The organism is Niastella yeongjuensis (assembly GCF_900110245.1).
Taxonomy (GTDB): domain Bacteria; phylum Bacteroidota; class Bacteroidia; order Chitinophagales; family Chitinophagaceae; genus Niastella; species Niastella yeongjuensis.
The window spans coordinates 1-115,343 of the sequence record NZ_FOCZ01000017.1; the positions used below are offsets into that span (position 1 = coordinate 1).

Annotated in this window: 91 protein-coding genes and 1 tRNA gene (1 of these 92 running past the window's edge); 46 read left to right on the top strand and 46 right to left on the bottom strand. The window is 44.1% G+C overall.

The annotated features are described in order from the left end of the window. Positions 1-277: transposase domain-containing protein (locus BMX95_RS29775; protein ID WP_143067622.1), on the top strand; the 277-nt coding region annotated here is incomplete at its 5' end. Between the two features lie 132 nt (positions 278-409). On the opposite strand, the gene BMX95_RS34725 is transcribed toward BMX95_RS29775, so the two are convergent. Beyond that, positions 410-652 (bottom strand): hypothetical protein, encoded by a 243-nt coding sequence (locus BMX95_RS34725; protein ID WP_133053905.1) that lies wholly within the window; start codon positions 650-652, stop codon positions 410-412. Between the two features lie 403 nt (positions 653-1,055). Next, positions 1,056-2,108 carry a DNA cytosine methyltransferase gene (locus BMX95_RS29780; RefSeq protein ID WP_081200230.1) on the bottom strand — a complete coding sequence of 351 codons (1,053 nt, stop codon included), beginning with the start codon at positions 2,106-2,108 and terminating at the stop codon, positions 1,056-1,058. 75 nt (positions 2,109-2,183) lie between these two features. On the opposite strand from BMX95_RS29780, the gene BMX95_RS29785 reads away from it, so the two are divergent. From BMX95_RS29785 to BMX95_RS29800, 4 genes are all read left to right on the top strand, one after another. After that, positions 2,184-2,459 (top strand): helix-turn-helix domain-containing protein, encoded by a 276-nt coding sequence (locus tag BMX95_RS29785; RefSeq protein WP_081200231.1) that lies wholly within the window; start codon positions 2,184-2,186, stop codon positions 2,457-2,459. Beyond that, entirely contained in the window at positions 2,452-4,068 is a 1,617-nt protein-coding gene (locus BMX95_RS29790) for a hypothetical protein (protein WP_081200232.1), read from the top strand. Before BMX95_RS29785 ends, BMX95_RS29790 begins: the two co-directional genes overlap by 8 nt. 20 nt (positions 4,069-4,088) lie before the next feature. Next, the gene (locus BMX95_RS29795; RefSeq protein ID WP_081200233.1) at positions 4,089-4,535 is read left to right on the top strand and encodes a very short patch repair endonuclease; all 447 of its coding nucleotides are present in this window, start codon (positions 4,089-4,091) and stop codon (positions 4,533-4,535) included. A gap of 468 nt (positions 4,536-5,003) precedes the next feature. Further along, the gene (locus BMX95_RS29800) at positions 5,004-5,600 is read left to right on the top strand and encodes a bifunctional nuclease family protein (RefSeq protein ID WP_081200234.1); all 597 of its coding nucleotides are present in this window, start codon (positions 5,004-5,006) and stop codon (positions 5,598-5,600) included. A gap of 220 nt (positions 5,601-5,820) precedes the next feature. On the opposite strand, the gene recB is transcribed toward BMX95_RS29800, so the two are convergent. From recB to BMX95_RS29835, 7 genes are all read right to left on the bottom strand, one after another. Continuing rightward, entirely contained in the window at positions 5,821-9,282 is a 3,462-nt protein-coding gene (gene recB, locus BMX95_RS29805) for an exodeoxyribonuclease V subunit beta (protein WP_081200235.1), read from the bottom strand. Between the two features lie 11 nt (positions 9,283-9,293). Next, positions 9,294-12,494 (bottom strand): exodeoxyribonuclease V subunit gamma, encoded by a 3,201-nt coding sequence (gene recC, locus BMX95_RS29810; protein ID WP_081200236.1) that lies wholly within the window; start codon positions 12,492-12,494, stop codon positions 9,294-9,296. Between the two features lie 31 nt (positions 12,495-12,525). Beyond that, complete coding sequence (recD, locus tag BMX95_RS29815; protein WP_081200237.1) at positions 12,526-14,325, bottom strand: exodeoxyribonuclease V subunit alpha; 1,800 nt, start codon at positions 14,323-14,325, stop codon at positions 12,526-12,528. A 795-nt stretch (positions 14,326-15,120) separates the two neighbouring features. Further along, positions 15,121-16,224, bottom strand: coding sequence for a site-specific integrase (locus BMX95_RS29820; protein WP_081200238.1), 1,104 nt, complete (start codon positions 16,222-16,224; stop codon positions 15,121-15,123). Then, a complete protein-coding gene (locus BMX95_RS35895) occupies positions 16,172-16,375 on the bottom strand; it encodes an Arm DNA-binding domain-containing protein (RefSeq protein ID WP_081200239.1) in 204 nt (67 codons plus the stop codon). The genes BMX95_RS29820 and BMX95_RS35895 overlap by 53 nt, the downstream gene beginning before the upstream one ends. Positions 16,376-16,641: 266 nt before the next feature. Further along, a complete protein-coding gene (locus tag BMX95_RS29830) occupies positions 16,642-18,165 on the bottom strand; it encodes a site-specific integrase (RefSeq protein WP_081200240.1) in 1,524 nt (507 codons plus the stop codon). Between the two features lie 232 nt (positions 18,166-18,397). After that, positions 18,398-18,469, bottom strand: a tRNA-Arg gene (locus BMX95_RS29835). Positions 18,470-18,721: 252 nt separating this feature from the next. Here BMX95_RS29835 and BMX95_RS29840 point away from each other — a divergent pair. The 3 genes from BMX95_RS29840 (at position 18,722) to BMX95_RS29850 (ending at position 20,519) form a co-directional block, all read left to right on the top strand. Further along, positions 18,722-19,210, top strand: coding sequence for a DinB family protein (locus BMX95_RS29840; RefSeq protein WP_081200241.1), 489 nt, complete (start codon positions 18,722-18,724; stop codon positions 19,208-19,210). Between the two features lie 99 nt (positions 19,211-19,309). Continuing rightward, entirely contained in the window at positions 19,310-19,762 is a 453-nt protein-coding gene (locus BMX95_RS29845; protein ID WP_081200424.1) for a VOC family protein, read from the top strand. 106 nt (positions 19,763-19,868) lie between these two features. Then, entirely contained in the window at positions 19,869-20,519 is a 651-nt protein-coding gene (locus BMX95_RS29850) for a tetratricopeptide repeat protein (protein ID WP_081200243.1), read from the top strand. Positions 20,520-20,672: 153 nt separating this feature from the next. Here BMX95_RS29850 and BMX95_RS29855 read toward each other — a convergent pair whose 3' ends face one another. Continuing rightward, positions 20,673-22,961: an ATP-binding protein gene (locus tag BMX95_RS29855; RefSeq protein WP_081200245.1), complete on the bottom strand. Its 2,289-nt coding sequence runs from the start codon at positions 22,959-22,961 to the stop codon at positions 20,673-20,675. Between the two features lie 15 nt (positions 22,962-22,976). Beyond that, positions 22,977-24,338 (bottom strand): sigma-54-dependent transcriptional regulator, encoded by a 1,362-nt coding sequence (locus tag BMX95_RS29860; RefSeq protein WP_081200247.1) that lies wholly within the window; start codon positions 24,336-24,338, stop codon positions 22,977-22,979. A gap of 309 nt (positions 24,339-24,647) precedes the next feature. On the opposite strand from BMX95_RS29860, the gene BMX95_RS29865 reads away from it, so the two are divergent. From BMX95_RS29865 to BMX95_RS29885, 6 genes are all read left to right on the top strand, one after another. Continuing rightward, complete coding sequence (locus tag BMX95_RS29865) at positions 24,648-27,836, top strand: ATP-dependent helicase (protein WP_081200249.1); 3,189 nt, start codon at positions 24,648-24,650, stop codon at positions 27,834-27,836. A 77-nt stretch (positions 27,837-27,913) separates the two neighbouring features. After that, a complete protein-coding gene (locus BMX95_RS29870) occupies positions 27,914-29,353 on the top strand; it encodes an Ig-like domain-containing domain (protein WP_081200250.1) in 1,440 nt (479 codons plus the stop codon). 27 nt (positions 29,354-29,380) lie between these two features. Next, the gene (recR, locus tag BMX95_RS29875; RefSeq protein WP_081200252.1) at positions 29,381-29,998 is read left to right on the top strand and encodes a recombination mediator RecR; all 618 of its coding nucleotides are present in this window, start codon (positions 29,381-29,383) and stop codon (positions 29,996-29,998) included. Between the two features lie 322 nt (positions 29,999-30,320). After that, complete coding sequence (locus BMX95_RS35130) at positions 30,321-31,385, top strand: homocysteine S-methyltransferase family protein (RefSeq protein ID WP_177193730.1); 1,065 nt, start codon at positions 30,321-30,323, stop codon at positions 31,383-31,385. Between the two features lie 44 nt (positions 31,386-31,429). Beyond that, the gene (gene metH, locus BMX95_RS29880) at positions 31,430-34,141 is read left to right on the top strand and encodes a methionine synthase (protein ID WP_177193731.1); all 2,712 of its coding nucleotides are present in this window, start codon (positions 31,430-31,432) and stop codon (positions 34,139-34,141) included. Positions 34,142-34,229: 88 nt separating this feature from the next. Further along, positions 34,230-35,030 (top strand): hypothetical protein, encoded by an 801-nt coding sequence (locus BMX95_RS29885; RefSeq protein ID WP_081200254.1) that lies wholly within the window; start codon positions 34,230-34,232, stop codon positions 35,028-35,030. A gap of 74 nt (positions 35,031-35,104) precedes the next feature. Here BMX95_RS29885 and BMX95_RS29890 read toward each other — a convergent pair whose 3' ends face one another. After that, on the bottom strand, positions 35,105-35,854 hold the full coding sequence (locus BMX95_RS29890) for an LOG family protein (protein WP_081200425.1): 750 nt from the start codon (positions 35,852-35,854) through the stop codon (positions 35,105-35,107). A gap of 40 nt (positions 35,855-35,894) precedes the next feature. Here BMX95_RS29890 and BMX95_RS29895 point away from each other — a divergent pair, with 40 nt between their 5' ends. The 4 genes from BMX95_RS29895 (at position 35,895) to BMX95_RS29910 (ending at position 37,813) form a co-directional block, all read left to right on the top strand. Next, positions 35,895-36,665, top strand: a complete 771-nt coding sequence (locus BMX95_RS29895; protein ID WP_081200256.1) for an exodeoxyribonuclease III — start codon at positions 35,895-35,897, stop codon at positions 36,663-36,665. Positions 36,666-36,737: 72 nt separating this feature from the next. After that, a complete protein-coding gene (locus BMX95_RS29900; RefSeq protein WP_081200258.1) occupies positions 36,738-37,043 on the top strand; it encodes a DUF4286 family protein in 306 nt (101 codons plus the stop codon). Positions 37,044-37,333: 290 nt separating this feature from the next. After that, on the top strand, positions 37,334-37,603 hold the full coding sequence (locus BMX95_RS29905; RefSeq protein ID WP_014222160.1) for an HU family DNA-binding protein: 270 nt from the start codon (positions 37,334-37,336) through the stop codon (positions 37,601-37,603). Positions 37,604-37,702: 99 nt separating this feature from the next. Continuing rightward, on the top strand, positions 37,703-37,813 hold the full coding sequence (locus BMX95_RS29910; RefSeq protein WP_014222161.1) for a 30S ribosomal protein THX: 111 nt from the start codon (positions 37,703-37,705) through the stop codon (positions 37,811-37,813). Between the two features lie 135 nt (positions 37,814-37,948). Here BMX95_RS29910 and pdxH read toward each other — a convergent pair whose 3' ends face one another. After that, positions 37,949-38,593 (bottom strand): pyridoxamine 5'-phosphate oxidase, encoded by a 645-nt coding sequence (pdxH, locus tag BMX95_RS29915; protein ID WP_081200260.1) that lies wholly within the window; start codon positions 38,591-38,593, stop codon positions 37,949-37,951. 92 nt (positions 38,594-38,685) lie between these two features. Between pdxH and BMX95_RS29920 the strand changes: the two genes are divergently transcribed. Next, entirely contained in the window at positions 38,686-39,762 is a 1,077-nt protein-coding gene (locus BMX95_RS29920; protein WP_081200262.1) for a DUF3298 and DUF4163 domain-containing protein, read from the top strand. 149 nt (positions 39,763-39,911) lie between these two features. On the opposite strand, the gene BMX95_RS29925 is transcribed toward BMX95_RS29920, so the two are convergent. From BMX95_RS29925 to rplM, 6 genes are all read right to left on the bottom strand, one after another. Continuing rightward, positions 39,912-40,970 (bottom strand): hypothetical protein, encoded by a 1,059-nt coding sequence (locus tag BMX95_RS29925; RefSeq protein WP_081200264.1) that lies wholly within the window; start codon positions 40,968-40,970, stop codon positions 39,912-39,914. Positions 40,971-41,172: 202 nt separating this feature from the next. After that, positions 41,173-41,886, bottom strand: a complete 714-nt coding sequence (gene pyrH, locus BMX95_RS29930; protein WP_081200266.1) for a UMP kinase — start codon at positions 41,884-41,886, stop codon at positions 41,173-41,175. Positions 41,887-42,115: 229 nt separating this feature from the next. Beyond that, on the bottom strand, positions 42,116-42,955 hold the full coding sequence (gene tsf, locus BMX95_RS29935; RefSeq protein WP_081200268.1) for a translation elongation factor Ts: 840 nt from the start codon (positions 42,953-42,955) through the stop codon (positions 42,116-42,118). A 175-nt stretch (positions 42,956-43,130) separates the two neighbouring features. Then, complete coding sequence (rpsB, locus tag BMX95_RS29940; protein ID WP_081200270.1) at positions 43,131-44,075, bottom strand: 30S ribosomal protein S2; 945 nt, start codon at positions 44,073-44,075, stop codon at positions 43,131-43,133. Between the two features lie 95 nt (positions 44,076-44,170). Then, positions 44,171-44,560 carry a 30S ribosomal protein S9 gene (rpsI, locus tag BMX95_RS29945; RefSeq protein ID WP_081200271.1) on the bottom strand — a complete coding sequence of 130 codons (390 nt, stop codon included), beginning with the start codon at positions 44,558-44,560 and terminating at the stop codon, positions 44,171-44,173. A 13-nt stretch (positions 44,561-44,573) separates the two neighbouring features. Further along, a complete protein-coding gene (gene rplM, locus BMX95_RS29950) occupies positions 44,574-45,017 on the bottom strand; it encodes a 50S ribosomal protein L13 (RefSeq protein ID WP_081200273.1) in 444 nt (147 codons plus the stop codon). Between the two features lie 398 nt (positions 45,018-45,415). Between rplM and BMX95_RS29955 the strand changes: the two genes are divergently transcribed. The 5 genes from BMX95_RS29955 (at position 45,416) to BMX95_RS29975 (ending at position 49,955) form a co-directional block, all read left to right on the top strand. Next, positions 45,416-46,882, top strand: a complete 1,467-nt coding sequence (locus tag BMX95_RS29955; protein WP_081200275.1) for a vWA domain-containing protein — start codon at positions 45,416-45,418, stop codon at positions 46,880-46,882. 639 nt (positions 46,883-47,521) lie between these two features. After that, complete coding sequence (locus tag BMX95_RS29960) at positions 47,522-47,956, top strand: DUF6932 family protein (protein ID WP_081200277.1); 435 nt, start codon at positions 47,522-47,524, stop codon at positions 47,954-47,956. Continuing rightward, positions 47,949-48,413 (top strand): helix-turn-helix domain-containing protein, encoded by a 465-nt coding sequence (locus BMX95_RS29965; protein ID WP_081200279.1) that lies wholly within the window; start codon positions 47,949-47,951, stop codon positions 48,411-48,413. Before BMX95_RS29960 ends, BMX95_RS29965 begins: the two co-directional genes overlap by 8 nt. 2 nt (positions 48,414-48,415) lie before the next feature. Next, a complete protein-coding gene (locus BMX95_RS29970) occupies positions 48,416-49,018 on the top strand; it encodes an HD domain-containing protein (RefSeq protein WP_081200281.1) in 603 nt (200 codons plus the stop codon). 7 nt (positions 49,019-49,025) lie between these two features. After that, positions 49,026-49,955: a hypothetical protein gene (locus BMX95_RS29975; protein ID WP_081200288.1), complete on the top strand. Its 930-nt coding sequence runs from the start codon at positions 49,026-49,028 to the stop codon at positions 49,953-49,955. On the opposite strand, the gene BMX95_RS29980 is transcribed toward BMX95_RS29975, so the two are convergent. The 5 genes from BMX95_RS29980 to BMX95_RS30000 all read right to left on the bottom strand — a co-directional run bounded on the left by BMX95_RS29980 (position 49,947) and on the right by BMX95_RS30000 (position 62,382). Beyond that, complete coding sequence (locus BMX95_RS29980) at positions 49,947-53,294, bottom strand: VCBS repeat-containing protein (protein WP_081200289.1); 3,348 nt, start codon at positions 53,292-53,294, stop codon at positions 49,947-49,949. The two genes, BMX95_RS29975 and BMX95_RS29980, sit on opposite strands and share 9 nt — an antisense overlap. A 17-nt stretch (positions 53,295-53,311) precedes the next feature. Continuing rightward, positions 53,312-56,695 (bottom strand): VCBS repeat-containing protein, encoded by a 3,384-nt coding sequence (locus BMX95_RS29985; protein ID WP_081200290.1) that lies wholly within the window; start codon positions 56,693-56,695, stop codon positions 53,312-53,314. Positions 56,696-56,741: 46 nt separating this feature from the next. Continuing rightward, the gene (locus tag BMX95_RS29990; protein ID WP_081200291.1) at positions 56,742-58,334 is read right to left on the bottom strand and encodes a RagB/SusD family nutrient uptake outer membrane protein; all 1,593 of its coding nucleotides are present in this window, start codon (positions 58,332-58,334) and stop codon (positions 56,742-56,744) included. Between the two features lie 21 nt (positions 58,335-58,355). Beyond that, positions 58,356-61,343, bottom strand: a complete 2,988-nt coding sequence (locus BMX95_RS29995; protein ID WP_081200292.1) for a SusC/RagA family TonB-linked outer membrane protein — start codon at positions 61,341-61,343, stop codon at positions 58,356-58,358. Positions 61,344-61,659: 316 nt separating this feature from the next. Beyond that, positions 61,660-62,382 (bottom strand): NUDIX hydrolase, encoded by a 723-nt coding sequence (locus BMX95_RS30000; RefSeq protein ID WP_081200293.1) that lies wholly within the window; start codon positions 62,380-62,382, stop codon positions 61,660-61,662. A gap of 472 nt (positions 62,383-62,854) precedes the next feature. Here BMX95_RS30000 and ligA point away from each other — a divergent pair, with 472 nt between their 5' ends. The 3 genes from ligA to BMX95_RS30015 all read left to right on the top strand — a co-directional run bounded on the left by ligA (position 62,855) and on the right by BMX95_RS30015 (position 66,452). Beyond that, the gene (gene ligA / locus BMX95_RS30005; protein WP_081200294.1) at positions 62,855-64,954 is read left to right on the top strand and encodes an NAD-dependent DNA ligase LigA; all 2,100 of its coding nucleotides are present in this window, start codon (positions 62,855-62,857) and stop codon (positions 64,952-64,954) included. A gap of 68 nt (positions 64,955-65,022) precedes the next feature. After that, positions 65,023-65,586 (top strand): NUMOD4 domain-containing protein, encoded by a 564-nt coding sequence (locus BMX95_RS30010; RefSeq protein WP_081200295.1) that lies wholly within the window; start codon positions 65,023-65,025, stop codon positions 65,584-65,586. Positions 65,587-65,777: 191 nt separating this feature from the next. Beyond that, positions 65,778-66,452 (top strand): DUF2461 domain-containing protein, encoded by a 675-nt coding sequence (locus BMX95_RS30015; protein ID WP_081200296.1) that lies wholly within the window; start codon positions 65,778-65,780, stop codon positions 66,450-66,452. Between the two features lie 62 nt (positions 66,453-66,514). Here BMX95_RS30015 and BMX95_RS30020 read toward each other — a convergent pair whose 3' ends face one another. Further along, positions 66,515-67,525: an aspartate-semialdehyde dehydrogenase gene (locus BMX95_RS30020; RefSeq protein ID WP_081200297.1), complete on the bottom strand. Its 1,011-nt coding sequence runs from the start codon at positions 67,523-67,525 to the stop codon at positions 66,515-66,517. A 363-nt stretch (positions 67,526-67,888) separates the two neighbouring features. On the opposite strand from BMX95_RS30020, the gene BMX95_RS30030 reads away from it, so the two are divergent. Genes BMX95_RS30030 through BMX95_RS30040 form a run of 3 tightly spaced genes read left to right on the top strand, consistent with a single transcriptional unit; the run spans position 67,889 to position 70,111 of the window. Continuing rightward, the gene (locus BMX95_RS30030) at positions 67,889-69,619 is read left to right on the top strand and encodes a lamin tail domain-containing protein (RefSeq protein ID WP_081200301.1); all 1,731 of its coding nucleotides are present in this window, start codon (positions 67,889-67,891) and stop codon (positions 69,617-69,619) included. 53 nt (positions 69,620-69,672) lie between these two features. Next, positions 69,673-69,909: a toxin HicA gene (locus tag BMX95_RS30035; protein WP_081200303.1), complete on the top strand. Its 237-nt coding sequence runs from the start codon at positions 69,673-69,675 to the stop codon at positions 69,907-69,909. After that, on the top strand, positions 69,896-70,111 hold the full coding sequence (locus BMX95_RS30040; RefSeq protein ID WP_081200305.1) for a type II toxin-antitoxin system HicB family antitoxin: 216 nt from the start codon (positions 69,896-69,898) through the stop codon (positions 70,109-70,111). Before BMX95_RS30035 ends, BMX95_RS30040 begins: the two co-directional genes overlap by 14 nt. A gap of 81 nt (positions 70,112-70,192) precedes the next feature. Here BMX95_RS30040 and BMX95_RS30045 read toward each other — a convergent pair whose 3' ends face one another. After that, positions 70,193-71,116, bottom strand: coding sequence for a PfkB family carbohydrate kinase (locus BMX95_RS30045; protein ID WP_081200307.1), 924 nt, complete (start codon positions 71,114-71,116; stop codon positions 70,193-70,195). Positions 71,117-71,552: 436 nt separating this feature from the next. On the opposite strand from BMX95_RS30045, the gene BMX95_RS30050 reads away from it, so the two are divergent. The 3 genes from BMX95_RS30050 to BMX95_RS30060 all read left to right on the top strand — a co-directional run bounded on the left by BMX95_RS30050 (position 71,553) and on the right by BMX95_RS30060 (position 74,400). Then, positions 71,553-72,152 carry a TetR/AcrR family transcriptional regulator gene (locus BMX95_RS30050; RefSeq protein WP_081200309.1) on the top strand — a complete coding sequence of 200 codons (600 nt, stop codon included), beginning with the start codon at positions 71,553-71,555 and terminating at the stop codon, positions 72,150-72,152. Positions 72,153-72,175: 23 nt separating this feature from the next. Next, on the top strand, positions 72,176-73,264 hold the full coding sequence (paaE, locus tag BMX95_RS30055) for a 1,2-phenylacetyl-CoA epoxidase subunit PaaE (protein WP_081200311.1): 1,089 nt from the start codon (positions 72,176-72,178) through the stop codon (positions 73,262-73,264). An 89-nt stretch (positions 73,265-73,353) separates the two neighbouring features. Then, complete coding sequence (locus BMX95_RS30060; protein ID WP_081200313.1) at positions 73,354-74,400, top strand: nucleoid-associated protein; 1,047 nt, start codon at positions 73,354-73,356, stop codon at positions 74,398-74,400. Positions 74,401-74,435: 35 nt separating this feature from the next. Here the strand turns inward: BMX95_RS30060 and BMX95_RS30065 are convergent, their stop codons facing one another. From BMX95_RS30065 to BMX95_RS30085, 5 genes are all read right to left on the bottom strand, one after another. Continuing rightward, positions 74,436-74,861, bottom strand: coding sequence for a hypothetical protein (locus BMX95_RS30065; RefSeq protein ID WP_081200315.1), 426 nt, complete (start codon positions 74,859-74,861; stop codon positions 74,436-74,438). Between the two features lie 447 nt (positions 74,862-75,308). Further along, positions 75,309-76,169 carry a murein L,D-transpeptidase catalytic domain-containing protein gene (locus BMX95_RS30070; RefSeq protein ID WP_081200317.1) on the bottom strand — a complete coding sequence of 287 codons (861 nt, stop codon included), beginning with the start codon at positions 76,167-76,169 and terminating at the stop codon, positions 75,309-75,311. A 271-nt stretch (positions 76,170-76,440) separates the two neighbouring features. Next, the gene (locus BMX95_RS30075; protein ID WP_081200319.1) at positions 76,441-79,854 is read right to left on the bottom strand and encodes an ATP-binding protein; all 3,414 of its coding nucleotides are present in this window, start codon (positions 79,852-79,854) and stop codon (positions 76,441-76,443) included. Positions 79,855-79,946: 92 nt separating this feature from the next. Continuing rightward, entirely contained in the window at positions 79,947-80,585 is a 639-nt protein-coding gene (locus BMX95_RS30080; protein ID WP_081200321.1) for a DUF4194 domain-containing protein, read from the bottom strand. Between the two features lie 5 nt (positions 80,586-80,590). Continuing rightward, a complete protein-coding gene (locus tag BMX95_RS30085; protein ID WP_081200323.1) occupies positions 80,591-82,057 on the bottom strand; it encodes a DUF3375 domain-containing protein in 1,467 nt (488 codons plus the stop codon). A gap of 175 nt (positions 82,058-82,232) precedes the next feature. Between BMX95_RS30085 and BMX95_RS30090 the strand changes: the two genes are divergently transcribed. The 5 genes from BMX95_RS30090 to BMX95_RS30110 all read left to right on the top strand — a co-directional run bounded on the left by BMX95_RS30090 (position 82,233) and on the right by BMX95_RS30110 (position 91,011). Next, entirely contained in the window at positions 82,233-83,258 is a 1,026-nt protein-coding gene (locus BMX95_RS30090; protein WP_081200325.1) for an AAA family ATPase, read from the top strand. After that, on the top strand, positions 83,258-83,728 hold the full coding sequence (locus BMX95_RS30095) for a hypothetical protein (protein WP_081200327.1): 471 nt from the start codon (positions 83,258-83,260) through the stop codon (positions 83,726-83,728). Before BMX95_RS30090 ends, BMX95_RS30095 begins: the two co-directional genes overlap by 1 nt. A 269-nt stretch (positions 83,729-83,997) precedes the next feature. Continuing rightward, complete coding sequence (locus BMX95_RS30100; protein ID WP_081200329.1) at positions 83,998-87,312, top strand: hypothetical protein; 3,315 nt, start codon at positions 83,998-84,000, stop codon at positions 87,310-87,312. A 162-nt stretch (positions 87,313-87,474) separates the two neighbouring features. Continuing rightward, positions 87,475-89,136 carry a hypothetical protein gene (locus BMX95_RS30105; RefSeq protein WP_081200331.1) on the top strand — a complete coding sequence of 554 codons (1,662 nt, stop codon included), beginning with the start codon at positions 87,475-87,477 and terminating at the stop codon, positions 89,134-89,136. 363 nt (positions 89,137-89,499) lie between these two features. Then, positions 89,500-91,011, top strand: a complete 1,512-nt coding sequence (locus BMX95_RS30110) for a reverse transcriptase family protein (protein ID WP_081200336.1) — start codon at positions 89,500-89,502, stop codon at positions 91,009-91,011. A gap of 405 nt (positions 91,012-91,416) precedes the next feature. On the opposite strand, the gene BMX95_RS30115 is transcribed toward BMX95_RS30110, so the two are convergent. Both BMX95_RS30115 and BMX95_RS30120 read right to left on the bottom strand, forming a co-directional pair. Beyond that, positions 91,417-92,073, bottom strand: a complete 657-nt coding sequence (locus tag BMX95_RS30115; protein ID WP_081200337.1) for a hypothetical protein — start codon at positions 92,071-92,073, stop codon at positions 91,417-91,419. Positions 92,074-92,215: 142 nt separating this feature from the next. Then, complete coding sequence (locus tag BMX95_RS30120; protein WP_081200339.1) at positions 92,216-92,833, bottom strand: DNA-3-methyladenine glycosylase family protein; 618 nt, start codon at positions 92,831-92,833, stop codon at positions 92,216-92,218. Between the two features lie 128 nt (positions 92,834-92,961). Here BMX95_RS30120 and mnmC2 point away from each other — a divergent pair, with 128 nt between their 5' ends. Then, complete coding sequence (mnmC2, locus tag BMX95_RS30125) at positions 92,962-93,681, top strand: tRNA (5-methylaminomethyl-2-thiouridine)(34)-methyltransferase MnmC2 (protein WP_081200341.1); 720 nt, start codon at positions 92,962-92,964, stop codon at positions 93,679-93,681. 84 nt (positions 93,682-93,765) lie between these two features. Here mnmC2 and cysS read toward each other — a convergent pair whose 3' ends face one another. The 6 genes from cysS to msrB form a co-directional block, all read right to left on the bottom strand. After that, positions 93,766-95,262, bottom strand: coding sequence for a cysteine--tRNA ligase (gene cysS / locus BMX95_RS30130; RefSeq protein ID WP_081200343.1), 1,497 nt, complete (start codon positions 95,260-95,262; stop codon positions 93,766-93,768). 163 nt (positions 95,263-95,425) lie between these two features. Then, positions 95,426-96,562: an endonuclease/exonuclease/phosphatase family protein gene (locus BMX95_RS30135; RefSeq protein ID WP_081200345.1), complete on the bottom strand. Its 1,137-nt coding sequence runs from the start codon at positions 96,560-96,562 to the stop codon at positions 95,426-95,428. A 9-nt stretch (positions 96,563-96,571) separates the two neighbouring features. Continuing rightward, positions 96,572-97,498 (bottom strand): rhomboid family intramembrane serine protease, encoded by a 927-nt coding sequence (locus BMX95_RS30140; protein WP_081200347.1) that lies wholly within the window; start codon positions 97,496-97,498, stop codon positions 96,572-96,574. Between the two features lie 108 nt (positions 97,499-97,606). Then, positions 97,607-98,302 (bottom strand): rhomboid family intramembrane serine protease, encoded by a 696-nt coding sequence (locus tag BMX95_RS30145; RefSeq protein WP_081200349.1) that lies wholly within the window; start codon positions 98,300-98,302, stop codon positions 97,607-97,609. A 66-nt stretch (positions 98,303-98,368) separates the two neighbouring features. After that, positions 98,369-99,781 (bottom strand): 23S rRNA (uracil(1939)-C(5))-methyltransferase RlmD, encoded by a 1,413-nt coding sequence (gene rlmD, locus BMX95_RS30150; RefSeq protein WP_081200351.1) that lies wholly within the window; start codon positions 99,779-99,781, stop codon positions 98,369-98,371. Between the two features lie 438 nt (positions 99,782-100,219). After that, the gene (msrB, locus tag BMX95_RS30155) at positions 100,220-100,702 is read right to left on the bottom strand and encodes a peptide-methionine (R)-S-oxide reductase MsrB (protein WP_317043925.1); all 483 of its coding nucleotides are present in this window, start codon (positions 100,700-100,702) and stop codon (positions 100,220-100,222) included. A gap of 385 nt (positions 100,703-101,087) precedes the next feature. Here msrB and BMX95_RS30160 point away from each other — a divergent pair, with 385 nt between their 5' ends. Further along, positions 101,088-101,669 (top strand): adenylate kinase, encoded by a 582-nt coding sequence (locus BMX95_RS30160; protein ID WP_081200354.1) that lies wholly within the window; start codon positions 101,088-101,090, stop codon positions 101,667-101,669. Positions 101,670-101,737: 68 nt separating this feature from the next. On the opposite strand, the gene BMX95_RS30165 is transcribed toward BMX95_RS30160, so the two are convergent. From BMX95_RS30165 to BMX95_RS30175, 3 genes are all read right to left on the bottom strand, one after another. Beyond that, positions 101,738-103,447, bottom strand: coding sequence for an alpha/beta hydrolase (locus BMX95_RS30165; RefSeq protein ID WP_081200355.1), 1,710 nt, complete (start codon positions 103,445-103,447; stop codon positions 101,738-101,740). Positions 103,448-103,510: 63 nt separating this feature from the next. After that, positions 103,511-104,548 carry a S1C family serine protease gene (locus BMX95_RS30170; protein WP_242673120.1) on the bottom strand — a complete coding sequence of 346 codons (1,038 nt, stop codon included), beginning with the start codon at positions 104,546-104,548 and terminating at the stop codon, positions 103,511-103,513. A 22-nt stretch (positions 104,549-104,570) separates the two neighbouring features. Further along, positions 104,571-105,044 (bottom strand): hypothetical protein, encoded by a 474-nt coding sequence (locus BMX95_RS30175; RefSeq protein ID WP_081200356.1) that lies wholly within the window; start codon positions 105,042-105,044, stop codon positions 104,571-104,573. 124 nt (positions 105,045-105,168) lie between these two features. Here BMX95_RS30175 and BMX95_RS30180 point away from each other — a divergent pair, with 124 nt between their 5' ends. The 4 genes from BMX95_RS30180 (at position 105,169) to BMX95_RS30195 (ending at position 109,376) form a co-directional block, all read left to right on the top strand. After that, the gene (locus BMX95_RS30180) at positions 105,169-105,702 is read left to right on the top strand and encodes a hypothetical protein (protein ID WP_081200358.1); all 534 of its coding nucleotides are present in this window, start codon (positions 105,169-105,171) and stop codon (positions 105,700-105,702) included. A gap of 58 nt (positions 105,703-105,760) precedes the next feature. Next, positions 105,761-107,806: a phenylacetic acid degradation bifunctional protein PaaZ gene (gene paaZ, locus BMX95_RS30185; protein ID WP_081200360.1), complete on the top strand. Its 2,046-nt coding sequence runs from the start codon at positions 105,761-105,763 to the stop codon at positions 107,804-107,806. A 125-nt stretch (positions 107,807-107,931) separates the two neighbouring features. Then, positions 107,932-108,696 (top strand): enoyl-CoA hydratase/isomerase family protein, encoded by a 765-nt coding sequence (locus BMX95_RS30190; protein WP_081200362.1) that lies wholly within the window; start codon positions 107,932-107,934, stop codon positions 108,694-108,696. Positions 108,697-108,746: 50 nt separating this feature from the next. Then, positions 108,747-109,376 (top strand): DNA-3-methyladenine glycosylase family protein, encoded by a 630-nt coding sequence (locus BMX95_RS30195; protein WP_081200364.1) that lies wholly within the window; start codon positions 108,747-108,749, stop codon positions 109,374-109,376. Here BMX95_RS30195 and nhaD read toward each other — a convergent pair. The 4 genes from nhaD to lptB all read right to left on the bottom strand — a co-directional run bounded on the left by nhaD (position 109,366) and on the right by lptB (position 113,982). Beyond that, positions 109,366-110,646 (bottom strand): sodium:proton antiporter NhaD, encoded by a 1,281-nt coding sequence (nhaD, locus tag BMX95_RS30200; protein WP_165758912.1) that lies wholly within the window; start codon positions 110,644-110,646, stop codon positions 109,366-109,368. The genes BMX95_RS30195 and nhaD overlap by 11 nt on opposite strands. A 68-nt stretch (positions 110,647-110,714) precedes the next feature. Then, positions 110,715-111,470: a 3-oxoacyl-[acyl-carrier-protein] reductase gene (gene fabG, locus BMX95_RS30205; RefSeq protein WP_081200368.1), complete on the bottom strand. Its 756-nt coding sequence runs from the start codon at positions 111,468-111,470 to the stop codon at positions 110,715-110,717. 50 nt (positions 111,471-111,520) lie between these two features. Beyond that, positions 111,521-113,023, bottom strand: coding sequence for a GH3 auxin-responsive promoter family protein (locus BMX95_RS30210; protein ID WP_081200370.1), 1,503 nt, complete (start codon positions 113,021-113,023; stop codon positions 111,521-111,523). Between the two features lie 173 nt (positions 113,024-113,196). Next, entirely contained in the window at positions 113,197-113,982 is a 786-nt protein-coding gene (gene lptB / locus BMX95_RS30215) for an LPS export ABC transporter ATP-binding protein (RefSeq protein ID WP_177193732.1), read from the bottom strand. Positions 113,983-114,250: 268 nt separating this feature from the next. Here lptB and metF point away from each other — a divergent pair, with 268 nt between their 5' ends. Continuing rightward, the gene (metF, locus tag BMX95_RS30220) at positions 114,251-115,204 is read left to right on the top strand and encodes a methylenetetrahydrofolate reductase [NAD(P)H] (protein WP_081200372.1); all 954 of its coding nucleotides are present in this window, start codon (positions 114,251-114,253) and stop codon (positions 115,202-115,204) included. Next, positions 115,204-115,343 carry the 5' end (the start) of a hypothetical protein gene (locus tag BMX95_RS30225; protein ID WP_081200375.1) on the top strand. The gene runs 1,411 nt beyond the window's last position, so the window shows 140 of its 1,551 coding nt (coding positions 1-140); the start codon lies at positions 115,204-115,206; its stop codon lies beyond the right edge, outside the window. Before metF ends, BMX95_RS30225 begins: the two co-directional genes overlap by 1 nt.

Here is a 115,343-nt window from a genome sequence, read left to right on the forward strand (position 1 = left end):
GCACAAGTTATCAATATATACCACTGATGGTCGATTGAACATTGACAATAATCCCGTGGAGAACAGCATACGTCCGGTGGCCCTTGGCCGAAAAAATTACCTATTTGCCGGATCTCACGAGGCTGCCAGGCGAAGCGGAATGTTTTACAGTTTACTAGGTACCTGTAAAATGCATGGTATAGAACCATACACCTGGCTAAAAGATGTTCTTCACAAAATAGCAGATCACCCCGTAAACAAGGTGCAGGAACTACTACCACATCATTACAAAAAATAGTCCTTACGGATTTTAGACCGGCTCAACAATATGTACTTAGCCGAAGGGATACTAATATATAGCATCAATTAGCTTAATTACATTCTTATTATCTGAATGAAGATATACTCGAGCTTCTCCGCCCCTGGTTAATTACCTATTTTCTCCTGGAAAATCAGTAATCCATAAATCATGATCGTTACAAAACTTTTCTAGGACGACAGTTTGCCTTTCTTTGATGACTGATTTACCTTGGAAGTCATCTTTAACCGTTGTACTTGTTGGAAAGCTTGCGCAAAGGAGATTTCTGATTGTTGTGCAAGTATCTTGGCTCCCTTCAATGATAATTCCACCAGTGATATTTTTAATTTTGCTTCGGGTATCATTGGGTAACATTTCTTGTAAAATTAATAAAAACCTGGAAATGCGAGAAATCACCTAATCAAACAAAAAGGCCTCAAGTCCAACGACTTAAAGCCATTCTGTTTATCGTGTAGTCCCGACAGGAATCGAATGCGATTCGCTAAAACATTTGTAAATCAGCTTGTTAAACTGATTTTGTATTAACTTGTCCCCCTCGCAACTCACGCAATTTGATCTGATTTGTAGCAGTTTAAAAATGGCAGAATCGAACATCCATATCAAATAAGTTCAAATCAATTCAACTCTCTCGTTAAAATGCAGAAAGTCTATTTTTATTGGATTGAATTGATGGTCTGCAATAAATTTATTCTTACATGGACTTCAAAGCATTATGCAAGCACCCGTCATGCGTAAAAAAAAACAATTTAAATCACCTCTAGGACAATTGATTTCTAAGAGATAATGCAACATAATAAGCTAACAAGGGAGGGACTGCATTTCCAATTTGCCTGAACTTTGTAGTTTGGGTTCCTATAAATCTCATGGCTTTAGGAAATGTTTGAATTGCGGCTGCTTCTTCGACAGTCAGTCGACGTAAAACTTCAGGTACACTATTATAAGGAGAACCTCCCTTAATAAGATGCTTATGATATTTAATGATCCAGGAATTTTTTGTTTCCTTTTCCACTTGGAGCTGGTCAATAATAGGTGTTCTGTTGCCACCCATTGAGGCAGGAAGAGTAAGAGCTGGCATTTCAATGTTTATTGGTCTGCCTTGACCATTAAATAGCATTCCTGCAAATGGTGACTTTCTGATTACAGGATTCTTTGCGGGTGTTATTTTAGCAGTACATATACTATCATTGCCTTTGTCACCGAACTTAGGCAAAGATTTCAAGACATCTTTAACCGAAACGATTTTGTTTTTAATCAAAGGGACTATCTCGTCAGGCTTTTTATGCTTTAATCCAATCAAAAACATCCTTTCTCTAGCTTGTGGCACCCCAAAATGAGCTGCATTTAAAATAACGAGTTTTGTATTATATCCCAATTTCTGGGCTTCTTTAATTAGGGATTCCCTTAACCCTTCCCATCTTGAATTAACACCTAGTGCTTTTACATTTTCCATTACAAACCCGCGTGGACTTAGCTTTTCTACTATTCCCAAAAAATTCCAAACGTGTTTGCTTCGTGGGTCACTTGGATCCATCTTTCCTGCCACTGAAAAACCCTGGCATGGTGGCCCGCCAATAACTAGGTCCACATTACTAAGCTTAGGTATTTTTTGCTCGACTAGATTGCCAGTCGTTATCACATTATTTTGAAATAGACTTTCGTAGCTCTGTGTTGCAAATTTATCTATGTCATTCGCCCACAGCGTATTAAATCCTGCTAAATGAAATCCGATATCCATACCTCCCGCACCGGAATATAAAGAGACAACAGAACCGATTTCATTGAGTTTTTTAGAAAAATCTATACTTTCCATTATTCTAATTTAGAATGAGCCCATAAAAATAAGGTAAAAAAGTAATAAACTGCAACATAATCTCCTTGATTTATAATGTCCGACATACATAATTTCGAAAAAGCACTGGGGAAATGGCTATTAAAAATACGAGTAGAGAAAGGAATTTCTCAAGCTGCCCTCGGCTTGCAGTTAGGTAAAGGACAATCGGACATCGCTAAAATTGAAAGTGGGGCAAAAAGAATAACTGTATTTGAATTAATATCATGGGTTACAGCATTAAACATACCATATGAAAGGATCACTGAAATATTAAAACCCTTACATTCTCAATTACTAAATCAAAAGAACAACTGGAAAGACGATGAATAACGGCTTGCAACTAAAACAAATGATCAGGTATTTGCTTTTGCCAATATCAGAAGACTTGGAGAGTAAATGTATTGACGCAGTTAATAAGGTTCTCGATTCTTCAGAAATTCCTGAGACGGAACGTGCTGATTTTATCAAAATAAAATATAACAAATTCAGAGAAGAAGGAACGCTTGACCCTACCCTTAAAGATATAATTAAAGATATTCTGCTTGCTGGTTGCCCTAATTATGGAATATTATTTTCAACAAAATACTTTGACATTCTTGAATCCCTAAAAAGCCGTCCTTTTATGTCTTTTGACCTTGCTGTTATTTTGGCAAGTCACCTAAACCTCATCGCGTCCTTTGCAAAAGAGCACAAAATGTCCTCTTCTAAAATCACAGTGGCTCTTTCTGGAATTGATAGTAAATTAAATGACATTCATTGGAAGGATATACAAAGTGTACTATTAAACTTAGAACTGGCACCGGAACTTGGCACTGAGTCCGCGAAGCAAATAATTGAAGAAGATAAAAACTTAGAAGAATTATTTTTTGCTGATGCAAAACTTGAAGACTCTATAGCGCTTATTGCTGAAGTAGCGAATAAGTTACAATTCGAGGGAAATATTCAGGACTTGCTTTACATATTATCAACTGGGGATGAAATTCATATTCCTTATTTGCAAATCCTCCATTTTCAATGTCTAATTTCTGCATTTTATAATCATATATCTCCTGTGGCTTATGAATTCAGCCCAAGAGGAGAAACGGCAAACTGGTTATTTGGTCTTTGGAAAACATCAACAAGTAATCCTATGTTAAACAATGCCAAATCAGTAGAAATGCTAGATAAAAACTGGGCTAGTGGTAAAAAGAAGGGCGAACTTCCTAAGGCTATGGCTTTGGCTGACATTTTAGAAGGAATGAAGCGGCTTGGATTTGGTCCGCAGCAGGAATTGAGTGCTTGGATTCGGAGGTGGCTTGTCAGGTTTATTAGACTCAATTCTGAAACTGTAATACCAATTTCTGTCGCTCTAAACACTTTGCAAATTAATAATCTTGTTAATACAATTATTAGTTCCCCTACACGCACGTTTGGCATTCTCGAACAAAGGATTGTGGATGTTTGTGCAGCTACTTTACATCAAGAGCTAAACGGATGGCGTGCACGTGGGCTCTCTGATTCGGTAAATTCAAACAATCTTTCCAAGAAAAAATTAGGCGATTGTGACTTTCAGAACAGCATTGGTAAAGTTATTGTTGCATATGAGGCTCATGGTGGAATTTTGTCACAGCTATATTTAGATGAACATTTGCGAACCCTCAAAAGATCTTTAAGCGTAAGAGCAGTTGAATTAGAAAGTATTGCAGATAAAGATGAATGGAATATTACTATTAAATTTGTAGCATATGGATATGAAACAACATTCAGTTCAATAACTCATGTTGATGGCATTAATATTATGTTAGAATATATCACATTCAGTGACTTAATTAAAGAAGCTGCATCCTTACCTCATTTCGAAAGCAATTTTTTATCATTGTTCGTGAAAATCATCAATGGTAATCGCACACCTGGATTCGTTCGAACAAAAGTAAACCATATTTTGAATGAAACAGCTTAACCTTTTTAAATTCGTAATTCATGGTTTCAAAAAATGGGTTTAAAACGACTGAGGCCAGATCGACTTTAATGTCAAACATCAAATGCAAAAACACTAAAACTGAGGTTCTCTTTCGAAAAGCTTTATGGGCATATGGAATAAGATATAGGGTTAATAATAACTCTCTATTCGGCAAACCCGATATTTCCATTAAGAAATATAAATTGGTGATTTTTATTGACGGCGCATTTTGGCATGGTTACAATTGGGAGCAAAAAAAGAAAAAATTGGCAGCCAATCGAGGCTATTGGATTAATAAAATTGAACGAAATATATTAAGGGATATTAATGTAAACAGTTATTATATTAATCAGGGGTGGACTTTGTTTAGATTTTGGGAACATGATGTTATAAAAAATGTTGGCTCGTGTGTTCATCAAGTTGGTATTGAAATTGCTGTTAAGGAAAAGCAACTCTTAATTGATTAAACGATTAAATAATCCCTCTACCATTTCTGCTCCTACCGATTATTTCTGTTGGCATGGACTATTCCGTTAGCAAAAAATATCTGGCCCAGTGACTATTATTCAGATATGCAATGCGGCTTTTAAAATTTCAGGCTTCGTTTATAGTGTTGGCTTGGTGACATTTTTCACTCTTAGGCGTAGGCACCGGTGTATGCCCCTATAATGTTATATGATACACCCCTCATTACAGTGATACTATCAGAGGAAATTTCATTGTATTTCTATTCTACGCCTTATACCCGAACTTATTAGTAGGCTCTAATATTAAATAAGCCAGTTAATTGATCTATTTGACATAGTTCCCTATTATAGAAGCAGAAGTGTAAAAAAGCAGAGGAAAGGCAAAAATTAACTTGGCATATTCAATGAAAAAGGCTAAATGATTTGGACTCATTTTTGAATAAAAACTCTTAGTTTCGTATTGTCGTTATGAAGAAATTAGAGTTGGAAATAGTTGCATTATCACACAGCATAACACAAACTCATTCGTATGCTGTGGTGCTAGGAGAAGTAAACGGGTTGCGTCGGCTCCCCATCGTAATCGGTGGTTTTGAGGCACAAGCGATAGCGGTGGCTTTGGAAAAAATGCATCCAAGTCGTCCGCTCACCCATGACCTGATGAAGAATTTCATGAATGCCTTTAACATTGATCTTCAGGAGATCGTGATCTGTGACTTACAGGAAGGCATTTTTTATTCTAAGCTGATCTGTGTGAGCGAACACGATACTGTAGAAATTGATTCACGAACATCCGATGCACTGGCCCTGGCTGTGCGCTTCGGATGTCCTATTTATACCTACGATAACATTCTCGAAAGCGCCGGTATATTGATGGAAGACCAATCGGGTAAGAAAAAACAGCCCCGGGAAGCCGTGGCTGCTGAATCTTCTGCCGGTACCGACGACTTAAAAACGCTGACCCTAGATGAGTTGAATACCCTGCTGAAAGAGGTGCTGGAGCAGGAAGACTACATCCGGGCCATTTCTATCCGCGATGAAATCAATAGCCGGAAAAGTAACCGGTAATAATAATTTGATAAAATTCTTATCGTGCATGAATTTCATTATTCATGAAACCCAGATAAATAGTACGTTTTTACAAACATCTATACCAACGCCGGATGCTCGGCAATTGCGAAAAAAATAGCGAAGCCATCAAGTCATCACTGGTTCGGCTGGCCTATTGATAGACGGGTTGGCACCAGTAAAGAGTGTAAATTCCCGCCAACATCGCCGGATTTTACACCTAAAAGAAGTGTTCCATACTATGACCGGGCATAGATGGCAGTGGCCACTTCGTTGTAAGCATTCCATATAATTTTTCTAATTGCGCTACTGAGGGTTTTGTTGAGAAAATGCCAGTTCTTTTATCATTTCTCATTCCCCGGACAAACAAATATACCACCCCGCCAAAATCCCGCTCATAGTCAAACCCCTCACCCAACCGGCTTTCAAGGTATTTTTTAGCGGCAAGGGTGTAAAGAAGGTATTGCAGATGGTAGTTATTCTCATTCATTGCCACGGTGATCTTTTCAGCACTGTAATCGTTCAGCGAACTCCCTAGAAAATTCGATTTCCAGTCGAGAATAAAGTATTTGCCCTGGCACTCAAAGAAAAGGTCCATCTTTCCGTTAATCACGCCTTCTGCTTCAGATAAATCCTTTACAGTTACCAGCATGGTATCGTCCGATAAATGGTTCAAGGCTCTAGGATAAAACGCCGGGACCGTAAAGTCAAATTCAAACTCATGGAGGCGTTGAGGGAATGCAACCTCGGCCAGCGTAAAAACGGTATCGCCAATTTGAAGGGCCGTGTGCAACACTACCTGTAACAGTTGCTGCAGCATTGGAAAATAGAGCTCCCTTTGCCGGTGCGCAAACTGGTTAATGGCATCTTCTAACACCCGGCCCCATTTACTGTTATCAGTAAAGTTGATATTCTCAAAAATATAGTGCAGCATGTTACCGGTATTTACACCTTTGGTCAATTGGCTAAACACAAATTGATCATATGTGTCCCGGTATTGATTATCCGTATTTTTGAGAGAAAGTCCTTCCTTCGCAGCCAGACTACTGTAACTTATCTTCCGCCAGTTGTTCTGGACAAGTGAAAAATTATCCACTACGCGGCCACCGGCCAAGTCCTGACTGGCTTCCGCCTGGGAATTTTGTTCCCTTTCCGGTATTGGCAGGGCATCCTTTGTTTCAATCAGTAACGGATCGGCGTTTTTACACCCTTCAATAAAGGGCGCCAGCGAGGACTTATTGTTTTTAGTAGAAGTATTTTTATAAATAAAACATTTGTAAACAGCACGGGTAATGGCTACATATAACAGCCGGCGATTCTCCTGTTCATCCTGCTTTTGTAGCCAGGACTTTTGCTCTTCAGTTAAGTATGTTTTCTCTGCAGCGAAATACTCACCGGTTTGCGGATGACGGTAGCTGCAGGTTGTAAAGGAATTCTCCGTAACAAAATCAAGGAATGGGGCCAGCACAATGTTATACTCCAGTCCCTTGCTTTTATGAATGGTCACAATTTTTACTACTTCTTCATCGCTTTCAATCCGCTGCTCATATTCATCACCCTCGGTTTCCATGCCGTCTATAGCTCTTTTGAGCCAGCCAATCAGTTCCAGGGGCGAAAGCGCTTTGTGTGTCTGCACTTTGTGCACCAACTCTATCAACTGAAACAGGTTGGTGATGATGCGTTCCCCATTTTCGGTATTGCCCTGGAGCAACGTTTTCCGCACCCTGTAGTCGGCCACAAAGTTCATTAAGGCTGTATAAATGCCATCTTCCTCCCAGGTCTTTTTGTAGCCTTTGAACAATTCTATGGCCTTTTCTTCATTCAGGTTTATAACATCCGTAGTTGTGAAACGGGTAAAAGAGGAGAGCAGGGCCCGATTGATCGTAGCCTTCACCGGCTCTTCCATGGCCTGCAACAAATACCACACATATTCTGCTTCATCTGAATCCAGCACCTTGGCATCGCCTATTGTTACCGCCGGAATACCATACCTGGAAAGCTGCGCTTTAATATTTGCACCTTCCTTATTAGTACGCACCAGGATGCCGATATCTGATGGGGTGATTTTACCGGGCTTACCGTTCTTTTGAATAGAATAACTATTGCTGCCAAGCAATTCAATTATTTGCGCAGCCACTGCTTCGCAGATGGCTGGTTTACTACTAAGGTGAGAAATGGAGATGGGCACAGCCGCTTGTCCATTTTTTATCAGCTCCCCTTTTTTGTTTTTCGACGGCGTATCCACCTTTATATATTCAATCGTACTCTGCTCATCTTTAAAGTGAAAGGGATCGTCTATTTTAAAAAATTCGTTCATGGCAGCTATAAATGCCACTGATGACCGGTGATTCACATTCATTTCATAAATCCTGTCAACCGCCTTTCTCGCTTCAAAGTAGGTAAATATATCAGCCTTGCGCCAGGCATAAATGGATTGCTTGGGATCGCCTATGTAGAACAAAACATGATTAAGGCCGAAGGCTTTTTGAAAGATATCATACTGCAGGCGATCGGTGTCCTGAAATTCATCCACAAAAACCACCTTAAATTTTTTCCGCAAACCTGCAATAAGTTTTTCGTTCCCTTCCTGCACAACCGCCCGGTGAAGATTCACAATCATATCATCAAACGTAAGCAGGTTGTTGCCCAGCTTGAAGTCAAGAATACCTTTTGAGGCCTGTTGTATGGCAACACAGTACAGGTGGTTGATAATGTCACGGGCTTTGGCATTGTAGGCGTTTAAGGCTTCTTCGCATTTATCCAGTTCGAAAAGGTAGTGCGGGAAGCAACTAATTACATATTCGGGAATTCCCTTGTTTGTATATTTTCGTAATCTTTTCTCTTCTATAAATTCCAAAAACAATTTCGGGCTTCCAATATGCTCAGAAGCATATCGCTTGGCGGTTTTGTTTGTTTCGCAGATTTGTTTTAATTCTGGCATATCACTGCTGGTATACAGCTCCAGACCAGCTCTCAGATCTTCTTCCTTTTGATTCAACTCCTTCAGTTCTTTCATCCAACTGTCATAGATTGCATCATCGCAATCGTACACCTTCCCTTCTTCGTACGCCATATATTTTTTGCCGTTCAGATGTTCCTTTAAAATGCTGGCAAGGGGCTTCCGGCTGAGATTCGCATTCAACAGGCAATTCAGTAACGCAACAGGAAGTGTAGTGATCTTTGTCCGCCAAAACTGATTCACCTGGTCAGTTAATAGGGAACTGGTGTCCTGCATGGTCTCTGCGCCAAATATCTGTTTGGTTTCAAAAGCAAATTCGGTAAGCGCCTGCTGGCAAAAGCTATGGATAGTAAGTACAGCAGTTTCATCTAAGAAAAGCACGGCTTCTTTTAAACGTTGCTGTATTTCTTCGGCTCCCTCTTTAACAATAGCGTCCTGGACCAGGCCGGCTATTAAAGTATCATCAATAGTGTCGCCCTGGCTTGCTTTAGCCGCATTTCTAATAAAAAGCCGGATGCGCGCTTCCAGTTCGGCAACTGCTGCCTTGGTAAAGGTCACCATCAAAATCTCTTTTACCGGAAGCTTTTCCTGCAGCACCAGCCGCAACACCATTATGGCAATGGAGTAGGTTTTACCGGTACCGGCGCTGGCTTCAATTAAATTGCTCTTCTGCAAGGGAACATTGACCGCATCAAAAGCCAGGTAGTGGGTATGGGTTGACATAAAACAGTTATTTATTGATAATAAGTTGGGAACATGCTGGTTAATGGAGTTAATAATATCTCGCAATTGGCTTTGAAGTCTTCAAAAGCGTCCTGGCCATTAAAAAAGCCATCGTAGTATTCTTTCAAAATATATTTATCAGTGCAGGGAAACCGATAGTTGTGTATTTTGTCCCTGACAACATCTTGGAATCCCTTCATATCCAGTTGAGCCACTTTATCCGGCTGGATCTTAAAATCAGGCCAAAAAGCAATAAGAGAGGAATGCCCCTGCTGATACAATTGTACCAGTGTTTGCAACCGTTGCATGGCCTCTTCTTTAGAAACCTGCGCTGCAGGATAAACATTTGCCTTTTGGGTCGAAATAAAATGCAGGCCATCTAATGCGCCCATTGCCCTTCCTGCAAGATATTGAATGCAGGCCTCTAATTGGTACTCATAATCATCTTTCGAAAAGCAAACAAACACGAGCTGATCATTGTACACATGCTGGATCGTACCGGTGATTTGAATGTTGTTTATAGTCAGTTGGACCGGGACCGTACTTGGTTCTGTTCCGGCCGTAATATTTTGAAAAATTTCTTTTACCGGACTGACGGCGATTTCTATATCCTGTAAGGTAATTTCAGCCATGTTCTTTAATGGCAATTGTCCCTGCTTCACCAGTCTTAGCTTATAGCCTTCCCGCTCTTGTTCGCTAAGCGTCAAAAGATCTTGCTTTAACGACCATTTCTGCAGGTTATCCAGGGCAAACAACTCGGTTTCGCTCAGCAAATCAGTATCCTCATCGTAGCGGATATGTAAGACATGGTTATAATACGTTTTAAACGGATGTTTGAAAAAGGCAATTAAAGACCTTAAGCTGATCTCCTTTATCTTAACGGGTTCTGGCTGTTTATCCGGAACTATGAATTGAATGTCCTCACTTCCCTTTTCGATAAGATAATTGTAAAGACGATCGCTATCCAATGCATACCGGCTACTGAAACTGTGCAAGGGTTGGCGAACGACCATCAGTTCCCTTACATCTTCACTGCCTTCATAACGGGCATCGATATAATCCAGCAACTCATCCACTACGGCCGACGGGGGGAGGAATGAATTGTCCTTTACGCTTTGCCCCAGGTAACTGACATACAAATATTCTTTGGCAGAAAGGACCGTTTCCAGAAATAGGTGTTTATCGTTATCCTTCACATTGCGGTCGCCACGCTTCCAATACTGTTGTATCAGATTAAAGCTGGCAGCGGTTTCTTTGCGGGGAAACTTGTCGAAATTTAGGCCTAGTAACGCAATTACCTTAAATGGAATACTGCGCATGGGGATGAGCGAACAAAAAGTGATGCCGCCACCAACAAAGGAACCGCTGCGGGTATTGGATGATAAGGTTTGTATAAATTGATAGCAGAAAACTTCGTAGCTGAATCTTTCCGTTACAGTATTGCCGAGTGCAGCAAAGGCTTGTAGTTGTCTTAAAAGCATCTGGTAATCATCTTCCACTGCGTCTGCCGGTTCATACACCAGTGACTGAACTACGCTTTTCACGTACTCTACCCATTCCGTGATGGTTCTTACGGCTTTTCTTTTTTCGATGGTATCCATCAGCAATTGCACAAAATGAGCAAAGCGGACCAGCTCTTTTGCATCGGATCCTTCCGCAATGTCCAACGGGAAAATGGTGTCACCATCAATAGCATATTCCTCCTCCCCACTCATACAAACGCCGTATACGATACGTTGAAGACCATACCGCCAGCTCACATAAACCGTATCATTTTCTTTATTGCCGTCAATGCCAAAACGGATATTGGCCATATCCACTACTTTACGGATCAGCGAAATATTGGATAAGCCAAAACGCTTCCGGATTGAGGACGAGTCCAGCAACTGAACAATATTTTCCGCTTTAAAACTTTCTTCATTTAGTTCCAGGATCATTTTCAGTGCATGAATGATATTGTCGCTGTTAATATAACTTTCATCTACAATGGTATAATGGAATCGATACGGTGCATTTTCAAAAACAGCTTTAATGTAAGGCGCATAGGCGTCCACATCAGTTACCATTACGACAATATCACGCGGCGACAGCTTTTCTTTTTGCCGGTCTACCAGATGCACCAAATAATTGTAAAGGGATTCCACTTCCCGGGCTATGGTATAGCAAGAATGAATGGTCACAGAACCATCGTTTATTTCACTTTGGCCAAGCATAGGCCTTTGACTTGTAGAACGGTTGTGAAAAATGTCCTGCTGTATTTTTTTTAACAGTGAATCTGAAGCCGGCTCATTTACCCCCGCTTCCATAAAACCATTCAAAAATTCATCGTGTTCAAACAGCAGACAGAAAGTGTCTTTAATCACCTTGCCCCATCCCGTTAACAAGACATTTCCAACAGTCAATTCTTGGGGTTTCGCCACCCCCTTGTGTAATAAAACAGCCTGTTGTTTTTCATTCACCGTGTCGTACCAGTATTGCAAGGGCGCGGGATTGAGAAAATAAAAATGAATGTCAATATGTACCGACAACTTCTTAAACAACTCAACGTGATAGGCGGTGAGAATGGAAATACCAAACACATGCACTTCAGGCAGTTGCCGCTGAAGTTCTTGTACGTTTTCAGGGTGTTGCAACATAGCAAGAATATCTGCGCCTAACCGGGTTTTATCCAGGAACTTTTCTCCTGCCAGCTGTTTTGCCCGTATCCAGATGTATGGCTGCCAGCCATCGTCTCCTACTGTCTGGAGGCCAATCTTATTCCACCCGCTTATAAGTTCCGGCCGGTAGATCTGGTACTGATCAAATAGATCTGATAGCTTTTCTGCCAGTGCCATTTGCTTTATGCCGTTACTCTCTTCGCCATCTTTATAATAAGCCGCAATGGCTGAAAACTTGTTGATAAAATCTGATTCCCCAAGAATTTTAAATAAAAGCCAACACAAATTACCAGCAGCATAAGTGCTTGTGTAGGCGCCCCCGAGGAAACCATACACTTTATGTAGTAAATCATTGGGTTTTAAAAAGCGGATGTTGGCGGCTATTTTGATCTCCTCGTCAGCCGCTACCTGAAGCTTCAGCCAGTTGTTCATCCCCTCTGTTTGAGTAACTACATAGTACGGCTGAAAGACGGTTAATTTTCGCTTTTTGAACTGTTGATTTAGTTGAACAGACAATTCTTCCAGTGAATTGGAAACGTTTAATTGCAGGGCCATAGCAATTGGGCTGTTTGGGGTTATGATACGGTTAATTATGGAGAAAACGTTCTATGATCCCGGAACCTCTTTGTACACGGGTTCCGGCCGCTTTTAAAATGACATCTTCGGTTCCCTGTATGACGGCTTTCTTTTTAGCACGGGTAACCGCCGTGTACAATAGTTCACTGGTAAGTATAGGTATGTCGGGCGCATTGGGCAGCATCACCAGCACCTGGTTAAATTCAGAACCCTGGCTTTTGTGAATGGTCATAGCAAATACGGTCTCCGTTTGGGCAATATATCCGGGCAATACGTGTTTTGGTTTTCCCTCCTTGTCTTCAAACCAGGCTCTCAACACGCCTTTGGCGTCATAGCGCAGAATACCAATATCACCATTGAAAAGCTCAAGATCATAATAGTTACGGGTAACAATTATGGGACGGTTTACGTACCATTCGCCAGTCTTTGCAATCAATCGTTTCCGGTGCAGGTAACTTTCAATTCGCTGGTTAATACTGTACACACCCTGCTCTCCTTCACGTACGGCACACAGCACCCGCAGGTTATTTAGTTTATGCAGGGCCGCTATTACATCTGTTTCATGGATAAATTCTTCATAGCCACTAATGAATCCCTCAAAGACCTCTTTGGAATAGGTCTCGTCTATGATGACCTGTTCATCAGCATCAGGCGCCAGAAATTCTTTAATGACAGCGCGTTTGTCGCCGATGACCGCCTTACTGAAACGGCCAATTCCTTCACTACCGCTAAAACGATGGCTGTGTTGCAGTTCAACAATGTGTTCAAAGAGCGGATGGTCGGATATGGCAATTTTACCGGCCTGAATTTGACGGTTTTTATCAGGGTTAAATGAATTAATTATTTCCGCTCTTTGTGCTGAAAATTGATTCAACGCCTTCTGCGCCTGACATAAATCGCCAAACAGGCTCCCCGCTTCCACCGACGCCAGTTGATCTTTATCGCCCAGCATAATTAAACGCGTACCATGGCCAATGGCATCCAGCAGCTTGGCAAACAAAGCCACGTCAATCATCGAGCTTTCATCTATGATAACCACGTCATAATTCAAGGGATTATCCTTGTTTTGCCGGAAGTGCGGGCTTTCCGGTATCGCCTTTAAAAGCCGGTGAATAGTAGAAGGTTCCAGTGATTGAAACAAGGCAGAAACATTCTTATCTATAGGAAGCTTTGCATTTTTAAGCGATTCGGCCATGCGGGCAGCCGCCTTGCCGGTAGGTGCTGCCAGGGCTACTTTCAGTTGGGGATTGATGGCGTAAAGGAGCGCCAGAATTTTCGCTACTGTGGTCGTTTTTCCGGTGCCGGGCCCGCCTGTAATAATAGTAAAATTGTTCAACACGCCCGAAAGCGCGGCAGCGAACTGCCAATCCATATTTTGATCAGATGACGCAGCAAGGTTATTTTGAGGCGCAAACAGTTTTTGGATCAGGTCTTTGTGCTTATTCAATTGATTCGTCCGGTTCAGGTATTCTTCCGCTTCAGATGCTATAAATGCATGGATGCGATCAAGAATAATACTTTCGTAGTTAAAATAGCGCTGCAAATACAACCGGTCGTTGTGTAAAACAAAAGGTTGTTTTCCGCCATCCCTTTTTGTAACCAGTTTCTCTGCCGTCAGTTCGGTTCTGGGATCTGGTTCCTTTTCTATATCAAAGAAGGGAAGTTGCTTTATCTCTTTGGGTACATCTTTTAAATGTAAACAGATATGCCCTTCATCCAACTTTTTAGATACGAGATAAGCATAAGGTTTCAGCGTTTCACTTTTAAAGAAAGAAGCAAATTGATAGTGTATATCATTGACGGATTGCATAAGCCTGTTGGGTTAGGATTGGAGAATTGATTTCGATTTGACAAAAAGCTGATTGCCATTCATACCGAGATAGGAAGATGAACATGTAATGAGTAATGATTTATTTCAACTGATAAACGCTGATAAATCTCGCCTGAAGTTGACAATGCAGAGAGGTACTACTTTTGAAGTATTATTAAAAATGGTCATATCGGGGTAGTTTCGGTCGCAAAAGATAATGAAATAATTAATATATCCAATGACTAAGAACTGGTTACATAGATTGTTTTTCCATACTCTTAGATGAGCTAACAATTTTTAAAGGAAAGGTTCAAGGCTTTAGGCTCCCACTTAAGGTTGGCCAGGCATATTCGTTCATTGGCTAACACCAATTCCAGTAAATGAAATAAGAATTCATCGGTGGCAAGCACTAAGGTTTTGGTCCATTCTTTGTTGTCCCATATTTTTCTGTCTCTTATTTTCAATTTTTCTGCGCGTTCAATTAGATCAGTTTTTTCATCTTTTATCAGCTGATGAAATTAATTGAATTATGGCAGGGTGCACATCTTAGTTTAAGAAGTTGATTTATATCAATATAGAAATAGACCCGGCCTGCCCTGGAGGGAAGGGGAATCTCCTTTACAATTTGATTTACCTTTGAACAAATCCAGTATAATATAAGTTGTCAAAGTCGTGTGGCAGCTTGGCGCCACTATTGCGCACAGAGTTGGGCTTCTTCTTCAAAAACTTATTACAAAAAAATTGTAGCATTCAAGTTGCCTTAGCTTATGGGAACTGGTAAATGCAAACATTATATTAATTATTCCTGTCCTTTCCCTCACTTTCCATCCCCGCCAGCTTCTCCTTCAATACTTTCATATTCTGGCTTACTTTCTTCTGACTAACCTTAGCATATATCTGTGTTGTGCGGATGTTTCTATGACCTAACAAATAGCTAACTGTTTCAATAGGTACATCTTGCTCTAGCAAAATAGTAGTAGCAAACGTGTGGCGTGCCATATGGGTGATAAGATATTTTTTAATACCGCATAGCCGGGCTATTTCTTTTAGATAGCTGTTATAGCACTGGTTTGTATTTACCGGCAGTAAACGATTCTTTCTATGGCACCAGAGGTGGTTTTTGTACTTTTCAACAATCTCTAACGCGATAGGAAGTAGCGGGACCTTTTCCGGTGATGCAGTCTTTTTTCGGTCGATGGCAATCCATTTTTCTCCGTCAATGCCTGTCACAATGTTATCTGGTGTCAGGTTGTAAACGTCCTGGTAGGCAAACCCGGTATAACAGGAAAACAGAAACACATCCCTTACCTCGGTTAATCGTTCAATAGTAAACTCCTTTTGATATAGTGTCATTACTTCTTGCATTGTCAGCCTTTCTCGCGATGGTTCTATATATGTGCATTTAAACTGCCTAACCGGGTTCGTTTCTAACCAGCTCTGTTCAACCGAAAATTTCGCTAATCGTTTCAGTATACGGATATACTTCATGGCGGTATTGTTACATCCCTTTTCGTGGGTAACTAAAAAATGCTCAAAGTCTCCGGCAAAGGCTGGTTTTATCTCCTTTAGCTGTTTATCCGATACTTTGAACTGATGTTTCAGAAACAGCTTTAATTTTTCGCGGGTGGTATGTATGCATTTTAGACTGTGTTTCGATTTCTGCCCCCTGGCCACTTTTTCGGCAAACCGGTCATAATAAATATCCATTGCTTCCAACAATGTCTTCCTGCTTTCGTCAACGCCCAGGTACAGATTCTTTAATATTTCCACCGTTACGGGTTTGCCCAGCGCTTCCAGTTGCAGGTGTTTTTTATGCATATCTCCTTTAATAAGCGCCAATCGCCGATTAATAAACTGCGCCTCTTCCGTCTTCCCTTTTAACAAATTGGCCTTTGACATCCCACAACTTAGACTCTATATGCAAATTTGTTGATAATTCAACCCTCTTCTGCCGAATGGTGAATCGTACATAGATGGTAGGTTTACCCTTTGGGGAGCGTTTCCGGTACAGCCGGAACAAGATGAACAAGTTTTGACTTCCCTTACTCATACAATCACTTTTTGTTAACCGAATATTGTTTCCTTCGCTCAAGTCTCCATTTCACTACTTCAATCCGGTGGAATCCAGTATCAGTAAGGCTTTCAGAACTACGAGAGGGGCAAAATAAGGACTTCTCTTTTTCGCCTTGTCTCCCTTCCAAAGAGATTGTATAAATGTGCCACTATTCGTCAGCGCGTTTTAGTGTTATTGTGAGTTATAGCATATTGATTATCAATACCAGAATATCCGAAGACCGTCAAGATATCAATGCCACTTCACTTTTTTTTAATAGAAATTATCTTAGCTCCATCTTCTGAATCATTGGTCTTCCTCGCAAGCGGCCCATCTTCAGCGTATAACTTATCTTCCACCATTTTCATACTACTACTGATTGTTTTCTTAGTGGGTTTAACATAGGTATTGATCGATCTTCCGTCTTTTTGACCCAATAAGGTACCTATTATTTTTAATTCAACTCCATTGGCATGAGCTATTTCGTTAGCAAAAAAATATCTGGCCTGATGGCAATTACTCATGCACACTATGCCAGTTTTTTCACCAATTACTTTAAGGCTTCTGTTATAATACTGGTTTGAAGGCACCCATAAACATTTGTTCTTTCTTACGCAATGCGGATTACTTTTGAATCTTTCCAATATTTCGACGCAAATGGGCAGCAATGGCAGTGTTTCGGAAACTGACGTTTTTTGGCGACGCTGGTCAATCCAGGTTTTATCATCGATTCCAGTAACAAGATGCTCAGGCTTTAGCTTATATAGTTCCGCGTATGATAGTCCGGCAAAAGACTGAAAGACAAAAACATCCCGGATCTGAGATAGTTCTTGTTCTTTGAAATCAAAGTGTATTAAATGTAACATCTCCGCCATAGTAGGCCAGATCTTACCATCAGGTTCTTTATAATTCCATGTAAACAAGGTAAAGACGTTGGTCGTTATCCAGCCATGGGCAACAGCTCTATCAATAATCTCTTTTATAATCTGCACGTACTTCCAAACTGTATTGTGCGAATTTTTATGTTTGATAATGATATGCTTTGTAAACTCTGAAATAAAGGAGTATTCTAAATCAGAAAGGACTAGATCCTCTTTGGTATAGCGATGATCCATAAATTCCTGAAGCCTGGATTTTGCGGTAATCAGTTTACAAAAGGTTGGCCAGGCACGTTCGTTGGCCAAGACTAACTCCAGGAAATGAAATAAGAATTCATCGGTGGCGACCACTATAGTTTTGGTCCATTCTTTATTGTCCCATATTTTTCGGCCTCTTAATATCAATTTTTCCGCGCGCTTAATTAAATCAGCTTTTTCCTCCTTAATTAGTTCTTGCTGTGAAGGACGTATTACGTCCTTTTTACCAAACAATTCTGCATTGCGTTGATACTTAATAGTATCTTTTATCAATTCATCTAACGCTATACTGAATGCGGTATTTTCTTTTCGTTCCGTGATTTGACGATGTCCATTGATCGGGCTTTTATAAGATTCTAAAACCTGTTTGGGAACCGCAAGTCCGTTTTTGGCCGTAACGAGGTCAAAATGGCGTTCAAGGTCAGTTTTCATCTGCCTTAGCTTTTTATTGATCTTTGTATGATCGGGGCAGGTAGACAGCACTATTTTTTTATCACTTTCCCAATCATCATATTTAATATAACAGCCTGTTGAAATCTCATCGCTTAGGCCGTCAATAGTAACCCTGCAATACAATGGCAGCAGACCTTTTTTATTAAGCTTTTTCGTTTTTCGATAAAATAAAATCGACAGGCTTTGATTGACTTGCATGTCTGGTAGATTTAAGATTTTTTAGAAATCTCTTTTAAGTTGCTTTAAAACAAACAGCCTGCATAACCGCAGGGGCCAACAAGATAGGCCCCTGCGTTGGCCCCTGAATCAGCCCTTGTTTTGTTTGAACTCGTTTGAACCAAATTGACCCCGAAAAGTGGTGAAGATCAAGCCAGAAGTGACGGTAAACGAAAAATGGCGTTCAAGTTGAACGCCATTGATGTTGCACCAGTAGTCCCGACAGGAATCGAACCTGTATCAAAAGTTTAGGAAACTTCTATTCTATCCATTGAACTACGGGACCATTATTTACCTTTATCCCATCCCCCCGCCTGAACGGGGTTCAAGCTTTAAACGGGACCAAAACCCACCAGTTTCACCCGGTGGAGGACAAAAATAAGAAGAAAACTTATAAACCCCGGTGCTCAGCCGATTAATTCCCTGAAAACCCTGCCATTAGCTTTTTTCCATTTCTCCCATACCCTGCTGACATACTGTTGTCACTACCCCATGCTAGGTTTGCATTGTACTTATTACAATACTTAAAAATAATACCATGTCAACGCAAAATCTAACCTCCACAGCAGTTATCAACTCCCAGGAATTACTGAAACACTGGCAAGGTCACCGCGGCCTTACCCGTAGAACCATCGAGGCTTTTCCTGAAGACAAACTCTTTTCCTACTCTATTGGCGGCATGCGTCCGTTCTCTGACCTGGTGTATGAATTTCTGGGAATGGCAGTGCCCGGACTGAAAGGCATCGCCACCGGCCAGTGGCCAACCTGGGCCGACGCTGAAAAAGTGAAGACCAAGGCAGAATTGCTGGCCCTGTGGGACCAGGCCACTGCCGAAATCAACGAGATCTGGGAAACCATTCCGCCTCAACGTTTTGAAGAGCAGGATGTGGCTTTTGGCATGTGGCCCGGCACCTGCATTTCTTTTATCCTCTACTTTATTGACAATGAGATCCACCACCGCGGACAGTCGTACGTTTACCTGAGAAGCCTGGGTATTGAGCCACCCGCTTTCTGGGACCGTCACTAAGGTTATTGGCAAAAATTGCACGGTCAAATGCTGGCCGTGCAATTTTGTTTGTGGCTGGTTGTGTTGGTTTTACTAACTTCCAGCATAATTGATTCCCATATGAAGAAAGCCTGTTATTTATTATCGCTGGGCCTGGTGCTGTCATTTATTTCCAATACGGCCGCCGCTCAAAACAAGCCCATCCTCAACCACATTGCCTTATATGTAACTGACCTGAAAATAAGCACCCACTTTTACCAGCAGGTGATCGGGTTAGATACCATTCCCGAACCCTTTCACGATGGGCACCATACCTGGTTCAGCCTTGGCACCCATGGCCATTTACACGTGATTTCGGGCGCTACCACTAAAACCACCCACGAAAAAAACACGCATCTTTGTTTCAGTGTCCCTTCTATCAACGATTTTGTGGCCAACCTCAAAAAGAATGGGATAGAATATGAAAACTGGGCCGGTGCAAAAAATACCGTTACCAAACGGGTCGATGGCGTTCAGCAACTCTACTTCCGCGACCCAGACGGCTACTGGATTGAAATTAATGACGATAAGTAATAAATCGATACAACAGCGCCCGATCCACCCATCTGGCAAGCGGAAACTGGCAACCGGTAACTGATTTTTTCAGCCTATCTTTGCAATCCTTAAAAAATAAAGGTTTATGAAGTTTTATTCATGGCTTATACGTTACCGCCTGTATGTGGGTCTGGCGCTGATAGCTGTGGGCGTACTGGCCAATGTCTACAGTGGTTTCTGGCCCGCTTTTCCAGCCTATTTAATCGGTCTCATTCTGGTTGCAGGTCACTTCTTTATTGGCCCCCTCCGCCTTATTCAGGAACACATGGAGGCAGGCGATTTGGATGGCGCCAAACGCGTACTCGCTTCTATTAAATATCCTAACCTGCTGTATAAACCCATCCGTTCTGCCTTCTTTACCTTTAAAGGTCAGCTGGCTATGATGGAACAGGACTTCGATACCGCAGAAAAGAATATGAAAAAAGGCCTCGACCTGGGTACCCCCATGAAAGAGGTAAAAGGCGCCAGCATGCTGCAAATGGGTATGATCTCTTTGCAAAAGAACGACTTCAAACAAGCTGAAAAATACATTCGCCAGGCTATTCGGGAAGGATTGCCCGATAAAGAAAATGAAGCGGCTGCCTACCTGCAAATGTGTAATATCATGATGAACAAACGGGAGTTCCGCGCAGCAAAAGAGTTCTTCCGTAAAGCCAAGGCCCTGAAGCCTACTACCGCAGAAATTGTTAAGCAGATCAAAGAATTGGAAAAACATATTCCCCGCCTGCCGGGTTAAGTTTGGGCCTACGGCCAAAAACTGAAGAAAGAAGTCGGAGGTAAGAAGCTCAAAAATCTTCAAACCTCCGACTTTTTTTTTATCTCTTATATCCTACTTCCTGCCTCTTACATCTTCCCTCAATAGCTTTCACCCATCACATCCCTAACAAACCTATAATTTAAAGTCTCTTTTTAACTGCTCCATACACGCTTCCAGTACAGTAATAACCTCCTGCACCTGACCGGGTATTCTATCAACCCCTTCGCCTTTCTTTCCATTGGTTTCAATAGTTCGCACCACTTCTTTTAATTGGGTAATCCCCATGCTGTCGATAGTGGCTTTTAACTTATGCGCCAGCTTGCTGGCATTCACCCAATTCTGTTGCGCTGTTTCTTTCTGCAGATCGGCCATAGACGGCGGCACCGTTTCCAAAAACAACTGCACCATTTTTTTCACAAATCCCTCGTCGCCGCCCGAAATAGTTTGCACCATAGTCAAATCGTACAACTTCTCCGCAGCCCTTGTAACGGCTGTGTTTGATTTGTTCATAGGCTTAACAGGTGCTGCTGCACCGGTTTTTAAATTATTTGATATTACAATGAACAGCTTTTGTTCATTGAATGGTTTTGGTAGAAAATCGTTCATACCTGACGCCAGGTATTTTTCGCTATCCCCTTTTAATGCATTGGCTGTAAGCGCCACAATGGGAATAGCGGCTTTAACGGGATCGCCCAATTGCCTGATGGCCCGGGTGGCTTCTATTCCATCCATTTCAGGCATTTGAATATCCATCAGCACCAGGTCGTACTTATTCTTTTGTACCATGGCAACAGCCTCCCGGCCATTGTTTACAACGTCTACGGTAAATCCCCACGACTCCATAATGTGCCTGACCAGATATTGATTCAACTCCACATCCTCGGCCACCAAAACATACCTGTTGCCCAGGCTTTGATAATTCAGGTCTTGTGCCACGGTTGACTGATTGAGTTTAGATGAACTAATTGCAAAGGGTAATTCAAAGCTAAAACAGGAGCCTTTTCCCGCTTCACTATCCACTTTTAATTCGCCGCCCATCATGGTTATTAACTCCCGGCAGATACTTAAACCCAGACCGGTTCCCCCATGTGTACGGGTAATGGCTACGTGTGCCTGCATAAATGGCTCAAAAATCAATCCTAACTGACTTTCGGTTATGCCAATTCCGGTATCTTTTACAGTAAAAGCTATCCGGGCTTCATTACCTCTTTTATTTAGTAAACGGGTTTCAATGGTTACGGTACCTGTTTCAGTAAACTTCAGGGCATTGTTAATCAGGTTGTTCATTACCTGGCTTAACCGGTACGGATCGCCCAGCACAATCAGGTCTTCTCCCAACAAATTCTCATACACCAACCCAATATCTTTTTCCTCGGCTTTATAAAGAAACGACTGTAAACAAAGCTCAATGCGATCGGCCAACGAAAATACTACATGTTCAAACTGCAGTTTGCCTAAAATAATCTTTTCAAGATCGAGCACATCGTTCACTAGTAACAACAGGTTATTGGCAGAATCCTGAATTAGCCGCAAATAATTCTGCTGCTGCTCATTCAGGTTGGTTTTGGCCAGCAATCCTGCAATGCCCAAAACCCCGTTCATGGGTGTCCGTATTTCATGGCTCATATTGGCCAGAAATACTTCTTTGGCCCGCGCCGCTTCTTCCGTCAGCTTTTTAGCCTGTCGCAATTCCCGCTCTGCTTTTATCCGGTCTGAAATATCCTGTGCAAAACCTATTACATACGGTTCTATACCGGGCACGTCCATCTTATAATTCTGGTACAGCAAATAAATAACCTTACCGGTTTTTCCCTGCACCCTGAACACTCCTTCCGATTTGCCATTGCGCAAAATTGGTTGCAGGTAGTTCAATTCAAAAAATGCCACGTCTTCTTCAGGTAAAAATTCAACCAGCTGCCGGCCTACCATTTCCCCGGCTGTATAGTCCAGCGCCAGGCTTGCGGCGGGATTTACCGATAATAACCTGGCCGACAGATCGTGTGTGCAGATCCAGGCCTGGCTGTAATTAAAAAGGTCACGGTATTTCTTCTCACTCAATTGTATATACTCCTCTGCCCGTTTCTGATCACTGATATCAATACTATATGCAATGCAGCATTTTACCTGATCCTGCTCATCCAATACCGGTTGTATGTGTCTGATGTGGTATTTAACCTGTCCGTCGGGGTATTCAAATCGCTCTTCCCATTTCTGCAACATCCGGGTTTGAACCGCCTCTTCTATCATTTCCTTTCGCCTAATGGCCATTTCGGGCGGATGTTGTTGAGCTGAATTTTTAAACAGGAACTCGCTTTTTGTATTATACACAGCAATATCTGCAGGTATATTCATTAGCACCTCTTCATAAAATGAAGCAGGTGCATGCTGTTGCTGCTCCTGTATGTTTTTCAACGGTTTCATGGCACGGCCCCATTTTTACCGGGCATTTAATTCACCAGCCTGTATCATACGGTAAATGGTTGATTTACCAATGTCAAGCTTTTTAGCTACCAGCAATACGTCTTTGTCGTATTTGTCGAGGTAGTGTTGTATGATCTGTAATTCAAATTCTTTCAGGGTCCTTTCTTTATTCATCAGGTCGTTTACCGAAGAATTGGAATTAAGGGTAATGTGCTCGGGTAAAATAGTATCGCCATCGGCCATCACCACCGACAGCTCAATTACCGACCGCAGTTCACGCACGTTACCGGGGAATGCATGGTGTAATAATCTTTGCTGCGCCTCAGGCGACAGTAATTTTTTATCGGTATTGTTCTCTTTGCAAAACTGGTCCATGAAATGTTTGGCCAGTATAACAATATCGTTTCCACGCTCCCGTAATGGTGGGATGTTAATGGGTAATCCTATTAACCGGTAGTACAGGTCCTCTCTGAATCGCCGGGCCTGTACTTCCTCTAACAGGTTTTTATGTGTAGCAACAATGATGCGTACATTGATCGGTACCACTTCATTTCCCCCCACCCGGGTTATTTCCCGCTCCTGCAACACACGTAACAATTTGGCTTGCAGGTTTATATCCAGTTCGCCAATTTCATCTAAAAAAAGCGTACCATTATGCGCTTCTTCAAATTTTCCTATCCGGCGTGTAATGGCGCCCGTAAAGGCTCCCTTTTCATGCCCAAACAATTCACTTTCTATCAGTTCACGGGGAATAGCCGCCACATTCACGGCAACAAAAGGCTTTTTACTTTTGTCGGAATTATAGTGAATAGCGCGTGCTACCATCTCTTTTCCCGTACCGGTTTCGCCGGTAACCGAAACGGTTATATTGGTTTTGCAGGCTTTTTCTATTAAACTGAATACCTTCTCAAATACCGGGCTTTTACCTATCAGGTATTTCGAGTAATCGTACTTCTTTCCAACCTGTTCTTTCAGGTGCTCCACTTCTTTTCGAAGGCCGTCAATTTCCTTCAAATGCAACAGACTGTTCCACAACCGGTCTTTGGCGTCATCGTCTTTTACAATGTAATCGAAAGCACCGTTCTTGATCAGGCTGATGGCCGTTTTGATATCTTCCTGACCCGAAATAATGATCACCTGTATACCCGGATCTACTTCCTTGATCTTTTTCAACACTTCACTGCCATCCATGTCGGGCATGGAATAATCGAGTGTAACTACTTCGGGGCGTTCATGCAGGTGATTGAAGAAATCTTTGCAATTGTGATAACGTTTAACTTCATAGTCTGGGTTAAGCGCCAGGTAGTGCTGCAACATGGAGCCATACCATACATCGTCTTCGAGGATGAATATTTTTAATGAGTGTTGGTTTTTCATTATCGTGAAAATCTGTAATGTTAGAAACGCTGGAAGTTTTATTTTATTCCCAAATGAAGAACGATTCCCTATCAGATACACCTATTTCTTATTTTTATCTAAGCTGTTTATTTTCAGCATCTAATAGTTTCTCCTTAGCGGAATTTGGCGTATCCAATACACGAAAGTGCAGTAAAATCCGGGAAAAACGCTTCCTTTTGTCACGCAAACGCTAAATTTTTGTGCACATTTAGCAGCTGTTTTTGAACATATCTGCGTTTACATATTAGGTCGCTAAAGTATCTGTTGACCGTTCGTTATCTTTGCTTAATGAGCGTGAACCGGGAGCGCCTTAATCAGAGATTTGTTGAAGAATACCAGAAGCTGAACCCTCAGCAAAGGCTTGCTGTCGATACTATTGAAGGCCCCGTTATGGTTATTGCCGGTCCGGGTACCGGTAAAACCCAAATCCTCGCCAGCCGGATCGGCAAAATACTACTGGATACCGATTCCCAACCCCAGAACATCCTTTGTTTAACATACACCGACGCGGGTGTTGTGGCCATGCGCCGCCGTTTGTCGCAGTTTATTGGCCCCGATGCCTACCGCGTTAACATCTATACCTTTCACGCTTTTTGCAACGATATCATCCAGGAAAACCTGTCGCTTTTTGAAAAAACGGCGCTGGACCCTATTTCTGACCTGGAAAAAATTGATTTGTACAGAAACCTGATAGACGCCTTTCCCAAGAACCATCCGCTCAAACGCTACCGGGGCGATGTGTACTACGAAATACATAACCTGCAATCGCTTTTCAGTACCATGAAACGCGAAGGCTGGACGCCGGCTTTCATCAACGAACGTATAGACGCCTGGCTGGCCGACCTGCCTACCAGGGATGAATTCGTTTACAAACGGGCTTACAAGGGTTTCAAAGCCGGCGACCTGAAGAAAGACAAGTTTGAGGAAGAAAAAGAGAAGATGGAAAAATTGCGGGCCGCCGTAAACGAATTCGAACGTTTTCAGCTACTGATGCGCAACCGCAACCGGTACGATTTTGATGACATGATCAACTGGGTGATCAAAGCTTTTGAAGAAAACCCGGCCCTGTTGAACCGTTACCAGGAACAATTCCTGTACATTCTGGTAGATGAATTTCAGGATACCAGCGGTACCCAAAACCAGCTGGTAAAACTGTTGATCAGCTACTGGGAAACACCCAACATATTTGTGGTGGGCGACGATGACCAGAGTATTTACCGCTTTCAGGGCGCCAACGTGGAAAACATGTTGCAATTTGCCAACTCCTACCGCGATAGCCTGCTCACCGTTGTGCTGACCAACAATTACCGTTCGGCCCAACCCATTCTCGATGTTTCCATGACGCTCATAAATAATAACCAGGAGCGGCTGGTAAAACAAATTGAAGGCCTGAGCAAAAATTTGAAATCATCGCATCCGCGCTTTTTTGCGCTGGAACCAACAGATGCCATCCCGGCTATAAAAGAATACGAAACGCAGCGCCACGAAATGGTGGATATCACCCTGCAGGTGCAGGCGTTACTTGACCAGGGTATTCACCCCGGCAAGATCAGCATCATTTACCGCGAAAATAAATATGGAGAAGAACTAAGCCAGTATTTCAACACACTGAACATACCGGTTTACAGCAAGCGGCATTTGAACCTGCTGACGGACCCCTTCGCAAAAAAAATAATTCTACTCATCAAATACCTCGCCGCCGAACATGATATTCCTTATGGCGGTGATGAAATGTTGTTTGAGATCCTGCATTTCGACTGGTTTAACATTCCACCCGTTGAAATTGCCAAGCTAAGCATTGAAGTGGCCGACAGAGCATTCAGCAATAACAAAACCTCCTTGCGCCGCCTGTTGTACGATAAGGGCAATACCCCGCCGGCCGACTTATTCAGCAAAGGCCTGCACCCCGGTTTGCAGCACGCTACCAAAGCGCTTGAACGTCTTATTTCTTCCGTACCCAATGTTACCCTGCAGGTACTGGTTGAAAATATCATTCGCCGCACAGGTTTGCTGAACAACATTATGCAAAGCCCCGAAAAAGCGTGGATGATGCAGGTGTTAACCGCCCTGTTCGATTTTATAAAAGATGAAACCCACCGCAATCCTTTACTGCAGCTCACCGACCTGGTAGAGATTTTCGACCTCATGGAAAAAGAAGGGTTGTCGCTGCCCCTGGTTAAGGTAAGTGGTAATGATAAAGGAGTAAACCTGCTAACCGCCCACGGTTCAAAAGGACTGGAGTTTGAATATGTGTTTATTGCCGGCTGTAACGCTTCCTTCTGGGAAAAGAAGCGCCGGCCCGGTGGAGGTTATAAGATTCCCGAGAACGTATTTTTAAGCCAGGCCAATGGCCCCGCTATAAATGAAGCAGGCAAAAGTGATAAGGACATAGAAGAACTGCGCCGGCTTTTTTATGTGGCGATTACCCGGGCCGAGCAACACCTATTTATCTCTTATTGCCGGTATAAGAACGATGGCAAAGAACTGGAACCCTCCATGTTCCTTGCTGAAATACAGGAACAACACCAGCTTCCAGTTGAAAAGGTATTCATCACAGACGAAGCATTAACCGAATTCCAGATAGTTCAGTTTGCAGAATCAGAAGCGCCCGAGATTGGCCGCATAGAGGAAGATTTCATCACCGCTCTGCTCGACAGGTTTGTGATGAACGTGACTGCGCTGAACAACTATTTAAAATGTCCGCTTGAGTTTTATTTCAAAAACCTGCTGCGCATTCCTTCTCCCAAAAATGAAGCCACCGAATTTGGTTCGGCCATTCACCATGCGCTGCAACGGTTCTTTGAAAAGATGAGGGAAAACAAGAATGTGTTCCCCGGCAAAGCTGAGTTTGTGGATGATTTTAACTGGTATATGCACCGCCACCGCGAAAACTTTACCCGCGAACAGTTTGAACGCCGCCTCGAATATGGTCATGAAGTTCTCAACAATTACTACGATAAATACATTTTTACCTGGAACAAGATCGTTACGGTAGAACGGAATATCCGAAATGTAGTGGTTAATGGCGTGCAGTTGAAAGGTAAACTCGACAAACTGGAGTTTGATGGCAAACAGGTGAACATTGTCGACTATAAAACCGGCGATCCTGATAAAGCCAGGGCCAAACTGCAGCCGCCCAGTGAAAAAGACCCCAATGGAGGTGATTACTGGCGCCAGGCCGTGTTCTATAAAATTCTGGTCGATAATTACGAGAGCCGCGACTGGCAGGTGATCAGTACCGAATTCGACTTTATTGAGCCTGATAAAAAGAAAGTATACCGCAAGGAAAAAGTAATTATAACTCAACCCGATATTACCACCGTTTCCCAGCAAATTGTGCAGGTATGGGAAAAGATCCAGAACCGGGAGTTTTATATTGGCTGTGGCAAAGAAGACTGCCATTGGTGCAACTTTGTTAAAACCAATAAGATGGCTATTGCCCTGCACGACCTCACTGCCGAGGAAGAAGAAGGGTAGGCGGCCCGCCCCATTTACCCCGATTTAACGGATTTTGAAGCAACAGTTGTCAAGAAAGGGCTTAAGTTTGCGGCCTTATGAAGTATGCTTCTTTATTAAAAATAATTTCACCCTTCTTTTTGATCCTTGCGCTGCTTCCGAGTACCCTGGTGCAAACAGGTTGCGCCAATATTGCTCCGCCCATGGGTGGTCCCCGCGATTCCCTTCCACCCCGGCTGGTGAGTGTTAACCCCCACGATTCCGCCCGCAACTTTGCCGGCAAAAAGATCGTGATGGAATTCAACGAATTCGTTCAACTTGATAATATTCAGGAAAATCTGCTGGTATCGCCGGTGCCAAAAGTGAACCCGCTGATTGACGCTAAACTGCGTACAATAACCGTAACGGTTAAAGATACCCTACAGCCCAATACCACTTACAGCCTCAATTTTGGCAACGCCATTAAAGATATCAATGAGGGTAATATATTAAAGAATTTCACTTACCTGTTCAGTACAGGAAGCACCCTTGACTCCTTATCGCTTACCGGTAAGGTCATCATTGCAGAAACTGGTAAAATCGATTCTACCCTCATTGTTATGCTGCACAGAAATGCAGATGATTCGGCGGTTATAAAAGAAAAACCGCGCTATGTAGCCCGCCTTGATAATCAGGGCAACTACACTTTCAAGAACCTGCCTGCCGATTCATTTTCCTTATATGCCCTGAAAGATGATGGCGGCCAGCGCCGCTACCTCAACAACAGCCAGCTGTTTGCGTTTGCCGATACCCGGGTAATACCCAGCATAGCGCCTAAACCAATTACATTATACGCCTATACTGAAAAAGAAAAAGCAGACACCAGCAAGCCAAAGAGCAAACCAGCGCCAGCCAAACCCGCCGCAAACGGCAAAAAGACCGAGAAACCGACTCACCTGAAAGTTGAAACCAATTTAGCCGGCAGCGAATTAGACCTGCTAAGCCAGTTTGAATTACAGTTTGCCAACCCGCTCAAGACATTCGACAGCACTAAAGTGATACTGGCCAACGATAAAAATGAACCACTCACCAATTATCGCTTTACCAGGGATACCAGCAATAAAAAGGTGACCATTTCTTATGCCTGGACAGAAAACACACCTTATAAGCTTATACTGGATAAGGATTTTGCTACCGATACTACCGGCAATAACATAGGAAAGAACGATACCGTAGAGTTCCACACAAAGAAACAAAGCGATTATGGGCTGGTACGGTTACGCCTTATTAACCTCGATTTCAAAAAGAATCCCGTTTTACAATTTGTTTCGGGCGACCAGGTAAAATATTCCTATCCCATGACCGGCAAGGAGTTCAACGCCCGGTTGTTTCAACCCGGCGACTATGACCTGCGCATCTTATACGATGACAATAAAAACGGCATTTGGGACGAAGGATCCTTCTTCGGGCATCACCGACAACCTGAAAAAGTGCTTCCCATTAGTCGCAAACTCACTGTAAAAGCCAACTGGGATAATATAGTGGACATCACTTTATAACCACAAACCGTTTGGTATCTTTGCTGTATGGAATTCTCTTCTTCTTTGTTGGAAAGTGCGGTGAGCGAGTTTGCCAAATTACCCGGAATTGGTAAAAAAACAGCCCTGCGGCTGGTTTTGCATTTGCTAAAGCAGGATCCCGGTAATGTGGAAGCATTTGGCGAGGCCATATTAAAAATGCGCCGTGAAATAAAGTTCTGTGAACGTTGTTACAACGTAGCAGACTCAACAACCTGCGCCATCTGCGCCAACCCGTTACGGAAGCAGGAGCTCATTTGCATAGTGGAGAATATCCGCGATGTTATTGCTATTGAAAGCACCCAGCAATTCAGTGGGGTATACCATGTGCTGGGTGGTATCATTTCACCCCTCGATGGCATTGGTCCCGACCAGCTTACCATTGAACCGTTGATACAACGCATCCCCAGGGAAAAGACTGAAGAGCTGATCTTTGCTTTAAACCCTAATATACAGGGTGATACCACCATCTATTACATCCAGAAAAAGCTGCAGGGTACACCTGTCAGAATAACAACTATAGCCCGGGGCATTGCATTTGGCGGCGAGCTGGAATATGCCGACGAAATGACCCTTGCCCGCAGCATTACCAACCGCCTGCCGGTTGAAAAGTATGTTCAGCACTAGGCTACAGCCAGTTAGCACACGCTATACAGTAATACTTACCCAGTAACAACAAGTTTGCTATTAACATAACAAGCTGTAAATTTGCACCCGCATGGGCGGATTTGTTTATTGTTCGGCCTGTGCATCCTGAGCAAGTTGGGATCCACTGGTATCCTGATAAACATCGGGCGAATATTATAACTGAACTAATAAACGACAAGAAACTCCCGCTAAAACAGTTTCCCAACGTTTACCAGTTCGGTTCATATTATGGAGTCGCACACTTCAGCGTCCGGTTCTGCTCATCAACATAAACCAGTTTGAAAATCAAAAGGAGGGCAGCATGAAAACAATACAACAAAGTCTGCAGGAACGCATCCTGATCATTGATGGAGCCATGGGCACCATGATCCAACGGCATAAACTCGAAGAAGCCGATTATCGTGGTGAACGTTTTAAAGACTGGCCCAGCGACCTTAAAGGTAATAACGACCTTTTGGTGCTTACTCAACCCAACATTATCAAAGGCATTCATAAACTATACCTCGAGGCAGGCGCAGATATCATTGAAACCAATACGTTCAATGCACAGGTGATATCGCTGGCCGATTACCATATGGAATCGCTGGCCTATGAGTTGAACTTTGAAGCCGCCAAAATTGCTAAAGAAGCGGTAACTGAATTTTTCTCCTCCTCCCCCACCGGGGGAGGCCGGGAGGGGGCCGGTGGTCGCGACCGGGCTTATGTAGCCGGCGCTATCGGTCCGCTTAATAAAACGCTTTCTTTATCACCTGATGTAAATAACCCCGGATACCGGGCGCTTACGTTCGATGAAGCAGTGAATGCTTATTACGAACAGGTAAAAGGACTGGTAGATGGCGGTGTTGACCTGTTACTGATCGAAACCATTTTCGATACGCTCAATGCCAAAGCGGCTATTTATGCAATAAAGAAATATTTTAATGACGTTTCCTCCACCGGGGGAGGCCGGGAGGGGGCGGAAGTGCCCATCATGATCAGTGGTACCATCACCGATGCATCGGGCCGTACCCTGAGCGGACAAACACTGGAAGCTTTCTATACCTCGGTAATGCACGCCAAACCGCTTTCCATTGGGTTGAACTGTGCGTTGGGCGCCTCAGAAATGCGGCCACACATTGAGGAGTTAAGCCAGTTAGCCTCCTGCTTTACCTCAGCCTATCCCAATGCGGGTTTGCCCAATGCAATGGGTGAGTATGATGAACAACCCGAACAAACTGCCCACTTCCTGGAAGACTGGGCCCGTGAAGGCTTTGTAAATATCGTAGGCGGCTGTTGCGGAACCACACCGGATCACATTAAGCATATTGCCGATCACGTGCGCAAAATAAAACCAAGGCCTTTACCGGTAGTGGAAACGGCGTTATAGATCAACAATTTTTTGACATCACAATTTCTAAGGTAATACAGCATATGGCAGCCAACTTATCGATAAAACCATACTTGCGGCTTTCGGGGTTAGAACCCCTGGTTATTCGTCCTGAAACAAACTTTGTAAACGTAGGGGAACGTACCAACGTAACCGGTTCAAAAAAGTTTGCCCGTCTTATCAGGGAAAACAAGTATGAAGAAGCGCTTAGCGTAGCCCGCCAGCAGGTAGAAAGCGGCGCCCAGGTATTGGACGTAAACATGGACGATGCCCTGCTGGATGGGGTAAAAGCCATGACCACCTTCCTGAACCTGTTGCAAAGTGAACCGGATATAGCCAAGATCCCCGTTATGATCGACAGCTCAAAGTTCGAGATCATAGAGGCAGGTTTAAAGTGCGTGCAGGGTAAATGTATCGTGAACTCTATTTCCATGAAAGAGGGGGTAGAAAAGTTCGTACGCGAAGCAAATATCTGTAAGCTGTATGGCGCCTCTGTTGTTGTAATGGCATTTGATGAAAACGGCCAGGCCGATACCTTGCAACGCCGGGTCGATATCTGCGAAAAAGCTTACAAGATCTTAACGGAAGAAGTAGGCTACGATCCCCAGGATATCATCTTCGACCCCAACATATTTGCAGTAGCCACCGGTATTGAAGAACACAACAACTATGCGGTTGATTTTATTGAAGCCACCCGCATCATTAAACAAAAAATGCCCCTGGCCAAAATAAGTGGCGGGGTTAGTAATATCTCTTTCTCGTTCCGGGGCAATGAACCGGTACGCGAAGCCATGCACGCCGTTTTCCTGTACCATACCATTAAAGCGGGTATGGATATGGGCATTGTGAACGCCGGCCAGCTGATCGTGTACGATGAAATTGAGCCGCAGTTACGTGAGCTGTGCGAAGATGTAATTCAGAACCGCCGCGAAGATGCTACCGATCGCCTGATCGCCTTTGCAGAAACGGTAAAAGCAAAAGACAAGAGCGAAGTAAAGAACGAAGCATGGCGCAGCAACTCGGTAGAAGAACGGCTGAAACATGCGCTCATAAACGGCATTACAGACTATATAGACCAGGATACGGAAGAAGCCAGGCAGAAATACCCTAAACCACTCGATGTTATTGAAGGGCCTCTAATGAACGGGATGAACGTGGTAGGCGACCTCTTCGGCAGTGGTAAAATGTTCCTGCCCCAGGTGGTTAAGAGTGCCCGTGTAATGAAAAAGTCGGTGGCCATTCTTACCCCATTTATTGAAGAAGAAAAAGAAAGACTGCGTGCTGCAGGCGGGGAAAGCCAGTCATCAGGCGCGGCCAAAATCTTATTGGCTACTGTAAAAGGTGATGTGCACGATATCGGAAAGAACATTGTAGGCGTTGTACTGGGTTGTAACGGCTACGATATCATTGATATGGGTGTTATGGTGCCTGCCGATAAAATCCTCGAAACAGCACAAAAGGAAAAAGTAGATATCATCGGGTTAAGCGGTCTTATTACGCCCTCGCTCGATGAAATGGTGCATGTGGCCCATGAAATGAAACGGCGCAACATGAACCAGCCATTGCTGATTGGCGGCGCAACTACTTCCCGGATGCATACGGCCGTTAAAATAGCTCCCCAATACGAAAACGGGGTAGTGCATGTGCTGGATGCCTCCAGAAGCGTTACGGTGGCCGGTTCGTTGTTAAGCAAAGAACAAAAACCCGACTACCTGGCCAATGTTGGCAAGGAATATCAAAAGCTGCGGGAGGATTTTGGCAACAAAAAAACCGCCAAGCAATACCTGAAATTCGAAGAAGCACAGGAAAATAAAGTAACCATTGACTGGAACAGTTTTACCCCAATCGTTCCACAGTTCACCGGCACCCGCATACTGGACAATTACGACCTGAATGAACTGGTAAACTATATTGACTGGGGCCCGTTCTTTATTGCCTGGGAATTACATGGTAAGTTCCCGGCTATTCTGCAGGACGAAAAAGTAGGAAAGGAAGCCACCAAACTGTTTGAGGATGCCAACGCTTTGCTGAAAACCATCATTAAAGAAAAATGGTTAACAGCCCGGGGTGTTATCGGCTTCTGGCACGCCGCCGGTGATGGAAAAGATTCCACCTTTATTTATGATGACAATGGAAAAGAAGTAACCCGCCTGGAGCATCTGCGTCAACAGAATAAAAAAGCCGCCGGCCAGCCTAACTTTTCGTTAGCTGATTTTATCAAGCCGGGCGAAGGCAGGGCTACCGATTATATGGGCGCCTTCTCGGTAACTATACAGGGTATAGAGCCACACATTAAAAAGTTTGTAGAAAATCACGACGATTACAACAAAATTATGTTACAGGTGTTAGCAGATAGGCTTGCAGAAGCCTTTGCTGAACTGTTACATGAAAAAGTGCGGAAGGATCTGTGGGGATATGCAAAAGAGGAGCACTTCAGCAACGAAGAATTGATAAAAGAATCATATTCAGGCATCAGGCCAGCGCCAGGTTATCCTGCCTGTCCCGATCACACTGAAAAATACAAGCTATTCAATTTACTGGGTGGCGAACAGGCTACGCACATAACCTTGACCGAGTCACTGGCTATGTACCCTGCCTCTTCCATTTGCGGTTGGTATTTCGCCCATCCACAAAGCCAGTATTTTGGTTTAGGAAAGATCCAGAAAGACCAGGTTGAGGATTATGCAAGCCGTAAGAGTATGTCTGTAGAAGATGTAGAACGCTGGCTGCGCCCGGTTCTGGAATATGACGTGTAATATTTTGTAGTTCTTAATTCACAATATTAAAACAAGCATATTCGTTTGGGCAACGTTCCCTTGAAAATGTCTTTTTAACAGTAGTACCATGAGTAATTCCCGTAGAAATGCTATTATAGCGATAGCATTTTTGGTTGTTCCCTTTTTTGTAGCAGCGCAATCAAAGTATCCTTCCCACAAAGGAGAATTCTATTTCTCCTGGGGGTATAATAAGGAATGGTATACCCAAAGCAACCTGCACATAGTTCAGCCTGAATTGAATAGCGACTACACCTTCAAAGGTATTCGTGCACATGATCACCCGGGATGGGATGAGGGCCTCTTTAACAGGGCGCTGACCATTCCCCAGTACAACTATCGCATTGGTTATTTCTTCAAAGACGACCTGGGTATTGAGATCAACTTCGACCACACCAAGTATATCATAGATCATCAGGATGCACATCGTACAGGAAAAAAAGATGGCAAACCCCTCGATGAAACAATAAAATGGAATGAAGAAAATGGTTTCTATTACTTCCTGAACAATGGCGCCAACTTTTTACTGTTCAATATCGTAAAGCGCTGGCACCTGTATGAGCAATCGAACCAAAAGGTAAGGATAGATATGTTGGGCAAAGCCGGTGTTGGTCCGGTGGTTCCACACGTTGATAACCAACTGGACGGATTTTCAAACAATCCTGATTTTCAGATCGGCGGTTGGAATCTGGGAGTAGAACAGGCCATCAGAGCAACCTTCTACAAATATGTTTACCTTGAATTTGCACATAAAATAGATTATGCGCGCTACGGACACCTGAATATTTACAAAGGTGAAGCGCATCAGGCATTCGGTACGTATGAGCTTATTTTAAACCTGGGTGTTAATATTCCGGGAAAGAAAAAATAATTAACAGTAGTTAACACAAAAGGGGCAAAGCGGTAATACCCGCTTTGCCCCTTTTGCTTTATTACAGTTTTACTTTATCGCTTTTCAAACAACCACCAGAAACGTTTGCGTTGTTTTACTTTATAATTCTGGCTTATGTAGGTACGAATGTGTTCCATAGCCTCATCGATGTTGTCGGTTAACAACACCAGTTTCATATCTTCCCGGCTAATGGTGCCCTGTTGGGCCATAAACTCAGCATAATTCCAGAGGTTGCTGTAATAATCCTTCCCAAACAACACAATGGGAAATTGACTGATGGTTTTTGTTTGTACCAGCGTTAAGGTCTCAAAAAATTCATCCATGGTGCCAAAACCGCCCGGCATAATGATGAATGCATACGAGTATTTAACCATCAACACTTTGCGAACAAAGAAATGTTCGAATGTGATGGATTTGTTCATGTACTTGTTGGCCTGTTGTTCAAAGGGTAACTGAATGTTGCAGCCTACCGAAGGGCCGCCGTTTTCAAAAGCGCCGCGATTGGCAGCCTCCATAACACCGGGACCACCACCCGTCATGGTAGTAAAACCAATTTCGGCAATGCGTTTCCCAAACTCCCGGGAAGCCTCATAGTAAGGATGATCTTCTTTAAACCGGGCCGACCCAAATACGGTAATACAGGGGCCAACAAAGTGTAGTGTACGAAATCCCTTAATGAATTGCCTGAATACCCTCCAGGCAAAACCCAGTTCATAACGACGGCTTTTAGGCCCTTCCAAATAAACCTGTTCTTTCGGTGGTATTATCGGCTCAATCTTTTTCTTGGCTGAAGCTGCTTCCATATCAATAGTGTAAATTGCCAGCCAAATTAAACAAAAAAACATGCGCATTATCAGTTATAATGTGAATGGCATACGAGCCGCCATGACCAAGGGTTTTTGCGATTGGTTAAAAACCGATCCGGCAGATATTATTTGTTTGCAGGAAACAAAAGCCACAAAGGATAATGTTAACCGTCAGCAGTTCATCGATTGCGGATATGAAGATTACTGGTTTTCGGCAACGAAAAAAGGCTACAGCGGCGTGGCAGTTTTAACTAAAATAAAACCCGATCATGTTGAATACGGTAACCAACACGCCGTAAGTGATGATGAAGGCAGGGTAATACAACTTGATTTTGGCGACATCAGGCTTATCAATGCCTATTTCCCCTCTGGCACCACGGGCGATGTACGGCAAACATTCAAATACGAGTGGTTGAATGATTTTCATAATTACCTGGAGACGTTAAAGGAGAAATATCCCAAACTGATATTGTGCGGTGATTATAACATTGCACATACCGAAATAGATATTCACGATCCCAAAGGCAATAAAAACACGTCCGGTTTTTTACCCGATGAAAGGGCCTGGATGGATCGATTTCTTCAAAATGGCTGGATAGATACCTTTCGTGTTTTTAATACTGAACCACACCGGTACAGCTGGTGGAGCCAGCGTTTTCCCACGGTAAGGGCACAAAACAAAGGCTGGCGGCTCGACTACATTACGGCCACCGAAGCATTGCGCAGCCAGTTAAAAAGTGCAGACATTTATCCCGATGTTAAACACAGCGACCATTGCCCGGTGTACCTGGAGCTGACAAAAGTTTAATAAATGTAATTTTTACAACTTATCTGCGTTTATGACAACAGTTTTGCAAGAATATTTGTTTACCCAATTACCATGATTGTATACAACAACACCATTCAGGTAGATCCGTTCATAGCGGAAGCGTGGATGCAATGGCTGCTTCAGGAACATATACCCGAGATCATGTCATTAGGATTGTTTACACAGTGGAAAATGTTCAGGTTGCTGGAGCAGGATGAAGCAGAAGGCATGACCTTTGTAATACAATATTACACTCCTTCATTGGAGAATTACTATCGGTTTACAGAGGAATTTGCACCTGTTCTGCAAAAGAAGTCATTCGATAAATGGGGCGATCGTTTCATTGCATTCCGTACTATAATGGAGGTTATGCACTAGGTGTGGATAATAATATTTTAATTGCGGCTCAAGCCAAATTTATTGTATATTCCACGAAACCCTTTACCCGTCAGCATTTCAGCCGGCGTGGCATGAAACATAAGACCCTACAGTATTTCAGCGTGTAACATCAATTAACAAAACGTATTACAAAACATTTCAATTTGCTAAAAACCTTACCCCAAGCGGCTTTCAGCATTTTATCAAATGTTAATTTTTCGACCAAAAAATTTTGTTTCACACAAAAACCGGCTAAATTTGTCTCTGCATAATTTTTAAAAAATCACACTATGAACAAAGCTGAATTAATTGCAAAACTTGCCGATGATTCAGGCATTACTAAGACACAGGCTAATGCTGCTCTTGATTCTTTTATTGAAGCAGTTACCAAAACTTTAAAAGGTGGTGGTAAAGTTACCCTGGTTGGTTTTGGTACATTCTCTGTATCAAAAAGAGCAGCTCGCAATGGTCGTAATCCGCAAACCGGTGCTGTGATTAAGATTAAAGCTAAAAAAGTTGCCCGTTTCAAAGCTGGTAAAGAATTGCAGGCTAAATTATAATTTCTGCCTTACGCACGAAAGGCTCCGTTACTGCATGCGAAGTATCGGAGCTTTTTTTATTTTTGCATTTCTAAACAATCACTTTAATAAACACATAACATGGGTAGAGGAGATAAAAAAACGAAAAAAGGTAAAACCTTTAAAGGTTCATACGGAAAAAGCCGCCCTGCACGGGTAAAAAAGGCTGTTGCCGCTGACAAGAAGAAATAAGAAATAAGAGGTATGAAGTAAGAAAAACCTAAAATTTGATCTTACTTCATACCTCTTATCTCAAAAATCTCCAATCGCCAGGCTTCACCCGCTTATTTCTTACCTCCTACGTCTTACCTCATATTTCGGGCTTTCTTACGGCGCCAAACGCTCTATTTTCCACTCATTACTGCCTTCCAGTGTATATTGCAACCGGTCGTGTAAACGGCTGGGACGGCCTTGCCAGAACTCAATAGTAACAGGTTTTACGCGGTAACCACCCCAATGGGCCGGTCGTTCTAATGGTTTTCCAGAGAAATCCTTGGCATATGTTTTTTCTCTTTCCTGCAGCCATTCCCTGCTTTCTATTACCTGGCTTTGCGGCGATGCCCAGGCCCCGATACGGCTTCCTTCGGGCCGGCTGTTAAAATAGGCATCACTTTCTGTGTCGCTCACTTTTTCAACCAGTCCGGTAATGCGTACCTGCCGTTCCAGTTCCTTCCAGAAAAATACCAGGCATGCCCGTGGGTTTTCGGTCAGCTGTACACCTTTAAAACTCTCGTAATTGGTAAAAAATACAAATCCCCGCTCATCAAAGCCCTTCAACAACACAATACGCGCTGCCGGTATGCCGTCGGCCGATGCGGTGGCCAGCGTCATGGCATTTACTTCGTCAATTTCACTGCGTATGGCTTCCTGCCACCAGCTGTTGAACTGTTCAATGGCATTGGGTTTTACATCTTTTTCCAGTAATGACTGTAACTTATAATCTTTGCGTATATCTGCAATTGTAGATGACATAGGCACTGTTTAAGGGCACAAAGTTAAAGCCATCTGAATTTAACCGTGCTGATTTTGATCATACCCATTTACCGATTAATTTGGCTCCTCGTATGAAACACATATACATTCTGTTGCTTATACTTGGCTGTGTTACGGTTACACGCGCTCAAACCGGTAAACAGGCCCCTGTTGTAACCCGTTATTATTATTTAACCGGTACCATTGACAAATACCCGGTCACGCTTCACCTTTACCGTTTTAATGAAAATTTCAGCGGCTATTATTACTATAACAGTACCGAGGAGGCCATTGATATTACCGGTACCCTGGGCAAGGATCGTTTTTTAAAACTCACCCACAACAACAATGAGGGACAGGAAATAGAGGTGCTGTCGGGGAGTTTTAAAGACAGCAGCTTTTCAGGCACCTGGGCATATAAGGGAAAACTGCTTCCGTTTCGGGCAGCACTGAAGAAAGACAGCAGCGGTCTGAACTTTGATTACGTATATGTTTTTGGCGAAAAAAAACTCCCCAAAGAAGAATATGGCCGTACTGAATTAGCCTATACAGCCAGTTCCATTTGGCCTGTTGCTACCAGTACGCACCCGGCCACCAACCTCATAAAACAGGTTATTTACGCGGCATTTGGTGAAAAACCCTCACAGGAAGATATTGGTAAAGTACTTATCAGACAGAAAAATGCAGCATTGAACACGGCACGCAAAGAGGACGATCCGGTAACTTACGATGAAGCCAATACGGTACAGGTAGCATACCGCAACGACAAACTGCTTACCATTTCCCATTTCAATTATGCCGATGGCGGTGGCGCCCATGGCAACTATGGAACCGGTTACATTAACATTGACCTCATACATAACCGAAAGCTGGCCCTTTCCGATGTGCTGGACACACTCTCCTGTGCAAAAACGTTGCGTGTTTTACTGGAGAAAAAGTTTCGGGCCGCTTATGAGGTAAAACCTACCGAAAAACTTTCTGATTATCTGTTCGATAACGAAATTTCCCCTACTGAAAACTTTATGCTTACTTCCAGGGGTATTGGATTTCAGTATAATCCCTATGCCATTGGCTCTTATGCCATGGGTGAAATACGGTTGTATATCCCTTTTAAGGAGCTGGCAGGTTGTTTGAAGCCGGAGTTTAAAAAGTTGGTTGGAATGCAATAAAGGCAAAGGGGCAGAAGGCAGAGGGCAGAAGGCAGAAATGAAAACCGAAGAAGTTACCCACTCACACTGTCTCTTTTTGAACCCCTGTACTTGTTCTTGCATCCCTGTATTTGGCTTACAGCTTATGGCTTATAGCTTACAGCTGTTCCTTATTCAGGTGGCCCCTCGCTGCTTTTACCGCCGCTTTTTCCCTGAACACGGGCTAGCATTACTTCTATCTCACTCATGCGGCGCAGTTGATTCTCGAGCTTTTTATTGTGTTCTGAGATCTGTTGCAGATCGCGGTTGAGCTCTTCGAGGAAGGTGATCTTTTTCTGCAACTGCAGCCGTTGAAAGTTCGATTCACGCAGCTTTTCTTCGGTATCCAATAACAACCCCGACAGCCGCTGGTTTTCTTCCAGCAGATCGAGGTGCTTTTGTTTGTACTCGTCAAATTCCCTGATGAGCTTAAAGTGATTCTGCTGCAGTTCTTCCAGTTCATACTGGCGGCTCGGCGGGTTGCTGAGGCTTTCTACCTTCGACAATTTTTCGCGGATGGAATTAAATTCTTCATAAGCCTTTTGCATCCGCTCTTCCATTTCTTCTGTCAGTAACTGGTGTTGTTCCAGTTCATGAATACGGGCGTCTTTATTGCTGAGCACGGTGAGCATTTCATTTAACCGCGCATTCAGTTCTTCATTGGCTTTTATGGTGTCGATGTGTTTGTACTCTGTTTGTTTTAACAGTTCAATCTGATCGAGCAATAAAGTGATCTGCTGGTTTTGTTCGGCCAGGGATTCCTGTGTTTTTTGTAAACGGAACAGGTATTCTTCGCTTTGTTCTTCCTGCGAACCGCCCTGGTGTATGGCGGGCTGCGGAGCCGGGGGGTCGTGGCGGCGTTTTAATTCTTTATGCAGTTCTTCTACTTCAATTGTCAGCAGTTCTTCATTATCGCGCACCATATCGAGGTCGCGGCGCAATTGCATTTGAATTTTTTCCTGCACTTCCATTTCTTCGTAGTACTTCACCCGCCATTCGTCGGTATTTTGAAAAGCAGCATCGGCAATAATGGGAGGTTCGGGCCTGGGAATATTTAAAGCCATGGTTTTGCGGCTTACGAGAAAGAAATGAATAAAGAAGCCCAATGCTACCCCGCCCAGCAGGAAGACAATAATTTCCATAACCCCAACATACATCTGGTACCCCAGTATAACCAATAAACAGTTCATAACGGCTTCGGAATTAGAATAAACACCGCATCACACAGGGTGATCTTCTTTCATACACAGCACTGTTTTTCATGGGATTTCAGACCAGGAGGTAATGAAAAAACCACCAGATTGGTGGTTTTTCTTATTGGAAATTTAATACGTTAATTCCATAAATGCAAAAAGCCCGACTAATAAATTTAAGTTAATGTTTATCAGTCACTTACCCTTTAACCAGGGTACCTACTTTTTCGCCACAGGCCACGCGGCGCAGGTTTCCGGGTTTGTTCATGTCGAACACGATGATGGGAAGCTTATTTTCCATACACAGGGTAAATGCCGTCATATCCATTACCCGCAGATTTTTTGAGATACATTCCTGGAAGGTGATGGTCTCGAATTTTTTAGCGGTAGGATCTTTTTCAGGATCGGCGGTGTAGATACCATCTACGCGGGTGCCTTTAAGGATCACATCGGCCTGAATTTCAATGGCACGTAACGAGCCGGCAGTATCGGTAGTGAAGTAAGGGTTACCGGTTCCGGCGCCAAAGATCACCACTCTGCCCTTTTCAACATGGCGGATGGCGCGGCGGCGGATATAGGGTTCAGCGATCTGCTCCATTTTGATGGCGCTTTGTAAACGCGTAAAAACCCCTATTTTTTCAAGCATGGCCTGCATAGCCATACCATTGATAACCGTAGCCAGCATGCCCATATAATCGCCGTGAGCGCGCTCAATACCCGTTTCTGCCTCATTCATTCCCCGGTAAATATTTCCACCGCCAATTACAACAGCAACCTGAACACCTAAATCGGCCACTTCTTTTATATCGTGTGCATACTGTGCCAGGATAGCGGGGTCCATTCCAAAACTCTTATCACCCATTAACGATTCACCGGAAAGCTTTACTAAAATGCGCTTGTACTTTGGTAGCATGTATGAAAGACCTTTTTATTTTTTGATTCTAGTTTCAACCAACGATAAACACAGAACTAAAAACCAGGAACCGGACATTTAGTTCTCAAAGGGCTGTGCAAAGAAAGGATTTTTTATTAATGTTTTGCACGAATTAATAAATGCATTCTCAACAAGGTCAAATTGGGGAAAATAAAAAAGGGAACTCCTGTTACGGACGTTCCCTTTTATATATATTCTTCTGGCAGCCTTATCCTAAAGCTACGCGTTTGAATTCAGTAACCTGTAAACCGCTGTCTACGCTTTTCAGGTAGTCGGCAACGGTTTTAGAATTATCTTTTACGAAAGCCTGGTTTACCAGGGTGCTTTCTTTGAAGAATGCATTCAGTTTACCTTCTGCGATCTTGTTGATCATATCATCGGGTTTGCCGGCCATTTTAGGATCAGCTTTGATCTGTTCGGTAACGATGGCGCGCTCACGCTCGATGGTAGCAGCAGAAACCGAGCTTGCATCAACCGCAACCGGGTTCATAGCAGCAATTTGCATAGCTATGTCTTTACCGGCTTCGGGAGCAGCTTTGGTCATACCCACCAGTACGCCTATGCGGTTAGCACCGTGAATGTATGAAGCTACGAAGTCAGCATCAACACGTTCAAATTTAGTAAGACCGATTTTTTCACCAATGCTGGCCAGTTTATCGTTAACCAGGTCGGCAACTTTAGCACCATTGACAGCAATACCATTCAGCTCATCGAGGCTTTTTACATTGCTGGCAACGGCTGCATCGATAATGCTTTGAGCAAAGGCGATGAAATCAGCGTTTTTACTAACGAAGTCAGTTTCGCAGCTCAGGCAGAGTGCGATACCAGTTTTATTATCGGCTGTTGTTTTAGCCAGTACCACACCTTCTTTTGCCTCACGATCGCCACGCAGTGCAGCCACCTTGGCGCCTTTTTTACGAAGCCAGTCAATAGCAGCTTCGAAATCGCCATTGGTTTCTGTCAAAGCTTTACGGCAATCCATCATGCCCGCGCCAGTCATCTGGCGAAGCTTGTTAATATCAGCGGCAGTAATAGCAACTCCTGACATATAAAATTGATTATTTAGATATTTTGAAAATTTGAAAATGCGTCACAAATAACCTGATTCTATTCAAATCAACGTATTCGTGAAGCATTTTCATTTTATTAATTCTGATCAGTAGCGTACAAATTGTACAAATGTGCGCCAGCTGGTGGAAGTAAAGCTTAGTTACAACTGAAAACTATCTTCTGCCACCGCCAGGTCCACGGTTGCCACCAGGACGGTTACCGCCTCTGTTTTGGCCACCGCCACCTCTGTTTTGACCGCCGCCGCCGCGATTACCGCCGCCGCCGCCGCCATGACCACGACCACCGCCGCCACCGCTGTTACCACGGCCACGACCACCTTCAGCTTCTGCTTCAGCCTGCAGGCGTTGTGCTCTTTTTTCTTTTTCATCATCTGCCTGATCATCAGCATCTTCGTCTTTAGCAGCTTGTCTTTCAGCAAGACCTTCAGCTATAGCAGCAGTGATATATTGAGTAATGATTGCGATAGACTTTGTAGCGTCGTCGTTTGCAGGGATTGCAAAGTCAACTTTATTAGGATCGCAGTTGGTATCAACCATACCGAAAGTGGTAATACCCAGTCTTTTTGCTTCAGCCAGGGCAATGTGCTCATGGCCAATGTCGATGATGAACAAAGCGGCAGGTACACGGCCCAGTTGGCTGATACCACCCAGTACTTTATCCATTTTATCACGGTCGCGACCAAGGGTTAATTTTTCCTTTTTGGTAAGAACGTCAGCAGTGCTTTCAGTCAGCATTTTGTCGATGCTCTGCATTTTCTTAACGCTCTTGCGAACGGTGTTGAAGTTGGTCAACATACCACCCAACCAACGCTCGGTAACGAAAGGCATGTTGATTTTACGTGCGCACTCAGTAACAATCTCTTTAGCTTGTTTTTTGGTGCCTACGAACATGATCTTTTTACCGCTGCGGGCAATCTGCTTTAAGGCAGCAGCTGCTTCAGTCAGGTGTTCAGTAGTTTTATTAAGATCAATGATGTGAATGCCTTTCTTTTCAGCAAAAATGTAAGGCAACATTTTTGGGTTCCACTTCTTACGCAGGTGACCGAAGTGTACACCGGCATCCAGGAGCTGCTGTTGCAATGAAGTGTTATTTTCCATTTAACTAAGTTGAAAATGTGTGTTTGAAAAATTTGATAATAACCACAAGCGTTTCCAAAACGCGCTCCGCCAAAGGACGGAGGCGCTGGTATGGATTAACGTTTGCTGAACTGGTAGCTGCGACGAGCTTTTTTGTGACCGAATTTCTTACGTTCAACAGATCTCGGATCGCGTTTCAGAACCCCTACTGCTTTTAATGCAGGACGGTATTCAGCGCTTACTTCGAGTAAAGCACGACCGATGCCCAGCTTTGCAGCTTCAGCCTGACCTTTCATACCACCACCGGCAGCATTGATCTTTACATCAAATTTATCCATTGACTGGGTTGCTTTTAAAGGCAACTCCACCTGGTTCTGCAGGTATACCAGTGAAAAATATTCTTTGTAGTCTTTATCGTTAACGGTGATCTTACCGGTTCCACGTGACAACCAAACTCGTGTCACAGCTTCTTTACGACGACCTACGGCATTTTTTTGCTTTTCCATGTATTGTAAACAATTAGAAAGTTAATGATTGAGGTTTCTGTGCAGCATGCTCGTGTTGGTCGCCGGCATACACAAATAATTTCTTATACATTTTGCGGCCAAGGCGATTCTTAGGCAACATACCTTTTACAGCTCTTTCTACTACTAACTCCGGACGACGGCGCAGCAGTTCGCGGGCTGTTTCAGATTTTTGACCACCGGGGTAACCTGAGAAGGTCAGGTATTCTTTATCTTCAGTTTTGTTACCGGTGAATTTTACTTTCTCGGCATTGATAACGATAATGTAGTCTCCGCAATCAACATGTGGCGTATAGTACGGCTTATTCTTACCACGAAGAATAGCAGCAATTTTCGCGCACATGCGTCCCACGGTTTGATTGGTACCGTCTACAACATACCAGTTGCGTTTTACGGTAGCCGCATTCGCATGTTGGGTAGTGAAATGTAGTTTACTCATTTTTTAAAAACTTTTGACTGAATTGACTTCAGCCGGTTAAGAAATAAACAGCAACGCCATCCCGCTTGCTGTTTCCGCTTTTAATCAGGTAACTAAAAACGGGTCGCAAAGATAGACCGTTGAACCGGGTACAACAAGAAAAAAGAAGACAATTTTTTTATCACAGCTTTGTAATTAATTGATTTTCAATAAATATTTTGACATATATTTTTTCTTCCTCCCTAATAACCGCATACAGCGGGCATTTTAGGGCAGCTATTTGAGGGAAATCAGCGGTTCTTAATGGTTCCGGGGCGAAGCCTGGGTTCCGGCGACCGAGTTCAAGGTTTTTAGGGTATGTTCTTACACCCGGACAACAGCCAGCCGCAAAATGCGTTCATGCACCCAAATCCCTTCTTATGCTGACAAAGAAAAACGGAATTGCCATTTCGCTGTTTAGCCTGACCCTGATAGCGGCCGCCTGTTCACCCCCGCGGCGGGTTGGCGGCGGCTCTTACTATAACAATGAGCTGGCAAACATGAGCACAGCCAACATAGCGACCGTAGAAGAAAACCCCTTCATAAAAACCATCGATTCCGCCACTTCCACCTTTTCCATCGACGCCGATGGCGCTTCTTACACCCTTACCAGAAGAAAATTAAACGGGTATGCTGACTTTAATTACAAAGGCCTGCGCACGGAAGAAATGGTGAACTATTTCACTTACAACTATGAAGACCCCGCAGATGACGCACCTATTGGCGTGAATGGCGAAGTAAGCACCTGTCCCTGGAACACGGCCCATAAGCTTATTCGGATAGGCATAAAAGGTAAGTCTATCCCCAAAGAACAATACCCCCTGGCTAATTTTGTGTTGCTGATTGATGTGTCGGGCTCTATGGCCTCAGATGATAAACTGTCTCTGCTGAAAAACGGATTCACCAAATTTGTAAATCACATGCGCCCCCAGGACCGCATCGCAATCGTTACGTACTCGGGGTATCAATCCCTGGCACTGGAATCAACCCCGGGCACGGAAAAAGTTAAAATAATTAAAGCCATCAATAAACTGGGCTCTGCCGGTGGCACCAATGGTTCAGGCGGCATCACCCTCGCATACCAGATAGCCAGACAAAATTTTATACCCAATGGAAACAACCGGGTTATCATGGGCACCGATGGCGATTTCAACGTAGGCATTACCTCCATGGATGAAGTAATTAAACTGGTGACGGACCAGCGTGAAAATGGAATTTTTCTAACTACCCTGGGCGTAGGCATCGACAACATCAATGATGCCATGCTCGAGCAACTTGCCAATAAAGGAAACGGCAATTACGAATACCTCGATAACCATGACGAATTAAATAAAGTATTTGTCAACGATTATAGCAAGTTCTTAACAGTAGCCAAGGATGTAAAAGTTCAGGTAACATTCAATAAAGAAGTGGTTGAAAATTATCGCCTGATCGGTTACGAAAACCGCGTAATGGAAAGCAAACAATTCAATAATGACCAGGCCGATGCCGGTGAAATTGGGGCCGGACAAACCATTACCGCTATCTATGAAATAGAACCCAAAAAAAATGCCGCGGTTAGCACTGCGCCAACCTTCACCATCCATTTCCGTTATAAAAAACCGGAAGCAGCCGTAAGTATTCCCCTCGACCTGGATATTTTTGATGCAGGGCACAGCTTTGAATCAAGCAGCGAAAACATGCGTTTTGCTGCATCAGTAGCTGCATTGGGACTGTATCTGAGAGATTCCCGCTATAAAGGAAGTATGACGCTTGAGCAAATCAAAAGCTGGTCGGCCGGCGCTGTTAGCTTCGATCCCAATGGTTACCGCGCCCAACATTTGGAGTTATTGAAGATTGTGAAATAACGTTTGCTGTTGTATATAACATTCAGAATAGCCATCCGCATTCCAGTGGGTGGCTATTGTTTTTTCTTTTTTAACGGTATTGGGGTTCGACTTCTTTGTTATTGCCTGTTTCTTTTTGGGAGTAGCCTTCTTTTTGGACTGTTTAACTTCTCTTCCAGCCTCCCATGTACATCTCCGTAAGGGAAGATACGAAAAATTCTTTCAAATTTCCTGCTTTAGCCCCACCCTTTATAGCGACATTATAGCGACCTTATAGCGATATGTTGCCTCTAGGCATCCTCTAGGGTACCTCTGTGCTTTCTCTGCTCTGCCCAGCACCTTTACTGCAATTATACTCCATCGTTTATGTTCAGATACTTCTCAGGCAATGCTGCTCGCTTTAGGGCCACAATGGGGCTACTCGTGGTTTTCCGCCGCCGAGGAGGGAATGGGGTAGAATTGAGGGAGAAAAGTGAGGAAAAGAGGAGGCAGGAGCCTACCTTGAACAGGATCAAAACACAAACACAACATTTTTGTTGTGTTGTATAAATTTCATACCTTTAATTACACTATCAATACATTATCATCCCATGAGTATGAAAATTATTAACCAGCCCTACAATACGAGATGTTTTGTAGGCACATTAAATCTATTGCTTTATGAGCCTGAGTTTCAACTCAAACGGACATTTACACAAGACCGTCGAATTAACTCTGGAAGAATTTGAACAACATTTTGGAACGAATGAATGGAGAAAACAAAAGATCAGGAATGCGTTGACACTTTTTGAAATCCTCGGTGCCTGCGGTTGCACTACCGTTTTTATTGGGGGCAGTTTTATTAGTACCAAGATAAATCCCAATGACATCGATCTGTGTTTTGACCTGCAAAACATAGATTATGACAAACTGGAACAGGTATTTCCTGATTTTTTTGATCACAATAAGATTGGGGAAATACACAGAAATTTAAAATGTCACGTTTTGTATTTTGATAAAACCAATCATCAATTTCTGCATATGTTAGAAAAAGATAAAGACGGTTATCCAAAGGGACTGGTCAAAATAAACCTTAAAGATATTTTCTATGATTAAAAATGAAAAGCAATATAAAATCTCGAAAAAGCTGTTGAGTGAAATCAATGAGAATATTGCCAATCTGAAAAAAGACACCACCCAACATCCATTAAAAATAAAAATGATGTTGGCGTCTGCACTCAATATGCAAAAAGAGGTGGAGCAGGATATCCTGCTATACGAAACGCTGAAAACAGACACAATCCAAATTTTGAAAGAACGCCTGTTTGTCGATTTACCCTCTCTGCTCATCGAATACAAAATTAAATCAGGCTTAACCCAAAAAGAGTTTGCCGCACAACTGGGCATTAAAGAACAACAATTACAACGGTACGAAGCCGATAACTTCAGAAGTGTTACCTTTAAAAACCTGATCCGTTTTCTTGATGCCGTGGGCCTTGAAATTACCATCAAAGAAACCCGGATGACCAGGACCAACAAACACAAATCCAGAAAAAAACAATCGCCCAAATAATCATGTCCATCCACTTACTCGGTCGCAACACATTTGGTGATGTTGCCAATACCGGAAACCTGATGCCTATCGAAGAAGCTCATCAATTACTCAACGAATGGGTACCCAATGACCGCCTGCGCCTGCATATGAAACAGGTTGCCGCCGTTATGAAAGCCTGGGCCATAGAAAAAGAACAGGCCGATGAACTCACCGCCCGCAAATGGGAACTGGCCGGTCTGCTCCACGATGCCGACTGGGAAAAATACCCCGATGATCATTGCCGGGTAATTGTGGAAGAACTGGAACGCCGGAACATCGACCCTGAAGTGATCCATTGCATTGCCTCCCACGGCCCGCAGTATTTTGGAGTTGAACCTAACAACATCATGGATAAAATGATCTATGTGTTTGATGAGCTGTCCGGATTTATACATGCCTCAGCCCTTATTCGCCCCACCAAATACGACGGCATGGATGTAAAGAGCATATTAAAGAAACTAAAAACACCTTCCTTCGCCGCACAGGTAAACCGCGACGATATTACGGACGCCATTGCGCGAATAAATACGCCACTCGAAGACATTATACAGTTCATCATCGATCATCAAAAAGACGTGCAATAAGCGGCCTATGAAAAAATGGCTATTGGTCCCGGCTTTTATTATTGTTGCAGCGTTTGCAGGTATTTATCTTTTTATCCCCGCCCGCCTCGACATTGTACAGGTTACGCCCATCAATTGTACCGTTCCCGGCGCTTACAGAAATATGGCCACGGCAGACAAATGGAAAAACTGGTGGCCCGGATCCTCATGGAGCAGTAACAGCTTCCTGTTTCAGGACGGCCGGTATGCGATCACAAAAAAGCTGTTAAACACCCTTGAGATAGGCATCCTTCACAACAAATCGTCTATTAAAAGTACACTTTACCTGGTACCTGCAGGCGGAGATTCCACAACCCTGCAATGGACCTGCACCTATCCTACTTCGCTTAACCCTGTTACGCGTATCCAACATTACAGACAGGCCATAAACCTAAAAAGCAATATGGCTGCCTTGTTGAACCACTTCAAGTCCTTTGCTGAGAAAATAGAGAACATTTACGGTATTACCATCCAGGAAACTGTTTTTAAAGATTCATTCCTGATCAGCACTAAAAAATACCTGGCGGGTTATCCGTCTGTTGAGGAGATATATTCACTCATCGGTGACTTAAAAAAATACAGTGCGGCGCAAGAGGCCAAACAAACCGGTATCGCCATTCTGAATATAACGCCGTTAAGTCCTTTTGGCTATCAGCTAATGGTAGCGTTGCCCATCAACAAACCCATCGCTGCCAACGGACGTTTTTTCAATCAGCGTATTCCCCTGAACCACTTTTGGGTTACAAGGGTGCATGGGGGCGATGCCACTGTTAAAGAGGCATTGTACCAATTTCAACTATACATCCAGGACCACCACAGAACGCTGATGGCCCTTCCTTTTCAACAGCTTATTACCGACAGAAGCATAGAGCCCGATACCACCCGCTGGATCACCGATGTGTACGTACCGCTATTTTGAAAACCGGATCACCATTACACTGTCGTTATTGCGGGCAAGTACCCATGCTTCCTTTTGGGAGATGTTTATTTTTTGTATCCGCCGAACCTGTCCTTTTATCGGCAGCCCATTGGCACTTTCTACTTCAAACCGGTCATTACCCTTGTTAATTAAAATGGTTCCCCAATCCGCATCATACCGGCCCATTTCCACATTGTTCTCATAATAATTGCCACCCAGTAACAGATCGGGCAGGCTGTCGTTATTGGCGTTTACAACGGCGGCATCGCGGTAACTTGTCAATTGTGCCTCCCAGGGCAGCGCCTGTGTGGTGAATTGCATATGGCCATCATTGATCAAAATGGCATTATAAAAGTAGTTGGCGGTTAATACTTCAGCCGCATTCAGTTTATCGGCCGGAAAAAGATCTTTCAACCGTGCCTTCGCAAAGTCTTCGGCATATAAAAAGTTCTTCTTCAAAACAGGCATTTGTTTTTCCAGTTCCGATTTATTGGCAAACGGTATTTCTTTTCCCTGTACATAATAGGTTAACACCTGTTCCTTTTTACCGTTGTCATCAAAATCATTGTAGTATAACCGAACAGGCTCTTTATCCGAAGCCTTCAGGCGGCTGTTCAAACCCAGATTGCCTGCTACCAGGTCAATATCACCATCGTTATCGATGTCGCAGGGCAAAACAAAATTCCACCAGCCTTTTTTATCAGTAAGCGCTTTTCGGGTAAACTGGCCATTGTTATTTATCCAGGCGTCTATGCCACCCCATTCAAATGAACAGATGAGATCCTGATCGCCGTCTTTATCCAAATCGAACCAAACGGCGCGGGTTACAAAACCCGCCTCGCCCAGGTCTTTAGTACGTGCCGATGTAACATCTTTGAATTTGCCGGTGCCATCGTTTTGTAATAGATAGGAATGGGGTATTTGTCCATATGCCCAGGGCATGGCCCGGCCGCCAATAAACAGGTCAACAAAACCATCTTTATTAAAATCACAGGGCACTATGCACGAAAGGGTTTCATACAATCCGGTGAATGCATTGGGCAGCCTGGTGAATTGTCCCTTGCCATCATTCAGGTAAACGCGGGGCTGCAGGTGTTCATCGTTACCATAAAATTCGTTCCCGCCACTGGCTACTACCAGGTCAGGAAAGCCATCGTTGTTCACATCTGTAATGCAGGCATCCACATCTTCATAGGTGCTGTCGTTATCCAGACCGGGCTGCCGGGTCCGGTAAAAGGTACCGCCGGTCTTTTGCAAATACACGGCACCCTTTTCCCATTTGGCGGCGCCGAGGTAAACATCCTGCAAGCCATCATTATTTATATCAGCCACTGCCAGGGCAGGGCCTTCGGTAGAGATCATATGTGGGATCAGCGGCTCGCGATCAAAATCTGCAAAATGATTTTCTTTATGCAGGTAATCCAACCGCACGCTGTCGGTTATGTTGGTAATATGCGTTGTTGGGTTCTTTTTATAGGATGTTATGGTCTTGTAATCGAATGCCGGCAGCCCCTTTTGCCAGGTTAATACCTGTTGCCCTTTATTTGTAGATAGGTTGATGCGTTGATAGGTATTATCGGGCCAGACCAAAAATGTCGAATCGGGTTTTATTTTGTCGAGACCAATATGCATAGGTATTTCCATGGCCGACATAAACCCATGCACGGCCTGCTTTTCGTACAGGTATAATTGATTGTTGCCGAATAATACCACCTTGGCTCCAATTCCATTGACGTTACCAGCAGGGCCTTTTAGTTTGAGATCAACATAAGCCTTGTCGTGCTTGTCGTTGCTTTTGTTCTCATACAACATTACCGGGTCGTTGATGTTGTTCACTACCACGTCCAGATCGCCATCATTGTCCAGGTCCGCATAAATAGCGCCATTTGAAAAGGTGGGTTTATCATCTGCTACCTGTTGTTCCAGATCGGCAAAGGCGAGGTTACCGGTATTTTTGAAGAACTTGTTGGGAATTTTTATCTGGGGGAATTTATCCGTAAGGGCGAGGTCTTTTTCGTCGCTCTTATTGGTGCGTAGCTTATTTTGAATTTCTTCGTTGCCGATATAATTGATGAAATCTATATCGTTCATGCGCTTGGGGATACCATTGGACACGAACAGGTCTTTCATGCCGTCGTTATCAAAATCCATCCACAAGGCTGCCCAGCTCCAGTCGGTAGCAGCTATACCACTATACAAGCCGACTTCACTGAATGTACCATTTCGATCGTTCAACTGCAGGTTATTACGCGTGTACTGATAGTTATACCCAATCCTTATTTTTTCGTTGTACAGGTCATACGCATCCTCGCCCAGTGATCTTTTTAATATGTAGGGGTCAGCAGGCAACATGTCCATGGAAATGATCTCTGAATACCCATCGTTATTTACATCCGCAATATCAACGCCCATGCTGTATTGACTGGTATGCATCATACACCTGCCCAGGTCTTCTTTAAATGTGCCATTGTGCTGATTGATGTACAGGTAATCGTTCTCGTGAAAATCATTGCCTATATACACATCAGGGTACCCGTCCAGGTTGATGTCGCTCACCGCAATACCCAGCCCATACCCAATGACGGTGCTGTTAATGCCGCATGTTTTTGTTACCTCAGTAAATTTGGGCGCCCCATCAACCCCGGCATCATTGCGGAATAAGCGGTCGCCCGAGAGGGTTTCATACGTACCCACAAATTCTTTGCGGGGCCGGAAATTACTGATGGCATGAACGGAATGGTTCAGCAAATACAGGTCCAGGTCGCCGTCCATATCGTAATCGAGAAAAGCAGCCTGGGTACTGAACCCGCTGAAGTCAACCCCCAGTTCCTTTGCTTTATCGACATATTGCGGCACACCATTTTTATCGATTCCCGTACAGATCAAAAACTGGTTATGGCTTTTCAATGGACCATAATTGCCTACGCGGCAGATATAAATATCCAGCAGGCCATCGTTGTTTATATCTGCAACGGAAACCCCTGTGCTCCAGCCATGGTCTTGCGGAATACCGGCTTCTTTTGTTACTTCCTTAAAATGAAGCTTTCCGGTATTTACGAATAGTTTATTCTGCTCCATGTTCGAGGCAAAAAACAGGTCCACCAATCCATCATTATTAAAATCACCGGCACCAACACCTGCGCCATTATAGTAGTACATGTAGTGAAAAATATTAAACGAATCGCTGGGCGTAAGGGTATTGGTAAAATGGAGTCCGGTACTGCTTTCATCGAGCAACTCAAACAACGGAGGTTGTTTATTTCCCCTGTTGCATGCAAAAAAAACAGGTATGCATACCATCATCAAACAAAAGCCTGCCCATTGTTTACTACTGATCATAACTTACAATTCGCTGTTTACTTTTTTATACTGTATAAAACCGGGTAATCGTTATTTCTTGCAAACAATACATAATTAACTCCTGTGGCGGGTATCAGGGTAATGTCGCGCACCTCCCCATCTACCAGCAGGCCCGATTGCCTGGCCGGCAACCAGGTGAAGTGGCCTTTGCCATTATTGAGCAATACATCACCATAGCTGGCATCCAGTTTTCCAAACTGGGGCGGAAAGCCTGATCTGTTTCCACCCAATACCAGATCGGTAAATCCATCTTTATTTACATCGGCACAAAGAATAGCATTCATCACTGATAGTTGTACCTGGTAGGGCAATGGCTGAATGGCAAACTGCCCGTTGCCTTTATTGACGGCCACGCACGATTTGGAATAGTTAAATAGCTTCACCCTGCTTTTGTCCATCATTTCTTTGGAAAACAATTCCTGGATAGATCTTTTCGCATAATCCTTATGCTTCAGGTTCTCCTTTTTTATAGAAGGAATTTCATCCTGCATTTCGCGCTTCAAAAACACCGGCACATCGCGTTTGTCTACCGTGCGGGTAAGTATTTTATCCGCTGACCCATTGCTGTTAAAATCATTGATCCACAATTTTACCGGGTTGGCCGCATCGGGATGCAGGTAAAAATTATCCCCTACATTACCCAATACGAGATCGGTTTTGCCATCATGGTTTATATCGGCAGCTGTTACTGTTTGCCACCAGCCATATAATTCCCCGAGATGGCTTTTTACTTCTATAAAATGATCGCCATTAAATGAAAAAATGCGGGGTACCATCCACTCACCAACTATTACCAGTTCTTTACTGGTATCGCCTGTTACATCGGCCCATACAGCGCCCGTAACCATACCAATATTAGCAATATCGGGGTTCTTTGTTTTTGCGATATCAGTAAAATGGCCCTGGCCATCGTTCTGAAACAAATAACTGGCAGGTGTAACGCCATAATTACCGGGGGTGCTTCGGCTGCCTACAAACAGGTCAAGGTCCCCATCGTGATCAAAATCATTGGCAATGGCTACCCCCGTATTCATGCCATCGCTTTTAAACGCGGCGGCATCGAGGGTGAAATTTCCTTTGCCATCGTTCTTAAACAGGCGGCATTGCATTTCACGGCTATAAGGCGGAGAATTATTGCCCCCCGGCCCTATAAACAAATCAACGTCGCCATCTTTATCGCAATCGAAGAATAAGACCGCTTCATCTTCAAAATCTTTGAACTGCATAAAAAGCGGTTCCTGCTTTTTAATAAACCCACCGGTCTTTTGCTGCAGGTACAATTGCCCGGGATGGTCTTTTGTTCCATCAATATACAGATCCATTAACCCATCGCCGTTAACATCGGCCGTAGCTATTTTGGGCCCTTCGCGGGAAAGTATTTCAGGAATGTTTCTTTCGTAATAGAAATCTACATAATCATCCTCCACATGCTTTTCAAATGTATTGGGTGCCAGCGTGAACAGACCTCCCCTGTTTTGCAGCGTATCAGGCAGGGGACCTTTAATAGTATTGGCTTTGGTAAACACCAGTAGCGTATCTATGGCCGGATGTACAATAGTTTCTATAGAACGATCTGGCCACATAATGACCATCGAATCAATTGCTGTCTTTTTTCCTAAACCTACCACCTGTTTATAATCCATGGACGATTGAAAACCCCGGCTTGGCACTACTTCACGGGTTATAATGGAACCACCGGCATGTACGGTTATTTTACTTCCTATCGCAAACGTGTTTTGATTGCCTTCTTTAAGTAACACACTCAGGTAATGATTGCTATGCTGTTGCCTGGCCCGGTTCTTATAAATAAAAGCCGGCCCGTTAATATTATTGATCACCAGGTCAAGGTCACCGTCATTATCAAGGTCGGCATAGGCAGCGCCGTTTGAAAAAGAAGGCTGGGTAAATCCCCATTCTTTGCCTGCATCGGCAAACTGCAGATTGCCCAAATTCCGGAACGCTTTATTGATGACGGGTGTTTTGGGAATATGCTCCAGTACTTCATTTACCTTTTCTTTTTGCCCGGTTAACACCATTTTTTGAATGACGTCGTTGGCGAAGAAGTCCATAAAATCAAGATCGGTCACATCGCGGTTCACGCCATTGCATACATAAATATCATTCAGGCCATCGTTATCGGCGTCGAACAACAGAGCACCCCAGCTCCAGTCGGAGGCACAAACACCACTGTAATTGGCAACGTCGGAAAAAGTGCCATTGCCATTGTTTATCTGCAAACAGTTTTTCATGTACTGGTGGTAGAAGCCTATGTTCAACTTATTGCGATACTGATCAATATTATCAAATGCACCCAGGGTTTTTAAGCGGTAGTCATTATCGGGCAGCATGTCGGTGGTGAAAATATCTGCATATCCATCGTTGTTAATATCGGCTATATCGGCGCCCATCGAGGAAAAGCTGTTCTGCTTCATGCATTTTTCCATTTCATCTTTAAAGGTGCCGTTGCGTTGATTGATGTATAAATAGTCACGCTCGTATGAATCGTTGGCTACGTAAATATCAGGATAGCCGTCGTTGTTGATATCTGTTACGGAAACGCCAAGGCCAAAACTCATTAAGGTACCGTGTATGCCTGCTTCTTTATCTACCTGGGTAAAATGGCCATTGTCGTTCCGGTATAAGTGATCACCGCCATCCTTTACAAAGGCAGCTACAGGCCATTCGCTGGCGGGCAGATCGCGGCGATTGGTATACCCCAGCGTATTAACCGGCATGGGGCTGTTGTCTATCATAAAGCAATCCAGATCGCCATCGAGGTCATAATCGAAAAAAGAAACCTGCGTGGTATACGCTGAAATGGCCAGTCCATATTGAGCGGCTGATTCTGTAAAGGTGAGATTATGATTATTAATATAAAGTTTATTCCGCCGGTTGCCGTTTTTCATGTGACCCGAATTACACACGTACATATCGAGCCAGCCATCGTTATTAATATCTACCATTACGGCCCCGGTGCTCCACATGCTGTCCTGCTTCATACCGCTTTTGGCTGTAATGTCTTCAAATTTGAAATCACCTTTATTGAGGTAGAGCTTGTTTTCCGCCATATTAGAAGTAAGCAGTACATCGGCCAAACCATCATTATTGATATCGCCAATAGCTACACCGCCGCCATTATAAAAATTGCGGAACAAAAAGCTGTTGTCATATTCCTGGTCAACCACCTGGTTATTGAAATTAATACCGGAGTTTTCAACCAGTTCAAAAAGGGTTGAGGAGGTGTCTTTTTTGTTGTTACAGGAATAACAAACAGCTACTGTGAGCAAACAGCCAAGCAATCTTTTTAAATACATCCAGATATTAATATTATCGAATATAATGGGTGTGTTCTTCAGGGACAATGAAAGCACAAAGGCCATTATTGAATAATGACCTTTGTGATTACAATAAATTTAAGCATTAAAGTTATTCAGCGTAGCCTGGATTTTGTTTCAAATTAGGATTTGCCAGTAATTCGTCGGGGGCAATGGGGAATAAGAGATTGCGTTGCGGATCGGCGTCAGCAGCTTTTAATGCCCATTGTTTCAGAAATACGCCAAAGCGGATGAGGTCCTGCCGGCGCCAGCTTTCAAAATACAATTCCCGGCCTCTTTCGGCCAGTAAGGTAGTAGGGTCATATACGTTATTCGCATTTACCAGGGTGATAGTGGCCAGCGGAGTAGCTCCCCGGGCGGCTCTTAGTTCGTTTACGTACACCAGTGCGGCGCCCATATCGGCATTTGTTTGTCGCAATTTAGCTTCTGCCATCATTAACAGCACATCGCCATAGCGGAAGATCTGTAACTGGTTCCTTTGATTGCCACCGCTGTAAGCTTTATAATCGGGCGGATATTTAACGACCCTGATACCTGCTACTTCAAGCCGGCCTTTGTCAATTTCTACCAGGTTTACATCCGGTGTAAACGAAAGCGGATTTCCCTGGCGGTCTTTTATAGCCACTCCGGCTTCATTCATCTGCTGGCCCACTACCAGACCAGGTTTTAATCCTGATGAATCAGTTACACCGGTGTAAGCAACGCCACCCTTTCTGGAATCAGTTGTACCGAACGTATTGTAAAAATCAGCTACGGTAGTAAATCCATTCCAGCCGGCGCTGCCAAAGGTGTTGTTCTTATCCCAGGAGTTATAGTGCAGGGTCATCATCCAGCGGGCATTTACGCCGCCGCTATTGATACCGTTATTGGTAGCGGCTCCTGAATTTGGCCAGGAGAGGATCGATTCTTTGGCGGTGGTTGCATTGGTAGGGCCGAAATTATCGAAGTAATTGGGGGTAAGCGAATAACCTCCGCCCTGTATAGCTGTGCCCAGGGCAACCACCTGTTGCATATCGGCATTATCAAAAGTGGGCGTTTGTTTATTCAGAAAGGCGCCTTTATTCAACAGCACTTTCATTAACAAAAAACGCGCGGCATCGGGGCTGGCTTTATATGGTTTGTTGGCGGCTGATAACTGAGGAATAATGGCCGTCAAAGTATTCACCAGTGTATCCACGGCCTGTGCCGGGGTCATTACCGGAGCAGGCTCAAGGCTGTTGTAGGCATTTATTTCCCGGTAAGGCACCTGGCCATACAGGTCGAGCAAATAGAACTGTGACAGGGAACGCAGGAACAATGCTTCTGCCCGCTGACCGGCACTGGGATTAGCTGCGAGCACGGTGAGGGCTGCACTTTGCAAGCCACCCAGGCCATTGTACACACTTTTAAACTGGGCATGTATCACGTTCCAGGTATGGGCATGTAACACCCGCCAAACACCGTTGTCGTCCCAGTCACCGCCCCGCGTAGGGATCAATGCTTCGTCGGTGGTTGTTTCCTGTAAGGAGAATAACTGGTCCTGCGCGTGCATCAGCCCATTCATGCTGTTATAGGCTGCGTTGAGCAGGGAATTTACGTCAGCGTTTTGAGCACCGGTGGTAAAGCTATCATTCAGTTTCTGGTCCAGCTTCGTACAACCCATAACAGTCACCAACCCGAGTATCGATATATATTTAAGTTTCATTTTGTTTAGTTTAAGTTACGGTTATAATTGAAAGCTTACACCTAATAAGAAGGTCCTTTGGGTTGGGTAACCTATATAATCAACACCCAGTGACGGTACTCCATTCAATGCTTTATCAACATTCACTTCAGGATCGAAGCCCTTGTATTTTGAGATCACAAAGACGTTATTTACGGTAGCTGATACCCGCAGATTTTTTACCTGGTTACCAATATTGCCAAAAGTATACGACAGGCTGGCGTTGTGTAATTTCACATAACTGCCCTTTTCGAGGAAGCGGGTTGAGGTGGCAATGTTATTGGCAACATTCTCTGCAGAATTGGGCAGGTCTTCGGCTATATTACGGCCGCCAACTATATTTGAAATGTTCAGTACGCTCATGGCCGTATTGTTGTACAACTTGTTGCCGAACTGGCCATGCGCCCCCAGATTCAAATTCCATTTTTTATACCCAATATCTGTATTGAAACCCATGTATGCTTTGGGGTTAGGATCAGCCACATATTCGGGCGTTCCATTATTTTTATAAGTACCTATACCATCTTTATCAAATCCCAAAAACACGGGCAGCCAAAAAACGTTTAAAGGTTGGTCGTTGGCAATGGCTTCAGAATAGGCACCACTGGTTCCCTGACCATGCAAGGCACCTGTTAATAAATAAGGAGCCGTTCCTGCCTGCGGATACACAAACCTGTTCTTGAGGAAGGTTACGTTTCCGTTGGCACTCCAGGTAAAATCCTTATTGGTAATGATATCTGCACCAAGGCTAACTTCCACCCCATTATTCCTAACATAGGCATCCGTAATATTTATATACTGGCTGGCCCCGGGGAAGGGTTGCGAAATTGTTTTCAGGATAATAGGATCGGTTGTTTTCTTGTTGAAATAATCAACTGACCCATAGATCCTGCCGCCCATCAGCTGAAAATCGACACCGGCATTGATAGACTTTACTGTTTCCCATTTCAGATCGGGATTGCCAAAATGCAGCGTTGATAAAGTACCATTATTAGTATACTGGTATACGTCGAGTGCCGCATTGGCCGGGAATTCCTGGTTACCTGTTTCACCATAACCTACCCGTACTTTAAGAAAATTGATGACCTTCAGGTCCTTCATGAAATCTTCACTGCTCACTGTCCAGGATGCAGCAACTGAAGGGAAGTTGGCATATTTGTTATTGGAACCGAATTTGCTTGAGCCATCCCGGCGAATGGTAGCGGTTAAATTAAATTTGTCTTTAAATCCCAGGATCGCCCGGGCAAAGTAACTTTGAATTTCAACCAGCGGATCGCGGAACGAAGCGGCCTGTAAGTTACCCTGTTTTCCTGCAGCCATATTATCATAGTAATGTATTCCTGTGCGGCTGGTTTGCGTAAGGTTGTAAGGAAAATCATATACATAGGTGGTATTGCCCCAGTAATTGGTTTTCCAGTATTCGTACCCTATCAATGCATTCAGGGTAAAATCGTCGGAGAGGTCTTTGTTGAAATTAAGGGTGTGGGTAATTGTCTGTGATGATAAATTTCTTCCGTATACTGCGGCAAGCCCTTTTGCGTCGGCATCGCCGCCGGTACCCTTTATCCAGCCCTGGATCTCACCCTTTCTGTCGCCCCGGCCGTAGTTAAGGCCGTACAGGAACCGGTATTCCAGCCAGTTGGTAAACTTGTAACCAGCGTTTACATTTCCCAGCAGGGTAGTAATGTTTACATAGTCATTATAAGCGTCTGATATAGCCAGCGGATTAACCTGGCCGCTGGGGTTTGCCTGGTTATACGTTCCATCGCTGTGTTTCAATGGCAATGTTGGGTTCCAGATCAACGCCAGTGATATCAGGTTCCCATTACTGCCCGCATCCTGCGAAATGGGTGCCACCTGTTCCATAACCTGTGAAGCTGTAGCGCTAAAGTCAATACTTAACCTTTTATCGAAAAATTTATACTGCCCATTAAAGTTCCCGGTATACTTTTTTAGGTTGGTCTTTAAAATGATACCGTCCTGGTCGCCTGCAAAGAAAGAAGCGCGGTAACGGCCATTGTCATTTCCGCCGCTGAAAGCCAGTGAATAGTTTTGTGTGAAACCATGCCGGAGGATCTCATCAAATGGATTGATGCTGGCACCCGAATCAGATAAAGGAGCGTTGTACTTAGCCAGCGCAGCGCGGTACCCGCCTGCGTCCAGCACTTTTATCTTCCTCATTTCATCACTAAAACCGGCCGATGCATTGGCATCGATCTTCATTACGCCCGGAGTTCCCTTTTTAGTAGTGATCAATACAACCCCGTTTGCCCCGCGAGATCCATAAATCGCAGAAGCAGAGGCATCTTTTAATACCTGTACATCTGAGATTTCATTGGGGTTTATAAAAGTGAGGGGGTCACTCGCGGGTGTGGCACCTACACCGGAAGGTGAAAAATCCGGACGGGCAGTTCTTCCATCCAATGGGATCCCATCTACTACATACAAAGGGGTGTTACCCGTTCTGATGGAGTTGTTACCCCTGATCTTTACAATGGTAAGTCCACCCGGCTGACCACTACTGTTGGTGATCTGCAAGCCTGGTACCTTACCCTGCAATAACTGTTCAGGTGTATTGATCTGTCCTTTGTTAAATTCCTTGGCCGTAACCGAAGATACAGCCCCTGTCAGATCACGTTTTCTTGCCGTACCGTAACCAACAACAACCACTTCATTCAAGCTGGCGTTGCTTTCAACTAAGGTAACGTCAGCAGTAGTGTTTGTGGAAATATCCACATCCATGGCGGTAAAACCAACCGCACTAACGGTTAGCGTTTTGGTTGCCTCGGGAACTGCCAGTCTGAAGATCCCTTCGGCATTGGTAGTGGTTCCACCTTTGGAACCTTTAATAACAACAGAGGCCCCCGCAATACCGGTTCCCTTGCTGTCTTTGATACTACCCGTAATTTGTTTTGTTTGAGAATAGGCGGAGATAGAATAAATAGCAAATAATAAAGGCAGTGTTGCCTTTAGCAATCGTTTTGAGGGCATAATAGAAGTAGTTATTGGTTAAGAAACAATGATACCAATGTGTGACCTATACACAATTATACTTAATTTCTTAGACTCCAAAAAATAAAACCCGCTCCAGTCAATGCTTTCCGAAACTTAATTGCTACAGAATACAGCCTTAATACAAGAAGTTGTAATACAGTTACATGGCCAGGGACACTGACACGCATGTACCAGATTTATAGTAAGAATAGTGTGACTCTCTTTAAACAAGACACTCGCAACAAAAAAAAGCTGCATATTATGCAGCTTTTAAATATTGATAGTAATCACCTTATTTTTCGATAATGTTGGGTTATAGTACAGGCACAGGGGTTTGGGTCTTCTTCCCATTTGAAAAACGGGCGGCATTAAAACGGTATAGTTTTCCCGGACGGTGTGGAACATCCTGTTCCAGTTCATTCATATCTTCCAGCCAGTTCATCAGGAAGAACTTCTTACGGAAGTTACGGCGGTCCATTTTTACACCCAGAATGGCTTCATACAGGTTTTGTAATTCGCGGAGAGAGAACTTTTCGGGCAACAAATTGAAAACGATGGGATGTTCTTCAATTTTTGATTGCAGCCTTTCCAAACAGGTGTCGAGGATGGTCTTATGATCGAACGCAAGATTAGCGATCTCATTTACCGGATGCCAGTGCAACTCATTGTCTGTTAGCATGGGTTGATGGTCCTTGATATTGATCAGTGAATAATAGGCGGTGCTGATAACACGCCCGGCAGGGTGCCGGCTTACCTCACCAAAAGTATATACCTGTTCAAGATAAACATCATCAAGACCAGTGCGGTGCTTCAATACGCGGTATGAGGCGGTATCGAGGTTCTCATCGGGGCGTACCAGGTCACCAAGTAATGACCATTGGTTATTGAACTCTTCCAGGTCGGATTTAATAAGTAATACTTTCAGCTCGTTTTTGTCAAAACCAAAAATTACACAGTCAACAGAGATAGCGATCTGAAAAAACTCACGGTCTTCAGAGCGTAATTGAGTAATGGTTCTTTGTAATGCTGTTCCCATGGCTATAAGCAGATTGTCAGGGTTAAGAAATTGGTGATATAAACATAAAACCTGTCATGATCAGTCAACAGGCAGATTTGAAAAATCAAGCAAATTACAACTGGCAAATTACAACAAACGGGACGGGGCCGGTAAGGCGGTGATCATCTATTGCGTAAAGATATACTGATTGTTTCACTCCCGAACGGTTGTTAATTTTTTACTCCACTTGTTGACCACGGACATGTTTCAAATACCATACCTGTTTATGAAACCCAGGCCCAGCCGCAACTCGTTGCCTGTTAATTAGTTTTATAACTGTTAAGGCCATGGTCATATGGCCTTTTTTGAATAAAAGGGGCTATTTTGCCGGCTGGGGCGCATGTACTAATTGATTTTTATCAATATCCGTGACGCTCCAGTGGGTGACTAAAGACCGGCCTGTGAAACAGGGCATTGATTTAACTTCGCATAAAACAGTAATAACATACTTATGTATTCTCCCGACCAAACAAAAGCTTTACAAAAGCTGACTACCGGTTTAATGGAAAAGAACTCGCAAGGTCATATAACCGACAAAGACATTGAGTCACTGCGGGATGCATTGCGTTTCCATGAACACCGGTACTATATCCTGAACGATCCTTTGATTGCCGATTTCGAATACGACCAACTATATAAGGCACTCGAGAAACTGGAAACGGAGAACCCAGCATTACGTACACCTGATTCACCTACCCAGCGGGTAGCTAAAGAGCTTACCAAAGAGTTTCCAACAGTATCGCACCTGGTGCCTATGTTATCGCTCGATAACTCGTACAACGCCGATGACCTGGTTGACTTCGACCGCCGGGCAAGGGAACTGGCCAAAGTAGACGTGCTGGAATATTGTGTAGAACCCAAGTTCGACGGGGCCAGTATTTCATTGATATTTGAAAAAGACATGCTGGCACGCGGTGCTACCCGGGGCAACGGGGTACAGGGCGATGACATTACAACCAACATAAAACAGATCAGGTCTATCCCATTATCTGCAGCCATCTCAAAATATGGTCTCGAGCAGTTAGAGATCAGGGGCGAAGTGTTAATGACCAAACAAAACTTCAAGAAGTACAACGACCAGCTGGCCGAACAAAACCTGCCGCCACTGGCCAATCCCCGCAATGCGGCCGCCGGCACTTTGCGCATAAAGGACCCAAAGGAGGTGAGTAAACGAAACCTGGAAGCTTTTTTATACCATGTAAGTCATTATACCCAGTTACCCGGTAAAGACGTCGATCCTATACTGAATACCCACAGCGGTTGCCTGACCATGTTATGGGAACTTGGCTTCCGCAGCCCGTTGAAAGAAAAGAAAGTGCTGAATGGCATTGAAGCGGTAATTGCCTATTGTCATGAATTTGAGCAACAACGCGATGACCTGCCTTACGAGATAGATGGCATGGTAATAAAAGTGAACGACATTCACCTGCACGACGTGCTGGGTATGACCACCCATCACCCGCGCTGGGCCATTGCTTATAAATTCAAGGCACGTCAGGCTACCAGTAAATTAAGGGCCGTTGAATTTCAGGTTGGCCGTACCGGTTCGGTTACCCCTGTTGCCAAGATCGATCCCGTACCAATCGGTGGTGTTACAGTAGGTTCTATATCACTGTTTAACGAAGAAGTGATCAAAGACAAAGACCTGATGATAGGCGATACGGTACTGGTTGAACGGGCCGGCGATGTGATCCCTTACATTGTTAAATCACTGCCCGAACTGAGAACCGGTAATGAACAAAAGATTGTGTTCCCTACCCACTGCCCTGTGTGTGGAGATAAGCTCGAAAAGCCCGAAGAAGAGGCCGTTTGGCGTTGCAGCAACATCAACTGTGAGGCCCAGGTGGTGGAACGCATCATTCACTTTACCAGCAAAGATGCCATGGACATCAGAGGGCTTGGAGAAGCAAACATTCGTAAATTCTTTGCGCTAGGTTTTCTCAAAGACGTACCAGGCATATACGAGCTGCCATTTGATAACATCGGGACGTTAGAAGGATTTGGCAAGAAGAGCATCACCAACCTGCAAACCGCTATTGAAAATTCCAAAGCCCAGCCCATACACCGGCTGATATATGCCCTCGGTATCCGTTACGTAGGGGAAACAACCGCAAAAACGCTTGCCCATTCGGTTAAGCATTTGTTAGATTTAAAGGATTATTCGCTTGAAGAGCTCCAAAACCTTGAGGATATTGGGCCAAAAGTGGCTGGCAGTGTACATCAGTTTTTCCAAAATCCGGACAATATAGCTACCCTCCAAAAGCTTGAACAGCTGGGCCTGAAGCTGAAAAACGACAAAAAAGACCTGGTAACGGGAGGCAACCTGAGCGGCCAAACGTTTTTATTTACGGGCACCTTGCCCACGCTCAAGCGAAGTGACGCCGAAGCCATGGTTGAAACTAACGGAGGCAAGATTCTAAGCAGTGTTAGTGCCAATTTAACGTATCTGGTAGCGGGAGAAGAGGCAGGAAGTAAGCTCGAAAAAGCCAAAAAAATAACATCAATCAAGATTATAACCGAAGCCGAATTCCTGTCCCTTATACATCATTGATATGATTCTTATCAATTGTTTGAATTTCACATTTGTTTTTTTGTAACTTTAGCCAAAAGGAAAAGGCGATGATAAAAAAACTCCCCAACGAGGTGTGGAAACCACTACAGTTTCCAGGCTGGAAACACCTCCGTAAAAAGTATGCGTTATCCTCCATGGGACGCATAGCCAGCTACACAGAAGACGTTGTTGAAGACGGTAAACTTCTTCAGGGTTCTTTAACTACCGGTTACAGAACTTTGAACCTCCATCGTCCAGGCAACAACGGTACTCTGTACATTCACCGTGAGATTGCCCGGTTATTTCTGAAGAAAGCTTCACTTAAAAACAAGTATGTGATTCACATCAATCACAATAAGCTTGACAACGCAGTGAAGAACCTGAAATGGGCTACACTTGAAGAAATGATTGAACATCAGCAACACAGCCCCGCAAAAATTGCCTACAAAAAAGTACAGGCAAACAGAACCGAAGGCTTGAAGCTGAATGCGAAGCAGGTTCAAGGCATTAAAAAGATCCTCAACGACAAGAACCGGAAGATCACCATTAAAAAATTAGCGGAAAAATTTGGCGTCTCCGAGATGACCATGTACCGCATAAAAAGTGGTGAAAACTGGGGCAGGATCAAATAACGCCCGGTAATTAACGCAGACAATAAGTGGTGTGATTGTAAAGGCTAGCTTTCACACCACTTATTTTTTTATAGTGAGTTGTCACCTTCCCTTTCAACTTTCAACTTTAAACTGTTTTCCTTCTGTCTTTTGCCTTTTCTTTCTGCCCTCTGCCCGCTGCCTTTTGCCCGCTGTTTTTCCTACCTTTGCGCATGCTACAACCCTCCACATTAAAATTCCTTAAAGACCTTTCCAAGAACAATAACAAACCATGGTTCGATGCCCATCGTAAACAATACGACGATGCCAAAAAGGACTTTGAAACGTTTATCCAGGTTGTTATCGATAAACATGGTCTGAAAGACGAAACCATACGTGAACAGGAAGCCAAAAAAAGTATGTTCCGTATTAACCGCGACGTTCGCTTCTCCAAAGACAAATCACCTTACAAAAACAATATGGGCGCCAGCATCAAACGCGGCGGCCGGAAATCCATTTTTGCCGGTTATTATATTCATCTGGAACCGGGCCAAAGCTTTGTTGGTGGCGGTATCTGGATGCCCATGCCCACTGAAATGAAGAAAGTTCGCCAGGAAATAGACTACTGTTACGATGAATTTAAGAAGATCGTACAGGCAAAGAAATTCACCACTATTTATGGCGACCTGTACAAGGAAGAAGGCATTGGGTTAAGCCGGGTGCCTCAGGGGTTTGAAAAAGACAATCCCGCAGCCGAATATTTAAAGCTGAAAAGCTGGATCGCAATGCAATCTGTAAAAGATACCGAGCTCACTGTAAAAGACCTGGTTAAAAAAACCCTGGTGGCCTTCGAAACCCTGCAGCCGATGATCCAGTTCATCAATCGCTCTCTTGACAGTGCAGAATAATAGCATTAAATAAAAAAGAGGAATGTTAAAGGTTTACTTTTTCATTCCTCTTTTTTACGTTTTTATTTCAACAAACCTTTCCCCATCAGGTACTCAGCAATCTGAACCGCATTGGTAGCAGCACCTTTACGCAGGTTGTCGCTAACGATCCACATGTTGAGGGTATTAGGCTGGGTTTCATCCCGGCGTAATCTGCCTACAAACACTTCATCTTTTTCATGCGCATCCATTGGCATAGGATACTGCTGGTTAGCGGGGTCATCCACCACCACTACACCAGGAGCTGTTTGCAACAGCTGTTTTACTTCGCCCAGCTCATAATCTTTTGAGAATTCTACGTTCACGCTTTCGCTATGGCCACCCATAACAGGAATACGAACGGTGGTAGCAGTTACGCGAATAGCATCATCGCCCATGATCTTTTTGGTTTCGTTCACCATTTTCATTTCCTCTTTCGTATAGCCATTATCGAGGAATACGTCGATCTGGGGAATAACGTTCAGGTCAATGGGGTATTTATAAGCCATTGGGTATTCACCATTAGCGCTTTTCACTGCTTTCTGGCGTTCACCCATCAGCTGGTCAACCGCTTTTTTACCAGTACCGGTAACACTTTGATAAGTAGATACTACAATACGGTTAATGTTATATTTTTTATGCAAAGGTTGCAAAGCCACAACCATTTGAATGGTGGAGCAGTTGGGGTTGGCAATGATCTTGTCAGCTTCGCTCAGTACATGTGCATTTACTTCAGGCACCACTAATTTCTTAGAAGGGTCCATCCGCCAGGCCGAAGAGTTATCAATAACAGTGATGCCGGCTTCTGCAAATTTGGGCGCCCACTCCAGTGAGGTGCTGCCACCAGCTGAAAACAGCGCTACAGCAGGTTTTGCGGCAATAGCATCTGTCATGCTTACCACTTTGAACTTCTTTCCTTTGTACTCAACTTCCTTACCTACAGACTTTTCAGAGGCTACGGGTAATAATTCTGTAACCGGGAAATTACGCTCGGCCAATACCTGTAACATTTTGGTACCCACTAAACCGGTGGCACCTACAACCGCAACTTTCATGTTTTGCTCCTTTTGTTTTGTTTTTTTGGTTGAACACTCCCTTTTTCAGGTAAGCGTGTTAAAATAAAAAAGCCTTCCCGTTTTTGGGGAAGGCTCTTGAATATGTTGGTATACAAAGTAGTCCTTAACCTTCCCCGTGTATGGAGCTTGTCTTGGTAGTCTTTGTATGTTTCTTTATCACTTGCATTTCGAAGGCCAAAATTAATTCGCATTTGTTGTATGCCCAAATTTAATTTTTTGACCGTATTGGACTCAAAAACTAAAGTTATCCGACCAACTACCGGCTTATTCTATTAATATCTAATACATTTATTCCCCTTTTGGCCTGGCTCTGCTTAGATAGTATTAAAACTGTCTATAACCATGGTGCTACCTGTATTTCAACGTTTGCTGCCGTTTTTCGGCTGCCTGTTTTTTGCTGCAGTTTCTTTTGCGCAATTGCCCAATCGCTTCGATGTTGTCATCGATGAATTGCTGCCCGATCCCTCACCACCGGTTCAATTACCTAATGCGGAATTTATTGAACTGAAGAACGTTTCTACAACGGCTTATAATATCCGTAACTGGAAATTAAGCGATGGCAGTACTACGGCTACTATTGCCATCGGCTTTACATTACAGCCGGATAGTTTTGTTATTGTTTGTCCAAACAGTGCAGTCGACCTGTTTGCAGGCTTTGGTACAACCATTGGTGTAAGCAATTTCCCTTCCCTTAATAACGAGGCTGATGTTATTGCATTGTATGCCTCAGATGGCAGACTGGTTCATACGGTTGGTTATAATACCAGCTGGTACCAGAATGCAGTCAAGAGTGATGGAGGCTGGTCGCTGGAAATGATCGATACCAGAAATCCCTGTGCAGGCACCAACAACTGGAAAGCCAGTACCGGTAATATCGGTGGAACACCTGGTAAAAAGAACGCAGTGGATTACAATAACCCCGATGAACAACCACCGGCTCTGATAAGGACCACCACAACAGACAGCATCACGATTTCAGCATGGTTCGAAGAACCAGTGGATAGTAACTCTGCTGTAATTCCGGAAAACTATACTATTAATAATGGTGTAGGGCATCCCGTTTCGGCCAACCTTATTTCACCCTTGTGCACAGAAGTGGCATTGAACCTGGCCACAACATTAAATAACCAACTGGTCTATGGGTTAACCGTTCTCCATGTAAAAGATTGTGCGGGCAACGCAATAAACCAGTTGAACACCGCCAAAGCAGGTTTACCGGTTATGGCTGATAGCCAGTTCGTAGTTATCAATGAAATTCTTTTCAACCCGCCACCCAATGGGTTCGATTATGTTGAAATATACAACCGCAGTAACCGGGTCATCGATTTGAAACAGCTCTACCTGGCCACCCGCAATGGCACCCGTCAGTTAACCGGTATTACGCCGTTATACGCTACTTCCTGGTTATTATTTCCCGGTGAATACCGGGTGCTAACTGAAAACAAATATTGGTTACAGCAGCAGTACCTTATTAAAGATCCCGATTTAATTATTGAACTGTCAGCGCTTCCGTCGTTACCTGATGATAAGGGCACTCTTGTGTTGCTAAATATGCAGGGAATTATTGTTGATGAATTGCAGTATGATCACAACTGGCATTTCGGACTGATCAATGACGAAGAAGGTATTGCGCTGGAGCGGATCAATTACAATGGCCCAACGCAGGATAGATCGAACTGGGCGTCGGCCGCATCCACAACAGGCTTCGGCACGCCGGGTTATCCCAATTCCCAGCTTATGGGTGATGCCCAAATACAAGGACAGGTAACTATAAATCCTGCCGTTTTCTCTCCTGATAATGATGGGTTCAATGATTTTGCGGTGATCGATTATCAGTTGCCCGAGCCTGGCGTTGTGGCCAACATCCGTATTTATGATGCCAACGGCCGGCTGGTACGCTACCTGGTTCAAGGTGCTACTTTATCTGCCACGGGCCGCTTCCGCTGGGATGGGTTAGGCGACAGATCAAATAAGCTGCCCATCGGCACTTACATAGTATTAACTGAACTGTTTAATGCGCAGGGCAGAAAAAAGAAGTTTAAGCAAACTGTTACGCTGGCGAGGAGATTTTAGCGCTTATACATTGGAAATCAAAACCATTTAGCCATTATAATAACCGGAACAAAATGAGTAAATTTGAGAAATTGATGAAGAAACTGCTTTCTGGTTTTTCAGATCGAAATATGGACTTTGAAGAATTGAAATGTATATTATCAAAATTGGAATTCGAAGAAAGAATTAAAGGCAGTCATCAAGAGATCATTAACATTCAGCCTTCAAATGGGAAAGCCAAACCTTACCAGGTAAAGCAGGTAAGGGAATTGATTATTAAGTACAAATTAATATCAGATGAAGGAAAGTAAATACGAGATAATTATATACTGGAGCAAAGAGGATAATTCCTTTATTGCTGAAGTGCCCGAGCTGGCTGGTTGTATGGCCGATGGCAACTCCTATATGGAAGCCGTACAAAACGTGCAGGTTGTAATTAATGAGTGGATCGATGCTGCACTATCTCTTGGGCGTACAATACCAGAGCCTAAGGGCAAACTGATGTATGCCTGAATAAATCATTAAAAAGCAAAAACCTCCTCTCGAAGCATCGGGAGGAGGTTTCTATTTATTTTAGTTACCGGGGGCTGTCCTTCAAACCAGCTCAATATCAAAATTCACCAGCTCAACGAATTGTTGAATGCGGTTGTCGATGTCGGCGCGGGTGATCTCTTTCAGGCGTTGAGGACCAAATTTCTCTACGCAGAAAGAAGCCATAGCCGATCCTACTATAATACCCGTTTTCATGTTATCGAACGAGATGTCTTTAGTACGGGCGATATGACCAATAAAACCGCCGGCAAAAGTATCTCCGGCGCCTGTAGGGTCAAATACATCCTCAAGGGGCAATGCAGGCGCAAAGAACACCTGGTCTTTATGGAATAACAGCGCGCCATGTTCCCCTTTCTTGATGATCAGGTATTTGGGCCCCATTTTCAAAATTTCTTTCGCTGCTTTTACCAGGGAGAACTGAGCGCTCAACTGGCGGGCTTCGCTGTCGTTCAGCATCAGCACATCTACTTCTTTCAACACAGCTTCCAGCTCGGGCATTGCGGCTTCCATCCAGAAGTTCATGGTATCCATCACAATCAACTTGGGACGGGTTTTCATTTGTTTGATCACGCTCATCTGGATCTTGGGATCCAGGTTACCCAGCATCAGGAACTCCGCGCTTTGGTATGATTCAGGCACTTTAGGATCAAAGTCGAGCAATACGTTCAGATCGGTAACCAGTGTATCACGGCTGTTCATATCCATGTGGTAGCGGCCGCTCCAGAAAAAGGATTTTTTGTCGGGCACTACTTTAACGCCTTCCATTGTAACACCTCTTCTTTCCAGTTCCTGCATTTCATCATTGGGGAAATCGAATCCCACAATAGAGATCTGCTGAATAGGCTGAACAAAATTACTGGCCGCATAGGCTACATAAGTGGCAGATCCGCCTATAATAAGGTCGGTTTTGGCAAAAGGCGTTTCAATTGCATCAAAGGCCATAGTGCCCACAACGATCAAAGACATAAGCAAAATTTTAACCCCTGTAGCCCATCCCTATCAGACGGCACCGGGTGGATAGTTAAATTATTAATGAAGAAATAGGTGAAAACCGCTGCAAATGCCAGCTTCCGGCTGAAAGCAGGTGGTTGCGGCGTGCAAACCTACGCGAAATTTTGGATGTGTTGAAACAACCAGCAGGTTTTGGCTGACTATTTATTAACTTGCCGCCATCTGGTAACATTCGACCGCTGGTGATTGGTACTAATATATACAGCGTTCAACTACATTAACTACCGCATCCGTTCCACGGCTGCCATGATTATGACCCGCTTACAGCACTACTGCCCACTTGGTGTTATTGCCGATTACTCGTTAGTAGGCTAATTTTATTTTTTTACCCGTAATCATGTAAATCACGCTAACAATTGTTAGCATTTTATTATCTTTGACCCCCATTCATATGGCTAAAATTAAAAGGAACAGAAACGGTACAAGGAAAGATGTAATTATCGCCAAAGCAGCCAAGCTGTTTCGCGAAAAGGGTTTTAGTGCCACCTCCATGCGCGACCTGGCCGAACATGTGGGCGTAGAAGCTGCCAGCCTGTACAATCACATCAGCTCAAAAGCCGAGATCCTACAGGAGATCTGTTTTAAAACGGCGAATAATTTTATGTCGCACATCGAGGAAGTAGACGCCAACCCTAACAAAACCGCCATTGAAAAGATCCAGGAGATTCTCCGGTTCCATATAAAGCAAATGCTGGACAATTATGAAGAGGTATATGTAAGCGACCGGGAATGGAAACACCTTACCGATCCTTACTTATCGAACATGCAAAGCCAGCGCCGAGCCTACCGGCAACGCATTGCTTTGGTTATTGAAGAAGGAATTCGCAAAGGAGAAATAAAACCGATAGATGCCCCCACAGCCGTGTTGATCATGCTGCATGCGGTAAGTGGTATCGAAAGCTGGCACCGCAGTAAAAAGAAGATTGCCGGTGAAGTGCTGGAAGATAATATGGTGCAGATCCTGGTTGATGGCCTCCGTAAACAAGCATAGTTATTCACTAAAAATTCGCCCTTTTGGCTACGCATTTTCATCAATTGACGATTGCAGATATCAGAAAAGAAACGCCCGATTGTGTGTCTATCGCATTTGAGGTGCCTGATGATCTGAAAAACGACTACCTGTTCAAACATGGCCAAAACCTCACCTTACGTACAGTAATAAATAATGAGGAGGTTCGCCGTTCGTATTCGATATGTAGCTGTCCTGCCGAAAATGAATTACGCGTAGCCATTAAAAAAGCCCCCTACGGCAAATTCTCCAGCTGGGCCAATAATATGCTCAAAAAGGGCGATGTGATGGAAGTAATGCCGCCCACCGGCACCTTCTTTACCGAACTCAGTTCAGCTCATAAAAAGAGGTACCTGGCCTTCGCCGCCGGCAGTGGTATTACTCCGGTGATCTCTATTATTAAAACCACCCTGCTCACTGAACCTGACAGCTCATTTACCCTGGTATATGGCAATCAGCACCGGAACAGCATAATATTTAAAGAACAACTCGAAGCATTAAAGAATATATACATCAACCGGCTGGCTATTCACTATTTGCTAAGCCGCGAACAAACTGAAGCGGTTATTTATTCCGGTCGCATTAACGAGGAGAAATTATCCCTGTTAAGCGATAAGCTCATCGATGTGCCCGGTATGGATGACATCTTCATCTGCGGCCCCGAACAAATGATCTTCACCGTAAAAGGCTGGTTGGAACAACAGGGCATCGATAAGAAAAAGATTCATTTCGAACTGTTCACCACGCCGGGGGAAAAAACCGAAGGCAGAGGGCAGAGGGCAGAAGGCAGAAATGAAGAAAGCGCTAATGACATAAGCAAGGTCACCGTGAAGTTGGATGGTATTTCCTTTGACTTTCAACTTCCTTATGATGGCGAAACCGTACTGGAAGCTGCCCTGCAACAGGGCGCCGACCTGCCTTTCTCCTGTAAGGGAGGGGTATGCAGCACCTGCAAGGCCAAACTTATTGAAGGCAAGGTAGATATGGATACCAACTATGCCCTGGAACAGGAAGAAGTAGACGCCGGTTTCATTCTTACCTGTCAAAGCCACCCCCGCAGCGAAAGAATTGTCATCGATTTCGATATTAAATAAGTAAAAATTATCAACATCTTCAGCCAGCTGGCGAAATTGTCGATTTCCGTAGCTCCCCAACCTTATCTTCGCGGCCTCAAAAACAGGTTATGACCGGAATTGATAGTGTACAGCTGGAACAGGTGATCGTTCATAAAGTGGGGAATCCCTCCCGGGGTGAAGAATTAAAGCTCTCTTTAAACCCACTCACACTGAATGACGACATGGTAAGAGGCCTGCTTACCAAATATTTCCTGGGGGCATTTAATGAAAATGAGACTTACCATTTTACCCACCTCAGCGACGTAAATATGAATGAGGTGTATACCTTCGTTCGTAAGATCTTCGAGGAACGGGAAAGCTTTACCGAGCAGTCTGCTTTACTGGCCCAATTCCTGTACAGCAAATCAACACATGTAAAAGTAAAAGAAGGGGAGCTGTATGTAGTGAAGTTCAACGATGTGCCTTTTGAAGGCGATTTCATAAGAGCCGTTGGCATCTTCAAATCAGAAACCAAAGAAACCTTTCTGAAAGTATTTCAACACGGCCCAAGCTGGGAAGTGATACAGGAAGAAGGCGTAAACATCAATAAACTCGATAAAGGCTGCCTCATCTTTCACACCAACACCAATGAAGGATTTAAAGTAAGCGTGGTTGATGCTACCAATAAACAAAACGATGCCCAGTACTGGATCACCGATTTTTTACAGGTAACACCCTATGCAGACGATTATCACAATACGGATAAATACCTCAGCCTCTGCAAGAGTTTTATCACCAATGAATACCCCGAGAAATTCGACGTATCCAAAAGCGATCAGATAGATATGCTGAACCGCTCCATGGAATACTTTAAAACCAAGGAGAATTTCAGTATCGATGAGTTTACCAACGAAGTTATTCACCACCAGGAAGTGGTTGATACCTTCATGGACTATAAAAAGAACTTCGAATCGGCCAAAAACTTTGAGATCCAGGATGAGTTTGCCATTCACGTATCGGCAGTAAAACAACAACAACGCGCTTTCAAAACGGTATTAAAGCTCGACAAGAACTTCCACATCTATATTCATGGCCGCCGCGATCTTATTGAAAAAGGAGTTGATGAAATGAGTGGGAAGAAATACTATAAGTTGTTCTTTGATGAGGAGACTTAGAAAATGAGCCATCCGCCGGCCGGCGGGTAACCCACCTACTTCAGTGCTTTAAAGAAACGTTCTACATCCAACACTTCAGCCGGCGTGAGCGTTTCGTTATTGTCGTATTTAGCTTTCAAAAAAACAACCCGTTTGTGCTCCGGGTATTTAGCCAGTATGGCTTCCATCAATTGACCCATGCGTTCATCTTTCTCGTACATGGGTTTGGGTGCGGGTGGCGCTGATTTATACCGGGTAGGGCGTTTCAATATCATCGCTTCCAGCGTGGCCAGCTTGGCAACGGGAATTGATTTTACCTTCTGCGACTTGTTATAAATTCCTTCCAGTTGTTTTTTACTTAATCCACCCCGTTCCTGGTACTGCTGATACAGGCTTTGCACAAAAGTGGAATGTGGTTGCGCTATCAGCAATGCTTCCAGCACATCCTTCACAACGTCCACATCTATTTTCTTCCGTTCCATATTATTCTTTTTCCTTATTCATTTACAGGTAGGGGTTGCCGTTTTTCGCCCCCACCCAATCGATTGACACTCTGCAAAGGTAACCTGTATTATGATGTAATCATTAAATGCAGTTCCAGTGCGGGTTTTTGCGGCAATAAAGTCCTGAAATATCGCAAACTTTTGCAACATACAAAGCAAAATCGACGACACCTGCTAAAATAACCTACCAGGAAATAACAGTCAAACGCTAAAGCTTATTAAATTATAACATCAGTTGATTAAAATTGTAAAAGAGTCCCACCAACGGGACTCTTTTTTATATAAAAGTCTTATTGGATTGGAAAGGTGCTAAGGCTATAATGGAGATTACCGATTTTTAACAGGATGCAGTGGATTGGGTCTTGCCCGACAAGAATAAGTTCTTTAAAGAACGAAGATATTCGATGGCTTTCCGGCTAATAATTACTAATAACAGCTGCTTAACAACTCGCTTTCTCTTTCGGTATCGAAGATCCACATCAATACCGGTTTCGAATCTTTTTTAATGATCGTACTCACCTCATTCAGGAAAGTATTGGATATAGTTGGTGAACCTTTACTTTGAAATATGGGGTGTTCCATTTCATTTTCAGGAATAGTATCCATGGCATGTAATACGATGGATCTTTTGCTGGCATTACTATTGCTTTCCTGTAAACCATACAACTTATAAGAAGCACCACCAACACTCGTATCTGATTTACCAACTTCATATATTCCAAGTGAGGTACAATTACTACCCGGTACATTTGAATAGGTTTTATTAGGGGTTTGGGGCTCTCGTCCCCGCCCATGCGACACAATACCCCGGTCGATTATTACCATCGATGACAGATCAATGACGAAAAATCTTTTCTTTCCCGATTTCATTCCCATATTTATCAGGAACCCATATTCCGTACTGTATCCATTCAATTTTGCATATTCCTCCAGCTTTTCCGCTTTGTCTATCAACTGCATATAATTATAATCATCCAGGCCGGTTTCTTTTTGCATGGCAACTGCGTTCTTTGTGCCGGCAACAGCATTGGCTTTTATAAAAACCGGGAGAGTAGTTTTTTTCCTTGTAATACGGATCTTTGTTTTGATTTTTACCAGCTTCTTGCAGGCAGAATTGGCGACAGCTGCAAGGAGGGGATGTTTTATCGGCTTGACAAATCTCTTATGCGTTGCAATTACGCTGTTATTATCTTCAATAGTTCTCGTTTTTTCTACATGGTTACTTAATACAAAGGAGGCGAATCCTAAAAAAATGTTGGCCGCTCCTAAAACGATTAGAGTTTTCATACTGGCAGAATTTATGTATGTATTTAAAAGGGGTTATAACACCGTATCACAAACTGCATACCATGCCAATTAAAAACATTGTCTGAAAAATTAGTCGCCAGCAGGCGCCGGCATTAAACTTTGGTAGTTAAATTTTTAGCGGATGGGAAATTTGTTGAGAATCCAAATGCGAATAATGTACACATTTAACGAAAAAGACATTCTTTTTTCCTGATTCAGGATAAAAGAATGTCTTTTTGGGAAACGTCCCACAATGACTACATATAATTACTTACCCTTCCTGTAATAACGGATTTGCTTCTGCTACCTGTTCTTTCAATTCCTTAATAGTCATGTTGTATAATACGCTATGTCGGTTTTGCACACGCTGCACCAGGTGTACGTGGGCTATAAAGTTTTGTACAATGGCGATCTTATCACTGGGTGTTACTACCAGTAACTGCAGGTGTAACTGTTTACACAATTCCATCAGGTAAGTGGCTTTTTCCTCATCCTGGTTACTGAAGCTTTCATCCACAGCAATAAAGCGTAAGCTCCGGCTGTTCTTTCCTTCGCGCGTAATACCAAACTGGTAAGCAATGGCGCTACACAAAATGGTATAGGTCAACTGTGCTTTTTCACCACCCGATAACTGTCCCATTTGCCGGTAAGTTTTCTTTATCTCATCGGTATTACGGAACCTTTCATCGGCCCAGAACTCAAACCAGTTACGCACATCCATTACTTTATTACGATAGCTTTCATTTTTATCCAGCTCATCTATCAACGGTTGTACTTTCTGGGTAAAGTGTTTCGATTTTTCTTCAAAGCTGCTTTGTTGCCAGTTGGCCGCCTGTGGCAATGCATCCAGCAACCGGCCCCTGAATTCTTTGATATCCGTTCCCGAAGGCACTGGTCTTTTACCTAATTGAATATAGGTATCGGGCAGGCGGTTGAAATTAATGCCACCCAACGACTGGTTCAACCGGGTTACGCTGTTGTTGATATCACGTTCCCATCTTTCCATTTCTTCATTCAGGCCACCGATCTTGTATGTTATGGTATCGTTGATGAAGCTTTCAAAATCGCGTTTGTATTTGGGTAGGTTCTCATGCACCAGCTTGCCTAACCAATCGATATATTCATTGGCGTAGGCGGCATCTTCAGGCAGGTGTTGTACATCGCCGTCCCACTCGGGTGAGAACTTACTTTTTAATTCCGTAGAAGGGTTCTTGATGCGATTGATACATTTGTTCAGCTGGTTTTCTTCTTTATGCAACTCATCCCGTTGCTTTTCATTCAAACGCGTTTGTTTTGCTTTCAGCCCTTCGTACACTTCATCTATGTTCTGCAAAGTAATCTCCGAAAGCAGGGCAGCCTGTTGCTGCTGAAACTGCAACAATCCGTCTTTATCTGATTCGCTGACGTGTTGCAACAAAGGCTGTAGCGCTTCCTGTTGTTTCTGGTACTGCTGTGTACGGTCTTTCAACCTGGTTTCATCGATCAACAATTGACCACGCTGACTTTCCGCTTCATCTCTTTTTTGCTGAATATCTATCAGCTGTGCTTTTAAATTATCCAGCTCTTTATTGGCTTTGCGCAATCCGTTTATTTGCTCCTGTAATTTATGTATGCCGCGTTGAATACCTGTCATGTCCAGGTCGGCAAAACCCTTATGTTCGCGAATACGGGTAATGGCGTAGAACTGTTTTTGCAGCCTCTCTGCTTTGCTTTTACATTTCTCCAGCGTTTCATTGGCCTTTACAACCAGATCGGCAAACTGATTCCTGCGTTTTATCAGAAAGTCTTTTTTCTTCTCGTTGTTCCAACCCATTACATACTTACTGGGGTCGTGTTTCCCGTTCCGGTCGTCTTTCTCATGGCGCGATTTGTTTTTTACCAGTCCATTTAAGGTGATCGCCTTTTCGTAGCGGTCCAGTGTTTTTTCATCGGTAATACAAACGTGGTTAAACTGCCAGATGATCTGTTGTTCTACCCAGCTGCTCAACGGGCTGTCTGGATGAAACTCCAGTTTCTCATACACCGTATCCCGCTCAGGATTTTGGATCATTGGGTTATCGGTCACATGCTCGTACACCAACCGCATGCCCAGGTGATTATTGTTGATGTACTTGTTTACTTTTTTATAGTATTTATCCGGCACCAGCAAACGAAGCGAGAATGTGCGCAATAACTTTTCCAATGCCGGTTGCCACTCAGAACAATCTGACCGTACCTGCATCAACTCCCCAATGTAAGGCAGCTCATTTTGATCGAGGTTCAATGCGTCGCATAACTGCTTGCGTATACTGATGAGGTTAGAGGGCATGTTGTTCTTGCTATGCAGCAGGTTATTCAACTCATCTTCTACCTTTTTCTTATCCGCATCTGATTTTTCTTTGGCGCGCTTGGCCGAATATTCATCTTCTTCGTTCAGGCGTTGTTTGGTTTCCAGTTCCAGCTTTTTACGATTGGCCTCTTTGGCTATTCGCTGGTAAGTGGCTTCGTCCGCAGGTTGTTTTTCTTCCAGGTGTAATTCCTCACACCAGCTGGCAAACAGGGCCAGTTCCTGTGTGGCTTCCTGTTTTTTTAATTCCAGGTCCTGTACATCTTTTTCCAGCTGCTGCATGCGCTGACCGGCCTTGTTCTGGTCGATCTGGTTTTTGATCATTCGTTCCTCTTCCTGCAACTGATCGTAGGTTAATTTAACGATCTGTTGCTTTTGCTGAATGTCATGTATGCTGGCGTCGCTTTCTTCTATAGCCTGTTGTAATAATTCATTCCGGGTATAGCTGTTCCAGATCCTGGCGGTTTGCAGCAGCTGCTCACTTTCTTCAATTTCGTTCTTTAACTTATTATAAGCCGTGAAATGCTGCTCTATCGGTTGTAACAGTTTTATCTGTTCTTCAGCTTTTTCAATATTGCGGCGGGCATCCAGCAGGGTGGCCAGGTGTTTCTTCAGGTCCTGGAACGACTCTTCCATATTCCGTGGCTCCAGCATGTGGGTGCGAATAAACTCGTCGAGGTTACCCAGCACTTTAATACCTACGGTTTGGTTAAACAGCTGCAACGCCTGTACACTTTGCATCCCTAATACATGCACCAGTTGCTGGGCATATTTGCTGGCTGCATCGAACCACTCAATTTGTTTACGGCTGCCTTTATTGTACTTCTGATCGAGCGCTTTTTTCCATTGGCCATTCAGGTCAAACGGTTTAAAGTCTTCATCTATGCGCAGGGCTTTATGGGCAATGCCAAACAACCTTCTCATATCGCCGCCTGAAAAGTATCGGACCTGAAAAAGGGTAACAGCCTGTTCTGCTTCATTGGCAAAATGCGCCAGCAGAATGCTATAGGCTTCGTCTTTATTTTCGCGCAGGTACAGGGTTTTCAATGAACCGGTGCTTTCGCTGTTCATAGAGCCATAGCCCCCCATTACATATGTTTCTTCTGTACGATCGCCCTTTTTTTCACTACCGCTACTCTGGTTATAAAAACGGTAGCGCTTCTCTGGCACTATCAGGGTAAGCAGCGCATCCACAAAAGTGGTTTTACCACTTCCGTTGGCGCCGGTCAATAAACTGGTTTCACCCATGGGACGGATGCTGTGCACCACGTCATCAAAGGTTCCCCAGTTGAATATTTCCATGTATTGTAACCGAAATCCGCTCTTTTGACTATCAGTACTAAAAACGCTTAACTGCATAATTCCAAGTTAATGGTTGAAAGTTTTAAGTTCAAAGTATAAAGAAGCCTGCAGTATATCGGACACTCCGACATTCAGGCAACTTTCAACCTTCAACTTTCAACTTTTAACATTTGTTCTTCCAATTGATCTTGCTCTCCTTTATTTTCTTTTTCTTCTTTAACCCTTACTAATTGCTGGTAAAAATGATCCAGCTCTTCGCTGCTCACTTTTGCTTTGATAATTTTTTTTATGCGGAACTTTTGTTCATCGGCCAGTTCATTCGCTTCTGTTTTATCCAGGAACCCATTCTCCTCGGCTTTGTCTATCAACCTGTCAATTTCTTTGAGGAACTTAACACGGCTGGCGTTTTCTTTAAAGAACAACTCGGCGTATTCTTTTATTTCCCGGCGCTTTTTTATCAGCTCGCGGTTGGTGGCTTCGCCTACTTCAAACTCGGCCATCATTTCGCGCAGCAATACCAGCATCACGCTTTCTTCGTAGGTAAGTGCTCTTCTCTGGATCCACGATACCGGGTTCTCATCTTCTTCAAACGGGTAGTGTTTTAAGTAGGCATAACCGTCCTGTTCGTCCAATACAAGGGCCAGGCCTAATTGCAACAGAAAGCCGGTTAACTCCACTTTGTACTGGATCAGCTTTTCCCAGGTGGTTTTCTCTACGTATTCAACAGGCCCCTTCAGTAGCTTTATAAATACAGATGTATAGGGTAATATTCTTTGCTGAGCGCTCATATCGGCTATTTACTAAATAATAAATAAGGTACTTCTACAAATTTGGTGGCGGCTGCATTTAACGGAATATGCTCGCTGGTATTATGGATCACCTGTACCCGGCTTGCTTTATCGCGCAGAAAACTAAAATAGCTTACAATTTCAGCAATGCCGTTCTCCAGCGGTTGCAGCTCCAGCACTTCTTTCAACGTGGCAGTTCCCTTTTCTTTTAAAGCAAACTCTACTTTTTGCCATAATCTCTTTTTATCAATATGGGTAACATTCATCATGCGGCCAAAGCGTTCGGGATCGGCGATCTTTTCGCTGGCTGCTGCGGGTTGTTTTACGGCTACCACCGCCTTCTTTTGTTCAAACAGTAAACGCCGTTCCATCAGCATTTTTACTTCCACGCCTTCGTCTAAATTAATACCTGCCTTTACGTCCTCTTCTTCCATCAGGTCAAAGATCAATTCCTTGATATTCCCTATCTGGTGGCGAAGGCGCTTATGCCGGGCAATTTCTTTTTCAGAAATGATCCGGCTCAGCTTTTCTGCCATCTTATCATTGGCGTCGTATACGGTTTTACCTTGCTCTAACAGTAATGATTTTATGTTTTCCAGGAATTGAACATCTGCTTCAATGCCCCGATCTTTTAAGAGGTCGAGTAATTGTTCGGTCAGTTCTTTCCAGTCGCTTTGACCGGCACGGGAAATAAGGAAGTCCCAGAACGAGTAAAAGCTTTTACCCTGGTTGCTGTTACGAAGGGCATCATACGCCGCAAAGGCAAAGCCAACGATGGCGCCTTTATTTTGTTCAGCTTTGGTATGTTGTTCAACAATAGCGCGGTGGATCTGTTTGAAATTGTCCTCCACCTCCCTGAAATCACTGATGAGTTCATAACAAAGGCGGGTAAATAACTCCAGGCGTTCCTGCACCTGCGCATTGCTGTAGTTATCAGGCGCCACCCCCAGTTCTATTGCCTTGATCTCTTTATCGATCTCTGCGCGGCGGTCTTTCAGCATCTGTAACCGCTTGGGGCGGTCGTCTTCTGTTTTTTCAACTATATCCTGCAGGGAGTTGAACAGTAATTTAAACCGGCTTTCGGTACCCACGTGATTACGCGCCTGCAGCGTAAGGGTCCATTGAAAAACTTTTTCGGTATGGGCGCTTAACTGGTATTGAATGTTGCCTTCCGCATCCTGCAGGTCCTGCAAAATTCTTTTCTGCACCCAGCTCAGGATGTATTTGCGGCTGCGGGTTTCTTCATCCTCCCCGAAAATGATCTTGGCTTCTTCAAAATCCTCAGTCCCGTCTTCCTGGTGCGAAAGTGTTTCGGATAATAATTGTATTAATATGTCTTCCCCGATAACAAACCGGTTCTCCTCCTTGTATACATGATAAAGAAAGGGTAAATACCAACGGGCGCTCCGCGAGCGAAGCATTTGTATGGCAGGATTTGCAGTCAATAAGTACAATAAATCTTCCTGTTTCATGATTCCTTAGCGCTTAACCGCGCTACATTAGACTTGATTATTTTAAAAATAGTCCTATTTTTAATAAGACTTCAATAAAGCCCACACATTATGTTAAAATATATCTCTTTGACATTGAATTTTATTAACTTAAGACTAATTGTTACCGAAATCTGATAACATTTATATTTGCACAATGGTACATAGACTTTCAATAAAAAACTATAAGTCAGTAAAAAATTTCGAAATACAGACAAATAGGATAAATGTATTTATTGGAGAACATAATTCTGGTAAAAGCAATATTCTGGAAGCCTTAAGCTGGTTCTCCTTGAATGCCCTAAATGATAATTATTTCAAGCAGATATTTCGATACAAAAATGTGGGTGATTTTTTTTACGATTTTGATTCCACGCAAACAATTGAAGTTAGTACCGATGAGTTAAATCTAAAATTGCGTTATGCTCGCAACAGTCAGGGTGCATTACTAAACAATTTTGAAGGCATTCTGTATGAAACAGCTTCTGTTGTTTTTAACAATGAACAATGGTATGAGAACCGTAATAACTCACTTCATTTTAATTTAGACATTGCTTCAAATACTATTAAAAATCCCCATGGTTCTTTAGAATCTAATTTTAGAACTTATATATTTAAACGTCTTCTAAATTTCGAAATAAATTATCGCCCCTTTTTAAATCCCCCTTTTGGCGACAATATTCCTTCTATTCTGCAATCCAATAGGGATTGGAAACAAATGGTTTCAGAATTTTTCCGAACTAAAGGGTTTCGATTAGTATTAAAGCCTACGGAAAATGAAATAGATATGGCTAAAGATGTAAATGATGAGTTGTACAGTTTTCCCTATGCAACTATATCAGAAACTATGCAACGCTATATTTTTTTATTGCTAGCTGTAGAAACAAACAATAACACTATTCTTGTCTTAGATGAACCTGAAAGCAATATGTTTCCGTTTTATGTCAAAGATTTTGCAGAACGTATAGCCAACGATGAGAATAATCAGTACTTTATTTCCACACACAACCCTTACCTGCTTGGCTCTCTTTTAGAACAAACCCCCTTAAGTGATATTTCTGTATTTATCACCCGTATGGAAAATTATCAAACTGTCGTTGAGGAATGTAACAATGAACAAATGAACGAACTGATCACATTAGGAAGTGGAACCTTTTTTAATTTAGATAACCTTGGCAAGTAATGATTAAGAAAGCGATCGTAGAATGCAACCCTGATGAAATTTTGATGCAAGTTTTAGGTTTAAGTAAAAAAGAAATAGTTCATCAGGATAATAAAGGTGAGGTTTGCAAATATTTGGAAAAATTTGACACAAAAGTTGCTATTATAGATGAAGATCCTGGATCTGCTCAACCCAATCATTTGAAAAAATTCAAGCTTGTTGAAGAAAAATTTGAGACCATAAAACTTATACAGGCAAACACAAGTAAGGTTATTCTTATTATTAAACCCCGCCTTGAAGAATGGGTAATTTATCAGTGCAAAAGATCTGGCATCAATCCGAATAAATTCCACCTCCCCGATACTGCAAAAGAACTAAAAAAGGTTATCAACTATCGATTAGAAAGGTTTCGTGAATTATTAAAAGAATTATATAAGAGCGAGAATGAAGGTCTGAAATATCTTAGGGACGAAATTAACCAGGCCTATTAGGTTTTACATTTTCCCCTCCAAACATCTTCATATTACTTACAAGACCCTTTCGCCTATATTATTATTTTGTCGCCAATTCGACAACGGACCTGTTACCAATGAAAAAGGAACAGTTACTCTCGTTCGTTAGCGGTGGCTGGCAATACCCATTTACATGAGTAGTTTGTCACACGCACAGTGACAAACTACCACATTAAATATAAAGGAAGGGTTGGTAATATCGAATGTTTTTTTCTATCTTACCTGCCTCTTAAAGTGTAGCTTATCCCATGCGCCTTGTAAAACAAAGTATCCTCTATTTTAAAGAAGGTAACTCCGATAAAGTTTATGAGATCGACCTGTGTGATGTAGGTAATGATAAATACGTGGTAAACTTCCGATATGGTCGCCGATATTCAAAACTAAAAGAGGGCAGCAAAACCCCGGTGCCCGTTACCCTGGCAGATGCAGAAAAGATCTTTAATGAAGTGGAAGCCGAAAAGACCTCAAAAGGTTATTCTGCTGACAGCGCCGCTGTCGCTGCACTTCAGGCAAGCACCTTTACATTAAATACCGAAACTACCATTGGTGCCAGTTTTATGTCGATGCCCGAAGGGCGCAACAAGGGTATTTTGCAACGGTTGTATAATGCCACCCAGGGTAATATAAGTTCGCACCGTACCAAATGGAAATTGTCGCGCATTATATGGAAAGCCGGTGAGTATAAAATACCAGAGGCAGCGCAATACATTATTAAGTTATTTAATAATGGCGATCTCGTTCATCAATACAGTTGTACCTGGGCGCTGGCGCGTTGTGGCAATGAAACAAATGTAGCTGCTTTACAACAGATCTTCGCGGAGCATACTTCCCCTGTAATTAAAAAGATTGCCGGTGCCGGTTTGTTACGGATCTTACAAGGCGGTGAAAAGGAACAACACCTAAAACTATTCATTAGGTCGTTGCCTGAAACAATAAAAGCAGCTGTTGAGGCCAATCACGCGGGTGTGCTTGACGCCATTGCAGACGAAAGGATCACTAACCTGGAATCTCATTACAACTGGCTCGAAACGCTGTACCTCCTCTCCACAGAAAAGAACTGGATGCGTGCGGTTATAAAGAAGTTATTATTACAAGCTCCGTTAAAACCCGTTTATTTCAAACACATCAGGGCCGTGTTCAAACAGGCCGAATTGTTAGATGATTTTGAGATTACGGGTATGTTGGCCTTGCGCTTTGAACGGCACCCCGAGTTTTTCAAACATACCATTCCCGCTGCCAATGACAGGGCTGAAGTTTATCTGCCACAAGCAAAAGACCGGATCAATCCCAATACCGAACTACGTAAGGGCAATAGCCGCCTTGCTTATTCGCAAAGAACGCGTAAATACCTGCGCCAACGGGTGAACCGCCGCCTGCAAATGTATGGTGAGCTCAATAGCCTCGATTATGTAAAGCTGGCTACCGGTATCTTGATCGCCTATAATAAATCGACAGACTTTAAAGAAGCCTATACCACCTCCGCTTATAAATGGAACGGCCGTAATTACACAACCGTTAAAACCAAGTTCCCGCAAAATGCACACGCCGTGTTTATGCACCAGATCCTGAGCGGTGAGCATCCGGAATTAAAACTGGTGAACCAACGGGTATGGCGCATCAGATCAGAAGAAGAATTACTGGCCGACAGAAGGAACATCGTTCCGCCTGCAAACACCAACGACAAAAAAGGCGAGACTGGTTTGCTTAAAAAGATCTCCGGCATTTTTGGGAAGAAGAAAGAAGCAGAACAAGCATCTCCGCCCCCCGAAGCGCCAACGACTTCCCCCGTAAATGAAAATGGTACGCCATTTTTGCATTTGTGGAACAAACTGCCCCAGTCGTATGTGCAATTGTTGATGGAAGCGCAAATGGACGAGATCCATGAATTTGCACAGGGTGGTTTACTGGCGCATCCGCAATGGAATGAGATCAAGGGAAAGCTGGATAAATACGCCTGCAAGAAATTATTATTATCCCCATTCGATATTCCTGCCGCGTTTGGCTTACAAATAACGCTGGAGAAATTTGCCGGCCAGCAGGCAGATGCAGACCTGGTTATCGCCCTGCTGAATTCGCGCAATGCCGATGCCCGCAATAAGGGTAAGGAGTGGGCGGGTCAACACCAACAGCAATACCTGCAACAAAGCGATTTTATAAAGGACCTGTTGTTTGCCACACATGCCGGGATCTTCAACTGGGGATTGGTGCTGATCGCAAAAAGCAATCTTACCAGCGAAATAAAGAATGCGGTTATTGGTAAAGCCATTGCCGAATACATGGCCTTTACCGAAATGACCCCGGAAAATGAGGCCATCATCAGCCGGGTTACCCAGGCGCTGGTTGAATATTTTTATTCAGAACTGCACCAGGTACCGCTGGTAGTAATAGAAGACCTGATGCAGCACGATGTACCGGCGGTGTTATTGTTCGGCTTACAGGTACTGCGTCTTAAACAACAATCACAAGGCTCACAGCAGGTAAACCGGGCCGTATTGTTCGGTTTGTTGGAACACCCTTACGAACCGATACGCGAGGTAGGACTGGCCTTGTTGAATGAAATAGATGCAGCCATCCTGTTACAAAATCCGGATGAGATCATTCTTTGCTGCGTTTCCCCGTTCCGGTCTGTACGCAGGGGCATTGGGTCTGTGATGGCCCGCCTGGCGCAAAAAGACCGGAGTTTTGGAGAGAAAGCAGCCGACCTGCTGATGCCTTTCTTATTAAGAAAAGAAACCAGTGAAGGGCTGCATGATGACGTTGGCAGTTTGTTGTGCAATGAGCTGGGCAACTACTTACAAAACGCCAATAAAGAATTAGCCTTAAACTTATTATACGGTAACTATGCGGCCGCACAGGGCGTGGGCCTTGTGATCCTGGAGAAATATACCGATCCTGCCCAACTGACCATTCCACAGGTAATTGCCCTGGGCGGTCACGAAAACCTGCAGGTGCGTACCTGGTGCTGGAATTTTTATAAGCAACAGGCACCCCGCATTAAATTCGAAAAAGACGCCGCCATTAAATTACTCGATAGCAAATGGGCCGACACCCGGCAGTTTGCCATGCAGTTCTTCCGCGAACAGTTTACCGAAAACGACTGGACGCCGGAAGCCCTCATTGCATTAGCCGATTCGGTGAAACCTGATATTGAAGCTTACGGCCGCGAACTGATCACCAAATTCTTCACCACTGATAATGGCACTACGTACCTGCTGAAATTAACGCAGCACCCCAGTGAACGCATGCAGCTGTTTGCCACCAATTACCTGGAGCGTTTTGCCGCCGACGATGTGGAGAAGATACAATCACTGGAATTTTATTTCCGTTCGGTATTAACACGGGTAAATAAAAGCCGCATCGCCAAAAACAGGATCTATCATTTTCTGTTAACCGAAGGCCGTAAGTCAGAAGCTGCTGCCAAACTCATCGGCGCTATCTTATCCGATGTATCGGCCATTGCAGCTATTGGCGACAAAGCAAAATGTATTGAGGTGTTGTTGCAACTAAGATCATTGTATGAAGTACAGACGCCTTTGTTGGTAAAGGAGATTGAGACCAGATAGTTTCTGTTACCTGTCGCCGGTTACCGGTCGCCAGGATTTTTATAGCAGACGGCCGACTGTATTTTGCCTTCCCCGGTAACTGGTAACCGGTAACTGGCAACAAATAATAAGAATCCAGATCGAACAACAAATAACAAAGTACTCAGAACTAAATAGTGATTCATGTTATTTAACTATCGTTTCGCGGGAAACAGTACTGTAACCAGTACCATACATAAAACGGGATTGTCGTTTGCCCCCGACACCCTGCGGGAAAGCGCCTGGTTTGTAGGCAAGCTGCATAAAAAGCTGGCGTTTCGCGAAGCTATCTCCGCCCTGCACGATGTTGTTATCAGTGACCTGCGGTTCAAACCAAAAGATAAAACCGCCTATAAAGAATGGGTAGCACAAAACGAATCTCTGTTTCTGGCCGAATTTATGGCCGGTTACGATGCCAACGCTGCCAATAACCGCATTGAACAATTAAAGACCGAACTCGCAGACGTTCGCTCAAAAAAAGATGCCCTGATGGCGCCTTTTCTGAAAGCCCGCCAGCGTTACTTCAATTATTTATACGAGAAGAATAAGGAAGCCTGGATTGTGCTGGACCCCGTAATTACCATTCACCCCGATGAACTGTTCTTTGAATGCTTCAGCCAGGATGAATCAACATATGGTAAACTCGGTTGCAACTACAATGTGTTCAAGGAAATTGACGACTACAAATGCGGCACTACCAATGTCGATTACTCGAGTGCCTTGTATGAAGAGTTTCAGAAGGTGCGTGATTATAAAGAAACAGAATTAAAAGTTGACCCCAGCGGTTTTGCCGTGCAAACCACACAGGAGGAATTATATAAAGAAGTGAAGATCGACCTGCCCGATAGCTGGGTACGTGGATTTTTACAGGTGAGCAGCGCCATGACCCTGCCTACCATTCAGTTCGATCTGCATCCGATGGATATTTACAACATCTGTTCATTACTCCGCCGGTTTAAAGAAAAAAGAGGACCGCGTTCTTTACGTTATGTGTTGGAACCCGGTCATCCTGTAAAGATCATCCTGGAACCATGGGGTAAAGAAATCATCTGCGCCCGCAGTATATATCCGGGACCCACCAAACAGGAAGTAAGAACATGGGGCAGAAGAAGATTGTTGATCCTGGAACGACTGATACCGGTTACAAAGAAATTCACCGTTCATTTATTAGGCACGGGGCTGCCTTCTTTTTATATCGCCGATATGGGTGATATGAATTTCACCCTTGGCCTCAGCGGCTGGACTACCAACGACTGGAGCCATGCAGGCAATTTCGATCTGTTGGCGCCCCGGCTGGAAGTAGATAATGCCATCAAAGCCCAGGTATTCACAGCTATTCAGCAAGACTGGTTCGGTACGGCCCGGCAATTTGCACAAAAGCTGAATTTAGATACGGCCCAGGTATCAGGTGCATTAAGCGCCTATACACAGGCCGGACGTGTTATCTACGATCTGAATAGAAATGTTTATCGCTTACGTGAATTAAGCCGCGAACCATTGCCATTCGATCAGCTCCGTTTTGATAACCCGCGGGAAGAAATGGCCGCAGCTTTAATGCAATCGTCGGAAATAAAATTCACCCCGTCGCAACAGGCAGATGGCAGTATGCAGTTAACGGGTACTGTAAAAGCAAGCCGTAAAACGTATAATACACAATTATTGATCGATGCCGATGAAAAGATAAGATCGGCAGGTTGTGATTGCAGTTTTTATAAAGAAAATAAATTATACAAAGGCCCTTGCGAACACATGCTGGCCCTTAGGCAGTCGTTCAATAAAACAAGGGTTACACAGGGATTCAGGTAGTGTTGAACGTGACAAAGAATTAAAAAAAGATTACCTGAATTATTTAGAAAATAAAAAATAGGAAACTATATTTGTTAACCGCATTTCGTGTTCTTTGACAGAGGGGAAATAAACTCATGCACCTTGCTTCCGAAAGGAAAGAGCGATGTTTCGTCGCTCATGCAACATGAATATTTCATGCATCACCAAATGTAATCTTTACTATGGCACCCGGGTACTGGTGTAATATTTTCAGTACCGGCACTGCGTGCCATAATATCACACCAGTACCCGGGTGCCTTGCGTTGATTAATCTGGTCACCGGTACGCACGAAGGCAGCATAGTTCCCCCTGTCGAGACATGATCTCTTTTCTTCACCCAACATGGCAGATAACAGATCGATCCGTCAAGAGTTATACGACCGCATCCGCGAATCTTCTAAAGACAGTGTAGTACTGGAAGAAATGAAGCGCATGGGCTTCTGGGCAACCAATGAAAATGGCCCCACCATTCCCGAGCTGTTGATCAAGAAAGAAGCAGAGCTGAATAAAGAGCTCAATAAGTTGTACGATGAAAAACGGAAGTATCAGAACAAAGAAGCTGTATTAAGAGAAATGCGGCTAAAACGGATGGCTGATACCCGGTTGAAGCGGGAAGAAAACAAAAAGAAAAAAGAATTGAAACGGCTTGAAAAAGCCGAAGCCTGGAAAAAGCAAAAGGAAACTGAAATCATTTACCTGGGCGAAGGTGTATCTGTAGGGTTAAATGATACAGAGAACAATGTAGCCCTGTTACAGAAACACGGTCTGCCCGTTTTTAACAATGAAAATGATCTCGCGCAGGCCCTGGGCATTCCCTTAAAAGAACTACGCTTTTTATCGTTCTCCAGAAAAGTATCTACCATATCGCACTACCGAAAGTTTTATATCCCGAAAAAATCAGGTGGTAAAAGATTGATCTCGGCACCCATGCCGCGATTAAAAAATGTTCAGTACTGGATCCTGGAAAACATCTTTAACAAAGTGGCCATCCACTCCGCTGTACATGGTTTTGCTTTGCAACGTTCTATTATCAGCAATGCCCAGCCGCACATTGGTAAGGCTGTTGTAGTGAACATCGACGTAAAAGATTTCTTCCCCTCTATACATTACAAAAGAGTAAAAGGCTTATTACAACAATTGGGTTTTTCTGAAAAGATAGCTGTAATACTCGCCCTGTTATGTACCGAAGCGGTTACCGAGGAAGTGACCATCGACGGACAAAACTATTTTGTACAAAAAGGCCAGCGTGTATTACCACAGGGAGCGCCAACCAGTCCGGCCATTACAAACATCTTATGTTACAAACTGGATAAACGCTTGCAGGGACTGGCCACTAAGAACCAGTGCAGCTTTACCAGATATGCCGATGATATTACTTTCTCTTTTAACAACCCAACTACCAATGCGCAGCAACTGGTTTGGCGTATTAAGAAAGTGTTGGCAGATGAAGGCTTTACGGTTCACCCCGACAAGATCCGCATTATGCGCAAAGGTGCCCACCAGGAAGTAACGGGCATTGTGGTAAATGAAAAAGCAGGTATTCCGCGCAAAAAGTTACGTCAGTTCAGGGCCGTATTGCATCAGTTAAAAACAAAAGAGGCCGGTGAATTGAAATGGGGCAATGGTAACCTGGCCAGTGCCATTACGGGTTATGCCAATTTTGTAAAAATGGTTAAACCGGCACAGGGCGCAGCTTTTCAACAACAAATTGTCGCCCTGCTGCAAACCAACAGGTTGCAATACCCGGTAAGTATAACAACTTCTACTCCAACGAATAAACAAACGCCGCCCACTCAAAACAATTCCAACGAACCTAAAAAAGACGATGACAAACCGTGGTGGAATGTAGTGTAAAAGTGCTACAATTTCTTCGGGTCTGCGCCTGATCTGCATTAGGTCAGGTTCGGGATTTGTTTTGCTTTTCCCGAAGAAAACAGGGTATTCTCCTTAGAGAAACCCGAACAAATCCCGAACAAATTCCTACTTCTTCATTGCTATATCGTCTACACTCCATTTCATTTTCCTTTCACATTACTTTCCATTATAGGAACTCCCTTTTGATAATATCACATTGATTGTCAATCCAAAGCCGTCACAAAACGGCACTTTTTCCCTACTATGGCACATAACGGCACAAACAGCTCCTGGGATAGCCATGGAGGTGATTGAGATATAAAAAATCGCTCTAACTTTGAGTTGGATTGCACCTGCTTCTGCGCAAAACAGCTGTAATACCCATTTACAGCTCTTTGACATAGTTTAAAACTTCAGTTTCACTCCACCGGCTACTATGTATTTTCCGTAACCTGCCTCTATAAAGAAACCGCCGTTTTTGGTAGCGTTGATCTGAACACCTAACCCAATTTGGTAAGCCAGCGTGGTGCCATCATCGGTACTGGCAGCTTTGTTTCCATCGGGGGCCAGGTATTTCGCTTCACCGGTATTAAAGCCAATGGCTGTTCGGGTATAAGGCACCACCTTTTGGGAAGCACCGCCCATATACCTCGTAAAATTCAATAACACCGCAGTATTGGTTAAGCTACCCGTAAAATCCTGCTGACCGCTGTTGTAATCGATATAAGGGCGGCTAACCTTTCCATAGTTTACCATTACGCCAATTGCCATTCGGGGTGCAAAATGGTAATCCAGGCTGGTTATAATGGGCCCTGTTTGGGTAGTGCTTCCGGAATGATAACCATAGAAATCGTTGAGCAGGTATTTGTCGAGATTGGGAAAGCCATACCCAATGGATACATCGAGCGAAGGTTTGAAATTTTCCATTTCCCGGAATTGTTGCTGGCGGTATGGCCTGGGCCTTCCATAACGGCCATAGCCCCCATAACCGCCTCCATACTGGGCATTGCTTTCATAAATACAAGCCACCAGTATAATGCCTAAAAGCAGTCCTTTACGCATATTATTTTTTGCATGGGAAGCCCAATTGCGTCAAAGGTTTAAAGCGTGTGGCCACAAAACCGGTCTTTTACAAGCCGATAACAAAGCGTGCAATACGGTTCAACTTGTGTTTTGGATAGATGAATGTGAGTTTGTGAAGGATCTATAAATTCTTTAACGGTGGCGGATTGTCTTTCCAGCGCCAGAGATACATACAGGCATAAGTGCGATAGGGGCTCCATTTTTTGGAAATGCGTAACATGTCTTCGCGGAATTTCTTTTTATCGGTACGATCGAGCTTGTACAAGGCGATCATAGCGTTCTGAACACCCAGGTCGTCAATGGCAAATACATCTTCTCTTTTAAGGGCAAACATCAATAACATTTCCACCGTCCAGCGGCCCACGCCTTTTATCTGGGTCAGGTATACAATTACTTCTTCATCGGTCATTTTATGCAGCCGGGAATGTTCCATGCCATGTTCTATGGCAAAGCGGGCTACATTTTGTACATAACTTACTTTGGCGTTGGAGAGTCCAATGGCCCGCAAGGTTTCAGGCGCTGTGGCCACTATCTGTTCCGGTGAAGGTTCCTGGCCATCATACAGGTTTAAAAATCGCTGATAAATAACATCCGCCACTTTCGTCGATAATTGCTGGCTCATTATCGAGGCACAGAGGTAAGTACAAATATTTTTTTGTTTCTTCAGCGTGAATAGCCCGTTGTGATCGATGAGTTTTTTAATCTTCTTGTCTTTGCCAAGGTGTAAGGTATATTCCATGATATTACTGGTTTACTGGAAAACCGGGCAGGCCCCGCAACCCTTCCGCCGGCTGGCGGAGAGGGCGGTTATAAAGACAAGGCCTTGTTTACCGGCTTCTTTGCAATTTACCTGTTAATTTTGTGCCCATGCAACGAAATTTGATTGTTACAAAAGATGGTTCACATACAGTGGCCATACCGGAATGGGAAGTTTCTTACCATTCGGTATATGGTGCTGTACAGGAATCGTTGCACGTATTTATTGAAGCCGGCTTCAGACATTGGTGGAGCCTGAATGAGAACGCCAGCCAGTGTGTAGTATTTGAAATGGGGTTTGGAACCGGTCTTAATGCATTGCTCACCACCCTGGAGGCAAGACGCCGCCAACGTATGGTGGTCTACGAAACGGTGGAGGCCTTTCCACTGGAATTCAACCTTGTTGAAAAACTGAACTATTGTTACGCACTGGAAGAATCTTTCTGGCAACCGGTATTCGACTCCCTGCACACCTGCGAATGGAATACCTTTCACCCCATAACGAATTTCTTTTCTTTTAAAAAGGAGAAGATCCTGTTAAGAAATTATTCGCCCAGTCAACCCGTCGATGTGATCTATTACGATGCCTTTGCGCCTGCCGCACAGCCTGAATTATGGACATCCGAAGTGTTTGAAAAACTACTGGCCATGCTGGCCCCTGGTGGTGTACTGGTAACCTATTGCAGCAAGGGCGATGTACGCAGGGCCATGCTGGCAGCTGGTTTTCACGTTGAAAAAGTAGCAGGCCCTATTGGTAAGCGGGAAATGCTTAGAGCCACAAGGGCAGAGGGCAGAAGGCAGAGGGCAGAGATCGAACAAGGTCAAAGTTGAATGCAATACAAAAGAAAAGGTGCGTCATGTAAAATATGACGCACCTGATTATATGGCTTACGGCTTAAAACTTACAGCTGTTTTCTAAGCAAAAGAGAAGCTTACCCCGCCATCTTTTTCATCTTTCAACAAAATACCCAGCTGTTGTAGTTGCTGGCGAATTTTATCTGATGTGGCGTAGTCTTTTCTTGCCTTGGCTTCCTTGCGGATCTCGATCAACAGGCCTATCACGCCATCCAGCTTTCCATCTTCATTTTCTTCTTCGCCTTTCAGTCCAAGGATATCCTCCAGGTAAAGTTTTAAATAATTCTGTAACAATTGCATGGTGTCTGCACTCAACGCGTCGGCCGCAATGTGTTTATCTTTTATGGAGTTGATAACCGGTACCAGTTCAAAAATATTGGCTAATACTTTGGCGGTATTGAAATCGTCGCTCATAAACTCATCCAGCTCCAGTAACAGCGCTTTTACTTTGGCATCCAGTTCGGCGTCGCCGGCTATTGGTTTCAACCCTGAAACGTCCAATTTCTGCAATACCTCGTAGGCTTCCCACAAGCGCTTCAGGCCTTTTTCCGCTGCCTGTAAAGCCTCGTTACTAAAATCGAGCGTGCTGCGGTAATGCGTTTGCAAAATGAAAAAGCGAATGGTTTGTCCGGTATAGGCTTTCTCCAGCAAGGGGTGATTGCCACTGAACAGTTCCGTTAACTTGATCACATTGTTATAGCTCTTGCCCATTTTACGGCCGTTAATGGTGATCATGTTATTATGCAGCCAGTAACGGGCGGGCACATGTTTATTGCAGATAGTGCTTTGCGCAATTTCACTTTCATGATGCGGGAACTGCAGGTCCATACCACCGCCATGAATGTCGAACTCGGCACCCAGGTATTTAGTGCTCATGGCCGAGCACTCGATGTGCCAGCCGGGGAAACCTTCACCCCAGGGGCTCACCCACCGCATGATATGTTCAGCCGGGGCCGACTTCCACAATGCGAAATCCTGTTTGTTTCTTTTTTCATCCTGTCCTTCCAGGTCGCGGGTGGTTTCCAGCAGGTCGTCCATTACCCGGCCGCTGAGTTTACCGTATGGATAATGCTCGGCATATTTTTTTACATCAAAATATACGGAGCCATTTATTTCGTAGGCATAGCCTTCTTCCATGATCTTTTTGATCATTTCTATTTGCTCAACTATATGGCCGGTAGCGGTAGGTTCAATGCTTGGGTCAAGATTGTTCAGCTGTTTCATTCCCCAATGGAAGAGGTTGGTATACTTGGTAACCAGTTCCATGGGTTCCAGCTTTTCCAGCGTGGCTTTTTTGGCAATCTTGTCTTCTGCTTCTCTTCCTTCCTCTTCAAAGTGACCGGCATCGGTAATATTGCGTACATACCGTACTTTATAGCCGAGGTGCATGAGGTAACGGTAAATTACATCAAACGTAACATACGGCCGGGCATGTCCCAGATGACTTTCGCCACTCACAGTAGGTCCGCACACGTATAACCCCACATGACCCGGTGTAATGGGTGTAAATACTTCTTTTTGTCTTGTATATGAATTCAGGACTTTCAGTTCACTCATAAAAATTCATTAAATCAGTCTGATGATAGTTAAAATAAAGCCGGTAAATACAAAAATAAATGTATCCCGCCAGAACGGCGAATCAGTTACAACAGAAACAACAGGAAGATGTTATGACATGGATCATATTTCAAATATAGGGTATTTATGCCAGTCTCTTTCTTCAATCGTCCTGCAGCTTCAGATCGGCGATCACCGGGTAATGATCTGACCAGGGTGCCAGGAAGCGATTGTACTGCAATACTTCGAATTTTTTATCGGCCAGGATATAATCGATACGCAGGGTAGGCGATACGGCGGTAAAGCTGCGGCCAATGCCTTTGCCTTTTCTCACAAAAACATCCTGCCGGTTACCCTTTATATGAAAATAAGTATATGAGTTGGGCACATCGTTAAAATCGCCACAAATTATTTCCGGGTACGGACAGCTATCCAGTTTATTGCGCACCAGGTCGGCCTGAAATCCGCGGAAGGCATAGCCCTGCCGTAACTTTTTTATTATTGAGCGGGAAGCCATTACCATACTGTCGTCTGCTGATTTTATGATCTCGATGCTCCGGTAGTCGTTTTTCTGAAACAGCACCGATTGCAGGTGGGTGGTGTAGATCCTGATCTTTTTACCATTCACCAGCAGGTCGGCACTGATGAGGCTTTCGGCAGCACGTAAATTGGCAGGATCCGGATACAGTACCCGCTGGGTATCAACAATGGGAAAACGTGAAAAAATGGCTACCCCCGCCTGAAAACGTCCGCTTGTTCTGCCATAATCAATAACCCGGTAATAGTAGGGATAATTCAACTGTGTAATGGCGTTGGTATTGCTGGTGGTAAACGATTTGCCCAGCTCCAGAAATTCCTGAAAACACAGCACGTCCGCATTCTGCTCCTTTATAAAAGCAATCATCTTTTTGCGGTAGTCCTTATGTTCTTTTATTTTTTTGTTATGGTCATCGAACCAATGCACATTCCAGGTCATAATACGCAATGCGTCTTTATCCTTTTGGAGGGTGAAGGCGGAACTGGCGAAATGCATGCCCAGAAAAACGCGGATATTTCCAAAGCCGATCAACAGGATCACGGCAGACAGGATCGCCCATTTTGAACGCAGGATGAGCCAGAAAACGAGGAAGAAAAAAAGCAGGATCAGCAGTACCGGAAAGCCCAGCCCCAATAAGGAGAAAAACCACCATTTAGAGGGATGCAGCCATGCATTGGCACAGGCTATCAGGAAAAGACCCGCGATAACCACGTTCAATATAATGCACAACCGCTTTGTGAATGTTCTAACAAACCGGGCCATATTTTAAAATTACAATTCTTCGTCTTCCGCAGCCCGTTTCAGAATATCTTTTTCTTCATCGGTGAGAAAACGGTAGCCTTGCTGGTTGATCTTATCCAGTATTTCGTCAATCCTTTTCTGGGTAATGTTGGGAATCTTTTTATAGGGCTGGGTGCCTCTGGTATTGTAATGCAGATCGGTTTTTGCGGTTTTCTTCCAGTTCTTCCGGTCGGGGTTGAACAAATTTCCAAACCAGTCAAAGAAGTTATTCATCCAGATACTCCAATCGTGCCCACGACGCATTTGATAAACAAACAGGAACCCAACGGCAGCACCGGCTATATGGGCAAAAGCACCGGGTGGGGTCTTTTGGGCTGCTATCAATGAAACATCGATGATCAAATACAGAACGGTCAGGATCCACAGCGGGACCCCGCCATTTATCATGGGGAAGATGCGGTAATCAGGAGCGAGCGAAGTAGCGGCCACAGCAATGGCCATAATACCGGCCGATGCCCCTACCAGGGTAACTGCGGGGCCTGCAGGTACCAGTTTGGGAACCAGGTTGTAACAGGCTACAAAAAACAGTGCAGCACCAAAACTGCCGTATATGAAAACAGGAATGAGCTTATTATTGCCGGTAAGGTCCTGGAAAATATAGCCGAATGCCCAAAGCCACAGGATATTTCCCAAAACATCCCAGGGATCGCTGTGCATGAACATGAAGGAGAGGAGCGTCCAGGGGCGGGTCATCATTTTTTCAAAATCACCGGGTACTACCAGCCAGTTAAAGATATTCTGATCGAAGGCCGACATATCCTTTTCGGCGATCTTATACACCAGCCAGATGAATTTGAAAATACAGAACACTATGGCCAGCACGCCAATGAGAAAAACCAGGTTGTTCCCATCCTGGCCCAGTCCTATTTTCTTCCTATACCTATCTTCGCTTAGCACGGAATAAATTTTAGTGAATTTAAAAAATCATTCGATCCTCCCCGGGATTCAATCGGTTTAACTTACCGCTAATTTAACAGCCAAAGTGTAGTTAAAGTTGGCGATCGATCAATAAAAGGTTCGCCGGTTGTTCCTGTTCATTGTTATTACCAGAATCAGACCAACAATTGCACCGCCCACATGGGCAAAATGGGCTACATTGTCGCCATAGCTGGGATTGATACCACCAAACAGGTCAAGCAGGAAGTACCCGATAATCACATATTTCGCTTTAACCGGAAACGGCAATGGGAAAATGAATAAGGGCGTGTTTGGGAAAATATAGGCAAAGCCGGCCATTACCCCGTTAATAGCGCCCGAAGCTCCCACTACAGTAGTATAGTAAATAGCTCCGCCGCGCATTTTGTATTCTTCCAGCGATATGGCGCCACTGTTTAATTTATTCGTAAGCATTTCCATACTTACAGCCAATACCCCCAGCTGAACCAGGGCGGCGCCCAGGCCACAGATCAAATAAAAAATAAGGAACCGCTTGCTCCCCCATACATCTTCAAGCGTTGAACCGAACATCCAAAGCACAAACATGTTCATAAGAATATGAAAAGGTGCCAGGCTGTGCATGAACATATAGGTCACCAACTGCCATCCCCTAAAATCCGGGTTCTCATAGTGGTGAAGCGCCAGCAGGTTTATAAAAGGTTCCTTGAAGGTTATTTCAGCAATCCAGAATAACACATTTGCAATAATAAGGTTCTTAATTACCGGTGGAATTGACTGAAAACCCCTCGGTCGTATATCTGCCATTCTACAAAGTTTTGTACGTGAATTTCGGTATGTTTTGTTACAAATAAGGCAGTGAGATTGTTATTTTTAGCCTTTGAGTTTTAACTGCGCCACATTTTCGATATGATGTGTATGCGGGAACATATCAACAGGTTGCACATAGGTCACTTCATATTTCTCGTCGAGTAAATTCAGGTCTCTAGCCTGTGTGGCCGGGTTGCAGCTTACATAAACAACCAGCGGGGCTTCGGTTTCCAGAATTTTACGTACCAGCTTTTCATGCATACCGGCCCTGGGTGGATCGGTAATGACCACATCAGGTTTTCCATGCAATTCAAAAAATTCACTGGTACAAACGTCTATTACATCGCCTGCAAAAAATTTCGCATGTTCAATATGGTTGAGGGCTGCGTTCTCCCATGCATCGGTAATAGCTTCCTGCACCGTTTCAACCCCTATTATTTTTTTGGCTTTGTCGCTTACAAACAACCCAATGCTGCCGGTACCGCAATACAGGTCGTACACAGTTTCGTTACCGGTTAAGCAGGCCAGGTCGCGGGTAACCTGGTACAACCGTTCGGCCTGGCGGGTATTGGTTTGAAAGAACGATTTGGGCCCGATCTTGAATTGCAGCTTTTCCAGCGTTTCAATAATATACCCTTTGCCAAAATACGCTTTAGGCTCCAGGTCGTATATGGTATCGTTCTTTTTGGGATTGATGGTATACAGCAGGGTAGTGATACCCGGCACCTGTTTCAGCAGGTGGTCGAACAGGCGGACCCTTTCTTTTTCATCCTCATAACCAAAACAAACATTCACCATTACTTCGCCGGTGGTGGCCACCCGAACTATGAGGGTGCGCAGCCAGCCATGGTGAAAACGGATATCATAAAAAGTAAGATTGTTCTCTTTTGCATATTCCCGGATCGTATTCTTGATAGCGTTAACCGGTTCTGCCATCAGGTGACAGGTGTTTATATCGATCACTTTATCGAACAGGCGGGGCACGTGAAAGCCGAGGGCATTTTCCTGGTCGATGGTAGCCTCTTTTGCCGCTGCGATTTCGGAGGGTAATAAATACCGGCGGTTGCTAAAGGTAAATTCCAGCTTATTGCGGTAACGCGCCGTTTCGGTACATCCGATAATGGGTTGAATGGGCGGCAGCTGCACTTTACCGATCCGTTTCAGGTTTTGCGTTACCTCATTCTCTTTGTATTGCAATTGTTTTTCATAAGGCAGCATTTGCCATTTACAGCCGCCGCAAACACCAAAATGTTCGCAAAAAGGGGTTACCCGGTCGGGGCTCAGGGAGTGGAAATGAATGGCCTTGCCTTCACCCCATTCTTTTTTGCTTTTTGACAGTTGTACATCTACTACATCGCCGGGTACGGCGCCTTCAATAAAGATCACTTTGCCGTCGATTTTGCTCAGCGCTTTGCCTTCTGCCGCATAATCTTCAACAGCAACCTGTTGTAACACCGGCTTCTTCTTTTTATTCATGGCGCAAAGATAGCTTTACTGCCAATAAAAAGGCAGCCCCGAATTAACAGGGCTGCCACCTTCACGCTATTATTACAAGCAAAAATAGACCAGTGGTTAAAGAACCACAGTCGTTACTTTTATAACATCGGTCTGCGCTATAAGGTTGCTCCATTCCAGATTTTTGCTTTTTATTTAATATTAACCCTTATCGTTTGATAAACATCTTGCGGAAAGGGCAAAAGGCAGAAGGCAGAGGGCAGAGATAAAAGGCAGTGGGCAGTAGGCAGTAGGCAGTGGGAAAAAAAGCAATAGGCAATGGGGAAACGCAGAAAACAAAGGGCAGCGTCGCCGCTGCCCCAACCGTTTAACATATAATTTAGAACTCAATAACCCAATAACTTACGAACTGAGAACTGAGTACTCAAAACTTTCAACTTAAAACTTTAAACTAAAAACTTACTCCCCCTTCTTCTGTTCCCCTTCATTGTACTTTTTTTCCGCTGCCTGGGCTTTTTCAAAATCGAGTACTACTCCATTTATGCAATAGCGTAAACCGGTTGGCGGTGGACCGTCGTCAAAAACGTGCCCCAGATGCGCTTTACAACGGCCGCATTCTACTTCGGTGCGGGTCATCCCATGGGAGTTATCGGCCAGGTAAATGATGCTGCTTTTGCTTATTGGCTGGTAAAAGCTGGGCCAGCCGCAGCCGCTTTCAAATTTGGTATCGCTTTTAAACAGGGGGTTGCCACAGGCCGCGCAGTAATAAGTGCCCACTTCTTTTGAATTTTCAAACTTACTGGTCCAGGGTCTTTCGGTACCCTTTTCCCGGGCAATTTCATACACGTCGGCAGGCAGGATCTTTCTCCATTCATCATCGCTGATATTCACCTTCGACGAGTCGGTGCGGGAATAAACGTTGTTCTTCTTTGATGTATCCATATTTGCTTTTTTCGGTGTATTAGATTGAGAATAAGAGCATTGCTGTAAAATCACGGCCAGCATCAGTAGTGTCAGGCTCTGTAAAACGCGCTTCATAAAAATTTGATTATGTTTCCCAAATGTACGTAGCAAGGGGGCGGTTTGGATGTCTGTTAACCGACACCTTACAAGAGCTTAACATTTTGTTTAGGGTATGGTTTTAGCGGTGCCGCCGGTTATCCCCACCAATATATTAATAAAATCACGCGAACCCTTGTATTTACAGCACCAGCAGCAAGAAAAACCGGTTCTGATTAAATAATTTTTAATCGGAAAGCCCATATTCTAAAGAGATTATTTCTGTCGTTGGTTTATATTTGCCGACTCATAAAGGGACTAACTAAACATGTTTAATCTTATATTATTTGGACCTCCCGGCAGCGGAAAAGGAACTCAATCGGAGAAATTAATTGATAGATTTGGTTGGATCCACCTTTCCACCGGTGATTTGTTGCGTAAGGAAATTGCGAATGAAACCCAGTTGGGTTTAGAAGCAAAAGCATTTATGGATAAGGGCCAACTGGTGCCCGATGAAGTAGTGATCGGCATGATCGGCTCCGCCCTCGATGCCAACCCTACCGCCAAAGGCTTTTTGTTCGATGGTTTCCCCAGAACAGTTGCCCAGGCAGAAGCACTGGATGTTTTACTAACCAGCAAAACCAGTGAAATTACCCTGGTACTTGCCCTTGAAGTTGGTGAAGAAGAACTGGTAACCCGATTGTTGAACAGAGGTAAAACCAGCAGCCGCAGTGATGACCGTGATGAGAATGTGATCCGCAAGCGTTTGCTGGAATATGAGAACAAAACGGCCGCAGTTGCTCACCACTATGCAAAGTTCGACAAAGTGGCTAAAGTAAAAGGCGAAGGCAGCATCGATGAGATCTTCCAATCGCTGCGCGAGCAAATTGAAGCCCGTCAACCGGCATAAAGTAATTTTCAGACAAATATTTTAAAGGCGTCCTCCTCCTTCGCTCAGGATCGGGACGCCTTTGCTTTTTAATATCGCCAGCTGTTGAGATCGGCGCCTGCCGGTGCTCTTTTCTTCACTTCTTCGGCCCATTTGGTAATGAACATCTGGTGATATCGCAACCGGGAAATATAATTCGGTTGGGTATGATCGCCATTCCAGCAATGTTCGGCCCGGTCGCCATAATCCACTTCGCCATTGTAGGCGGGGTCCTGCAGGGCCTTCAGCATTTCCTCGGTAAAATATACGGCATTGTTCAGGTAGTAGTTATCCATGTCACCACAGTATATATGCACCTTTCCGGTTAGCTGCTGGCCGATCTTTGGCCAGTCCCTTTTCATGATCCATGACAGGTCATAATGTTCTTTCCAGTAAGTAGCTACAGTGCTGTCGATAACCCCGGTTTGTTTATCGAAGATCCGTTTGGGATAACCATCGGCTCCAACGGGCGAGAACACCGCCTCCCAAATATCCCATTGTTGGCCGCTGCGGGTCTTTGTGCCCAGGGTTAGCTCGCGGTAATTCATTTGTTGTATGGTAGCACTCACCTGACCCAGGTAATTGCGATGTCCGGGCCGGGCTGTTTTTTTAAAATCACCTTCTTCGAAATAGGCGTTTTTGTCTTTGTACAGATTAAATACGGTATACGCCCTGAAATCGATCGGGTCCGGACAGGCAGCATAACAGCCATTGTATTCACCGGGGTAGAACACCTGCGCCGCCAGCACTTCCCAACCTCCTGTACTGCCGCCATACATAAAACGCGCCCAGCCCTGACCAATACCCCGAAAGCGTTTTTCTATTTCGGGTATCAGTTCATACGTAATGGCATCGCCATAGGGGCCCAGGTTTTCGCTGTTCACTGCATAAGAGTCATCGTAATAAGGATTGGCATGTTGTATTTCAATGGCAATTACCCGTGGAAAACCAGGGCCTGTCCATTGTTTATAGAAGTTATAGTTCTCCTGCTGCACAATCTTGTTATACCCTTTCAGGTTGAACCGGGCAATATAATCGGGTTGTAAAGCCGTGTCTGGTGGTGTGGTACGAAAACCGCCGAAATCACCAGGGAAATGGCCATGAAAAATAGCCAGCGGGTACCTTACCTCCGGGTGGGTATCCCAGCCTTCGGGCAACAGGATGTGAGCACCCAAATACATGGGCCGGCCCCAGAACTCCGTGAGCAGTTTACTCTGGATCTTTATGTGCTTAATATATTTCGTATCGGCCGGTTCTTTTATGGCCGGGATCACTTCTGTTAAATCAAGGTGGATGATATTTTTCAACCGGCCATCAATGTGCAGCTTCACCGGCTTTGAATACAAATTGCCCGGTGCCAGGTTCCATTGCTGGCCTTCGCCCCTGTCCATAGGCAGTTTTACCACATGACCGTCTTTGCGATGAAAGGTTTCATAACGGTGCAGTAAAGCCTGTACATAGTAATCACCGGATGGCAGCTGTTGCAGGCTTTGAATAGGGTATCCCCATTCTTTGGCGGTGAATCGTTTTGACTCAGCCGGTTGCCAGTTCTCCACATCAAGCCCAAACGCCTGTTGGGTAATGGCGTCATCGCTTATCTGGAACCGTGGTTCCTGGCCATTGTTTTTTGATAATAATAACAACAGGCGGCCATCGAGCGGTTGTGCACTTTGCTTAGAAGAAAAACTCACCAGTATGGCTTGTTGGGAAAAACAGGCAGTTGTATAAAGTAAAAGTATACAGCAGAATAGTTTTCTCATGTGACTCATTTGATCACAAAAGATAAACAAATATTGTGAGTTGCGAGGGGCCCGCGGTAGGCATTACGTCATTTCCCCCGGAATAACGGTGATATTTGTCTTATGACCACCACGCAACACCTGCACGCTTATTCTTTGCCCAATAGTTTTTTCATTCAATTGTTTATGCAGGTCATCAATAGAACCAATGGAATGATCGTTAAACCCAACTATGATATCGCCGGTGTGCAGTTCACTGTTATAGGCGTTAATATCGGCTTCTATTTCTGAAATGTACACACCGGTGCGTTTTTCCAACCGGTTGGCGGCGATCATGCGTTCGGTTAAGTTAACCAGTTGACCGGCCAGTCCGAGATAACCCCGTTTTACCCTTCCCTGCATAATGATCTTGCCACTAACATAGGCCGCTATGTTCGAAGATACCGCGAAGCAAATGCCATGGGCCGTTGGTATCATAGCCGTGTTCACCCCAATAACCTGCCCTAGTGAATTCACCAGCGGGCCGCCTGAATTACCCGGATTGAGCGACGCATCTGTTTGAATAACATCATCGATCAACCGGCCATCCGATGCACGCAATGTACGGCCCAGGGCGCTCACCACACCCGCTGTAACGGTATGTTGCAAACCCAGCGGATTACCAATAGCAATGGCTATTTGCCCGGCATGCAGCTGGTCGCTGTTGGCAAATGACAATGCTTTCAGGCTGTTCTCATAAATTTTAAGAACGGCAATATCGGTGCTGCGGTCGCTGCCTTTTAATTCGGCAGTTACTTTTCGCCCATCGGCCAGGGACACTTTTATAGTGCCTGCACCTTCAATAACGTGGTGATTGGTAACAATAAATCCATCTGAAGAAATGATAAAGCCAGAACCGCTGCCTTGCGTTTCGCGCTCCTGTCGCGTACGCCGGTCTACTATTTTTTTAGCGACCTCAATGTGAACAACTGATTCTGCTATACTACCTACAACGCCGGTAATGGTTTGTGAATACGCATCCAACAGCTCATGATCGGTATGTTGTATAAATTGAAGAGGAGTATCTATCGTTTGCATGGACATACAACCGGCAAAATATTTACCAGAAGCATTTTGCGCCATGTTGACACAATAAACCCAGGAACTACTGCCGTTTCAACAAAGAGTCTGCCTGTTGCAGGGCCGAAAAGATGTGTTCTTTTACCGTAGTTACTTTATTCCTTTCACCTTCCAGGTATTTAATACGCAGCTCTTTATTATCAGCTACTGAATCGAGTTTAAACTGCTGCATCCAGGTATCCATTTCAGTATCCGCATTTGTGAGGTCGGTGTGTAAACTGGTCAATGCCTGTTTGTAGGCTGCATCCACTTTTTTAGCGGGTAGTTTATTAAGGCTATCTAATTGACTGGCAGTTTCTTTTATATTTCCCCGCAGTTTACCCAGTACAGCCATGCCGGCATCGTGGCCCTTCATCACTTCATGGAACAAGGTATCTTCCCGGGTCTTTAAAGCAGGGGCATATCCGTTTTTGTGTTCGGCATGTTCATCATGAGCCGCATCATTACAGGCAACTGCAAACAGGCCAAAACTTACCAATGCTATAATAAACCGCGACATAAATATGTTAGTTTTAGATATTTAAAAAATCCGGTCAAAGTTAACCCCTTTTATACGCTGGCGGCTTTTAAATCCGTTTAATAACAGGGTTTACCTATTTTCGCACCATTAATCCTGCAGAGTAATGGCTAATTGTTTGCGGCTGACCTTGTTAGCAATCATCGTGTTTATACAAACCGGTACTGCTCAAATAAAACCGGAGCCAAAACCGGCCCCCATTTTCAGACTGGGCGCTACGGTTTCGTTTGGATTATCAAATCTTGCAAGTAATCATGTTGGTATTGGCGGTATCGTAGGCGCCGAAAAATTGGTTTCCAAATACTTCGCAGCAGAAATAGAAGCCTCTTATAATTACTTCACGGGCGACAACGCCATTTATTCAGATGCTAAAAATAAGTCCTACGCCATTCCGGTGCTGGCGGGCATAAAATATTATCCCCTTTCTAATGTGTATGCCTCCCTGCGAACCGGGGGCATTTATTTTCTCCTGAACAACATGTCGAAACCCCGGGCCACCATAGGGTATGGCGTTGCCGGTGGCATAAACCTGCCTCAAAAAACCAACCGCCTCAACGTACAGCTGTCCTATACCGGCTTTCAGTATGATGCTATTAGCCGGGGATATGCTACATTAGCAGTCGCTATTATCATTAGATAATAAACGATTCATTCCGGCTCAGCCGGGACCATTGGAAAAAACAAAAACTACATTTTGAATGAAAAAACTGGGCAACTATGTAACCGGCCGGTGGATCACCGGTGACGGGAACGGACAGGCATTGTACAATGCGGTAAATGGCGAAACGATTGGCTTTGCTTCTACCCGCGGTCTCGATTTCAAAGCCATCCTTGATTATGCCAGAAAAACCGGCAACCCTGCCTTGCGTAAACTCACTTTTCACGAACGCGGCCTCATGCTAAAAGCGCTGGCGTTACATCTCCGCAATCATCTCGACAAGTTCTATTCCATCAGTTATAAAACCGGCGCTACCAAAGCCGACAGTTGGGTTGATATTGAAGGCGGCATCGGAAACCTGTTTTCCTATGCTTCATTGCGCCGCAAATTCCCTAACGAACCCTATTGTGTTGATGGTGATGCCATCTCCCTTGGCAAAGGCGGCACATTTATGGGCCAGCATATACTGGTACCCAAAGAAGGCGTGGCGGTTCATATCAATGCATTCAATTTCCCGGTGTGGGGTATGCTGGAAAAAATTGCAGTGAACCTGCTGGCTGGTATACCGGCTGTTGTTAAACCAGCCACTATTACAAGTTACCTTACCGAAGCGGTGGTACAGGAAATAATTGCCTCTGGTATTTTACCCGAAGGATCGTTGCAACTGTTATGCGGTTCTGCCGGCGATCTGCTCGACCATGTAACTGCCCAGGACGTAATAACGTTTACCGGTTCTGCATCAACTGGTTTGCAATTAAAATCACACCCACGCGTACTGGCAGAAAACGTTCCTTTTACCATGGAAGCCGATTCGCTCAACTGCATTGTGCTGGGTGACGATGTAACCCCCGAGATGCCCGAATGGGATATCTTTATAAAAGAAGTTCGTCGTGAAATGACCACCAAGGCCGGACAAAAATGTACGGCTATCCGCCGCATCTTTGTTCCGCAAAATAAAATGGAAGATGTTTGGCTGGCATTGGGAAAAGCGCTCAGCCAGACAACCATCGGCAATCCTGAAAATGAAAAAGTGCGTATGGGTTCCCTGGCCGGACAAAGCCAGCGCGAAGAAGTACTGGCACAGGTTCAAAAATTACTGGCCTCTTCACAAATCGTTTATGGTTCGCTCGACAGTGTGCAGGTAGTAGACGCCGATGCTAAAAAAGGCGCCTTTATGAGCCCGCTGTTATTAATGAACGAAAAACCGTTCGACAGCGAAGCCGTGCACAGTGTAGAAGCGTTTGGTCCCGTTAGTACCATTATGCCATACAGTACCACTGAGGAAGCGATTGCATTGGCCAAAAAAGGAAAAGGTTCACTGGTTTGTTCTATTGTTACTGCCAATAATAAAATTGCCCGCGACTACGTATTGGGCGCCGCTGCCTGGCATGGCAGAATATTGGTACTGAATAATGAATGCGCTAAAGAAAGTACCGGTCATGGTTCGCCGTTACCCATGCTGGTACATGGGGGGCCCGGGCGCGCCGGTGGCGGTGAAGAAATGGGTGGGGCCAGAGGAGTTAAACACTACATGCAACGCGTTGCCCTGCAGGGGTCACCTACCGCTATTACCGCTATCACCAATGTGTACCAAACCGGTGCACAAACACGTGAGGACGAAAAACATCCGTTCAGGAAATACTTTGAGGAACTGCAGATCGGCGATACGCTCATTACCCATAAACGAACCGTTACCGAAGCTGACATTGTAAACTTTGCCAATGTAAGCTGGGACCATTTTTATGCGCATACCGATCATACTTCCTTACAAGGCACCATATTTGAAAAACCGGTTGCCCACGGCTATTTTATCTTAAGTGCCGCTGCCGGGTTGTTTGTTGATGCTAAAAAAGGACCGGTACTGCTTAACTACGGACTGGAAGAATGCCGGTTTGTAAAACCTGTATATGCCGGGGCCACCATTGGCGTACAACTTACCTGTAAAGAAAAAATTGAGCAGGAGAAAAAAGACGAGAACGATATAGCCAAAGGCATTGTAAAATGGCAGGTAGAGGTTTCAGACGAAACCGGCGAACCCGTTGCTGTTGCCACCATTCTCACTATGGTTGCAAAAAAATCACAATAACATTTAATTAAGGACTTGCAGGCAACTGCGGGTCCTTGTTTACTGTAGTATTTAATAACTTTATATAGCTGATCTGGCAGATTGGACTGCTATTCCTCATCTCTTTGTCTAAATAAACTTATTTTATGTCAGGATATGTAAAATCGCATATTGATCATAATGGCGTAAATACCATTGAATTTTATCATCCTCAAAGTAATTCCCTGCCTGGTAAACTGCTTGAAGAACTGGCGCAAACCATTCATGGTGCCGGTAATGATGAAGACACCAAAGTAATTGTGCTGCGGTCGGTTGGTGAAAAAGCATTTTGTGCCGGCGCTTCTTTTGATGAACTGGTGGCCATTAAGAACCAGGAAGAAGGTACCCAGTTTTTTAGCGGCTTTGCAAACGTGCTCAATGCCATGCGCAACTGCCCGCAATTTATTATAGTTCGTATACAGGGCAAATGTGTGGGTGGTGGTGTTGGTATTGCCGCGGCTGCCGATTACGCCATTGCACTGGAGGGCTCTGATATTAAATTAAGTGAACTGGCTGTTGGCATTGGTCCGTTTGTAGTAGGGCCTGCAGTTGAAAGAAAAATAGGAACGGCTGCTTTTGAAAACCTGGCCATCGATGCTACCATGTGGCGCAATGCAGAATGGGCTAAAAAGAAAGGGCTGTTTTCTGAATTGCATGCCTCCGTTGAAGATATGGATGAATCTATTCAACGTTTATCCTATAACCTGGCGCACAGCAATCCGATGGCAATGGCAGAAATGAAAAAAATGTTCTGGAAAGGCACTGAGCACTGGGACACCTTATTACATCAACGTGCTGTTATCAGCGGCAAACTGGTATTGAGTCAACACACGCGTTCTGCCATTGAAAAATTCAAAGCAAAAGTAAAATAAATACCCCTAACCGTGCCACGGTGTAGCAGTCGTGGCACGGTTATGTTATTATGCTACAATTCAACGACGATAACTTTCAGTCCTTTTGTAATGAACTGGCTGAACGGGACCCTATCTTTAAAAACATTTTACAGCAACACAGCTATCCACCCATGTGGACACGGCCAGCCAGTTTTGCCACCCTTATACATATTGTATTGGAGCAACAGGTATCACTGGCATCGGCAAGGGCTGCCTTTAACAAGCTGAAAGAAAAGATAGGACAAATTACCCCGGCCCGTCTGCTGCAGTTAACAGATGAAGAATTGCGGGCGTGTTATTTCAGCCGGCAAAAAACAGTATATGCCCGGCACCTGGCCGAAGCATTTATATCAAAGAAAATTCAACTGAATAAATTAACTACCTCGCACGACGATGTTGTGCGGGGTACTTTAACACAGGTAAAAGGCATTGGCGACTGGACGGCTGATGTGTACCTGTTGTTTGCCCTGCAACGCACCGATATATTTCCCATTGGCGACCTGGCCATGGTAAATGCGTTAAAAGAAGTAAAACAATTACCAGCAAAAACTCCCCGGGAAGACATCTTATTACTGGCGGAACCCTGGCGGCCGTATAGAGGAATTGCCGCCTATTTGTTGTGGCACCATTACATAAAATCAAAGAATATTAAATTATAGCCTGCTGCAACAGGAATACCCCAATCCCTGCCAGATACCCGAGCAACGCCAGCCAGGCAATCTTCCGCATGTACCAGAAAAATTCTATCTTCTCTATACCCATGGCAGCTACGCCGGCTGCAGAACCTATAACCAACAGGCTGCCACCGGTTCCGGCACAATAAGCCAGAAAATGCCAGAAAAAATGATCGGTGGGATATCGATCCAGGCCATACATCCCCATTGAAGCGGCTACCAGCGGAACGTTATCAACGATGGAAGACAAAACTCCGATCATACTAACTATTATGGTAGCATTGCCAATATGTTCATTCAGCTGTGTGGCCATGTTCATTAACGCGCCAACAGATTGTAATGCAGCTACGCTTATTAAAATACCCAGAAAGAAAAGGATGCTGGGCGTATCTATCTTACGCAGGGCATGTAAAACCGACAAAAAGTGTTTATCCTGCATATCCTTGCGGTGATGCAGGATCTCTGTGATCACCCACATAATTCCCAGCCCCATCAACATGCCCATGAACGGCGGCAGATGCGTGAATGTTTTAAAAACAGGTACCAGCAATAAGATCAGGATGCCTGATACAAAAACAATATTCCTTTCGCGCACCGGCGTCTGCGGTTTAATGGTCTTTGCTTCTTCGGTTCCACCCACTTCAACAGCGCCCCGCATACGAAAGCTGAGTACCAACATGGGTATTACGGCGCAGGCAATACTGGGCAAAATTACATTCGCTATAATTTTTACACTGGTGATCTGACCGCCGATCCATAACATGGTGGTGGTAACATCACCTATGGGTGAACAGGCGCCGCCTGCATTGGATGTAATTACCATTATCCCGCAGAAAAGTAATCGTGCCTGTTTGTTGCGGATCAGTTTTCTTACCAACGATACCATTACAATGGTTGCAGTAAGGTTATCCAGCACAGCAGAAAGTACAAACGACAAACTACCCATCAACCACAAGAGGTTTACTTTTTTGGTAGTCTTAATGCGGTTGGTGATCACCTCGAACCCATCGTAAGAATCGACAAGTTCCACAATGGTCATGGCGCCCAATAAAAAGAACAGAATGCCGGCAATATCGCCCAGGTGGGTGGCAAGTTGTTCGTTTACGACGTGTTTATTGGATGTATTGATCATATACACCACCCAGCACAGGACCCCGGTAATAAGGGCCGAAGCGGCTTTATTCAACCTGATAACATGTTCCAAAGCAATGGCCATGTATCCCAGCAAAAAGATGATCAATATAACTGTAACCATTAGACCCGTTTGTAAAAGAAATGCCTTCTGTACAGAAGGCATTATATAGTTAAAGATACAAAACCGTATTAAATATTCAAACCACCGCAGGCGCTGATCACCTGTCCTGTAATATACGAGCTCATATCAGATGCGAGGAACAAGGTAGTGTCGGCAATTTCTCCGGCACTGCCAAAGCGGCCTAAGGGAATTTTTTCCAGGAATGCTTTTGCACCATCGCCATCTTTCAGGTAATGGGTCATATCGGTTTCAACAAAACCGGGTGCAATAGCGTTGCACCGTACATTGCGGCTGCCCAGTTCCAATGCTACCGATTTGGTAAAACCAATAATACCGGCTTTACTGGCGGCATAGCTGGATTGCCCGGCATTACCACGTACCCCTACAATCGAACTCATGTTAATGATGGAGCCTTTTCTGGCTTTCATCATGGGGCGAATAACCTGTTTGGTCATATTGAAAACACTCTTCAGGTTTATATCCATCACTTCGTCCCATTGTTCGGGCGAAAGGCGCAGTAACAGGTTATCTTTTGAAATACCGGCATTGTTCACGCATACATCTACGGTACCGAACTCTTTTACCACATCGTTTACAAAGGTTTCGCATTCAGCGAAATTACCCGCATTGCTTTTATACGCTTTGGATTTTACGCCCAGTGCTTTTATTTTTTGCTCCAGCTGAGCGGCCTTTTCGGCACTGCTGTCGCTAACATAGGTAAATGCTACGTGAGCGCCATGTTCAGCCAGTTTATACGCAATAGCTTCGCCAATGCCACGGGCTGCACCGGTTACAATAGCAATTTTTCCTTCTAATAATTTCATAGTATCGTATTTGGGTGAGCAAAAGTACAGGAAATGCCAATGCAGGGGTGTTACAGTGAGAGTATTTCTTCGATATACTTACGGTCGTTGCTCAACCGGGGCACTTTATGCTGTCCGCCCAGTTTACCCTTGCTTTTCAACCAGGTAGTAAACACTCCTTTTGAGAGTGATCTCACCAATGGTTCGCGCAGGGCTATATTTTTATGACGTTTGGCCTCGTAATCGCTGTTTACACTTTTCAGGGCGCTGTCCAGTTCAGTGGCAAAATGACCCAGATCGTGGGGTTCTTTTTCAAATTCTATCAACCATTCATGACCGCCATTGCCGCTGTCGCTAAAATAAACCGGAGCAGCAGTATAGTCGTTTACAATGGCGCCGGTTCTTTCACTGGCTACTGCTATGGCTTTATCGGTATTGTCAACAATCACTTCTTCGCCAAAGGCATTCATAAAGTGTTTTACCCGGCCACTCACTTTTATTCTGAAGGGGTGCAGGGAAGTAAATTGCACGGTATCGCCTAACAGGTAGCGCCATAAACCACCGTTGGTAGTTACTATCATGGCATAATTCTTACCGAGCTCCACATCCTGCAAACCTATGGTTTCCGGATGTTTTTTACCATATTCTTCAATGGGCATAAACTCCATAAAAATGCCATGATCGGTAAACAGCAACATGCCATCTTCACCGGGTATATCCTGGGCGGCAAAAAATCCTTCACTGGCATTATACATCTCCAGATAATGGATCGGTTTGCCTATCAGTTTCTGAAATTGTTCTTTATAGGGTGTAAACGATACGCCGCCATGCATATACAATTCGAGGTGCGGCCATACTTCGGCCATGGTGCTTTTACCAGTTAATTCCAGTATGCGGCGAAACAAAACCAGCGTCCAGGTGGGCACGCCGGAAATAGAAGTAACATTTTCTTTTATAGTGCTGTAAGCCAGCTTTTCAATCTTGCTTTCCCATTCATCCATCAAGGCTATGCTGAGATCGGGGACCCGTAACCAATGCCCCCAGAATGGTGAGTTTTGCAATAACACAGCACTCAGGTCACCATACTGGGCATCGGCATTCAGCGGGTTAATGGTATGGCTTCCGCCAATAACCAACCCCTTACCGGTTAACAGGTCCGAATCGGGATTGAACTGGTAGTACATCGTCAGCACATCCTTGGCTGCCTTGTAGTGGCAGTCTTCAAGGCTTTCATCCGTTACCGGAATGAATTTACTTTTATCGCTGGTAGTACCGCTGCTTTTGGCAAACCAGTACACCGGTGTATTCCATAACAGGTTCTGCTCGCCATGCATAATACGTTGAATGTAGGGCTGCAGGTCTTCATACTCATGTATGGGAACCCTTTGCTTGAAGGTTTTTACATTGAACAGGGCAGAGAAGCCATACTTCCGGCCAAATTCTGTATACTGGGCAGAAGTGACCAGGTCCTGCAACACCTCACGCTGGGCGTCTACAGGATTATTCTTCCATCCCTCTATGCGCCACAGGCGCATACGGGCCAATGATGATATGGCAGGCGATAATAATCTCACTAATGAAGATTCACTCACGGCAAAATAAAGAATTTGGAGGAATAAAAGTAAGTACCATCCCAGTCGGCATAAATATACTTATACTGACTGAAATATGACCAAAATCACTAATAACTAATTGACACACTATCCTTTAAATTGCAATAAATGGACCAGCGTGCCCATGAGGTCAATTATCTGTTCGAAGAAACGTCCATAGACTTGAGTGCTTCTTCGTGTAAGTAATCCTTACGTCTCAGTTCGAAGTTGCGGCCCAGGTACAGGCGGCGCACCTGCTCATTTTCAGCCAGTTCTTCGGCTGTTCCGTGTTGGAAGATCTTTCCGTCGATCAACAAATAAGCGCGATCACAAATAGAGAGCGTTTCGTTTACGTTGTGGTCGGTGATCAAAATACCGATGTTCTTATATTTTAACCGGGCCACTACTGCCTGAATATCTTCCACGGCAATGGGGTCAACACCGGCAAAAGGCTCATCCAATAATATAAACTTGGGGTCAACAGCAAGGGCCCTGGCTATTTCAGTTCTTCTACGTTCACCCCCACTCAGGGAGTCGCCATTGTTTTTACGTACGTGATGCAGCCGGAATTCATCGAGCAGGCTTTCCAGTTTCTGGCGTTGCTGGGCCCTGGTAAGCCGGGTCATTTCAAGTACTGCTTTGATGTTATCTTCCACAGTTAGCTTACGGAACACGGAGGCTTCCTGGGGCAGGTAGCCAATACCCATCTGGGCCCGTTTATACATAGGTAGCTGGGTAATGTCTTCCTGGTCAAGGAATACCTTTCCCTCATCGGGTTTTATTAAACCCACTACCATGTAGAATGAAGTGGTTTTACCGGCGCCATTCGGCCCCAGCAACCCTACTATTTCACCTTGTTTTACATTTACCGAAACATGATTTACCACGGTACGGTTACGGTAAATTTTTACTAATTCCTGTGTATTAATCTCGCTGATCAATTGTACTTAAGGTTTCCGCAAAAATACCAGAACTAATTCACATTGAATAGCTCCGACACGGTAATTTAACAGGTATTTGCCATCCCGATTTACTGCGTTATGTTTGCAGGCCGAATTTATGGCAGAAAATAAGCATTTTTACTAAAATGCTTATTTTCAATAGTTCACAAATTTGTATATTTCTCTTTAATAATATAGATTCAAGCAAGGTGGCACCTGTTAAAGGACCTGAATACTGGTGAGCCTTTGAAAAACTGTTTTTATTTACATGAAAGTTATCGATCATATTCGCCAGGCGAAAGATTCGCTCATTTCCTTTGAAATATTACCCCCATTAAAAGGTAAAACCATCAATTCAATATATGAGCACCTTGACCCATTGATGGAATTCAAACCTGCTTTTATCAATGTTACCTATCATCGCAGTGAGCATGTTTTTAAGAAGAAGGCCGATAGTACGTTTGAAAAAGTAGAAGTTCGTAAACGCCCTGGCACTGTTGGTATTTGCGCAGCCCTGATGAACCATTACCGGGTTGATGCAGTACCCCACCTTATTTGCGGTGGCTTTAACAAACGCGAAACGGAAGACGCGCTGATCGACCTGAACTTTATCGGGGTTGATAATGTGCTGGTGTTACGTGGTGATGCTGCAAAAAATGAAACTGTATTTGAACCTGAAAAGGGTGGTAACAGTTATGCCATCGATCTGCTGAAACAGGTTCAAAATCTGAATACCGGTATTTACCTGGAAGAAGATATTCGCGATGGCTTTAAAACTGACTTTTGCTGCGGTGTGGCCGGTTACCCTGAAAAGCATTTTGAAGCTCCCAACCTGCAAACTGACCTCGCTTTCCTGAAAGCCAAGGTTGCTGCAGGCGCAGAATATGTGGTTACCCAAATGTTCTTCGATAACCAGAAATATTTCGATTTCGTAAAACGTTGCCGCGAAAACGGTATCACCATACCTATTATACCTGGTTTGAAACCCATCACCAGCAAAAAACAATTGTCGGTTATTCCCCGCACTTTCCATGTCGACATCCCCGATGATCTTGCCAATGAGATCATGAACTGTAAAACAGATGCTGATGTTGAAAAAGTGGGAACGGAATGGCTGTTATTACAATCCAAAGAACTGAAAAAAGCCGGGGTACCCGTATTGCATTATTATACGCTTGGCAAACCCAAGGTGATCTACAATGTTGTTAAGGAAATAAAATAATGATGCAACAAACAGGCTTTAACAGATTGCTCGCAGGCCTGTTTATAATCGGGGCTACCGTTGGATTATACTTTCAGTTTTCGTATCACAAGTTTTTAAACAACGATACGCTTAGTTACATCAACCTGGCTGAAAGATA

Coding starts and splice junctions, on each gene's coding strand:
- BMX95_RS30040 (WP_081200305.1), top strand. CDS start 69,896: ATGAAGGAAAGTAAATACGAGATAATTATATACTGGAGCAAAGAGGAT.
- BMX95_RS30065 (WP_081200315.1), bottom strand. CDS start 74,861: ATGGAACGGAAGAAAATAGATGTGGACGTTGTGAAGGATGTGCTGGAA.
- BMX95_RS29980 (WP_081200289.1), bottom strand. CDS start 53,294: ATGATCAGTAGTAAACAATGGGCAGGCTTTTGTTTGATGATGGTATGC.
- mnmC2 (WP_081200341.1), top strand. CDS start 92,962: ATGCAACGAAATTTGATTGTTACAAAAGATGGTTCACATACAGTGGCC.
- BMX95_RS29800 (WP_081200234.1), top strand. CDS start 5,004: ATGAAGAAATTAGAGTTGGAAATAGTTGCATTATCACACAGCATAACA.
- BMX95_RS30000 (WP_081200293.1), bottom strand. CDS start 62,382: ATGGGAACAGCATTACAAAGAACCATTACTCAATTACGCTCTGAAGAC.
- BMX95_RS30085 (WP_081200323.1), bottom strand. CDS start 82,057: ATGAAACAGGAAGATTTATTGTACTTATTGACTGCAAATCCTGCCATA.
- BMX95_RS29850 (WP_081200243.1), top strand. CDS start 19,869: ATGAAGTTTTATTCATGGCTTATACGTTACCGCCTGTATGTGGGTCTG.
- BMX95_RS30020 (WP_081200297.1), bottom strand. CDS start 67,525: ATGAAAGTTGCGGTTGTAGGTGCCACCGGTTTAGTGGGTACCAAAATG.
- BMX95_RS29870 (WP_081200250.1), top strand. CDS start 27,914: ATGAAGTATGCTTCTTTATTAAAAATAATTTCACCCTTCTTTTTGATC.
- BMX95_RS30060 (WP_081200313.1), top strand. CDS start 73,354: ATGACCGGAATTGATAGTGTACAGCTGGAACAGGTGATCGTTCATAAA.
- BMX95_RS30165 (WP_081200355.1), bottom strand. CDS start 103,447: ATGAGAAAACTATTCTGCTGTATACTTTTACTTTATACAACTGCCTGT.
- BMX95_RS30030 (WP_081200301.1), top strand. CDS start 67,889: ATGGTGCTACCTGTATTTCAACGTTTGCTGCCGTTTTTCGGCTGCCTG.
- BMX95_RS30110 (WP_081200336.1), top strand. CDS start 89,500: ATGGCAGATAACAGATCGATCCGTCAAGAGTTATACGACCGCATCCGC.
- BMX95_RS29885 (WP_081200254.1), top strand. CDS start 34,230: ATGAGTAATTCCCGTAGAAATGCTATTATAGCGATAGCATTTTTGGTT.
- BMX95_RS30145 (WP_081200349.1), bottom strand. CDS start 98,302: ATGGCAGATATACGACCGAGGGGTTTTCAGTCAATTCCACCGGTAATT.
- BMX95_RS30045 (WP_081200307.1), bottom strand. CDS start 71,116: ATGTCTTTGATCGTTGTGGGCACTATGGCCTTTGATGCAATTGAAACG.
- BMX95_RS30070 (WP_081200317.1), bottom strand. CDS start 76,169: ATGAAAACTCTAATCGTTTTAGGAGCGGCCAACATTTTTTTAGGATTC.
- BMX95_RS30115 (WP_081200337.1), bottom strand. CDS start 92,073: ATGCGTAAAGGACTGCTTTTAGGCATTATACTGGTGGCTTGTATTTAT.
- BMX95_RS29910 (WP_014222161.1), top strand. CDS start 37,703: ATGGGTAGAGGAGATAAAAAAACGAAAAAAGGTAAAACCTTTAAAGGT.
- tsf (WP_081200268.1), bottom strand. CDS start 42,955: ATGTCAGGAGTTGCTATTACTGCCGCTGATATTAACAAGCTTCGCCAG.
- BMX95_RS30170 (WP_242673120.1), bottom strand. CDS start 104,548: ATGGCGCAAAATGCTTCTGGTAAATATTTTGCCGGTTGTATGTCCATG.
- BMX95_RS30010 (WP_081200295.1), top strand. CDS start 65,023: ATGATAAAAAAACTCCCCAACGAGGTGTGGAAACCACTACAGTTTCCA.
- BMX95_RS30180 (WP_081200358.1), top strand. CDS start 105,169: ATGGCTAATTGTTTGCGGCTGACCTTGTTAGCAATCATCGTGTTTATA.
- BMX95_RS29920 (WP_081200262.1), top strand. CDS start 38,686: ATGAAACACATATACATTCTGTTGCTTATACTTGGCTGTGTTACGGTT.
- pdxH (WP_081200260.1), bottom strand. CDS start 38,593: ATGTCATCTACAATTGCAGATATACGCAAAGATTATAAGTTACAGTCA.
- BMX95_RS29975 (WP_081200288.1), top strand. CDS start 49,026: ATGAAAAAATGGCTATTGGTCCCGGCTTTTATTATTGTTGCAGCGTTT.
- BMX95_RS29785 (WP_081200231.1), top strand. CDS start 2,184: ATGTCCGACATACATAATTTCGAAAAAGCACTGGGGAAATGGCTATTA.
- fabG (WP_081200368.1), bottom strand. CDS start 111,470: ATGAAATTATTAGAAGGAAAAATTGCTATTGTAACCGGTGCAGCCCGT.
- BMX95_RS29990 (WP_081200291.1), bottom strand. CDS start 58,334: ATGAAACTTAAATATATATCGATACTCGGGTTGGTGACTGTTATGGGT.
- BMX95_RS29840 (WP_081200241.1), top strand. CDS start 18,722: ATGTCAACGCAAAATCTAACCTCCACAGCAGTTATCAACTCCCAGGAA.
- BMX95_RS30080 (WP_081200321.1), bottom strand. CDS start 80,585: ATGAGCGCTCAGCAAAGAATATTACCCTATACATCTGTATTTATAAAG.
- msrB (WP_317043925.1), bottom strand. CDS start 100,702: ATGGATACATCAAAGAAGAACAACGTTTATTCCCGCACCGACTCGTCG.
- BMX95_RS30075 (WP_081200319.1), bottom strand. CDS start 79,854: ATGCAGTTAAGCGTTTTTAGTACTGATAGTCAAAAGAGCGGATTTCGG.
- BMX95_RS29820 (WP_081200238.1), bottom strand. CDS start 16,224: ATGTCAAAGGCCAATTTGTTAAAAGGGAAGACGGAAGAGGCGCAGTTT.
- BMX95_RS35130 (WP_177193730.1), top strand. CDS start 30,321: ATGAAAACAATACAACAAAGTCTGCAGGAACGCATCCTGATCATTGAT.
- metF (WP_081200372.1), top strand. CDS start 114,251: ATGAAAGTTATCGATCATATTCGCCAGGCGAAAGATTCGCTCATTTCC.
- ligA (WP_081200294.1), top strand. CDS start 62,855: ATGTATTCTCCCGACCAAACAAAAGCTTTACAAAAGCTGACTACCGGT.
- rplM (WP_081200273.1), bottom strand. CDS start 45,017: ATGAGTAAACTACATTTCACTACCCAACATGCGAATGCGGCTACCGTA.
- BMX95_RS29955 (WP_081200275.1), top strand. CDS start 45,416: ATGCTGACAAAGAAAAACGGAATTGCCATTTCGCTGTTTAGCCTGACC.
- BMX95_RS29960 (WP_081200277.1), top strand. CDS start 47,522: ATGAGCCTGAGTTTCAACTCAAACGGACATTTACACAAGACCGTCGAA.
- BMX95_RS30015 (WP_081200296.1), top strand. CDS start 65,778: ATGCTACAACCCTCCACATTAAAATTCCTTAAAGACCTTTCCAAGAAC.
- BMX95_RS30135 (WP_081200345.1), bottom strand. CDS start 96,562: ATGGCCCGGTTTGTTAGAACATTCACAAAGCGGTTGTGCATTATATTG.
- BMX95_RS29860 (WP_081200247.1), bottom strand. CDS start 24,338: ATGAAAAACCAACACTCATTAAAAATATTCATCCTCGAAGACGATGTA.
- BMX95_RS29795 (WP_081200233.1), top strand. CDS start 4,089: ATGGTTTCAAAAAATGGGTTTAAAACGACTGAGGCCAGATCGACTTTA.
- pyrH (WP_081200266.1), bottom strand. CDS start 41,886: ATGCTACCAAAGTACAAGCGCATTTTAGTAAAGCTTTCCGGTGAATCG.
- recR (WP_081200252.1), top strand. CDS start 29,381: ATGGAATTCTCTTCTTCTTTGTTGGAAAGTGCGGTGAGCGAGTTTGCC.
- BMX95_RS29965 (WP_081200279.1), top strand. CDS start 47,949: ATGATTAAAAATGAAAAGCAATATAAAATCTCGAAAAAGCTGTTGAGT.
- BMX95_RS29830 (WP_081200240.1), bottom strand. CDS start 18,165: ATGCAAGTCAATCAAAGCCTGTCGATTTTATTTTATCGAAAAACGAAA.
- BMX95_RS30175 (WP_081200356.1), bottom strand. CDS start 105,044: ATGTCGCGGTTTATTATAGCATTGGTAAGTTTTGGCCTGTTTGCAGTT.
- BMX95_RS30195 (WP_081200364.1), top strand. CDS start 108,747: ATGCTACAATTCAACGACGATAACTTTCAGTCCTTTTGTAATGAACTG.
- BMX95_RS29905 (WP_014222160.1), top strand. CDS start 37,334: ATGAACAAAGCTGAATTAATTGCAAAACTTGCCGATGATTCAGGCATT.
- BMX95_RS30120 (WP_081200339.1), bottom strand. CDS start 92,833: ATGGAATATACCTTACACCTTGGCAAAGACAAGAAGATTAAAAAACTC.
- recC (WP_081200236.1), bottom strand. CDS start 12,494: ATGGCCCTGCAATTAAACGTTTCCAATTCACTGGAAGAATTGTCTGTT.
- BMX95_RS30090 (WP_081200325.1), top strand. CDS start 82,233: ATGGTACATAGACTTTCAATAAAAAACTATAAGTCAGTAAAAAATTTC.
- rlmD (WP_081200351.1), bottom strand. CDS start 99,781: ATGAATAAAAAGAAGAAGCCGGTGTTACAACAGGTTGCTGTTGAAGAT.
- BMX95_RS29995 (WP_081200292.1), bottom strand. CDS start 61,343: ATGCCCTCAAAACGATTGCTAAAGGCAACACTGCCTTTATTATTTGCT.
- BMX95_RS29845 (WP_081200424.1), top strand. CDS start 19,310: ATGAAGAAAGCCTGTTATTTATTATCGCTGGGCCTGGTGCTGTCATTT.
- BMX95_RS29985 (WP_081200290.1), bottom strand. CDS start 56,695: ATGGCCTTTGTGCTTTCATTGTCCCTGAAGAACACACCCATTATATTC.
- BMX95_RS30105 (WP_081200331.1), top strand. CDS start 87,475: ATGTTATTTAACTATCGTTTCGCGGGAAACAGTACTGTAACCAGTACC.
- recD (WP_081200237.1), bottom strand. CDS start 14,325: ATGCAATCCGTCAATGATATACACTATCAATTTGCTTCTTTCTTTAAA.
- BMX95_RS29890 (WP_081200425.1), bottom strand. CDS start 35,854: ATGGAAGCAGCTTCAGCCAAGAAAAAGATTGAGCCGATAATACCACCG.
- BMX95_RS30100 (WP_081200329.1), top strand. CDS start 83,998: ATGCGCCTTGTAAAACAAAGTATCCTCTATTTTAAAGAAGGTAACTCC.
- BMX95_RS35895 (WP_081200239.1), bottom strand. CDS start 16,375: ATGAGTAAGGGAAGTCAAAACTTGTTCATCTTGTTCCGGCTGTACCGG.
- BMX95_RS29865 (WP_081200249.1), top strand. CDS start 24,648: ATGAGCGTGAACCGGGAGCGCCTTAATCAGAGATTTGTTGAAGAATAC.
- rpsI (WP_081200271.1), bottom strand. CDS start 44,560: ATGGAAAAGCAAAAAAATGCCGTAGGTCGTCGTAAAGAAGCTGTGACA.
- recB (WP_081200235.1), bottom strand. CDS start 9,282: ATGTCAACCCATACCCACTACCTGGCTTTTGATGCGGTCAATGTTCCC.
- cysS (WP_081200343.1), bottom strand. CDS start 95,262: ATGAGTGAACTGAAAGTCCTGAATTCATATACAAGACAAAAAGAAGTA.
- BMX95_RS29895 (WP_081200256.1), top strand. CDS start 35,895: ATGCGCATTATCAGTTATAATGTGAATGGCATACGAGCCGCCATGACC.
- nhaD (WP_165758912.1), bottom strand. CDS start 110,646: ATGGTTACAGTTATATTGATCATCTTTTTGCTGGGATACATGGCCATT.
- rpsB (WP_081200270.1), bottom strand. CDS start 44,075: ATGGAAAATAACACTTCATTGCAACAGCAGCTCCTGGATGCCGGTGTA.
- BMX95_RS29900 (WP_081200258.1), top strand. CDS start 36,738: ATGATTGTATACAACAACACCATTCAGGTAGATCCGTTCATAGCGGAA.
- metH (WP_177193731.1), top strand. CDS start 31,430: ATGGCAGCCAACTTATCGATAAAACCATACTTGCGGCTTTCGGGGTTA.
- BMX95_RS29855 (WP_081200245.1), bottom strand. CDS start 22,961: ATGAAACCGTTGAAAAACATACAGGAGCAGCAACAGCATGCACCTGCT.
- BMX95_RS34725 (WP_133053905.1), bottom strand. CDS start 652: ATGTTACCCAATGATACCCGAAGCAAAATTAAAAATATCACTGGTGGA.
- BMX95_RS30160 (WP_081200354.1), top strand. CDS start 101,088: ATGTTTAATCTTATATTATTTGGACCTCCCGGCAGCGGAAAAGGAACT.
- BMX95_RS30050 (WP_081200309.1), top strand. CDS start 71,553: ATGGCTAAAATTAAAAGGAACAGAAACGGTACAAGGAAAGATGTAATT.
- BMX95_RS30190 (WP_081200362.1), top strand. CDS start 107,932: ATGTCAGGATATGTAAAATCGCATATTGATCATAATGGCGTAAATACC.
- BMX95_RS29780 (WP_081200230.1), bottom strand. CDS start 2,108: ATGGAAAGTATAGATTTTTCTAAAAAACTCAATGAAATCGGTTCTGTT.
- BMX95_RS29925 (WP_081200264.1), bottom strand. CDS start 40,970: ATGAACTGTTTATTGGTTATACTGGGGTACCAGATGTATGTTGGGGTT.
- BMX95_RS30035 (WP_081200303.1), top strand. CDS start 69,673: ATGAGTAAATTTGAGAAATTGATGAAGAAACTGCTTTCTGGTTTTTCA.
- BMX95_RS29970 (WP_081200281.1), top strand. CDS start 48,416: ATGTCCATCCACTTACTCGGTCGCAACACATTTGGTGATGTTGCCAAT.
- paaZ (WP_081200360.1), top strand. CDS start 105,761: ATGAAAAAACTGGGCAACTATGTAACCGGCCGGTGGATCACCGGTGAC.
- BMX95_RS29790 (WP_081200232.1), top strand. CDS start 2,452: ATGAATAACGGCTTGCAACTAAAACAAATGATCAGGTATTTGCTTTTG.
- BMX95_RS30095 (WP_081200327.1), top strand. CDS start 83,258: ATGATTAAGAAAGCGATCGTAGAATGCAACCCTGATGAAATTTTGATG.